This window comes from Cereibacter sp. Soil_C_27 (genome assembly GCF_057657095.1).
Window position 1 is genome coordinate 439,087 of record NZ_JBDGJD010000004.1, and the last position, 94,789, is coordinate 533,875.

Annotated in this window: 92 protein-coding genes, 2 tRNA genes and 1 riboswitch (1 of these 95 cut by a window edge); of the genes, 58 read left to right on the plus strand and 36 right to left on the minus strand. The window is 67.4% G+C overall.

Annotated elements, in window-relative coordinates:
- Together AC3A5Z_RS16945 and AC3A5Z_RS16950 are read right to left on the minus strand one after the other, a co-directional pair.
- On the minus strand, window positions 1-1,798 hold the 5' portion of the coding sequence (locus AC3A5Z_RS16945) for an autotransporter assembly complex protein TamA (protein WP_487520492.1). Its footprint begins 14 nt before the window's first position; only the first 1,798 of its 1,812 coding nucleotides appear in the window; it begins with the start codon at window positions 1,796-1,798; its stop codon lies beyond the left edge, outside the window.
- A gap of 143 nt (window positions 1,799-1,941) precedes the next feature.
- Window positions 1,942-3,210 carry an ROK family protein gene (locus AC3A5Z_RS16950; RefSeq protein WP_487520493.1) on the minus strand — a complete coding sequence of 423 codons (1,269 nt, stop codon included), beginning with the start codon at window positions 3,208-3,210 and terminating at the stop codon, window positions 1,942-1,944.
- A 213-nt stretch (window positions 3,211-3,423) separates the two neighbouring features.
- Between AC3A5Z_RS16950 and xylF the strand changes: the two genes are divergently transcribed.
- From xylF to xylA, 5 genes are all read left to right on the plus strand, one after another.
- On the plus strand, window positions 3,424-4,449 hold the full coding sequence (gene xylF, locus AC3A5Z_RS16955) for a D-xylose ABC transporter substrate-binding protein (RefSeq protein ID WP_487520494.1): 1,026 nt from the start codon (window positions 3,424-3,426) through the stop codon (window positions 4,447-4,449).
- A 98-nt stretch (window positions 4,450-4,547) separates the two neighbouring features.
- Window positions 4,548-5,894: a sugar ABC transporter permease gene (locus AC3A5Z_RS16960; protein ID WP_487520495.1), complete on the plus strand. Its 1,347-nt coding sequence runs from the start codon at window positions 4,548-4,550 to the stop codon at window positions 5,892-5,894.
- An 11-nt stretch (window positions 5,895-5,905) separates the two neighbouring features.
- Window positions 5,906-6,679: an ATP-binding cassette domain-containing protein gene (locus AC3A5Z_RS16965; RefSeq protein WP_487520496.1), complete on the plus strand. Its 774-nt coding sequence runs from the start codon at window positions 5,906-5,908 to the stop codon at window positions 6,677-6,679.
- Window positions 6,679-8,115: a xylulokinase gene (xylB, locus tag AC3A5Z_RS16970; protein ID WP_107661933.1), complete on the plus strand. Its 1,437-nt coding sequence runs from the start codon at window positions 6,679-6,681 to the stop codon at window positions 8,113-8,115. The genes AC3A5Z_RS16965 and xylB overlap by 1 nt, the downstream gene beginning before the upstream one ends.
- Entirely contained in the window at window positions 8,112-9,413 is a 1,302-nt protein-coding gene (gene xylA / locus AC3A5Z_RS16975) for a xylose isomerase (protein ID WP_487520497.1), read from the plus strand. The genes xylB and xylA overlap by 4 nt, the downstream gene beginning before the upstream one ends.
- A gap of 51 nt (window positions 9,414-9,464) precedes the next feature.
- Here the strand turns inward: xylA and AC3A5Z_RS16980 are convergent, their stop codons facing one another.
- Window positions 9,465-9,644 carry a CsbD family protein gene (locus AC3A5Z_RS16980; protein WP_487520498.1) on the minus strand — a complete coding sequence of 60 codons (180 nt, stop codon included), beginning with the start codon at window positions 9,642-9,644 and terminating at the stop codon, window positions 9,465-9,467.
- A 159-nt stretch (window positions 9,645-9,803) separates the two neighbouring features.
- Here AC3A5Z_RS16980 and mgrA point away from each other — a divergent pair, with 159 nt between their 5' ends.
- A complete protein-coding gene (mgrA, locus tag AC3A5Z_RS16985; RefSeq protein WP_487520499.1) occupies window positions 9,804-10,832 on the plus strand; it encodes an L-glyceraldehyde 3-phosphate reductase in 1,029 nt (342 codons plus the stop codon).
- Between the two features lie 291 nt (window positions 10,833-11,123).
- Here mgrA and ubiG read toward each other — a convergent pair whose 3' ends face one another.
- Entirely contained in the window at window positions 11,124-11,864 is a 741-nt protein-coding gene (gene ubiG / locus AC3A5Z_RS16990) for a bifunctional 2-polyprenyl-6-hydroxyphenol methylase/3-demethylubiquinol 3-O-methyltransferase UbiG (protein ID WP_487520500.1), read from the minus strand.
- A gap of 61 nt (window positions 11,865-11,925) precedes the next feature.
- Here ubiG and pip point away from each other — a divergent pair, with 61 nt between their 5' ends.
- The 4 genes from pip (at window position 11,926) to radC (ending at window position 17,313) form a co-directional block, all read left to right on the plus strand.
- On the plus strand, window positions 11,926-12,894 hold the full coding sequence (pip, locus tag AC3A5Z_RS16995; protein WP_487520501.1) for a prolyl aminopeptidase: 969 nt from the start codon (window positions 11,926-11,928) through the stop codon (window positions 12,892-12,894).
- A gap of 212 nt (window positions 12,895-13,106) precedes the next feature.
- Window positions 13,107-15,020: a molecular chaperone DnaK gene (gene dnaK / locus AC3A5Z_RS17000; protein WP_487520502.1), complete on the plus strand. Its 1,914-nt coding sequence runs from the start codon at window positions 13,107-13,109 to the stop codon at window positions 15,018-15,020.
- A gap of 69 nt (window positions 15,021-15,089) precedes the next feature.
- The gene (gene dnaJ / locus AC3A5Z_RS17005) at window positions 15,090-16,235 is read left to right on the plus strand and encodes a molecular chaperone DnaJ (RefSeq protein ID WP_444667790.1); all 1,146 of its coding nucleotides are present in this window, start codon (window positions 15,090-15,092) and stop codon (window positions 16,233-16,235) included.
- Window positions 16,236-16,551: 316 nt separating this feature from the next.
- The gene (gene radC, locus AC3A5Z_RS17010; protein ID WP_487520503.1) at window positions 16,552-17,313 is read left to right on the plus strand and encodes a RadC family protein; all 762 of its coding nucleotides are present in this window, start codon (window positions 16,552-16,554) and stop codon (window positions 17,311-17,313) included.
- Here radC and AC3A5Z_RS17015 read toward each other — a convergent pair.
- From AC3A5Z_RS17015 to secA, 3 genes are all read right to left on the minus strand, one after another.
- Window positions 17,291-18,802, minus strand: a complete 1,512-nt coding sequence (locus AC3A5Z_RS17015) for a phosphate ABC transporter substrate-binding/OmpA family protein (protein ID WP_487520504.1) — start codon at window positions 18,800-18,802, stop codon at window positions 17,291-17,293. The two genes, radC and AC3A5Z_RS17015, sit on opposite strands and share 23 nt — an antisense overlap.
- Window positions 18,803-18,818: 16 nt before the next feature.
- The gene (locus tag AC3A5Z_RS17020; protein WP_487520505.1) at window positions 18,819-19,715 is read right to left on the minus strand and encodes a hypothetical protein; all 897 of its coding nucleotides are present in this window, start codon (window positions 19,713-19,715) and stop codon (window positions 18,819-18,821) included.
- A gap of 148 nt (window positions 19,716-19,863) precedes the next feature.
- The gene (gene secA / locus AC3A5Z_RS17025; protein ID WP_487520506.1) at window positions 19,864-22,599 is read right to left on the minus strand and encodes a preprotein translocase subunit SecA; all 2,736 of its coding nucleotides are present in this window, start codon (window positions 22,597-22,599) and stop codon (window positions 19,864-19,866) included.
- Between the two features lie 203 nt (window positions 22,600-22,802).
- On the opposite strand from secA, the gene AC3A5Z_RS17030 reads away from it, so the two are divergent.
- From AC3A5Z_RS17030 to AC3A5Z_RS17045, 4 genes are all read left to right on the plus strand, one after another.
- The gene (locus AC3A5Z_RS17030) at window positions 22,803-23,660 is read left to right on the plus strand and encodes a peptidylprolyl isomerase (protein WP_487520507.1); all 858 of its coding nucleotides are present in this window, start codon (window positions 22,803-22,805) and stop codon (window positions 23,658-23,660) included.
- A 20-nt stretch (window positions 23,661-23,680) separates the two neighbouring features.
- A complete protein-coding gene (argJ, locus tag AC3A5Z_RS17035; RefSeq protein ID WP_487520508.1) occupies window positions 23,681-25,009 on the plus strand; it encodes a bifunctional glutamate N-acetyltransferase/amino-acid acetyltransferase ArgJ in 1,329 nt (442 codons plus the stop codon).
- Window positions 25,006-25,404: a (deoxy)nucleoside triphosphate pyrophosphohydrolase gene (locus tag AC3A5Z_RS17040; protein ID WP_487520509.1), complete on the plus strand. Its 399-nt coding sequence runs from the start codon at window positions 25,006-25,008 to the stop codon at window positions 25,402-25,404. The genes argJ and AC3A5Z_RS17040 overlap by 4 nt, the downstream gene beginning before the upstream one ends.
- 124 nt (window positions 25,405-25,528) lie before the next feature.
- The gene (locus AC3A5Z_RS17045; RefSeq protein ID WP_487520510.1) at window positions 25,529-25,669 is read left to right on the plus strand and encodes a hypothetical protein; all 141 of its coding nucleotides are present in this window, start codon (window positions 25,529-25,531) and stop codon (window positions 25,667-25,669) included.
- Between the two features lie 69 nt (window positions 25,670-25,738).
- Here the strand turns inward: AC3A5Z_RS17045 and infB are convergent, their stop codons facing one another.
- The 5 genes from infB to AC3A5Z_RS17070 all read right to left on the minus strand — a co-directional run bounded on the left by infB (window position 25,739) and on the right by AC3A5Z_RS17070 (window position 32,173).
- Window positions 25,739-28,270 carry a translation initiation factor IF-2 gene (gene infB / locus AC3A5Z_RS17050; RefSeq protein ID WP_487520511.1) on the minus strand — a complete coding sequence of 844 codons (2,532 nt, stop codon included), beginning with the start codon at window positions 28,268-28,270 and terminating at the stop codon, window positions 25,739-25,741.
- Entirely contained in the window at window positions 28,267-28,929 is a 663-nt protein-coding gene (locus AC3A5Z_RS17055) for an RNA-binding protein (protein ID WP_487520512.1), read from the minus strand. The genes infB and AC3A5Z_RS17055 overlap by 4 nt, the downstream gene beginning before the upstream one ends.
- 19 nt (window positions 28,930-28,948) lie before the next feature.
- The gene (gene nusA / locus AC3A5Z_RS17060; RefSeq protein ID WP_487520513.1) at window positions 28,949-30,559 is read right to left on the minus strand and encodes a transcription termination factor NusA; all 1,611 of its coding nucleotides are present in this window, start codon (window positions 30,557-30,559) and stop codon (window positions 28,949-28,951) included.
- Window positions 30,560-30,580: 21 nt separating this feature from the next.
- Window positions 30,581-31,195, minus strand: coding sequence for a ribosome maturation factor RimP (gene rimP / locus AC3A5Z_RS17065; protein WP_487520514.1), 615 nt, complete (start codon window positions 31,193-31,195; stop codon window positions 30,581-30,583).
- 156 nt (window positions 31,196-31,351) lie between these two features.
- A complete protein-coding gene (locus tag AC3A5Z_RS17070; RefSeq protein WP_487520515.1) occupies window positions 31,352-32,173 on the minus strand; it encodes an ABC transporter permease in 822 nt (273 codons plus the stop codon).
- A 136-nt stretch (window positions 32,174-32,309) separates the two neighbouring features.
- Between AC3A5Z_RS17070 and cysQ the strand changes: the two genes are divergently transcribed.
- From cysQ to AC3A5Z_RS17110, 8 genes are all read left to right on the plus strand, one after another.
- Window positions 32,310-33,104, plus strand: a complete 795-nt coding sequence (gene cysQ / locus AC3A5Z_RS17075; protein WP_487520516.1) for a 3'(2'),5'-bisphosphate nucleotidase CysQ — start codon at window positions 32,310-32,312, stop codon at window positions 33,102-33,104.
- Complete coding sequence (locus AC3A5Z_RS17080; RefSeq protein ID WP_487520517.1) at window positions 33,104-33,901, plus strand: 3-deoxy-manno-octulosonate cytidylyltransferase family protein; 798 nt, start codon at window positions 33,104-33,106, stop codon at window positions 33,899-33,901. Before cysQ ends, AC3A5Z_RS17080 begins: the two co-directional genes overlap by 1 nt.
- On the plus strand, window positions 33,898-35,154 hold the full coding sequence (locus AC3A5Z_RS17085) for a glycosyltransferase family 2 protein (protein WP_487520518.1): 1,257 nt from the start codon (window positions 33,898-33,900) through the stop codon (window positions 35,152-35,154). Before AC3A5Z_RS17080 ends, AC3A5Z_RS17085 begins: the two co-directional genes overlap by 4 nt.
- A 122-nt stretch (window positions 35,155-35,276) precedes the next feature.
- The gene (locus AC3A5Z_RS17090; RefSeq protein WP_487520519.1) at window positions 35,277-36,170 is read left to right on the plus strand and encodes a UTP--glucose-1-phosphate uridylyltransferase; all 894 of its coding nucleotides are present in this window, start codon (window positions 35,277-35,279) and stop codon (window positions 36,168-36,170) included.
- Window positions 36,171-37,382: a glycosyltransferase gene (locus tag AC3A5Z_RS17095; protein WP_487520520.1), complete on the plus strand. Its 1,212-nt coding sequence runs from the start codon at window positions 36,171-36,173 to the stop codon at window positions 37,380-37,382.
- Between the two features lie 90 nt (window positions 37,383-37,472).
- Complete coding sequence (locus AC3A5Z_RS17100; protein WP_487520521.1) at window positions 37,473-38,423, plus strand: glycosyltransferase family 2 protein; 951 nt, start codon at window positions 37,473-37,475, stop codon at window positions 38,421-38,423.
- A 3-nt stretch (window positions 38,424-38,426) separates the two neighbouring features.
- On the plus strand, window positions 38,427-40,121 hold the full coding sequence (locus AC3A5Z_RS17105; RefSeq protein ID WP_487520522.1) for a DUF5927 domain-containing protein: 1,695 nt from the start codon (window positions 38,427-38,429) through the stop codon (window positions 40,119-40,121).
- 28 nt (window positions 40,122-40,149) lie between these two features.
- Complete coding sequence (locus tag AC3A5Z_RS17110; RefSeq protein WP_487520523.1) at window positions 40,150-41,535, plus strand: nodulation protein NodH; 1,386 nt, start codon at window positions 40,150-40,152, stop codon at window positions 41,533-41,535.
- Window positions 41,536-41,537: 2 nt separating this feature from the next.
- On the opposite strand, the gene AC3A5Z_RS17115 is transcribed toward AC3A5Z_RS17110, so the two are convergent.
- From AC3A5Z_RS17115 to AC3A5Z_RS17150, 8 genes are all read right to left on the minus strand, one after another.
- Window positions 41,538-42,002 carry a PTS sugar transporter subunit IIA gene (locus AC3A5Z_RS17115; RefSeq protein WP_487520524.1) on the minus strand — a complete coding sequence of 155 codons (465 nt, stop codon included), beginning with the start codon at window positions 42,000-42,002 and terminating at the stop codon, window positions 41,538-41,540.
- 33 nt (window positions 42,003-42,035) lie between these two features.
- Window positions 42,036-42,611 carry a ribosome hibernation-promoting factor, HPF/YfiA family gene (gene hpf, locus AC3A5Z_RS17120; RefSeq protein WP_487520525.1) on the minus strand — a complete coding sequence of 192 codons (576 nt, stop codon included), beginning with the start codon at window positions 42,609-42,611 and terminating at the stop codon, window positions 42,036-42,038.
- A 230-nt stretch (window positions 42,612-42,841) separates the two neighbouring features.
- On the minus strand, window positions 42,842-43,603 hold the full coding sequence (gene lptB / locus AC3A5Z_RS17125; protein ID WP_487520526.1) for an LPS export ABC transporter ATP-binding protein: 762 nt from the start codon (window positions 43,601-43,603) through the stop codon (window positions 42,842-42,844).
- Window positions 43,600-44,085 (minus strand): lipopolysaccharide transport periplasmic protein LptA, encoded by a 486-nt coding sequence (lptA, locus tag AC3A5Z_RS17130; RefSeq protein ID WP_487520527.1) that lies wholly within the window; start codon window positions 44,083-44,085, stop codon window positions 43,600-43,602. The genes lptB and lptA overlap by 4 nt, the downstream gene beginning before the upstream one ends.
- Window positions 44,086-44,108: 23 nt before the next feature.
- Window positions 44,109-44,717, minus strand: coding sequence for an LPS export ABC transporter periplasmic protein LptC (gene lptC / locus AC3A5Z_RS17135; protein ID WP_487520528.1), 609 nt, complete (start codon window positions 44,715-44,717; stop codon window positions 44,109-44,111).
- Between the two features lie 4 nt (window positions 44,718-44,721).
- Window positions 44,722-45,687 carry a KpsF/GutQ family sugar-phosphate isomerase gene (locus AC3A5Z_RS17140; protein ID WP_487520529.1) on the minus strand — a complete coding sequence of 322 codons (966 nt, stop codon included), beginning with the start codon at window positions 45,685-45,687 and terminating at the stop codon, window positions 44,722-44,724.
- Window positions 45,668-46,282 carry a ribonuclease D gene (locus tag AC3A5Z_RS17145; RefSeq protein ID WP_487520530.1) on the minus strand — a complete coding sequence of 205 codons (615 nt, stop codon included), beginning with the start codon at window positions 46,280-46,282 and terminating at the stop codon, window positions 45,668-45,670. Before AC3A5Z_RS17145 ends, AC3A5Z_RS17140 begins: the two co-directional genes overlap by 20 nt.
- Window positions 46,283-46,315: 33 nt before the next feature.
- Window positions 46,316-46,400: transfer RNA gene (locus AC3A5Z_RS17150), tRNA-Leu, on the minus strand.
- 149 nt (window positions 46,401-46,549) lie between these two features.
- On the opposite strand from AC3A5Z_RS17150, the gene AC3A5Z_RS17155 reads away from it, so the two are divergent.
- The 11 genes from AC3A5Z_RS17155 (at window position 46,550) to AC3A5Z_RS17205 (ending at window position 59,289) form a co-directional block, all read left to right on the plus strand.
- Window positions 46,550-47,536, plus strand: coding sequence for a complex I NDUFA9 subunit family protein (locus tag AC3A5Z_RS17155; protein WP_487520531.1), 987 nt, complete (start codon window positions 46,550-46,552; stop codon window positions 47,534-47,536).
- Window positions 47,537-47,551: 15 nt separating this feature from the next.
- A complete protein-coding gene (locus AC3A5Z_RS17160) occupies window positions 47,552-48,358 on the plus strand; it encodes an undecaprenyl-diphosphate phosphatase (RefSeq protein ID WP_487520532.1) in 807 nt (268 codons plus the stop codon).
- Window positions 48,359-48,516: 158 nt separating this feature from the next.
- Window positions 48,517-49,953 carry an NAD(P)-dependent oxidoreductase gene (locus tag AC3A5Z_RS17165; RefSeq protein WP_487520533.1) on the plus strand — a complete coding sequence of 479 codons (1,437 nt, stop codon included), beginning with the start codon at window positions 48,517-48,519 and terminating at the stop codon, window positions 49,951-49,953.
- A 128-nt stretch (window positions 49,954-50,081) separates the two neighbouring features.
- Window positions 50,082-50,804 carry a hypothetical protein gene (locus AC3A5Z_RS17170; protein ID WP_487520534.1) on the plus strand — a complete coding sequence of 241 codons (723 nt, stop codon included), beginning with the start codon at window positions 50,082-50,084 and terminating at the stop codon, window positions 50,802-50,804.
- Complete coding sequence (locus AC3A5Z_RS17175) at window positions 50,794-51,231, plus strand: GFA family protein (RefSeq protein ID WP_487520535.1); 438 nt, start codon at window positions 50,794-50,796, stop codon at window positions 51,229-51,231. Before AC3A5Z_RS17170 ends, AC3A5Z_RS17175 begins: the two co-directional genes overlap by 11 nt.
- 4 nt (window positions 51,232-51,235) lie before the next feature.
- Window positions 51,236-55,774, plus strand: coding sequence for a glutamate synthase large subunit (gltB, locus tag AC3A5Z_RS17180; protein WP_487520536.1), 4,539 nt, complete (start codon window positions 51,236-51,238; stop codon window positions 55,772-55,774).
- A 117-nt stretch (window positions 55,775-55,891) separates the two neighbouring features.
- Window positions 55,892-56,620 carry a monofunctional biosynthetic peptidoglycan transglycosylase gene (mtgA, locus tag AC3A5Z_RS17185; protein WP_487520537.1) on the plus strand — a complete coding sequence of 243 codons (729 nt, stop codon included), beginning with the start codon at window positions 55,892-55,894 and terminating at the stop codon, window positions 56,618-56,620.
- A 97-nt stretch (window positions 56,621-56,717) separates the two neighbouring features.
- The gene (gene fzlA, locus AC3A5Z_RS17190; protein ID WP_487520538.1) at window positions 56,718-57,383 is read left to right on the plus strand and encodes an FtsZ-binding protein FzlA; all 666 of its coding nucleotides are present in this window, start codon (window positions 56,718-56,720) and stop codon (window positions 57,381-57,383) included.
- A gap of 118 nt (window positions 57,384-57,501) precedes the next feature.
- Complete coding sequence (gene queG, locus AC3A5Z_RS17195) at window positions 57,502-58,530, plus strand: tRNA epoxyqueuosine(34) reductase QueG (protein ID WP_487520539.1); 1,029 nt, start codon at window positions 57,502-57,504, stop codon at window positions 58,528-58,530.
- Window positions 58,531-58,586: 56 nt separating this feature from the next.
- Window positions 58,587-59,000, plus strand: coding sequence for a DUF1294 domain-containing protein (locus AC3A5Z_RS17200; protein WP_487520540.1), 414 nt, complete (start codon window positions 58,587-58,589; stop codon window positions 58,998-59,000).
- Between the two features lie 118 nt (window positions 59,001-59,118).
- Window positions 59,119-59,289 carry a hypothetical protein gene (locus tag AC3A5Z_RS17205; protein ID WP_487520541.1) on the plus strand — a complete coding sequence of 57 codons (171 nt, stop codon included), beginning with the start codon at window positions 59,119-59,121 and terminating at the stop codon, window positions 59,287-59,289.
- Between the two features lie 48 nt (window positions 59,290-59,337).
- On the opposite strand, the gene AC3A5Z_RS17210 is transcribed toward AC3A5Z_RS17205, so the two are convergent.
- Complete coding sequence (locus tag AC3A5Z_RS17210) at window positions 59,338-60,204, minus strand: branched-chain amino acid aminotransferase (RefSeq protein ID WP_487520542.1); 867 nt, start codon at window positions 60,202-60,204, stop codon at window positions 59,338-59,340.
- 159 nt (window positions 60,205-60,363) lie between these two features.
- Here AC3A5Z_RS17210 and AC3A5Z_RS17215 point away from each other — a divergent pair, with 159 nt between their 5' ends.
- From AC3A5Z_RS17215 to dxs, 6 genes are all read left to right on the plus strand, one after another.
- The gene (locus tag AC3A5Z_RS17215) at window positions 60,364-60,873 is read left to right on the plus strand and encodes a MarR family winged helix-turn-helix transcriptional regulator (protein WP_107661888.1); all 510 of its coding nucleotides are present in this window, start codon (window positions 60,364-60,366) and stop codon (window positions 60,871-60,873) included.
- Window positions 60,870-61,568 carry a response regulator gene (locus AC3A5Z_RS17220; RefSeq protein ID WP_107661887.1) on the plus strand — a complete coding sequence of 233 codons (699 nt, stop codon included), beginning with the start codon at window positions 60,870-60,872 and terminating at the stop codon, window positions 61,566-61,568. Before AC3A5Z_RS17215 ends, AC3A5Z_RS17220 begins: the two co-directional genes overlap by 4 nt.
- A gap of 74 nt (window positions 61,569-61,642) precedes the next feature.
- On the plus strand, window positions 61,643-62,569 hold the full coding sequence (locus AC3A5Z_RS17225; protein WP_487520543.1) for a histone deacetylase family protein: 927 nt from the start codon (window positions 61,643-61,645) through the stop codon (window positions 62,567-62,569).
- Window positions 62,566-62,805 carry an exodeoxyribonuclease VII small subunit gene (locus AC3A5Z_RS17230; RefSeq protein WP_107661885.1) on the plus strand — a complete coding sequence of 80 codons (240 nt, stop codon included), beginning with the start codon at window positions 62,566-62,568 and terminating at the stop codon, window positions 62,803-62,805. The genes AC3A5Z_RS17225 and AC3A5Z_RS17230 overlap by 4 nt, the downstream gene beginning before the upstream one ends.
- A complete protein-coding gene (locus AC3A5Z_RS17235) occupies window positions 62,802-63,671 on the plus strand; it encodes a polyprenyl synthetase family protein (RefSeq protein WP_487520544.1) in 870 nt (289 codons plus the stop codon). The genes AC3A5Z_RS17230 and AC3A5Z_RS17235 overlap by 4 nt, the downstream gene beginning before the upstream one ends.
- Window positions 63,672-63,696: 25 nt before the next feature.
- Window positions 63,697-65,610, plus strand: coding sequence for a 1-deoxy-D-xylulose-5-phosphate synthase (dxs, locus tag AC3A5Z_RS17240; protein ID WP_487520545.1), 1,914 nt, complete (start codon window positions 63,697-63,699; stop codon window positions 65,608-65,610).
- A gap of 89 nt (window positions 65,611-65,699) precedes the next feature.
- On the opposite strand, the gene AC3A5Z_RS17245 is transcribed toward dxs, so the two are convergent.
- Entirely contained in the window at window positions 65,700-66,164 is a 465-nt protein-coding gene (locus tag AC3A5Z_RS17245; protein ID WP_487520546.1) for an SRPBCC family protein, read from the minus strand.
- Between the two features lie 48 nt (window positions 66,165-66,212).
- Between AC3A5Z_RS17245 and AC3A5Z_RS17250 the strand changes: the two genes are divergently transcribed.
- Window positions 66,213-66,542 (plus strand): ArsR/SmtB family transcription factor, encoded by a 330-nt coding sequence (locus tag AC3A5Z_RS17250; protein WP_487520547.1) that lies wholly within the window; start codon window positions 66,213-66,215, stop codon window positions 66,540-66,542.
- Between the two features lie 31 nt (window positions 66,543-66,573).
- Here AC3A5Z_RS17250 and AC3A5Z_RS17255 read toward each other — a convergent pair whose 3' ends face one another.
- Together AC3A5Z_RS17255 and AC3A5Z_RS17260 are read right to left on the minus strand one after the other, a co-directional pair.
- On the minus strand, window positions 66,574-67,560 hold the full coding sequence (locus AC3A5Z_RS17255) for a TerC family protein (protein ID WP_487520548.1): 987 nt from the start codon (window positions 67,558-67,560) through the stop codon (window positions 66,574-66,576).
- 166 nt (window positions 67,561-67,726) lie between these two features.
- Entirely contained in the window at window positions 67,727-68,563 is an 837-nt protein-coding gene (locus AC3A5Z_RS17260) for an SDR family oxidoreductase (protein ID WP_487520549.1), read from the minus strand.
- Between AC3A5Z_RS17260 and AC3A5Z_RS17265 the strand changes: the two genes are divergently transcribed.
- The 4 genes from AC3A5Z_RS17265 to AC3A5Z_RS17280 all read left to right on the plus strand — a co-directional run bounded on the left by AC3A5Z_RS17265 (window position 68,562) and on the right by AC3A5Z_RS17280 (window position 72,214).
- On the plus strand, window positions 68,562-69,260 hold the full coding sequence (locus tag AC3A5Z_RS17265; protein WP_487520550.1) for a class I SAM-dependent DNA methyltransferase: 699 nt from the start codon (window positions 68,562-68,564) through the stop codon (window positions 69,258-69,260). The two genes, AC3A5Z_RS17260 and AC3A5Z_RS17265, sit on opposite strands and share 2 nt — an antisense overlap.
- Before the next feature lie 102 nt (window positions 69,261-69,362).
- Window positions 69,363-70,829, plus strand: a complete 1,467-nt coding sequence (locus AC3A5Z_RS17270; protein ID WP_487520593.1) for an AMP nucleosidase — start codon at window positions 69,363-69,365, stop codon at window positions 70,827-70,829.
- Window positions 70,830-70,963: 134 nt separating this feature from the next.
- On the plus strand, window positions 70,964-71,251 hold the full coding sequence (locus AC3A5Z_RS17275) for an HU family DNA-binding protein (protein WP_487520551.1): 288 nt from the start codon (window positions 70,964-70,966) through the stop codon (window positions 71,249-71,251).
- A gap of 90 nt (window positions 71,252-71,341) precedes the next feature.
- Complete coding sequence (locus AC3A5Z_RS17280) at window positions 71,342-72,214, plus strand: DMT family transporter (protein ID WP_487520552.1); 873 nt, start codon at window positions 71,342-71,344, stop codon at window positions 72,212-72,214.
- Window positions 72,215-72,267: 53 nt separating this feature from the next.
- Here AC3A5Z_RS17280 and aroC read toward each other — a convergent pair whose 3' ends face one another.
- Entirely contained in the window at window positions 72,268-73,368 is a 1,101-nt protein-coding gene (gene aroC / locus AC3A5Z_RS17285; RefSeq protein WP_487520553.1) for a chorismate synthase, read from the minus strand.
- A gap of 182 nt (window positions 73,369-73,550) precedes the next feature.
- Window positions 73,551-73,649: riboswitch (TPP riboswitch) on the plus strand.
- Between the two features lie 36 nt (window positions 73,650-73,685).
- Between aroC and thiB the strand changes: the two genes are divergently transcribed.
- From thiB to AC3A5Z_RS17300, 3 genes are read left to right on the plus strand one after another with little or no spacing between them, the layout of a single operon-like run.
- The gene (gene thiB / locus AC3A5Z_RS17290) at window positions 73,686-74,666 is read left to right on the plus strand and encodes a thiamine ABC transporter substrate binding subunit (protein ID WP_487520554.1); all 981 of its coding nucleotides are present in this window, start codon (window positions 73,686-73,688) and stop codon (window positions 74,664-74,666) included.
- Window positions 74,642-76,183, plus strand: a complete 1,542-nt coding sequence (locus AC3A5Z_RS17295; RefSeq protein WP_487520555.1) for an ABC transporter permease family protein — start codon at window positions 74,642-74,644, stop codon at window positions 76,181-76,183. Before thiB ends, AC3A5Z_RS17295 begins: the two co-directional genes overlap by 25 nt.
- Window positions 76,170-76,862 (plus strand): thiamine ABC transporter ATP-binding protein, encoded by a 693-nt coding sequence (locus tag AC3A5Z_RS17300; protein ID WP_487520556.1) that lies wholly within the window; start codon window positions 76,170-76,172, stop codon window positions 76,860-76,862. Before AC3A5Z_RS17295 ends, AC3A5Z_RS17300 begins: the two co-directional genes overlap by 14 nt.
- A gap of 65 nt (window positions 76,863-76,927) precedes the next feature.
- Here the strand turns inward: AC3A5Z_RS17300 and AC3A5Z_RS17305 are convergent, their stop codons facing one another.
- From AC3A5Z_RS17305 to AC3A5Z_RS17335, 7 genes are all read right to left on the minus strand, one after another.
- On the minus strand, window positions 76,928-77,779 hold the full coding sequence (locus AC3A5Z_RS17305; protein WP_487520557.1) for a cytochrome c1: 852 nt from the start codon (window positions 77,777-77,779) through the stop codon (window positions 76,928-76,930).
- A gap of 17 nt (window positions 77,780-77,796) precedes the next feature.
- Window positions 77,797-79,134, minus strand: coding sequence for a cytochrome b (petB, locus tag AC3A5Z_RS17310; protein ID WP_487520558.1), 1,338 nt, complete (start codon window positions 79,132-79,134; stop codon window positions 77,797-77,799).
- A gap of 11 nt (window positions 79,135-79,145) precedes the next feature.
- Window positions 79,146-79,712: a ubiquinol-cytochrome c reductase iron-sulfur subunit gene (petA, locus tag AC3A5Z_RS17315; RefSeq protein WP_487520559.1), complete on the minus strand. Its 567-nt coding sequence runs from the start codon at window positions 79,710-79,712 to the stop codon at window positions 79,146-79,148.
- A 335-nt stretch (window positions 79,713-80,047) separates the two neighbouring features.
- Window positions 80,048-80,656, minus strand: a complete 609-nt coding sequence (locus AC3A5Z_RS17320; RefSeq protein ID WP_487520560.1) for a glutathione S-transferase — start codon at window positions 80,654-80,656, stop codon at window positions 80,048-80,050.
- A gap of 11 nt (window positions 80,657-80,667) precedes the next feature.
- Window positions 80,668-80,961 carry a hypothetical protein gene (locus tag AC3A5Z_RS17325; protein ID WP_487520561.1) on the minus strand — a complete coding sequence of 98 codons (294 nt, stop codon included), beginning with the start codon at window positions 80,959-80,961 and terminating at the stop codon, window positions 80,668-80,670.
- Between the two features lie 139 nt (window positions 80,962-81,100).
- Window positions 81,101-81,226 (minus strand): type B 50S ribosomal protein L36, encoded by a 126-nt coding sequence (gene ykgO / locus AC3A5Z_RS17330; RefSeq protein WP_002722020.1) that lies wholly within the window; start codon window positions 81,224-81,226, stop codon window positions 81,101-81,103.
- A 68-nt stretch (window positions 81,227-81,294) separates the two neighbouring features.
- Window positions 81,295-81,369, minus strand: a tRNA-Val gene (locus AC3A5Z_RS17335).
- Window positions 81,370-81,537: 168 nt separating this feature from the next.
- On the opposite strand from AC3A5Z_RS17335, the gene AC3A5Z_RS17340 reads away from it, so the two are divergent.
- Window positions 81,538-82,398, plus strand: coding sequence for an N-formylglutamate amidohydrolase (locus tag AC3A5Z_RS17340; RefSeq protein ID WP_487520562.1), 861 nt, complete (start codon window positions 81,538-81,540; stop codon window positions 82,396-82,398).
- On the opposite strand, the gene AC3A5Z_RS17345 is transcribed toward AC3A5Z_RS17340, so the two are convergent.
- Window positions 82,399-83,649, minus strand: coding sequence for a DNA polymerase IV (locus AC3A5Z_RS17345; protein ID WP_487520563.1), 1,251 nt, complete (start codon window positions 83,647-83,649; stop codon window positions 82,399-82,401). It lies immediately after the preceding gene.
- Window positions 83,650-83,905: 256 nt separating this feature from the next.
- Here AC3A5Z_RS17345 and AC3A5Z_RS17350 point away from each other — a divergent pair, with 256 nt between their 5' ends.
- Window positions 83,906-84,094, plus strand: a complete 189-nt coding sequence (locus AC3A5Z_RS17350; protein WP_487520564.1) for a type II toxin-antitoxin system HicA family toxin — start codon at window positions 83,906-83,908, stop codon at window positions 84,092-84,094.
- 10 nt (window positions 84,095-84,104) lie between these two features.
- Entirely contained in the window at window positions 84,105-84,500 is a 396-nt protein-coding gene (locus AC3A5Z_RS17355; protein ID WP_487520565.1) for a type II toxin-antitoxin system HicB family antitoxin, read from the plus strand.
- A gap of 176 nt (window positions 84,501-84,676) precedes the next feature.
- Here AC3A5Z_RS17355 and AC3A5Z_RS17360 read toward each other — a convergent pair whose 3' ends face one another.
- Window positions 84,677-85,501 (minus strand): ParB/RepB/Spo0J family partition protein, encoded by an 825-nt coding sequence (locus AC3A5Z_RS17360; RefSeq protein ID WP_487520566.1) that lies wholly within the window; start codon window positions 85,499-85,501, stop codon window positions 84,677-84,679.
- A gap of 146 nt (window positions 85,502-85,647) precedes the next feature.
- Between AC3A5Z_RS17360 and AC3A5Z_RS17365 the strand changes: the two genes are divergently transcribed.
- The 3 genes from AC3A5Z_RS17365 (at window position 85,648) to AC3A5Z_RS17375 (ending at window position 87,284) form a co-directional block, all read left to right on the plus strand.
- Window positions 85,648-86,529: an SPFH domain-containing protein gene (locus tag AC3A5Z_RS17365; RefSeq protein WP_444667830.1), complete on the plus strand. Its 882-nt coding sequence runs from the start codon at window positions 85,648-85,650 to the stop codon at window positions 86,527-86,529.
- The gene (locus AC3A5Z_RS17370; protein WP_487520567.1) at window positions 86,529-86,792 is read left to right on the plus strand and encodes an NfeD family protein; all 264 of its coding nucleotides are present in this window, start codon (window positions 86,529-86,531) and stop codon (window positions 86,790-86,792) included. Before AC3A5Z_RS17365 ends, AC3A5Z_RS17370 begins: the two co-directional genes overlap by 1 nt.
- Before the next feature lie 129 nt (window positions 86,793-86,921).
- The gene (locus AC3A5Z_RS17375; protein ID WP_487520568.1) at window positions 86,922-87,284 is read left to right on the plus strand and encodes a hypothetical protein; all 363 of its coding nucleotides are present in this window, start codon (window positions 86,922-86,924) and stop codon (window positions 87,282-87,284) included.
- Between the two features lie 50 nt (window positions 87,285-87,334).
- Here AC3A5Z_RS17375 and pyrF read toward each other — a convergent pair whose 3' ends face one another.
- Window positions 87,335-88,027, minus strand: a complete 693-nt coding sequence (gene pyrF / locus AC3A5Z_RS17380; RefSeq protein ID WP_487520569.1) for an orotidine-5'-phosphate decarboxylase — start codon at window positions 88,025-88,027, stop codon at window positions 87,335-87,337.
- 111 nt (window positions 88,028-88,138) lie between these two features.
- Between pyrF and AC3A5Z_RS17385 the strand changes: the two genes are divergently transcribed.
- Window positions 88,139-89,032 carry an ROK family protein gene (locus AC3A5Z_RS17385; protein WP_487520570.1) on the plus strand — a complete coding sequence of 298 codons (894 nt, stop codon included), beginning with the start codon at window positions 88,139-88,141 and terminating at the stop codon, window positions 89,030-89,032.
- Window positions 89,025-89,717, plus strand: a complete 693-nt coding sequence (locus tag AC3A5Z_RS17390) for a copper homeostasis protein CutC (protein WP_487520571.1) — start codon at window positions 89,025-89,027, stop codon at window positions 89,715-89,717. Before AC3A5Z_RS17385 ends, AC3A5Z_RS17390 begins: the two co-directional genes overlap by 8 nt.
- A gap of 22 nt (window positions 89,718-89,739) precedes the next feature.
- Here AC3A5Z_RS17390 and AC3A5Z_RS17395 read toward each other — a convergent pair whose 3' ends face one another.
- A complete protein-coding gene (locus AC3A5Z_RS17395; RefSeq protein WP_487520572.1) occupies window positions 89,740-89,985 on the minus strand; it encodes a hypothetical protein in 246 nt (81 codons plus the stop codon).
- A gap of 323 nt (window positions 89,986-90,308) precedes the next feature.
- Here AC3A5Z_RS17395 and clpB point away from each other — a divergent pair, with 323 nt between their 5' ends.
- The 3 genes from clpB to msrQ all read left to right on the plus strand — a co-directional run bounded on the left by clpB (window position 90,309) and on the right by msrQ (window position 94,600).
- Window positions 90,309-92,921: an ATP-dependent chaperone ClpB gene (gene clpB / locus AC3A5Z_RS17400; protein ID WP_487520573.1), complete on the plus strand. Its 2,613-nt coding sequence runs from the start codon at window positions 90,309-90,311 to the stop codon at window positions 92,919-92,921.
- A 140-nt stretch (window positions 92,922-93,061) separates the two neighbouring features.
- Entirely contained in the window at window positions 93,062-93,982 is a 921-nt protein-coding gene (msrP, locus tag AC3A5Z_RS17405; RefSeq protein ID WP_487520574.1) for a protein-methionine-sulfoxide reductase catalytic subunit MsrP, read from the plus strand.
- On the plus strand, window positions 93,983-94,600 hold the full coding sequence (gene msrQ / locus AC3A5Z_RS17410; RefSeq protein WP_487520575.1) for a protein-methionine-sulfoxide reductase heme-binding subunit MsrQ: 618 nt from the start codon (window positions 93,983-93,985) through the stop codon (window positions 94,598-94,600).
- Window positions 94,601-94,789: the final 189 nt, after the last annotated feature.

Genomic DNA, 94,789 nt, shown 5'->3' on the forward strand with positions numbered 1-94,789 from the left:
CTATGCCGACGTAGATCTGGACTCCCTCGCCCGTGTCGCCGCCGACGGGGCTTGCCACGTCGAGACGGATCGGGCCGAAGCCGGTGTCATAGCGCACGCCAAGGCCCGCACCCGCGTGCCAGTCGTCGCTCAGCGAGTCGAAGCCATCGGCGGCGACGTAGCCTGCATCGACGAAGCCGACGACGCCGATCTTCTCGGTCACGCCGACCCGCGCCTCCGCCGAGATCGCGGCGAATTCGGTGCCGCCGATCTTGTAGTCGTCATCCTCGACCCCCGTCGGCCGCACGCCGAGCGACTGGAACGGCTGCCCCCGCACCGTGCCGCCGCCGCCCGAATAGAACAGGTAGTCGCGCGGTGTCGCCAGCAGATCCGATCCGAAGACCGCCCCCGCCTGCAGCCGCCCGGCGAAGGTGACGCGCCGCGTCTCGCCGAAGCTGCGATAGGCCCGCGCGTCGAGCTTCAGCTGCCCGCCGGAGTCTGTGGTGCCGAAACCGAGGAAGGGCGTCAGCGTGGTATCGACGTAGAAGCCCGATGTCGCATCCAGATCGTCGTCGCGGGTGTTCCAGATCACGCCCAGCGGCAGCGACAGGTTGCGGTAGACATATTCCCCCGCATCGTCGGTCACATCGGCATAGCTGTATTCGATCCCGACCGAGGCGCTCAGCTCATCGGTGATCAGATGCGAGAAGGTCGCCCCCACCGCCGAGATGTCGGCGAGGTAATCCTCCTGATCCAGCCGCGCCACGTCGATGTGGAAGCTCAGCGTGGTATCCGGCGTCAGCGTCGCCGGACGGTCCAGCGTCACCCCCACCAGATAGTCGATGCCGCTGTTGCTCGAGCCGAGGTTGGCGACCTCGCCCGTCACGGTCAGCCGCTCGCCGCCACCCAGCAGGTTGCGGTGCAGCCATTCCGCGCTCAGCTTCGCCCCCTCCTCGCTGGAGATCTCGGCGCCGAAGCTGTAGCGGCGGGTCTTTTCCTCGACCAGCGTCGCGGTGATGCCCAGAAGGTCGGGCGGCGTCACCCTTTCGTCCTCGGCCAGCGTGACCGAGCGGAACACCCCGGTGCGGCGCAGCCGTTCGGCGCTGCGGTCAAGCTTCTCGGGGTCGTAGACCTCGCCTTCCGGCAAGCCGGCGATCTTGCGGATGCGCCTTTCGCTCATCCGCTCTTCACCCTCGATCACCAGCCGTCCGAAGCGCAGCCGCGGCCCCGGCGCCATGCCGATCTCGGCATTCAGCTGCCGCCGCGCATGATCCGCGACGATGTCCTGCGAGGCGGTCTCCACCTTGGCATAGCCCACGCCGCGCCAGCCGTCCGCCGCCGCCGTCACCGCCGATTGCACCAGCCCGCTCTGCGCCGGCTCACCGGTGGCGAAACCCTCGGGCAGTTCGGTCTCCGGCGCCAGCGGCGCGATGCGCGCGGTGCCAAAGACGAAGGCCGGGCCGGGATCGACGCGCACCTCGATGCGGTTGATCGCCGAGGGGGCGTTCAGCGGCGCGATGCCTGCCGCCTCGCGCCCGTCGATCAGCACGTTCACCACCGGCGAATAATGCCCCAGACCATAGGCCGCCGCGACCAGACGGGCATATTCGGCCCGCGCCGCACCATAGAGATCCTGCGCCGTGGTCTCGCCGTCGTTCTGCGCCGCAAGCAGAAGGGACGCGCCCTTCAGGGCCTCCTCGACCTCGCTGTCGCCCCCTGCCACCCGGAAATCCAGCGTGTCGAGCGCCTCGGCTGTCGGGGCGGCAAGGCTGGCAGCCGCCAGCAGCGCCCCTAGCGATGTCAAACGATACCCAGCCACGCGACCTCCTCGAAATTCGTCTCGGACAACTATTGCAGGTTGCCCACCATGCAGCAATGCACGCATGTGGAGACCGGCGGAGGGCCGGAGCCTCCCATGCCCGCCCAAGGTAACAGGTGCTTGCGCGGGGTGTTCCCGGAAACTCAGCCGAGCGCCGCGATCTCGCGGCTCTGTGTCAACAATCCCTCACTCACCGCCGAAAGCGCCAGCGCCGCAGCCCCCTGCGCCCAGAGCATCTCGCCCCAGGCATGGGTCTCGATCGCCGGCAAGGGCCGCCCGGTGTCCAGCACCAGCGCCTGCATCTCGGCCAGCGTGTCGGCGGCATAGAGGTAGTCGAAGCGCAGCCGCGCGCCGGCAAGGATGATCAGCGCCGGGTCGAACATGTTCACCACATTGGCCAGCCCCACCGCCAGATAGCGTCCGGCCCGGCGAAAGATCGACCGCGCCGACTGGTTTCCCGCCTTGGCATGGTCGTAAAGGCTCTCCAGCAGCACGATCATCGACTGCCCGTCCTTGTGCGTCCAGTTCAGAGCCGTCGTCGCCTCGCGCGCCAAGGCGTAGTCAGCCACATAGGCCTCCAGACAGCCGCGCTGCCCGCAGCGGCACAGCGCCCCGTCGAGCTGCACCTTGGTATGCCCCAGCTCCATGCCGATGCCGCGCGCGCCGCGGTAGATCCGGTGGTTCAGCACCATCCCCATGCCCAGCCCGTGCTCGATCGTCACCACGGCGAAATCCGACAGTCGCCGCCCCGCGCCGAACCACAGCTCGGCCATCGCGCAGAGATTGGCGTCATTGTCGATCTGCACCGGCAGCCCCAGCCGCTCCGACGCCAGCAGCGCCATCGGCACCGAGCGTTCCGTCAGGATCGACGACCAGAGCACCCGTCCCGAGGCGCTGTCGACATAACCCGGCAGCCCGACCCCCACCGCCGACAGATCGCCGCGCACCATCCCTGCCTTGGCCGCCACCCGGTCCACCAGCGCCTCGATCACCGAGACGACCTCGGGCGGCGACAGCGGCACCGGGCGGCGCTCTTCGTGATGCCGGGCAAGGATCGTCCCGGCAAAATCGACGACCACCGCCGAGATGTCGCGGTCAGATACCTTCAGCCCTACCACATGATGTGCCGCAGCCCTCACGCCCAAGGCCACAGCAGGCCGCCCGCGCCCGGTTTCCCCCTCGCGCGTGGCCGCGACCTCCTCGATCAGCCCGGCCTCGATCAGCTCCGAGGTGATCGTCGTCACCGACGCGGGGCTCACGCCCAGATCCTTGGCAACCTGCACCCGGGCGATCAGCCCGGCGGCGCGCACCCGTTCGAACACCTGCTGGCGCAGGGGCCGCAGCGTATCGGACAGGGGCGGGATCAGCGGGCCGCAGCCAGGCTTCTGAGGCTCGCGCGCCGGGCGTCTCATTTCTTCGGTCTCCAAACTAATCATCCCGACAATGGTCGGGAAACCGCCCCCGATTTGCCGCGACGCAGCGTAAGTCGCGTAAAATTCTGCATTCCGACAACTTCACCCATGTTTTTTATTTTGACAACTGAAATTATTATTGGCAGTTTTCTGCCGTGCCGACGAATCCGTCGGACCGGCCATTCGCTGGCCGCATCCATAGGGAGGATAAACATGCGTAACCCCATTCTGGCCGCTGTCATTGCTGTGGCCGGCTTTACCCCCGCAGCCTATGCCCAGAGCCTGACCGTCGGCGTGTCCTGGTCGAACTTCCAGGAAGAGCGCTGGAAGACCGACGAAGCCGCGATCAAGGCCGCGCTGGAAGCCGCGGGTGCCACCTATGTCTCCGCCGACGCGCAGTCGTCCTCGGCCAAGCAGCTGTCGGACGTCGAATCGCTGATGGCGCAGGGCGTGGACGCGCTGATCATCCTCGCGCAGGACACCGCCGCGATCGGCCCGGCCGTGACCGCCGCCGCCGACAACGACATTCCGGTCGTCGCCTATGACCGCCTGATCGAAGACCCGCGCGCCTTCTACCTGACCTTCGACAACGTCGAAGTCGGCCGGATGCAGGCCCGCGAGGTGCTCAAGCTGGCGCCGAAGGGCAACTACGTCATGATCAAGGGCTCGAACACCGACCCGAACGCCGACTTCCTCCGTGGCGGCCAGCAGGAAGTGCTGCAGGCCGCGATCGATTCCGGCGACATCAAGATCGTCGGCGAGGCCTACACCGACGGCTGGCTCCCGGCCAACGCGCAGCGCAACATGGAGCAGATCCTGACCGAGACGGGCAATGACGTCGACGCCGTGGTCGCCTCCAACGACGGCACCGCCGGCGGCGCCGTGGCCGCGCTCACCGCGCAGGGCCTCTCGGGCATCCCGGTCTCCGGTCAGGACGGCGACCATGCCGCGCTGAACCGCATCGCCGCGGGCACGCAGACCGTCTCGGTCTGGAAGGACGCGCGCGAGCTCGGCAAGAACGCCGCCGAGATCGCCCTGGCCCTGGCCGGCGGCACCGCTCCGGAAGAGATCGCGAACGCTGCCAAGTTCACCACCCCCGGCGGCAACGAGATGAACTCGGTCTTCCTGACCCCGATCCCGGTGACCAAGGAGAACCTCTCGCTGGTCGTCGACGCCGGCTGGATCAGCAAGGACGTGCTCTGCCAGGGCGTGTCCGGCGGCCCGGCCCCCTGCAACTGATCCGCGCCTGATCAGAAACCGCGCCCCGGCTGTCCGGCCGGGGCGTCCGTCAAACCGCGCGGCTCCCTCCGGACCCTCGTCTCATCGAAGGACCTGACATGACACAGGCAGCCTCCTCCTCCCACACCCCGCAGACCGAGCAGAAACGCAGTTTCCTGCAGACGCTCGAGATCGACACCCGGCTTCTGGGCATGATCGGCGCCTTCATCGTCATCTGCCTCGCCTTCCAGACCTGGACCGGCATCCGCGCCATCCCCGAATTCAGCTGGAACCCGCTGGCATGGCTCGGCGCCGGCCGCTTCCTCGTGCCGCAGAACACCTTCAACATCGCGATCCAGACCGTCTCGGTCGCGATCATGGCGGCGGGGATGGTCTTCGTCATCGTCACGCGCCACATCGACCTTTCCGTCGGCTCGATCCTCGCGCTCTGCTCCGCCGTCATGGCCGTGACGCAGACCCAGATCCTGCCGCAGACCCTCGGCCTCGGGCTGGAGCATCCGCTAACCGCGCCGATCGCGGTCATCGTCGGCATCCTCACCGGCATGATGGTCGGCGGCTTCCAGGGCTGGCTGATCGGCTACCAGAAGATCCCGAGCTTCATCGTCACCCTCGGCGGCCTCTTGGTCTGGAGCCGCGTCGCCTATTTCGTGGCGGGTGGCCAGACCATCGGGCCGCTGGACAGCACCTTCCTGATGCTGGGCGGCACCAACGGCACCATCGGCACCACCGCCTCCTGGGTGATCGGCGCCATCGCCGCCCTGGCTGCGATCTACGGCATCTGGAACGCGCGGCGGCAGAAGGCGGGTCATGGCTTCCCGGTGAAGCCGGTCTGGGCCGAGGTGGTGATGAGCCTCATCGCCACCGGGCTGATCTTCGGCTTCGTCGCCATCCTCAACTCCAACCTGATCCCGCCGGGCCGCCTGCGCCGCATGTTCGAAGAAAGCGGCACGGTCATGCCCGAGGGTTATACCGAGGCCTATGGCATCCCGATCTCGGTGCTGATCCTGATCGCGGTCACGCTGGTGCTCACCGTCATGGCCACCCGCACCCGTCTGGGCCGCTACATCTTCGCCACCGGCGGCAACCCCGACGCGGCCGAGCTCTCCGGCATCAACACCAAGCGGCTGACCGTGAAGATCTTCGCCCTGATGGGCGGTCTCTGCGGCCTCTCCGCCGCCGTCGCCTCGGCGCGCCTGTCGAACCACTCGCTCGACATCGGCACGCTGGACGAGCTGCGCGTGATCGCCGCGGCGGTCATCGGCGGCACGGCCCTCGCGGGCGGCATCGGCACCGTCTATGGCGCGATCCTCGGCGCCGTGATCATGCAGAGCCTGCAATCGGGCATGGCGATGGTCGGGGTCGATGCGCCCTTCCAGAACATCGTCGTCGGCACCGTCCTCGTCCTCGCCGTCTGGATCGACATCCAGTACCGCAAACGCACCTAAGGAGCGCCATCATGACCCAGAAGGGAACCCCGCTGGTCGAGCTGCGCGACATCTCGATCTCCTTCGGCGGCATCAAGGCGGTCGATCATGTCTCGGTCGATCTCTACCCCGGCGAAGTGGTCGGCCTGCTCGGCCACAACGGCGCGGGCAAGTCGACGCTGATCAAATGCCTGTCGGGCGCCTACAAGGCGGATACCGGCAGCATCCTGATCGAGGGCAAACAGGTCGACATCAACAACCCCCGCGACGCCCGCGCCCATAATGTCGAGACGATCTACCAGACCCTCGCGCTGGCCGACAATCTCGACGCCGCCTCCAACCTCTTCCTCGGCCGCGAGCTGGTGACGCCCCTGGGCTTCGTCGACGACGCGCGGATGGAGGCCGAGACGCGCAAGATCATGGGCCGGCTGAACCCGAACTTCCGCAAGTTCAACGTCCCGGTCTCGGCGCTCTCCGGTGGTCAGCGCCAGTCGGTCGCCATCGCCCGCGCCGTCTACTTCAACGCCAAGATCCTGATCATGGACGAGCCCACCGCCGCCCTCGGCCCGCACGAGACGCAGATGGTGTCCGAACTGATCCAGGAGCTGAAGCGTCAGGGCCTCGGCATCTTCCTGATCGAGCATGACATCCACAACGTCATGAAGCTCTGTGACCGCGCCTCGGTGATGAAGAACGGCCAGCTGGTCGGCACCGTCAAGGTGGACGAGGTGACCGATGACGACATCCTCGGCATGATCATCCTCGGCAAGCAACCCACGCCCCGCACGGCGGAGAAAGCTCTCTGATGTATATCGGTCTTGATCTCGGGACCTCCGGCCTCAAGGGCGTGCTGATCGACGACGATCAGCGCGTGCTGGCCGAGGCCGTCGCTCCGCTCACCGTCAGCCGTCCGCAGGAGGGCTGGTCGGAACAGTCGCCCGCCCATTGGATCGCCGCCGCCGAGGCGGTGATGGACCAGCTCGCCACGCACGGCCTCTCCGCCGTGCGCGGCATCGGGCTTTCCGGGCAGATGCATGGCGCGACCCTGCTCGATTCCGCCGACGAGGTGCTCAGGCCCTGCATCCTCTGGAACGACACCCGCAGCTTCGAGGAAGCGGCGGAGCTGGATGCCGATCCGCAATTCCGCCGCCTCACCGGCAACATCGTCTTCCCGGGCTTCACCGCGCCGAAACTCCTCTGGGTGCAGGCGCATGAGCGCGCGATCCGCGACCGCGTCGCCAAGGTGCTGCTGCCGAAGGACTATCTCCGGCTCTGGCTGACGGGCGAGCATGTGGCCGAGATGTCGGATGCCGCGGGCACCAGCTGGCTCGACGTCGGCGCCCGCGACTGGTCGGACGATCTCCTGACCGCCACCGGCCTCGACCGCAGCCACATGCCCCGGCTCGTCGAGGGCTCCGAAGTCTCGGGCGAGCTGCGTCCCGCCCTCTCCACTCGCTGGGGCCTGCCCGCGGGCGTGGTCGTGGCGGGCGGCGGCGGCGACAATGCCGCCTCTGCGGTCGGCGTCGGCGTGGTCCGCGCCGGCGAGGCCTTCGTCTCGCTCGGCACTTCGGGCGTGCTCTTTGCCGCCAACGATGGCTACCAGCCCGCGCCGGACACCGCCGTCCACACCTTCTGCCACGCCCTGCCGAACGCATGGCACCAGATGGGCGTGATCCTCGCCGCCACCGACGCGCTCAACTGGTATGCCCGCCTCGTCGGCCAAAGCGCCTCGGCCCTCACCGCCAGCCTCGGCCCGCTGCACGCCCCCGGCAAGACCCAGTTCCTGCCCTATCTCGGCGGCGAGCGCACGCCGCTGAACGACGCCGCCATCCGCGGCGCCTTCACCGGGCTGGAACATGCCACCGATCAGGCCGCCGGCACCCGCGCCGTGCTGGAGGGCGTCACCTTCGCCATCCGCGACTGCCGCGACGCCCTGGCCGCCACCGGAACGAAGCTCGAGAACCTGATCGCCGTCGGCGGCGGTTCCCGCTCCGACTACTGGCTGCAAGCCATCGCCACCGCGCTCGACCTGCCGGTGCATCTGCCCGCCGCGGGCGATTTCGGCGGCGCCTTCGGGGCCGCGCGCCTCGCCCTCATGGCCGCCAACGGCGCCGGGGCCGAGATCGCCACCCTGCCGCCCATCGCCCGCACCATCCAACCCGACCGCAGCCTCACCGCTGCCTTCGACCACGGCCACGCCCGCTACCGCGCGGCCCAGACCGCCATCAGGAGCCTCTCATGACCGACTATTTCGCCAATATCCCCGCCATCAAATACGAGGGCGAAGGCTCCACCAACGAGTTCGCCTTCCGCTACTACAACCCCGACGAGGTGATCCTCGGCAAGCGCATGGAAGACCACCTGCGCTTCGCCATCGCCTGGTGGCACAGCTTCGCCTACACCGGCGGCGACCCCTTCGGCGGCCAGACCTACGAGCGCCCGTGGTTCGGCGACAGCATCGAAGCCGCCAAGATGAAAGCCGACGTCGCCTTCGAGATGTTCGACATCATCGGCGCGCCCTTCTTCTGCTTCCACGACGCCGACATCCGCCCCGAGGGCAAGACCTTCGCGGAAACCACGAAGAACCTCGAGACCATCGTCGACCACATCGGTCAGCGCATGGAAAGCTCGAAGACCAAGCTCCTCTGGGGCACCGCGAACCTCTTCTCGCACCGCCGCTTCATGGCCGGGGCCGCGACGAACCCCGACCCGGAGATCTTCGCCTATTCCGCCGCCACGGTGAAAACCTGCATGGACGCCACGCTGAAGCTCGGCGGTGCGAACTACGTGCTCTGGGGCGGCCGCGAGGGCTACGAGACGCTCCTGAACACCGACCTCACCCGCGAGTCCGAGAACGCCGGGCGCTTCCTGCAGATGGTCGTCGACTACAAGTACAAGATCGGCTTCAAGGGCACGATCCTGATCGAGCCGAAGCCGCAGGAGCCGACCAAGCACCAGTATGACTTCGACGTGGCCACCGTCTACGGCTTCCTCAAGCGCTTCGGCCTCGAGAACGAGGTCAAGGTGAACATCGAGCAGGGCCATGCCATCCTCGCCGGCCACAGCTTCGAGCACGAGCTGGCGCTGGCCGCGAGCCTCGGCATCCTCGGCTCCATCGACATGAACCGCAACGACTACCAGTCCGGCTGGGATACCGACCAGTTCCCGAACAACCACGGCGAGATGGCCCTGGCCTTCTACGAAGTGCTGAAGTCGGGCGGCTTCACCAACGGCGGCACCAACTTCGACGCCCGCCTGCGTCGCCAGAGCCTTGATGCCGAAGACCTGATCCTCGCCCATGTCGGCGGCATGGACACCTGCGCCCGCGCGCTGAAATCGGCGGCGAAGCTGCTGGAAGACGGCGCGCTCGAAAAGGCCCGCGCCGACCGCTATGCGGGCTGGGAGGCGCCGGAAGCCAAGGCCATGCTTGGCTCCTCGCTCGACGACATCTATGCCGATGTCGTGGCGAAGAACCTCGACCCGCAGCCGGTCTCCGGTCGTCAGGAGCGGCTCGAGAACCTCTGGAACCGCTTCCTCTGAAACGCGAAAGGCCCGGACAACTGTCCGGGCCTCCGCTCATCCGTCAGGGGCTCACTTGCCCTTGATCGCATCCTTGATGCCGCCAATGGCGTTCTGCACCTTGCCTTCGGCCTGATCGGACCTGCCGTCGGCCTGAAGTTTGGAGTCCCCGGTCACCTTCCCGGCAGCTTCCTTGATCTTGCCGCCAATGTTCTTGGCCGAGCCTTCAACACGATCGTTATCAACAGCCATGATGGTCTCCTTTGCTTGTGCAGGGTCAACGCCTCGCCGCTGACCGGGTTCCTGTCACCTCTGCGTGACACCGCAGCGTGACCCCCTGCGTGACCCTCGTGGCCTTGGCAGGCCCGCCGAACGCCCTATCACTGACCCTCGCAAGGGAGATACCAGCGCATGACCTACCACCCCGCCGCCGACCGCTACGACCGGATGATCTACCGCCGCTGCGGCGCATCCGGGCTGAAGCTGCCCGCCATCTCGCTCGGCCTCTGGCACAACTTCGGCGAGGACACGCCGCATGCCACCAAGCGCGCGATCTGCCAGACCGCCTTCGATCACGGCATCACCCATTTCGATCTCGCCAACAACTACGGCCCGCCCGGCGGCAGCGCCGAGACCGCCTTCGGCGAGATCCTGCGCACCGATTTCAAGGACCACCGCGACGAGCTGATCATATCCTCCAAGGCGGGCTACGACATGTGGCAGGGCCCCTATGGCGAATGGGGCAGCCGCAAGTATCTCATCGCCTCCTGCGACCAGTCCCTGAAGCGCATGGGCCTCGACTACGTCGACATCTTCTACTCGCACCGCTTCGACCCCGAGACGCCGCTGGAAGAGACCATGGGCGCGCTCGATCACATCGTCCGCTCCGGCCGCGCGCTCTATGCCGGCATCTCCAGCTACAATTCGCAGCGCACGCGCGAGGCGGTGGCGATCCTGAAGGATCTCGGCACCCCCTGCCTGATCCACCAGCCGAGCTACAACATCCTCAACCGCTGGGTGGAAAAGGACGGGCTGAAGGACACGCTGACCGAGCTCGGCATCGGCTCCATCGCCTTCACCCCGCTGGCGCAGGGCATCCTGACCAAGAAATATCTGGGCGGCATCCCCGAAGCCAGCCGCGCCGCGCAGGGCAAGTCGCTCGACCCGGCGACGATCACCCCCCGCGCGCTGGACAGCGTCCGCGCCCTCGACGCCCTCGCGCAGGCCCGAGGCCAGACCCTGGCGCAGATGGCCATCGCCTGGGTTCTGCGCGATGGCGGCATCACCACCGCCCTGATCGGCGCCTCGAAACCCGAACAGGTCACCGACTGCGCCGGCGCCATCGGCAACCTCGACTTCACGCCCGAGGAACTGGCCGAGATCGACCGCCTGTCCTCGGAAGAAGCGATCAACCTCTGGGCACGGTCGGCGGAGCTCTGAGGGGGCAAGGGAGGGTGGGGTGAAACCCCACCCTACGCCGATCCCGATGTGTGCGGGCGGGGGCGGTGGGGTGAAACCCCACCCTACGCCGATGTGGGCCGTTGCCGACCCAACACCCGTAGGGTGCGCATTCATTGCGCACCGTAGGGTGGGGTTCCACCCCACCCTCCACACGCAAGGGCCGCGCCGTCACCGCGCATCCCCTGCCTCAACCCCTTAACAACCCCTTACCACCACCAAAAACCCCGAACCAAACCAACCCCTTACCCCCATTTTCACGCGTGAAAACCCCTACCGTTTCACACTTGCGGTCACGTAATTCACCGACAGATCCCGGCTCGACAGGCTCCAGGACCAGCTCACCGGGTTGAACACCATCCCCTTGCGGTCCACCGGCTCCAGCCCCGCCTGCCGGATCAGCGCATATAATTCCTCTGGGGTGATGAACTTCGCCCAGTCATGCGTCCCCTTCGGCAGCCAGCGCATCACCCATTCCGCCCCGACGATCGCCATGGCGAAGCTCTTGGCGTTGCGGTTCAGCGTCGAGCAGACCATCAGCCCGCCCGGCTTCAACAGCTCGCGGCAGGCGGTGAGATAGCCGAGCGGATCGGCCACATGCTCGACCACCTCCATGTTCAGCACCACGTCGAACTGCTCCCCCGCCGCCGCCAGCGCCTCGGCGGTGGTGTGGCGATAGTCGATCTCCAGCCCCGACTGCTCGGCATGAAGCTGGGCCACCGGAATGTTGCGCGGCGCGGCATCCGCGCCGACCACGGTCGCCCCCAGCCGCGCCATCGGCTCGGACAGGAGCCCCCCGCCGCAGCCGATGTCGAGGATGCGCAGCCCGGCGAAGGGCTGGGCGCCGCTGAGGTCGCGATCGAACTCCGCCGCGATCTGGTTGGTGATGTAATCCAGCCGGCAGGGGTTCATCTGGTGCAGCGGCTTGAACTTGCCATGCGGGTTCCACCACTCTGCGGCCATGGCCTCGAACTTGGCGACTTCGGCGGCGTCGATGGTGGAGGTCGGTTGCATGGCAAACTCCTTGCGGTTTCGGGCGTAGCGGATCAGGCTGGCCGCGTTATATAGGACGATCATGGACCACAGATCAGGCCAAAAGCGCGCAGTCGAGTTTCTTTATCCGCCCATCGACCCGTTCGACCAGCGGGTCGTCGACATGGGCGACGGCCATCGCATCTATGTCGAGCAATGCGGCAACCCGGCGGGTCAGCCGGTTCTGGTGCTGCACGGCGGGCCGGGGGGCGGCTGCTCGCCGGCGATGCGGCGCTACTTCGACCCGCAGACCTACCGCGTCATCCTCTTCGACCAGCGCGGCTGCGGCCGTTCGCGGCCCCATGCCAGCGTCGAGGCCAACACCACCTGGGCGCTGGTCTCGGATATCGAGCGGATCCGCGAGACGCTGGGGATCGACCGCTGGATCTGCTTCGGCGGCAGTTGGGGCGCCACGCTGGCGCTGATCTACGCCATCAGCCACCCCGAACGGGTGCAGGGGCTGGTCTTGCGCGGCGTCTTCCTGATGACCCAGGCCGAGCTCGACTGGTTCTACGGCGGCGGGGCAGGGGCCTTCTTTCCCGACATCTGGGCCCGCTTCGTCGGCCTCGTCCCCGAGGCCGAGCGCGGCGACCTGATCGCGGCCTATCACCGGCGGCTGTTCTCGGGCAACCTGATGGAAGAGACCCGCTTCGGCCGCGCCTGGGCGAGCTGGGAGAATGCGCTGGCCTCGGTCTCGCATGACGGGCCGATGGGCGAGAGCCCGGCCGATTATGCCCGCGCCTTTGCCCGGCTGGAGAATCATTATTTCGTCAATGCAGGTTTCCTCGACCATGACGGCTGGATCCTCGCCAACCGCTCGCGGATCGAGCATCTTCCCGCCCATATCGTGCAGGGCCGCTACGACATGATCTGCCCGCCCATTTCGGCTTGGAAACTGGCCGATGGCTGGGATCGGGCCGAGCTGCGCATGGTGCCTCTGGCCGGCCATGCGCTGTCGGAACCGGGGATCAGCGCCGAGCTGGTGCGGGTGATGGACGACCTGCGCGGCTGAAACCGCGCGGCCTTCCGGCGCAGGCGGAACCGTGGCGGGGTTTCGGGGCTTTCGCCGGATTTTCACGGCCCCGTTACGCTTGCAGGGTCTTCGGCCCCCCCTATATACGCCCGGTAGCCGGAAGAGGCGGTCGCCTCGACCGGCCAAGTCTGGGATCGGGAGACAGGGGCCGACGAACGGGCCTGTGTCCCATAACATCGCCGCAAGCAGAGGTGCATATCATGGCCAAAGTCATCGGGATCGACCTCGGGACGACCAACTCCTGCGTAGCCATCATGGATGGTTCGCAACCCCGGGTCATCGAGAATTCGGAAGGCGCGCGCACGACGCCCTCCATCGTGGGTTTCACGGAAAGCGAGCGTCTGGTCGGCCAGTCGGCCAAGCGTCAGGCGGTCACCAACCCCTCCAACACCGTCTTCGCGGTGAAGCGCCTGATCGGGCGCCGCATGGACGACGTGCATATCGCGAAAGACAAGAAGAACCTGCCCTACACGCTGGTCAACGGCGGCAACGGCGATGCCTGGGTGGAAATCCGCGGCGAGAAATACTCGCCCTCGCAGATCTCCGCCTTCATCCTGCAGAAGATGAAGGAAACCGCCGAAGCCTATCTCGGCGAGAGCGTGACCCAGGCGGTCATCACCGTTCCGGCCTATTTCAACGACGCCCAGCGTCAGGCCACCAAGGACGCGGGCAAGATCGCCGGTCTGGAAGTGCTGCGGATCATCAACGAGCCGACGGCAGCCGCGCTGGCCTACGGGCTCGACAAGAAGGAAAGCCGTACCATCGCGGTCTATGACCTCGGCGGCGGTACCTTCGACATCACCATCCTCGAGATCGACGACGGCCTCTTCGAAGTGAAATCCACCAACGGGGATACCTTCCTCGGCGGGGAAGACTTCGACATGCGGATCGTCAACTACCTCGCCGACGAGTTCAAGAAAGAGCATGGCGTCGATCTCACGCTCGACAAGATGGCGCTGCAGCGCCTGAAGGAAGCGGCGGAAAAGGCCAAGATCGAGCTGTCCTCCTCCAGCCAGACCGAAATCAACCAGCCCTTCATCAGCATGGACCGCAACACGGGCCAGCCGCTGCACATGGTGATGAAGCTGACCCGCGCCAAGCTGGAAAGCCTGGTCGGCGACCTGATCAAGGCCTCGATCAAGCCCTGCCAGGCCGCGCTGAAGGATGCCGGTCTCGGCATCGGCGACATCGACGAGGTGGTTCTGGTCGGCGGCATGACCCGCATGCCCCGCGTGATCGAGGAAGTGACCAAGTTCTTCGGCAAGGAGCCGCACAAGGGCGTGAACCCGGATGAGGTCGTGGCGCTCGGCGCCGCCATCCAGGCCGGCGTGCTGCAGGGCGACGTGAAGGACGTGGTCCTGCTCGACGTGACCCCGCTCTCGCTGGGGATCGAGACGCTGGGCGGCGTGTTCACCCGGCTGATCGACCGCAACACCACGATCCCGACCAAGAAGTCCCAGGTCTTCTCGACCGCCGAGGACAACCAGAACGCCGTGACGATCCGCGTCTTCCAGGGCGAACGCGAGATGGCTGCCGACAACAAGATGCTCGGCCAGTTCAACCTCGAGGACATCCCGCCGGCGCCGCGCGGCATGCCGCAGATCGAGGTGACCTTCGACATCGACGCCAACGGCATCGTGTCGGTGGGCGCCAAGGACAAGGGCACCGGCCGGGCGCAGAACATCACTATCCAGGCCTCGGGCGGTCTGAGCGATGAAGACATCGAGAAGATGGTGAAGGACGCCGAAGCCAATGCCGAGTCGGACAAGGCCCGGCGCGAGCTGGTGGAAACCCGCAACCAGGCCGAAAGCCTGCTGCACTCCACCCGCAAGTCGATCGACGAGCATGGCGACAAGGTCGATCCCTCGACCGTGGAAGCCATCGAATTCGCGATGAACGCGCTGGAGGAAAGCCTGAAGACCGAGGATCCCGGCAAGATCAAGGGCGGGATCCAGAACCTCACCGAGGCGTCGATGCGTCTGGGCGAGGCGATCTACAAGGCCAGCCAGACCGAGGGCGAGCCCTCCGATGAGAACCCCCGTTCGGTGGATGACGACATCGTCGACGCCGACTTCGAGGATCTTGGCGACAACAAGCGGAAGTAAGACCGCACGGAACGGACAGGAGGGCGGCCCGCAAGGCCGCCCTCCGCGCGTTCCCCAGAGGGGTTTGCCATGGCAAAACGCGACTATTACGAAGTTCTTGGCGTGGCGCGCGGCGCTTCGGCGGAAGAGCTGAAAAAAGCCTATCGCACCAAGGCGAAAGAGCTTCACCCCGACCGCAACTCCCACGACCCGAATGCCGAGGCCCTGTTCAAGGATGTGAACGAGGCCTACGACGTGCTGAAGGACGCCGACAAGAAGGCGGCCTATGACCGCTACGGTCACGCGGCCTTCGAGGGTGGCATGGGCGCCTCGGCGCGCGGCGGTCACGGCCAGCAGGGCGATTTCGCCTCGGCCTTCTCCGACGTGTTCGAGGATCTGTTCGGCGATTTCATGGGCGGTCGCGGTGGCGGTGGCGGGCGTGCCCGGGCGCAGCGCGGTTCCGACCTGCGCTACAACCTGCGCGTCTCGCTGGAAGAGGCCTTCCGCGGCGTGCAGAAGACCATCAACGTCCCGGCCTCCATCGCCTGCGACGCCTGCAAGGGCACCGGCGCCGAAGGCGGGGCCGAACCCGTCACCTGCCCGACCTGCTCGGGCATGGGCAAGGTCCGGGCGCAGCAGGGCTTCTTCACCGTCGAACGCACCTGCCCGACCTGCAACGGCATGGGCCAGATCGTCAAGAACCCCTGCAAGGTCTGCCACGGTGCCGGCCGGGTCGAGAAGGAACGTGCGCTTTCGGTCAACATCCCTGCCGGGGTGGAGACCGGCACCCGCATCCGTCTCGCCGGCGAGGGCGAGGCCGGCATGCGTGGCGGGCCGACGGGCGATCTCTACATCTTCATCGAGGTGCGCGAGCACGCGATCTTCCAGCGCGACGGCGTTCACCTGTTCTGCCGCGTCCCCGTCTCGATCACCACGGCGGCGCTGGGCGGGGAGGTCGAGGTGCCGACGATCGACGGCGGCTCCAGCCGGGTGAAGGTGCCTGCGGGCAGCCAGACCGGCAAGCAGATGCGCCTGCGCGCCAAGGGCATGCCCGCCCTGCGCGGCGGCGGCTCCGGCGACATGCTGATCGAGCTGGCGGTGGAGACTCCGGTCAACCTGACAAGCCGTCAGAAGGAGCTGCTGCGCGAGTTCGAGAAGCTTTCGGAAGACAACAACCCGGAAGGGTCGTCGTTCTTCTCGAAGGTTAAGGGTTTCTGGGATGGGATGAAGGGGTGATTGGCGAAAGAGGAAGGCTCCGGTGGAGCCTTCCCGCCAATCACGGGCGGCCCGTGGCCGCCCCGGGGGCCGAAGCAGCAGAGCCCCCCAGATCCTCAGCAAACCTCACAGATCGCAAAAGCCCCGCCCCCGCGGGGCTTTCTCATTACCCCACCCCTTCCACCGCCCGCCCCATTAACCACGCGCCCCAGCCCGACTGCGTGCATTCCCCGTGCATCGACCGTGCACGGAGATCACACCGCCGAATCCGCCGATTAACGCCCGATTCCCCGACCCGCTTAACCCTTCCTTCACTACCCGTTGCCACCCTCTCCGCATGAGCCGGAAACGCGCCTTCCACGAAGCCCCCCTGCCGCTCTTCCCCGAGGAGGACGAGGCGATCGGCAGCGCCTTGCCCGACAAGCTGCCCTCCTACATCGCCGACCACCGCAAACGCCTGCGCAGCCGCTTCACCGAGGGCGGGGCCGCCGCTATGCCCGATTACGAACTGTTGGAACTGGTGCTGTTCCGCGCCATTCCCCGGCAGGATGTGAAGCCGCTGGCCCGGCGCCTGCTCGATGCCTTCGGCGATCTGAACCGCGTCATCACCGCCCCGCCGCCGCGGCTGATGGAGATACCAGGTGTGGGGGAGGCCGTGGTGCAGGACCTCAAGATCCTGGAGGCTGTGGCCCAGCGGCTGGCCCGGGCCCGGGTGCTGCACCGTCCGGTGCTGTCGTCATGGGCGGCGCTGCTCGACTACTGTCACACCGCCATGGCGCATCGCGAGACCGAACAGTTCCGCATCCTCTTCCTCGACCGCAAGAACGTGGTGATCGCCGACGAGGAACAGGCGCGTGGCACGGTCGATCACGTCCCGGTCTATCCGCGCGAGGTGGTGAAGCGCGCCTTGGAGCTGAACGCCAGTGCCTTGATTCTGGTGCACAATCACCCATCCGGCGACCCCACGCCCTCCGAGGCCGATATCGGCATGACCCTGCAGATCCAGGAGGCGGCGCAGATCCTCGGCATCACCCTGCACGACCATCTCATCATCGGAAAGGAGCGTGAACTCAGCTTCAGGGCGCAAGGTTACCTTTGACCAGCGGCCGCAGCCAGACCTCCACCCGCCGGTTCATCTGCCGTCCGGCCACGGTGGTGTCGCAGGCCATTGGCAGCGTCTCGCCATAGGCCTCGATCCGGGCGGCGGGCTTGCCCTCCGGCGTGTCGGTCAGCACCTCGGCAAGCGCCGCGGCGACCGCCTCGGCGCGCTGTTTCGAAAGCGCGAGGTTGGCCTCCGCAGCGCCTGTTCCATCGGAAAACCCCGCCAGAACAATCTGTTGCCCGCGGAACCGCCCGATCTCCAGCAGGGCCGCCAGATCGGTCAGGTTCTCGCGGCTATGGGCGTCGAGATTGTCGGTCCCTTCCTCGAAGCGGAAGGTCAGCGACAGCCGGTCGGTGCCCGCCATTCCCGCCGCCAGCCGGTTCAGATCGACGAGCGAGCCGTCCTCTCCCGCCGTGCGGATCGCGTTGATCAGCCGCGCACCATCCGCGGTCAGGGCCACCCGTGTCGGTGCCCGGTCGACATAGCCCGCCGCCGCGATGGCTTTCTGCGCGGGCAGGGTGGCGAGGAAATCCAGCAGCTCGCGCGCGAACAGCGGCAGCCGCCGCCGGGGTGTCACGAGGTAGAGCGGCAGCGACAGCGGGTAATCCTCGGCCTTCACCGCCAGCGGCGAGGGCTGCAGCGCGAAGCCGCAGCTGTCGATCAGCGGCAGGGCGCGCGCAACACCTTGTGCCGATTGCCCTGTGACAGCCAAGCCATAGGGGTCGCGGGCCATGGCCTCGGCCAGGGTGGCGAGATCGGGGTGCGTCACCGAGGCCGGGATCGCCCGCCCCAGCCGGCCCGCCAGCGCCGCCTGCAGGCTGGCCTCCGGCTCCAGCGCATGCAGCACCAGAGGCATGTCCGGCCCGCCAAGCTCCGCCCAGTTCTCCACCTCCCCCGACAGTGCCCGCGCCAGATCCGGCGTCGAGATGCGGGGAAGCGGGTTGTCCGGCGAGACGATCGGCAGCAGCGCATCGAGAGCCAGCACACGCGAGGTCAGCTCCGGCACGGCAGTGGCCGAAACCACCAGTTCCGCCGCGCCGTCGGTGAGCGCTTCCAGCGCTTGTGCCGGGGGGGCGGGGGCGAAGCTCACCTCGGCGATGGCCGTCCCCTCGGCATTGGCGATGCGCGCGGTGAAGCCACCCTCGAAGGGCGCCGTCTCGATCCGGTAGCCGTGCGCCTCGGCGAAACTGTTGAGAAGACGTGGCAAAATTCCGTTGCCGGGCTCGGCCGCGCCGAGGATGCGCAGGGTGGCCAAGGGCGCGATAAGGTCGGGGCAGGCCGGGCCATCGCAGATCACCGAGGCGCCGTCGACGGTGAGGGGGCCGTATTTCGTCTCCAGCCGGTAGAACTCGCCGTCGAAGCCCATCAGCGTGCCATCGAGGCTCAGCCCGCCGTTGCGGGCGGTCAGCGTGATGTCCTGCGCGGGGGCGGCGACAGGCAAACCCAGCGCGGCGAATATCGCCGCACGCCACATCAATCGCCGCATCTGCCCCCGCCGCTGTCTAGTTCGCGGCGGCGATACTCACGTCCCCGGGGAGATTTTTCAACAGCAGATAATCACCGACCGCCGCACAATCCGGCATGGTCACGCTCAGCTCGGTCACGCTGCTGCGCCCGTTGCGGCTTTCCAGCGTCTCACCCAGAAGCTCGCGCCCGCAGGTCGCCGGGGTGATCGCGGCTTCCAGCGTGGCAGCCTCGCCGCCGGTGGAGGCGGGCGGGAAGGTGTAGACCTCGGCCAGCATCGGCAGGCTGACGCTGGCATCGCCCAGACGGCTGAGCCTGTCCTCCTGCGCTGCGGGGACGTGGATCTGGAAGGCATCCTCGGCCAGCCATTGCACGGCAAAGCGGCGGATGCCGGCCATGTCGGCCACAGGCGCCGCCGCCTCGATCTCGGATCCGTCGGTGAGCAGCACCGACACGGCGCCCGCCCGGTCCATCGCCGGCAGCGTGCCGGAGAAACTGCCCTCGGCGCCGATGCGGGCGGTCACGGCCAGCCCGGCATGGCGCAGCACGACGCGCTCATTGCGGTGGCAGGGGGCGGTCAGCGCCAGCTTCAGCAGCGCGCCGGGGGCTGCGGTCAGCTCCAGCGCGGCGGTGCAGGTGGTGGGTGTCTGGGGGGCAGGGGTCTCCGGCTCCGGTGGCAGGACGAGGGCTGCCTGACGGTCCTGCGGCGCGGCGGGCAGGCGGCCCAGCACGGGCAGGGCGGGCATCTCGGGGGCCACCGGCAGCACGAGGGTCGGGGCAGGCCCGGCGGAGAGCAGGGTGATCCCGGTCGGCTCCGGCGGCGCCTCGGCCCGGGCGCCGAAGGGCAGGGCCACGCCGTGCTGGACATATTGCCCGGCGGCGATGGCGACCGACAGTGTCACCCCCGCCATTGCCACCTTGCGGATCAAGTTCATCTTCGCCTCCGTCCACTGCCCGACTCGGACAGGCTAGAGACCAAAGCGGGCCAATCCATGGCTGAACTGGGGTTTGTTTCCTGCGCGGACTCGACGAATGCCCCAGAGGGGGCGACGGGGCGCGATCCGCGCCCCGATCGTGCCACAATCAGGCGAGGCGCCCGTGGCAGTGCTTGAACTTCTCGCCCGAGCCGCAGGGGCAGAGATCGTTGCGCGCCGGGTTGCCCCAGGTCGAGGGGTCGGCCTCGTCGAAGCCCGCGGCGACGAGCACCGGCTGGGCAGCGGCGGGGGCCGTGGCCTCGGGCGCCGGGGCCGGGGCAGCCGCGGGGGCCGGGGCCGGGGCCGGAGCGGCGGCGCGCTGCTGGTCCATCAACTGCTGGATCATCGCCTGCTGCTCCGCCTCGGAGAGCGGGCGGACCTGCGACAGTTTCTGCGTGACATCCTGCCGCAGCGAGTTCAGCAGCGACTCGAACAACGCGAAGCCTTCGGTCTTGTATTCCGACAGCGGGTCGCGCTGCGCATAGCCGCGGAAGCCGACGACCGAGCGCAGATGCTCCAGCGTCAGCAGGTGCTCGCGCCACTTGGCATCGATGGTCTGCAGCAGGATCTGCTTCTCGATGTTGCGCATCGTCTCGGCGCCGAAGCCCTCGGCCTTTTCCGACATCATCTTGTCGGACTGCTCGCAGAGCCTCTCGCGGATCACCTCTTGATCGACGCCTTCCTCGTTGGCCCAGGCGGCCACCGGCACGTCCATCGCCAGCTTTTCCATCAGCGCGTTGCGCAGACCGTGGGTATCCCACTGGTCGGGGTAGGAGCGGGGCGGCATGTAGAGGTCGATCAGGTCGTCGATCACCTGATAGCGCATGTCCTGTACGATCTCGGACAGGTCTTCGGCCTGCATGATCTCCAGCCGCTGGCTGAAGATCGCCTTGCGCTGGTCGTTCATCACGTCGTCGAACTTCAGAAGCTGCTTGCGGATGTCGAAGTTGCGGCCCTCGACCTTGGCCTGCGCCTTTTCCAGCGACTTGTTGACCCAGGGGTGAACGATGGCCTCGCCATCCTTCATGCCCAGCGTCGACAGCACCTTGTCGAGCCGCTCCGAGCCGAAGATCCGCATCAGGTCGTCTTCGAGGCTGAGGAAGAAGGCCGAACGCCCCGGGTCGCCCTGTCGGCCCGAGCGGCCGCGCAGCTGGTTGTCGATCCGGCGGGATTCGTGCCGCTCGGTGGCCAGGACGAACAGGCCGCCGGCGTCGAGCACCTTCTGCTTCTCGTCGGCATGCTCCGCCTCGATCTGGCGGCGCACCTCGTCGGGGTTGGCGGACGGGTCGGCGGCCAGCGCCTGCATCACCTTCATCTCGACGTTGCCGCCGAGCTGGATGTCGGTGCCGCGACCGGCCATGTTGGTGGCGATGGTGACGGCGCCGAGCTTGCCCGCGTCGGCCACGATCTGCGCTTCCTGCTCGTGCTGGCGGGCGTTCAGCACGTTATGCGGGATGCCCTCCTGCTTCAGCAGCTCCGACAACGCCTCGGACTTGTCGATCGAGGTGGTGCCGACGAGGATCGGCTGACCCTTGCCGTTGGCTTCCTTGATGCAATCGATGATCCCGGCATGCTTCTCGCGCGAGGTGCGGTACACGGCGTCATGCTCGTCCTTGCGCTGCACCGGGCGGTTGGTCGGCACTTCGACGACGCCGAGACCGTAGATCTCGAGGAATTCCTCGGCTTCGGTCGTGGCCGTGCCGGTCATCCCGGCCAGCTTGTCGTAGAGGCGGAAGTAGTTCTGGAAGGTCACAGAGGCGAGGGTGACGTTTTCCGGCTGGATCGCCACGCCTTCCTTGGCCTCGATCGCCTGATGCAGGCCGTCCGACAGGCGGCGGCCACGCATCATGCGGCCGGTGAATTCGTCGATCAGCATCACCTCGCCGTCGCGGACGATATACTGCTGGTCACGGGTGAAGAGCTTGTGGGCGCGCAGGCCCTGGGTGACGTGGTGCACCAGCGTCGTGCTTTCCGGGTCGTAGAGCGACTGGCCCTCGGGCAGCAGGCCGATCTCCGACAGGCGGCGCTCCACGAATTCGTTGCCTTCCTCGGTGAAGGTGACGTTGCGGGTCTTCTCGTCCAGCTTGAAATGCTCGGGCACCAGTTCCGGGATCAGCAGGTCGACCTTCTGATAGAGGTCGCTGCGGTCCTGGCTCGGGCCGGAGATGATGAGCGGGGTGCGGGCTTCGTCGATCAGGATCGAGTCCACCTCGTCGACGATGGCGAAGAAATGCCCGCGCTGGCTCATCTCTTCGATGGAGCCCTTCATGTTGTCGCGCAGGTAGTCGAAGCCCAGCTCGTTGTTCGTCGCATAGGTGATGTCGGCGCGGTAGGCCGACTTCTTTTCCGCGTCGGGCTGGTAGGGGTAGACGACGCCGGTCGTCAGACCGAGGGCGCCGTAGACCTTGCTCATCCATTCCGCGTCGCGCTTGGCGAGGTAGTCGTTCACCGTGACGACATGCACGCCCTTGCCGGCCAGCGCGTTCAGGTAGGCCGGGAAGGTTGCGACGAGGGTCTTGCCTTCGCCGGTCTTCATCTCGGCGATATTGCCCTGATGCAGGAAGATGCCGCCCTTCAGCTGCACGTCGAAGGCGCGCAGGCCGAGCGCGCGGCGCGCGCCCTCGCGACAGTTGGCGAAGGCTTCGGGCAGCAGGTCGTCGAGGCTCTCGCCCCCCTGCGCCCGGCGCTGGAATTCCGCCGTCTTCTGCTTCAGGCCTTCGTCCGACAGCTTGCTGAACTCGGCCTCCAGCTCGTTGATCCGAGCGACCACCGAGCGAACCGATTTCACCTTGCGGTCGTTGGGCGTTCCGAAAATCTTCTTCGCGAGCGTACCGAGACCCAGCATGTTTTCTCCGCCTGGTCGTTCCTGACAAGCCAAGTCTTTCTTGACATGATCGTGTGAGGCTCTGCCTTGCTCCCTCGTGTCGCCTTCCATAGAAGGGCTGGGAAGCCTCGGCCGGATGCGCCGCACGCGACCATCGCGATTTAAGGGTCTGGCGGGGGCAAGTCAACGTCGCGCGACAGCGCGCCCGTTCAGGAGAAGGTGAGATGGCGAAATACGCGAAACTCATGCGGGGCACCGCCTTGGCGACAGCCTGCATCATGGGGCTGGCTCTGCCGGCCGCGGCGCAGGACGCGACGGCCTCCACCGTGGTGGCCACGGTGAACGGCTCGGACATCACGCTGGGCCACATGATCGCCCTGCGCGAGACCCTGCCGGAGCAGTATCAGTCGCTGCCCGATGACGCGCTGTTCAACGGCATCCTGGAACAGCTGATCCAGCAGCAGGCGCTGGCGCAATCGGTCGAAGGCTCGATGACCCCGCGCGACACGCTGGCGCTGGAGAACGACCGGCGCGGCTATCTGTCCAACGCGGCGCTGAAGGCGGTCGTGGAAGGCGCGGTCACGGACGAGGCGCTGCAGGCGGCCTATGACGCCAAATACACCGGCGCCGAGCCGCAGACCGAATACAACGCCTCGCATATCCTCGTCGCCAGCGAGGACGAGGCCAAGAAGCTGAAGACCGAGATTGACGGCGGCGCCGACTTTGCCGAGTTGGCCAAGGCCAATTCGAGCGATGGCGCGGCGGCCAATGGCGGCTCGCTCGGCTGGTTCGGGCTCGGCATGATGGTGAAGCCCTTCGAGGATGCCGTCGTCACGATGAAGCCCGGCGACGTGGCCGGCCCGATCCAGACCCAGTTCGGCTGGCATCTGGTGAAGCTGGTCGAGACCCGCGTCGCGGAAGCGCCGGCGCTCGACGAGGTGCGCGACGAACTCGCCGCCCAGATCGAGCAGGAAGCGGTCGCCAAGCATGTCGAAGAGCTGACTGCCGCCGCTACCGTCACCCGGCCCGGCGAGGGGATTGACCCGGCAAAACTTCGGGACCAAACACTGATCGACAAGTAAACCGGACAAAGGGGCGGGCGATGGCGAAGACCGATTGGAAGGCCGAGGCCAAGACGCTGAAGAAGAAGCTGTCGAAGCTGAAGGCGAAGGACGCGGCTCCGGCCAAACCCGCCAAAATGGTCTCGCCGCTCGCCCCTGCCGGATTTCCCGCGCTGCCGGTGATCGGCGGCGTGGAATATGCCGCGGTCGAGGCCGGGGTGCGCTATGCCAACCGCAAGGACGTGATGCTGATCCGCCTTGCGCCCGGCACATCGGTCGCGGGCGTCTTCACCCGATCCTCCACCCGCGCGGCCTGCGTGCTCGACTGTCAGGCGAAGCTCGCCGGCAAGGTCGATGCCGCGGCGGGTGCGGCCATCGTGGTGAACTCGGGCAATTCCAATGCCTTCACCGGCGCCGTCGGCGTCGAAGCGGTGGAAGCCGTGACCGGCGCCGTTGCCAAGGCGCTCGACCTTCCGGCCAGCCGGGTGTTCTCCTCCTCCACCGGGGTGATCGGCGAGCCGCTGCCCTACGAGAAGATCACCGCAAAGATCCCCGATCTGGTCAAGGACCTGCGCGAGGACGGCATCGAGATGGCCGCGCGCGCGATGATGACCACCGACACCTTCGCCAAGGGCGCCTCCGCCGTGGTGCATGGCGACGGCGGCGAGATCCGCATCGCCGGGATCGCAAAGGGCTCGGGGATGATCGCGCCGGACATGGCGACGATGCTGGTCTATATCTTCACCGACGCCAAGATCTCGGCGGTGAACCTGCAGAAACTGCTCTCGCGTCAGGTGGATGACACCTTCAACGCGATCACGGTGGACAGCGATACCTCCACCTCCGACGCGCTGATCCTCGCCGCCACGGGCCAGAGCCCGGCGGCAGAAATCGCGCTGCGCTCGCGCGTGGCCAAGGATTTCGAGGCGGCGCTGAAGGCCGTCATGCTCGACCTCGCGCATCAGGTGGTGCGCGACGGCGAGGGGGCGACGAAATTCGTCGAGGTGAAGGTGACGGGCGCGGCGTCCCCCGAGGACGCGCATCGCGTGGCCATGGCCATCGCCAACTCGCCGCTGGTCAAGACCGCCATCGCCGGGCAGGACCCGAACTGGGGCCGCGTGGTCATGGCCGTCGGCAAGTCCGGCGCTCAGGCGGATCGGGACAAGCTGACGATCCGCTTTGGCGATGTGCTGGTGGCCGAGAAGGGCTGGCGCAGCCCCGACTACAGCGAGGAGAAGGCCGCGGCCTACATGCAGCGCGACGAGCTGGTGATCGCTGTCGATCTGGGGCTGGGCAAGGCCGCGAAATCGGTCTGGACCTGCGATCTGACCCACCGCTACATCGACATCAACGCCGATTACCGCTCGTGAAACTGCTGCTCGTTTCGGCCGTCGCCCTGATCGACCGCGACGGCCGCATCCTGCTGGCACAGCGCCCCGAGGGGAAATCCCTCGCCGGGCTCTGGGAGTTTCCCGGCGGCAAGGTGGAGCCCGGCGAAACGCCCGAGGCAGCGCTGATTCGCGAGCTGAAGGAAGAGTTGGGGATCGACACCAAGGCCAGCTGCCTCGCGCCGCTGACCTTCGCCAGCCACAGCTATGAAGACTTCCACCTCTTGATGCCGCTGTTCGCCTGTCGCCGCTGGGAAGGCATTCCCGAGGCGCGCGAGGGTCAGACTCTGGCCTGGGTGATGCCGAACCGGCTGCGCGACTACCCGATGCCCCCGGCTGACCTGCCGCTGATCCCGATTCTGCGCGACTGGCTGTGACATATTGGTGTCATAACTTCGTCGCATGCCCGTAAAATAGACTCCCTCGCAAAGAAGTTAATGTGTTATTCAAAATTGTTCCCTCAGTATGGGGCAGGGAACAGATTTATTTTGGGGGATGCTCATGCTGAGAACGATCACGATAGGCAGCTGCGTTCAGGTTCAGGGTCTGGTGGTCGGCCATATGGCCGATGGCAAGATCATGGTGCGCGTCGACGAGCGTAATTTCGTCGGCTTTCCGGTGGTGACACTGCGCGCCGCCTGATCCGTCAGCCGCGCACAGCAAAAAGGCCGGGTTCGCACCCGGCCTTTTTAATTTCTGGAGAGAGGGCGATCAGGCCAGCTTGCGCTGGACCTCTTCACGCTCGAAGATCTCGATGACGTCGCCCGGACGGATGTCCTCGTAGCGCTCGAAGGCCATGCCGCATTCCTGACCGGACTGCACTTCCTTCACTTCGTCCTTGAAGCGCTTCAGCGTCTTCAGCGTGCCCTCGTGGATCACCACGTTCTCGCGCAGCAGACGCACCCCGGCTGAGCGGCGGGCGATGCCTTCGGTGACCAGACAGCCGGCAACCATGCCGACGCCGGTGACCTTGAACACTTCCTTGATCTGCGCGTAGCCGATGAAGGTCTCGCGCACTTCGGCCTTCAGGAGGCCCGAGGCGGCGGCTTTCACGTCGTCCACGAGATCGTAGATTACGCTGTAGTAGCGGATCTCCACGCCCTTCTGGTTCGCCGACTGCCGCGCCGAGGCATTGGCCCGGACGTTGAAGCCGATGACCGGCGCGCCCGAGGCCTCGGCCAGACCGATGTCGGACTCGGTGATCGCACCCACACCGTAGTGCAGCACGCGCACGCGCACCTCGTCGTTGCCGATCTTTTCCATCGCCTGGACGATGGCCTCGGCAGAGCCCTGCACGTCGGCCTTCACCACGATCGGCAGCTCGGACACGCTCTGGTCGGCCTTGGCCTTGGCCATCAGCTGTTCCAGCGTCGTCGCCGCACCCAGAGCCGCGCGCTTGTCCTTCGCGGCCTTCTCGCGGTAGTCCGCGATCTCGCGGGCCTGCGCTTCGGTCTCGACCACGTTCAGCACGTCGCCGGCTTCGGGCGTGCCGCTGAGGCCGAGCACCTCGACCGGCACCGAGGGGCCGGCTTCTTCGATGCGATCACCCTTGTCGTTGATCAGCGCGCGCACCTTGCCCCACTGCTGCCCGACGACGAAGATGTCGCCGCGCTTCAGCGTGCCGTGCTGCACCAGAACCGTGGCCACCGGGCCACGACCCACGTCGAGCTTGGCTTCGATCACCGCACCCTGGGCCGCCCGATTCGGGTTGGCCTTGAGGTCGAGGATCTCGGCCTGCAGCGCGATGGTCTCCAGAAGCTCGTCCAGCCCCAGCCCGGTCTTGGCCGAAACCTCGACATCGAGCACGTCGCCCGACATCTTTTCGACGATGACCTCGTGCTGCAGCAGGTCGGTGCGGACCTTGTTCGGGTCTGCCTCGTGCTTGTCGATCTTGTTGATCGCCACGATCATCGGCACCTTCGCCGCTTTCGCGTGCTTGATGGCCTCGATCGTCTGCGGCATCACGGCGTCATCCGCCGCCACCACCAGAACCACGATATCCGTCACCTGCGCGCCACGGGCCCGCATCGAGGTGAAGGCCGCGTGGCCGGGGGTGTCGAGGAAGGTCAGGACCGCACCGTTGTCGGTCGTCACCTGATAGGCGCCGATGTGCTGGGTGATGCCGCCGGCCTCGCCCGACACGACACTGGTCTTGCGGATCGCGTCCAGCAGCGAGGTCTTGCCGTGGTCGACGTGGCCCATGATCGTGATGATCGGCGGGCGCGAGACGGTGTTCTCGCTGGTGTCCTGCACCGAGTCGATCACATGCTCGACGTCGGCATCCGACACGCGGACGGCGCGGTGGCCGAATTCCTCGATCACCAGTTCCGCCGTGTCGGCGTCGATGCTCTGGTTCATGGTGACCATCATGCCCATTTTCATGAGCGATTTCACCACGTCCGCGGCCCGTTCGGCCATGCGGTTGGCCAGTTCCTGCACCACGATCGTCTCGGGCAGCTGCACGTCGCGCACCTGCTTCTCGGGCTTGCTGAAGCCCATGGCCTTCTGGCGCGCCTTTTCCTGCTTGCGCTTCATCGCGGCGAGCGACCGGGTACGGCCGCCCTCGCCAGCCAGCGCCTCGTTCAGCGTCAGCTTGCCGGCGCGACGGGCGTCGTCTGTCTTGGTCTTGGCGTTGCGGTCGCGGTCGCCGCCACCGTCGCGATCGCGGTCCTTGCGCGGGCTGAGACCCGGCTTGGCACCAGCGGGGGCGCCGGACTGATTGCGCGTGTTGACCTCTTCCGCTGCCGGAGACGGCGTGGCGGAAGGCGCCGGGGCGCGCTTGGCTTCCTCGGCACGTTTTGCTGCGGCTTCGGCCTCGGCCTTGGCGCGCTCTTCCTCTTCGGCCTTGGCGCGCAGGGCCTCGACGCGCTCGCGCTCCTCGCGTTCCTTGGCTTCAAGGTCCTCGCGGCGGCGCTGGCGATCTTCCTCGCGGATGCGATCTTCCTCGGCGCGGCGCGCTGCATCCTCGGCCTCGCGGGCCTTGGCGTTGCGCAGAGCCGTCAGCCGGCGCTCCATCTCGGCGTCGGAAATGCCCGCGGGGCGCTTCGACGGATCACCGAGGTGGGACGGGGAGGCGGAGTTGGAAGAAGACCCCGAGGCACCGGGTTTAGGCACGACAACGCGCTTGCGCTTGGTTTCCACCAGCACACTCTTGGTCCGACCGTGGCTGAAGCTTTGCTTCACCTGCCCCGAACGAGGCGTGCCACCCAGACCGAGGGGTTTCTTACCGTCTGTATCGCTCATGCGTCTTTCGTATCCCTTCCGACGGTCTCGCCGTCGATTTGCCCGCCGCTGGCGGCCTTGCCGCCGATTTCGCTTCTCAGCCCGGCGAGCCTTGCCGCTTCCTCTACAACACGTGTCGTGAGTCCACCAGACGCAAGCGCGCCGTGTATGGCATGTTCACGGCCGAATGCCAAACCCAATTCCCGGGCCGTCAGGCAGCCGATGAACGTCTCTTTTCCGTCCGGCGGGTGCAGCTTCATCTTGCCGCGCTCCGACCCGTCGCTGGCCTGCACAAGGATCTTCGCCTTGCCCTTGACCAGCCAGTCCTTCACCTTCTCGAAGCCGGTCACGGCATCGCCGGCCTTGCGCGCCAGCGACACCAGATCGACCACCCGCCGGGCCAGCTGGGTCTCGACCATATCGGCCAGACCCTCGGGCACCGTCAGGGGCTGCCGCGCCGCGCGGGCAAAGAGCCCCTTGGCGGCGGCCTTCTCGATCGCCTTGCGGTCGGCCGTGACATAGAAGCCCCGACCGGGCAGACGACCCAATACATCCGGCACCACCTGAGCGTCCGGTCCCAGACCGAAGCGGACAAGACCCGCCTTCGGCTGGCTTTCCCCGGTGACGATGCACCGGCGTTCGGGGTCATCCCCCTTGTCGTCCCGGCCCCCGCGCGTCACGGTCGGCGATCCGAGGCCCTCAGGCCTCGTCCTCCTCGGTGACGGCCTCGGCTTCGCCTTCGGCCTCCATCTCGGTCGGGTCGACCCAGCCCAGCATGACGCGCGCGGTCATCACCAGATGCTGCGCCTCTTCAAGGCTGACGTCAAACTTCTCGAGCACACCCTCGTCCTTCACCCGCTGGCCGTTCGCCGTGGTCCAGCCGCCGGCCAGTTCCCAGTCGGCGCAGGTCGCGAAGTCTTCCAGCGTCTTGATGCCGTCCTTTGCAAGCGCTTCCAGCATCTGCGGCGTCAGGCCCTCGAAGTTCACCAGCGAATCCTCGACGCCCAGTTCGCGCGCCGTCTCCATCGCCTTGCGGTTGGCCGCTTCCAGATGGTCGCGGGCACGGGCCTGCAGTTCGCCTGCGGTGCCTTCGTCGAAGCCGTCGATGGACAGGAGTTCCTCGGTGTCGACGTAGGCGACTTCTTCCAGATTGGTGAAGCCCTCGGCAACAAGGAGTTGGGCCATCATCTCATCGATATCAAGGGTCTCGATGAAGAGATTCGTCCGCTCGGTGAATTCTGCCTGACGGCGGGCCGATTCATCGGCCTCGGTCATGATGTCGATGTCGAGCCCGGTGAGCTGGCTGGCCAGACGCACGTTCTGGCCGCGACGGCCGATGGCCAGCGACAGCTGCTCGTCCGGCACCACGACCTCGATCTTGCCGGCTTCCTCGTCGATCACGACCTTGGAGACCTCGGCCGGCTGCAGCGCGTTCACGAGGAACGTCGCCTGATCCTGGTTCCACGGGATGATGTCGATCTTCTCGCCCTGCAGCTCGTTCACCACGGCCTGGACGCGGCTGCCGCGCATGCCGACGCAGGCGCCGACCGGGTCGATCGAGTTGTCATAGGAGATGACGGCGATCTTGGCGCGCGAGCCCGGGTCGCGGGCGACGGCCTTGATCTCGATGATGCCGTCATAGATTTCCGGCACTTCCATCTTGAACAGCTCGGCCATGAACTGCGGGTCGGTGCGCGACAGGAAGACCTGCGGGCCGCGGGCCTCGCGGCGGACGTCCTTGATATAGGCGCGGATGCGGTCGTTCGGGCGGTAGCTCTCGCGGCCGATCTTCTCGTTCCGGCGCAGGATGGCCTCGCCGCGACCGATGTCGACGATGATGTTGCCGTATTCCTCGCGCTTGACCTGACCGTTGATGATCGTGCCCTTGCGGTCCTTGAATTCCTCGAACTGGCGGTCACGCTCGGCTTCGCGCACTTTCTGCAGGATGACCTGCTTGGCCGATTGCGCGGCGATGCGCCCGAGATCGACCGGCGGCACCTCGTCGATCACCTCGTCACCGACCTTGGGATCGGCGAGGTGGCTCTTGGCCTGCTTGACCGTCATCTGCGCGTGGTGATTCTCCAGCGCCTCGTCCTCGACCACGGTGCGGATGCGCGCAAAGGTCGCGCGGCCGGTCTTGCGGTCGATCCGCACGCGGATGTCGAGTTCCGAGCCGTAGCGCGACTTGGCCGCACGGGCGAGGCTTTCCTCCATCGCCTGGATCACCAGATCCGGGTCGATCATCTTCTCACGGGCCACCGCTTCGGCGGTTTGCAGCAGTTCAAGCTGGTTGGCAGAGGTAATCGCCATGTCAGTGCTCCTGGAAAGCGGTCAGTGCTTGGTTGCAGGCTGCTCGGCGTCATCCGCCTCGTCGCCCGTGGTCTCTTGGATCTCGTCGAAATCCGCCTCGTCGAAGGTGCCGCTGGCCTTGCGCTGGCGCAGCATCTCGGCGATCAGCTCGTCGGTCAGGATCAGCTTTGCATCTGACAGCCAGTCGAACTGCAGGCCGATGGTCACGAAGTTGTCCTTGCCCTCTTCCAGCGTGATCAGGACCTCCTCGCCTTCGGTCCCAGCCAGTTCGCCCTTGAAGCGGCGGCGACCGTCGATCAGCTCGGTCGTCTCGATGCGGGCCTCATAGCCCACCCACATGTCGAAATCCTTGAGCCGGGTCAAAGGACGGTCGATGCCGGGGCTGGAGACTTCGAGGATGTAGTTGTCCTCGACCGGGTCTTCCACGTCGAGCACCGCCGAGACGGCGGTGGAGATGCGGGCGCATTCGTCCACGACGATGCCGCCCTCGGGGCGGTCGGCCATGATCTGCAGGATGCGGGTCTTGCCACCCATCAGGCGGATGCGGACCAGTTCGAACCCCAGCCCCTCGATGGTGGGGGTGACGATATCGGCCAGTCGGCGGTCGATGGCGGTCTTGGCGATGAGGTCGGACATGGACACTCTCCAAAAGCAGATGGGGGCCCCAAAACGAAAAAACGGGCCAAGCGGCCCGTCGATCGGATCGGTGGAGCCTTGGGTTTGGAAGCCAAGGCGCCGCTGTTGTCTTGTCCTATAGGCCGAAGCGCTCTTCGGCGCAAGCACCGTTTGCGCTCAGCGCCCGGCGGCCCAGCTGAGCGAGGCGTGCTTGCGGGTGTAGAACTCGGCCATCAGCCCGATCATCATGCAGGCGAGCATCACCTTGATCGGATAGCCGATCGAGCTGTAATGCGGATTGTAGTTCAGAAAGATGAAGCCGCGCCCCTGATCGATGGTGTGGAACAGCGGATTCCAGTCGAACATCCGCAGGATGAAGGTCGGCATCGCATTGGCGACGAACATCTTGCCCGAGGCGATCATGTTGGCGCGCATGTAGAGGGTGGATCCGATGCTGGCCACCTCCGGCTGCCAGGGCTTGATCGCCAGGAACACCATGCCGATGGCAAGCCCCGTGCTCCACGACAGCAGCAGCATGCCGAAGGCGCCGACGGGGCGGTCGATGGTGATCGGCTCGACGAGGGCGTGATAGCCGTAGAGCACGACCGAGAGCGACAGCACCTGCATGTAGAGCGCGCCGATCGCCGCGGCCGCGATCGAGATCACCGGGTTCATCGGCGAATGCTTCATCATCGCCGAGGTCGGACCCTCCGCCGCGACCACCGCCGCCATCGTCTTGGTGTGCGTCATGAACATGAACACGCCGGACATGATGTAGAGCAGGTAGTTGCCGCGGATCGCCATGCCGCGCATGCCGAGGACGGTGAACATCAGATAGAAGACGAGCATGAACAGCACCGTCTGGAAGATGTTGATCAGCAAGCCCCAGAGCGCATTGCCATGGCTCTTGCGGACGGAGCGGACCGACGCGTGGAAAATCAGCTCCAGCAGCGCCAGAAGCGAGCGGCCGGTAGAGCTGCGGGTCTGGGCGCGGAACATCACCGGAGGCAACCTCTTGCAGGGGGCGTGCCGCATCAGACACGGGAAAACTTGCCGTTCCCTTTGCAAGCGATGATAAGGACAGCCAACCGCTTAATCAACTCGCGCGCCCGCGCGGTGCCTTACGGAGCCTGCGATGAATTTCCAAGACCTCATCCCCCTGATCCGCCGTCTTGCCCTCGAAGCCGGGGACCGGATCATGCAGGTCTATGATGGGCCCGATTTCGAGGTGAAGGCCAAATCCGACGCAAGCCCGGTGACCGAGGCCGACGAGGCCGCCGACGCGCTGATCTCGGCCGGACTGCGCGCGGCCTATCCAGACGTGACGCTGATCACCGAGGAACAGGCTGAGTCGCATGCGCTGACGGCGCGGACCTTCTTCATCGTCGATCCCTTGGACGGCACTAAGGAGTTCGTGCAGCGGCGCGGCGATTTCACCGTGAACATCGCCTATGTCGAGGATGGCGTGCCGGTGCGCGGCGTGGTCTATGCTCCGGCGCAGGGGCGGCTGTTCTACACCCAGCCCGACGGCGGCTCGGTCGAGGAGACCGGCGCGCTCGACAAGCAGAAGCCGGGCAACCTGCGGCGCATCGCCGTCTCCGATCCCGACAACGGCTCGCTGATGGTGGTGGCGTCGAAATCGCACCGCGATCAGGCAACGGACGACTACATCGGCAAGTATCAGGTGCGCGACATGAAGAGCGCGGGGTCGAGCCTGAAGTTCTGTCTGGTGGCGACCGGCGAGGCGGATCTCTATCCGCGTCTGGGCCGCACGATGGAATGGGACACGGCGGCGGGCGATGCGGTCCTGCGCGGTGCGGGCGGCCATGTGGTGCGCTTCGACACGCACAAGGTGCTGGAATACGGCAAGCCCGGCTGGGACAACCCGTTCTTCATCGCCTACGCCCCGGGTGTGGAGCTGAAATCCTGATGTCGGTTCTCCTCGCCATTCCGGCTCGCTACGCCTCCACCCGCTATCCCGGCAAGCCGCTCGTGGCGCTGCGCGGAGCGGATGGGGTGTCGAAGACGCTGATCCAGCGCAGCTGGGAGGCCGCGATGGCGGTGAGGGGCGTCGACCGCGTGGTGGTGGCCACCGACGACGACCGCATCCGCGAGGCGGCAGAGGGCTTCGGCGCCGAGGTGGTGATGACCTCCTCCGACTGCCAGAACGGCACCGAACGCTGCGCCGAGGTGCTGGACAGGCTCGGGGGCTTCGACATGGTGGTGAACCTGCAGGGCGATGCGCCGCTGACACCCGCCTGGTTCGTCGAGGATCTGATCGCCGGGCTCGATGCCGATGCCGGGGCCGAGGTGGCGACGCCGGTGCTGCGCTGCGACGGACGGGCGCTGAACGGCTTTCTCGCCGATCGCCGCGCAGGCCGGGTCGGCGGCACGACGGCGGTCTTCGGGGCCGACCGCCGGGCGCTCTACTTCTCCAAGGAAGTGATCCCCTATACCGGCAAGACCTATGCCGACGACGCCGAGACGCCGGTGTTCCACCATGTCGGGGTCTATGCCTACCGCCCCTCGGCGCTTGCCGCCTATCGCGGCTGGGCGCCCGGCCCGCTGGAGGGGCTGGAGGGGCTGGAGCAGTTGCGCTTCCTCGAACGCGAGCGTCCGGTGCTCTGCGTCGAGGTCGAGGCGCGGGGGCGGCAGTTTTGGGAGCTGAACAACCCCGAGGATGTCGCCCGGATCGAGGCGATGATGGCCGAGATGCAGGCCGGATGACGGTCAGCCTGATCGTCGTCAGCCGCCACCGCCCCGAGGCGCTGGTGCGGGCGATCACGGCGATCCGGCAGCAGGACCATCCAGATTTCGAGCTGATCGTGGTGGCCGACCCGATCTCCGCCGCGCATGTGAGCGACCCGCAGATCAAGCTGGTCGCCTTTGACGAGGCCAATATCTCCGCCGCCCGCAACCTCGGCCTTGCCCAGGCGGCGGGGGCGGTGGTGGCCTTTCTCGACGATGACGCCGTGCCCGAGCCCACATGGCTCAGGCGGCTCACCGACCCCTTCGCCGATCCTCGGGTGACAAAGGCGGGCGGTTTCACCCGGGGCCGCAACGGCCTCTCCTTCCAGTGGCGCGCCTGCGAGTTGGACTGCTGCGGCGAGGACCATCCGCTGCTGGTCGATCCCGAGGCCGTCACGCTGCTCGAGGGCTCCGCGTCCCGCGCCCCCAAGGTGCAGGGCACCAATTGCGCCTTCCGCACCGAGGCGCTCCGCGCCATCGGCGGCTTCGACCGGGCCTTCCGATTCTATCTCGACGAGGCCGACGTGTGCCTGCGTCTCCCCGGTCTGACCGCCATCGTGCCCCGGGCCGAGGTGCATCACGGCTTTTCGGTCAGCGCCCATCGCCGCGACGACCGGGTGCCGCGCAGCCTGCACGAGATCGGTGCCTCCAGCATGGTCTTCCTGCGCCGCCACGCGCCAAAGCCGCTCTGGCCCGAAGCGCTGGCACGGCTGCGGCAGAACCAGCGGCGGCGGCTCCTGCGGCACATGCTGGCGGGGCGGCTGGAGCCGCGCGACCTGCGCCGCCTGCTCGCGACGCTGGAGCAAGGACTTGCCGAAGGCGGCACGCACCCCTTGACGCCGCTCGTCCCGCTGCCGGTCTCTGTCCTCGCCTTCCGCCCGCTGCCCGGCACCGGGCCGAGGCCGGGGCTGGTGCTTTCCGGCAGCCGCCGCAACCGCAGGGCGCTGGAGACCGAGGCCGCGACGGCGGCGGCATCGCGGATCGTGACGGTGTTTTGCCTCGGCTGGTCCACGCTTTACCACCGCATGACCTACGACCCCCGCGGCTTCTGGATGCAGAGCGGCGGCATATTCGGTCGGGCGGGGCGGGAGGAGCCGATCTTCCGCTGGTTGAGTCGCGCCGAGCGGGTCGCGCAGGAGCGGCAGCGTCTGGCGCCCCTGCGCCCGATGGCCGGAGCGCCGGGCAAATGTGCCGGGATTTTCCTCGATGTCGCGACAAAACCGCGATCCTGACCCGCTTATTGCCGCATTCAGCGTCAATCTGCCGAGGCTCTGCGGGTTTGTGATGCGAACAATCTCAACTCCGTGTAGTTTACCCCTGCCTCCGACAAAGGGGGGCGATGAGAGTGAGAGATATGAGAATCAAAAAGGTTACCAAGGCAGTTTTCCCCGTGGCAGGCCTGGGCACCCGGTTTCTGCCCGCAACCAAGTCGATCCCGAAAGAGATCATGACGCTGGTCGATCGACCTCTCATCCAATACGCCATCGACGAGGCGCGTGCCGCCGGCATCAAGGAATTCATCTTCGTCACCTCGCGTGGCAAAGGTGCGCTCGAAGACTACTTCGACCATGCGCCGGAGCTCGAGGCCTCACTGAAGCGGTCGAACAAGCTCGATTTGCTGGACGTGCTTGAACATACCAACATGGAAAGCGGCGCCATCGCCTATGTCCGTCAGCACAAGGCGCTCGGCCTCGGCCATGCCGTCTGGTGCGCGCGCCGTCTGATCGGCGACGAGCCTTTCGCGGTCATGCTGCCGGATGACGTCATCGCCTCCGACAAGTCCTGCCTGCAGCAGATGGTCGAAGCCTATGCCGAGACCGGCGGCAACATGGTCGCCGCGATGGAGGTCTCGCCCGAGAAGGCTTCCTCCTACGGCATGCTGTCGATCGGCGAGGATCGTGGTGCCATCGTCGAAGTGAATGGCATGGTCGAGAAGCCCAAGACCAACGCGCCATCGAACCTCGCGGTGATCGGGCGCTACATCCTGTCGCCGACCGTGCTGAACAACCTCAACCGCATCAAGGAAGGTGCGGGGGGCGAGATCCAGCTGACCGACGCCATCGCCGAAGAGATCGGCGGGCCGGAGAAGGTCTATGGCTTCCGCTTCCGGGGTCAGCGCTACGACTGCGGCTCCAAGGCCGGCTTCCTTCAGGCAACCGTGGCCTTCGGCCTTGCCCGTCCGGAACTGCGCGAGGAGTTCTCGGCCTATCTGAGCGACATGGCCTCGCTGGACAAAGCCGCGCAGTAAATGCTCGCTGCCGCTCCGGCGCGGCTTCTCGACCTGACGCGGCTGGTGTCGCGTCTGGGTCGGGGGCCGCTGACCGGGGTGGATCGGGTGGAGGCGGCCTGGCTCCGACATCTGCTGGAGGAAGACCGCCCCTGCTACGGGTTGATCCGCACGCGGTTCGGCCATCTGCTGCTCGACCGGCGCGGGATGGAGGCGCTGCGCGACCGGGTCGAAGGCGAGCCGCTCGGCCCCGCCGATCTGCAGGGCCGGTTGTTCCGCCGCGCCGACCCGCTGCGCGCCCGGGCCGAAGCCGACATGCGCCGCCTGTCGCTCGACCGTTGCGCCGCGGCACGCCTCACGGTGATGCTGCAGCGGCATCTGCGACAAGGCGCCTATCTCAACCTCGGCCATGCCCACCTGACGCGCGCCTCGCTGCGCCGGATCAAGGCCGCCGGGCTGACCGCCGCCGTTCTCGTGCATGACGTGATCCCGCTGAACCACCCCGGTTTCACCCGCTCCGGCATCCCGCAGGTCTTTGCCCGCAAGATGGCGGCGGTCTCGGCCGAGGCCGATCTGGTGATCCACACGACTGAGACGACGCAGCAGCAGACCGAGGTGCATTTCGCCCGCATGGGCCGCGTGCCGCCCGGCCTGCTGGCGCCGCTCGGGGTCATGCCCCCCATACCGGACCCGCGCACGGAGCTGCCATCCGTGCGCTATTTCGTCGCCCTCGGCACCGTCGAGCCGCGCAAGAACCATGGCCTCTTGCTCGACGTCTGGGACCGGCTGCAAGCGCTTCTCCCCGCCGGAGAGGTGCCGCACCTGCTGATCCTCGGCGGGCGTGGTTGGTCGAATGCCGAGGTTTCCCAGAGGCTTGATGCCATCCCCAAGCTCGGCGCGACGATCCACGAACGCCCGGGCCTCGACGACGGGGCAGTGGCGGCGCTGCTGGCAGGGGCCGAGGCGCTGCTGTTTCCCAGCCTTGCCGAGGGCTACGGCCTGCCGCCGCTCGAGGCGATGGCGCTGGGGGTGCCGGTCATTTGCAGCAATTTGAAGGTCTTCGCCGAGACACTCTCGGACTATCCCGTTTACCTCGATCCGCACGACAGCTATTCTTGGGCCGAGGTCATCGCGGGGTGGAGGAGGCCACCGCAAAGTGACGGGTCTGCCTGCCGGACGGTGCCGGATTGGGCGGGCCACTTCCGGGCGGTCGCCGCCCGGCTTTCGGTGTGAGGCAGTTGCCTCGGAGGTAGTAACAAGGGATTGGGTATCATTGCGACATACCGGCTTCGTCTTGCGCGCAAGCGCTGGCGTCTGCGAGCGATGCGCAAGAGCCGCGAACTCACCGCCCTGACCGACCGCACCGACAGCATCCGCCGCGACGACATCCTGCTGTTCTCGACCCTGCGCAACGAGAAGGTGCGGCTGCCCTTCTTCCTCGGCTACTACCGCGATCTCGGCATCGACCACTTCCTGATGGTCGACAACGAGTCCGACGACGGCTCGCGCGACTATCTCGCCGCCCAGCCCGATGTCTCGCTCTGGCACACGGCGCACAGCTACAAGCGCGCCCGGTTCGGGGTGGATTGGCTGAACTGGCTGCAGCTGCGCCACGCACATCGGCACTGGTCGCTGGTGGTCGATCCGGACGAGTTCTTCGTCTACCCCTTTTGCGACACCCGCCCGCTGCGGGCCTTGACCGACTGGCTCGATGCCTCGTCGATCAAGTCCTTCGGGGCCATGCTGCTCGACATGTATCCCAAGGGCCCGATCGGGGCGGAGCCCTACCGCGAGGGGCAGGACCCGTTCGAGATCGCCAGCTGGTTCGACAGCGGCAATTACACGATCACCCGCAACCGGCCCTTCGGCAATCTCTGGATCCAGGGTGGGCCGCGGGCGCGGATGTTCTTTCCCGATGCGCCGGAACGGGCACCGGCGCTGAACAAGGTGCCGCTGGTGAAATGGCACAGCGACTATGCCTATGTCAGTTCGACCCACATGCTGCTGCCGCGCGGGCTCAACCTCGTCTATGACGAATGGGGCGGCGAAAAGGCCTCGGGCTGCCTGCTGCACGCCAAGTTCCTCGACAGTTTCCCGGTCAAGGCCGAGGAGGAGATGCTGCGTCGCCAGCACTATGCCAACAGCCATGAATACCGCGCCTATCGGGCGGTGCGGGGTGGGCAGCCCGATCTCTGGTGCAAGTGGAGCGAGAAATACATCAACTGGCGCCAGCTCGAGATCCTCGGGCTGATGTCCAAGGGCAACTGGGCCTGACGGGTGGCGGTCGGTTTCATCATGCTGTGCCACACCGCCTTCCACCGGGCCGCCGAAGTGGCGCGGCACTGGGCCGAACAGGGCTGCCCGGTGGTCATCCATGTCGACAGCCGGGCGGGGGCGGGCGGCCCCGACTGGCTCAGGGCGGCGCTGGCCGATCTGCCCGACATCCGCTTCTGCGAGCGTCACCCCTGCGAATGGGGCACCTGGGGCATCGTCGGCGCCACCCAGTCGGCGGCGGCGATCCTGCTGCGCGACTTCCCCGAGGTGCGCCATGTCTATCTCGCCTCCGGCGCCTGCCTGCCGTTGCGCCCGGTGGCAGAACTGCGGCGCTATCTCGAGGCGCGTCCCGACACCGATTTCATCGAGTCGGTGACGACGGAAGATGTCGGCTGGACGGTGGGCGGGCTGGATCTGGAGCGCTTTACCCTGCACTTTCCCTTCTCGTGGCGGAAGAACCGGCGGATGTTCGACCATCACGTGCGGCTGCAACGCCGCCTCGGCTTCAGCCGCCGCATCCCCGAGGGGCTGATCCCGCATCTCGGCAGCCAGTGGTGGTGCCTGACGCGGCGCACCCTGTCCTCTATCCTCGCCGATCCCCGCCGGGCCGAGTTCGACCGCTACTTCCGCAAGGTCTGGATCCCCGATGAAAGCTATTTCCAGACGCTGGTGCGCCGCCATGCGCTGCAGCTGGAAAGCCGCTCCCTGACGCTGTCGAAGTTCGATTTCCAGGGCAAGCCGCACATCTTCTACGACGACCACCTGCAGCTTCTGCGCCGCTCCGACTGTTTCGTCGCCCGCAAGATCTGGCCGCGGGCGGATCGGCTCTACCAGAGCTTCCTCGGGACCGAGGCGGCTTCCCAGCCACGGGCGGAGCCGAACCCCGGCAAGATCGACCGGCTGTTCTCCAAGGCGGTGGAGCGGCGCACCAAGGGGCGGCCCGGGCTCTACATGCAGAGCCGTCATCCCAACCTCGATTGGGAGAACGGCAAGACCGCGGCGCCCTATTCGATCTTCGAGGGCTTTACCGAGCTTTTCGAGAATTTCGAGCCTTGGCTCGGCAAGGTCGCGGGCACGCGGGTGCACGGCCATCTCTTCGCGCCGGAGCGGGCGCAGTTCGCCGGGGGCGAGACGGTCTATGACGGGGCGCTGCCGGACTCGGCGGCCTTGCGCGACGTGAATGGCAAGAGCTTCCTCACCAACCTGATCTGGAACACGCGGGGCGAGCGGCAGTGCTTTCAGTTCGGCCCCGCCGATGTGCAGGAGGTGGCGTGGTTCTTCGCCTCCGACCCGAATGCGCAGGTCTCCGTGATCTCCGGCGGCTGGGCAGTGCCGCTGTTCCGCTCCAACCGCCCGGTGGCCGAGATCCGCAAGGAGGCCGCGCGGCTGCAGCGGGTTGAACTCGCGCATCTGGGCATCCTGCGCGCGTCGTGGGTGAAGGCGCGGGTGCGGATCTGGACGCTGGCCGATTTCATCGAAAGCCCGATGGAACCCTTGCAGACCATCATGGACGAGATCACCCCCCGCTCGCTGCGCCGCCTGACCGAGGCGCCGCGCCTCGCCGATCTGACCGGCTTCGGTCCGTTCCTGCAGACGCTGCGCAATCAGGGCATGCAGCCGGTGCTGATGGGCGATTTCCCGGTCAGCGACGACCAGCAGCCGCTGGCCGCGCGGCGCAGACCCTATCTGGTGAGGTGACGCTTTGCCCCGCTTCGACAGTTTCGTTATGTTCGCCGGAATGCGCACCGGGTCGAACTTTCTCGAGTCGAACCTGAACGCGCTGCCGGGAGTGGCCTGCCACGGCGAGCTGTTCAACCCGAGCTTCATCGGCTCGCAGGGCCGGACAGAGCTCTTCGGCATCGACCTCGCGCGGCGTGAGTCCGATCCGCTGGCGCTCTGGGCACGGGTGCGGGCCGAGACGCGGGGGCTGGCGGGCTTTCGGCAGTTCCATGACCACGATCCGAGGATCTTCGACGCGGTGCTGGCCGACCCGCGCTGCGCCAAGATCGTGCTCGGCCGCAATCCGCTGGAAAGCTACGTCTCGTGGAAGATCGCGCAGGCGACCGGCCAATGGAGGCTGACCCATGTGAGGCGGCGTAAGGCGGCCAAGGTGCGCTTCGACGCCGCCGAATTCGCCGCGCATCTTGAGGCGGTGCAGACCTTCCGGCAGCGGTTGATGCAGGGGCTGCAGGTTTCGGGTCAGACGGCGTTCTTTCTCGACTACGAGGATCTGCAGGATCTGGCGGTGCTGAATGGGCTCGCACGCTTTCTCGGGGTGGCGCAGGGTCTCGCCGCGCCCGATGCGACGCTGAAGAAGCAGAACCCGGAGGATCTGCGCGCCAAGGTGGAGAACCCTGGCGAAATGGAGGCGGCGTTGGCGCAGATCGACCCGTTCGATCTGGCAGGCGGCCCCAGCTTCGAGCCGCGCCGTGCGCCGGGCATTCCCGGCTTCGTGGCGGCCCGGCAAGCGGCGCTCCTCTATCTGCCGCTGCGTGGTGGGCCGGAGCAGGCGGTGCGCGACTGGCTGGCCGAGGTTGGGCAGGGGCTGGTGACCGATTTCACCCGCAAGACCCTGCAGCAGTGGAAGCGCACGACGCTGCCGCATCGCAGCTTCACCGTGCTGCGCCATCCGCTCGCCCGCGCCCATGCCGCCTTCTGCAGCCAGATCCTGACCGGCGCGCTGCCGGAGCTGCGGGCGGCGCTGGTCAAGACCTACCGCCTGCCGCTGCCAGCCCCGGGCCAGCCGCAGGATGCCGACACGCATCGCGCGGCCTTTCTCGGCTTCCTGCGGTTTCTCAAGCTGAACCTTGCCGGGCAGACCGGGCTGCGGGTCGATGCGCATTTCGCCTCCCAGACGGCGGTGCTGCAGGGCTTCGCCCAGATGCAGCCCCCGGACGTCGTGCTGCGCGAGGAGCGGCTGGCGCAGGGGCTCGACGCCCTCGCGGCCGAGGTCGGGGCAAGGCCGGTGCCCTTCCGCCCGGGGCAGGAGCCCGCGCCGCACCGTCTGGCGGATATTCACGGCAGGGATCTGGAGGAGGCAGCGCGCGAAGCCTATCAGCGCGACTATATGGGCTTCGGCTTCGGCCCTTGGCGGGCGGAAGCCGAAGCCTGATCTCAGGCGGCCTGCGGCGCGCGAGATTCGGTGAGGATCGCGTGCAGCTTGGCCGGATCGGTGTTGGCGCGCAGCTTGGTGACGACGGCCGAGTCCCGCATCGTCCGCGACACCAGCGCCAAGGCCTTCAGATGGTCCACGCCCGAATCCTTCGGCGCGAACAGGGCAAAGACCAGATCCACCGGCTGACGGTCGACGCTGTCGTAATCCAGCGGCTTCTCCAGCCGCAGGAAGACGCCGATGATCCGGTCTAGCTCTTCGAGCCGGGCATGGGGCAGGGCGATGCCATGGCCGACGCCGGTCGGGCCAAGGCTCTCGCGTTCCTGCAACCCGTCAATCGCAACCGAGGCATTCAGGCCGTAAGCCGAGGCAGCGACCTCTCCGAGCTCCTGGAAAAGCCGCTTCTTGCTGGTCACCTGGCCCAGAACCCGCACGGCCCCCGGCATCAACAGTTTCGATAGTTCCATGGGCAGTTGCTTGTCCTGCGCAGCCTCTGCGCGCTACTTCGTGTTGCGCGGGTCGATCCAGCCGATATTGCCGTCTTCGCGACGATATACGACGTTCACCCCGCCATGTCCTTCATTGCGGAAGACGAGCATGTGTTGTCCGGCAAGTTCCAGCTGCATCACGGCCTCGCCTACGGTGATGGAGGGGACTTTCGTCTCCATCTCGGCGATGATCATGGGCTGGAGCGTTTCCGGCTCCACATCCTCGACATCCTCTGATGCGGCGAGGATATAGGAGGTACTCCCGTCGAATTCAACCGGTGCCGTGCGGTCACGGTGATGATCGCGCAGGCGGCGCTTGTAGCGGCGCAGTTGCTTGTCCATCTTCTCGCGGCAGCTCTCGAAGGCCGCGTAGATTTCCGAGGCGTGGCCCTTGGCCTGGGCGTTCAGCCCGGTGGAGAGGTGGATGGTCGCTTCACAGACATGCTCATGCGCGACGCGCGAAAACACGATGATCGCCTCGGTCGGACGCTGGGCGTATTTCTCGACCACTTCGCCAAGCTCTGCCTTGACGTGGGTCTGAAGCGCTTCACCGATGTCGATCTGTTTTCCGCTGATCTGGTATCGCATGATTCCTCCTTCGTGACTCGGCTCAGGCCAGTCCGCCCCTCCCGGGGTGCCCGCCGATTTCAGTTTCACGACGCCTGCATCCGTCAGGGTCGCGTTCTTTTCGGGCGTTGTGCCTGAAAGGAAGTCCGATCCGACGAGGGCGGGTTCTGCACGCATCAAGGGTATTTGGCTGCTTTTGCTGCCTGATTGTCAACAGCAACGTCATGCCGTTTTTACACTCGGTGGGCGGCTCAGGAGATGCGGAAGTTCTGGCCGAGGTAGACCTTGCGCACGGTCTCGTCGCGCACCACCTCGTCGGTCGTGCCGCTCATCAACACCGTGCCATCGTGCAGGATATAGGCACGATCGACGATTTCCAGCGTCTCGCGGACGTTGTGATCGGTGATCAGCACCCCGATCCCCCGGCTCTTGAGATCGTGGACGAGGTGGCGGATTTCCCCCACCGCGATCGGATCGACGCCCGCGAAGGGCTCGTCGAGCAGAAGATAGCTCGGGTCTGCGGCAAGACACCGCGCGATTTCGGCGCGTCGCCGCTCACCGCCCGAAAGCGCGAGTGCCGGGGCGCGGCGCAGGTGGGTGATGGAGAATTCGCCCAGCAACTCCTCCAGCCGCTCGCGCCGCTTGTGCCGGTCGGGCACCGCGATCTCGAGCACGGCGAGGATGTTGTCTTCCACCGAGAGGCCGCGGAAGATCGACACTTCCTGCGGCAGATAGCCGATCCCCATCCGGGCGCGGCGATACATCGGCAGGGCGGTCACGTCGCGCCCGTCGATCAGCACCTGACCGCCCTCGGGCGTGACCAGCCCGGCGATGGAATAGAAGCAGGTCGTCTTGCCCGAGCCGTTCGGCCCCAGCAGCGCCACCACCTCGCCGCGGTTCAGATGCAGGCTCACGTCGCGGATCACCGGGCGGCGCTTGTAGCTCTTGCGCAGGCCGATGATGCGCAGCCCGACGGTCGTCGCGGGCAGGGCGAGGTCGGGCAAGGCGTTCATGGGGCCGAGCCGGGTTGGAACACCGTCTGCACCCGTCCCTGCATCGTGCCGGTCCCGGCCTTGAGGTCGATCACCAGCTTCTGCCCGGTCAGCGCGTTGCTGCCCTGGGTCAGCAGAACGTCGCCGGTCATCACCACCTCGCCCGAGTCGATCGTATAGACCGCGTCCCTGGCCTCTGCCGCGTCGCTGTTGTTGGCCAGCGTGACCCCGCCCGAGGCATGCAGCCGCTCGATCCCGCCGCCTTCGGCGTAATCCACCTGCACGGTGCCCGCCGAAAGCCGCATCGTGCCCTGACCCACCATGACATTGCCGATGAAGGTCGCCGTGCCGTCGGCCTGATTGACCTTCAGTTCGTCGGCCTCGATCTCGACCGGCAGCGAGGTGTCCTGTTTCAGACCGCCGAAGGCGACATCCGCCCCCTGTGCAAGGGCGGAGACCGGGGCGCTCAGCGCAAGGGTGGCGGCGAAAAACAGCTTCAACATGCTTTGCCTCGGATCGGAATACATCAATTCTGTGGCTCGTATATCACTTTGACCCGATTCCCGAAAACGAGCGAATAGGCGCCCGGGGTGCCGGTGTCTTCGGTTATGCTCATGGATCCGGCGGTAATCTGGCCCATCGGGCTGGTCGCGGCAAGGGCACCCTTGCTCCGCACATCGATTACGTCGAGCGACGCACTCAGCGCATCGGTGGTGATCCGGTAGCCGCTGGAGGTGGAAATCTGCACGCCGCCCTCCAGCCGCAGCTCGCGCCCGGCGGAATCGAGCACACCCTGCGCCGAGATCAGCTCGGCGCTGGCGCCGTCGGGCGTGTTGAGCTCGGCCCGCAGCGTCGAGGCGCTGCCGTCCGAGGCCCCCTCGCGGCCCGGCCGTGCCTCGGCGGCGGTGACGGTCAGGGCGGCGCCGTCGGTGGTGAGCCCGGCATAGGTCGGCGCGGTGATGCGCGGCTCGCGCACCCGGTCCTCGATATCCACGTCGGAATAAGGAATGGCGTCGGAGGGGTCGATGGTGCGCGACACGAGGAACAGCGTCGACAGCATCACCAGCGCCGTCAGCGGCAGCAGGATCTTCAGCCAGGACACCAGCCGGGAATGGAGATTGTCCGCCCGGGCCATCGGCTCAGGCCACGCCGGCGCGCAGGCAGTCGTGGATGTGGATCAGGCCCACGGCATTGCCGCTGCCTTCCGGCTCCACCACGAAGAGCGAGGTGATCTTCTTCTCGTTCATCACCGCCACAGCCTTTTCCGCCAGCGCCTCGGGACCGATGGTGCGGGGGTTGCGGGTCATGACCTCGGCGGCGGTCAGGGCCAGCAGCCCGTCCATGTGACGCCGAAGGTCGCCATCGGTGATCACCCCCGTCAGATAGCCATCGTCGCGCCTCACGCCAACCACGCCGAAGCCGCGCCCGCTCATCGCCAGCAAGGCTTCGCTCATCGGCGTGTCGGGCGAGATCAGCGGCGGCTCGCGGTGCATGAGGTCGCTGACCTTGGCCAGCCGCGCCCCGAGCTTGCCGCCGGGGTGGAAGACGCGGAAATGTTCGGGGGTGAACTGCCGATGCTCCATCAGCGCGATGGCCAGCGCGTCGCCGAGCGCCAGCGTCATCGTGGTGGAGGAGGTCGGCACGATCCCGGTGTCACAGGCCTCGGCCACCGGCGGCAGCACCAGCGCGACGTCGGACTGGCGCAGCAGGGTGGACCCCGCGCGCGAGGCGACACCGATCAGCGGGATGCCGAAGCGGCGGGTGTGGGCGATGATATCGGCCAGCTCCGGCGTCTCGCCCGAGTTGGACAGCACCAGCGCCACGTCGCCGCGCATCACCATCCCAAGGTCGCCATGGCTCGCCTCGGCGGGATGGACGAATTGCGCCGGCGTGCCGGTGCTGGCGAGCGTCGCGGCGATCTTGCGGCCGACATGGCCCGACTTGCCCATGCCGGACACGATCACCCGGCCCCGGGCCTGCATGATCATCTCGACGGCTTCGGCGAATCCGCCGTCGAGGCTGGCGCCGAGGGCCGTGAGCGCCTTGGCCTCGCGGGCGATGACCCGGCGGCCTGTGGCGAGGAAATCAGTGGTGGAAGATGTCATTCGGTTCGTCCCAACCCATCAGGTCCAGCTGCGCCCGCGTCGGAAGGAAGTCGAAACACTTTTGCGCCAGCTCCATCCGCCCCTCGCGGATCAGCCGCAACTCAAGCTCGGCCTTCAGCCGGTGCAGATAGAGCACGTCCGATGCCGCATAGTCTTTCTGCGCGTCGGTCAGCTTCTCGGCGCCCCAGTCGGAGGTCTGCTGTTGCTTCGACACGTCGACGCCCACCAGCTCCTGCAACAGGTATTTCAGCCCGTGCCGGTCGGTGAAGGTGCGGATCATCCGCGAGGCGATCTTGGTGCACCAGACCGGCGCGGTGACGACGCCGAAAGCGGCGAACATCGCGGCGATGTCGAAGCGGCCATAGTGGAACAGTTTCAGGACGGCGGGATCGGTCAGCAGGCGTTCGAGGTTGGGGGCGGAGCGCTGCCCCCTGTCGATCTGGACCAGATGCGCGTGACCGTCACCGGACGACAGCTGCACGACGCAGAGCCGGTCGCGACGCGGGTCCAGACCCATCGTCTCGGTGTCGATGGCAACGACGGGACCGAGGTCCAGCCCAGAGGGCAAGTCATTGCGATGCAAATGGATTGTCACGCGCTGATCCTTCGAATTGGCACGAAGGATCGATGGTGCCCAGGAGAGGACTCGAACCTCCACGCCTTGCGGCACACGGACCTGAACCGTGCGCGTCTACCAATTCCGCCACCTGGGCAGGTGTCGTGAGGGGTGATCTAAAGAGGCTCGCAGGGACTGTCAACGGGGTGTCACGAAAAATCCGCATGCGTATTGTCGCTTGTTCCAGACGCCCCGGAAAGTTATGGGAGGGGGCAGAATTGGACCATGCCCGGAAGAGGATGGAAGATGAGCAAGCTTGTCACGATCTATGGCGGTTCGGGCTTCGTCGGGCGGTATATTGTCCGCCGCATGGCGAAAGAGGGCTGGCGTGTGCGCGTGGCGGTTCGTCGCCCCAACGAGGCCCTGTTCGTCAAACCCTATGGCAGTGTCGGTCAGGTCGAGCCGGTGTTCTGCAACATCCGCGATGACGCCTCGGTGCGCGCGGTGATGCATGGCGCGGATGCGGTGATCAACTGCGTGGGCGTGCTGGCCGAGGTCGGCAGGAACACCTTCGGCGCGGTGCAGGCCGAGGGCGCGGGCCGCGTCGCCCGGATCGCGGCGGAAGAGGGCGTCGCCACTCTTGTGCATCTCTCGGCGATCGGCGCCGATCCGGCAGGCTCCAGCGCCTATGCGCGCAGCAAGGCGGCGGGCGAGGCGGCGATCCTCGCGGCCTATCCGCGTGCCGTGATCCTGCGGCCTTCGGTGATCTTCGGGCAGGAAGACCAGTTCTTCAACCGCTTCGCCGCCATGACTCGCTTTGCCCCGGTGCTGGCGGTGGTCGGCGGCGACACGAAATTCCAGCCGGTGCATGTCGACAACGTGGCACAGGCAGCGGTTCTCGGGGCGACGGGCAAGGCCGCGCCGGGCATCTACGAGCTGGGCGGTCCGGATGTGGCGAGCTTCCGCGAGCTGATGCGGGACATGCTGGCGGTGATCGAGCGTCGCAAGATGGTGGTCAACATCCCCTTCTTCCTTGCGCATGTGATGGCCGGGGCCTTCGATCTGCTGCAGACCCTGACGCTCGGGCTCTTCAGCAACAAGATCCTGACCCGCGATCAGGTGCGCAACCTCGCGCAGGACAATGTGGTGGCACCGGGCGCCAAGGGCTTTGCCGATCTGGGCATCGTGCCGACGGCGATGGAAGCGGTGCTGCCCGAGTATCTCTGGAGCTTCCGGCCCTCGGGCCAGTATGCCTCGATCAAGAATTCGGCGAAGAACCTTCGCAAGATCTGACGAACAGGAGCGGCTATGGCGGAACCGACGACGCTGGTCGCCGCATTTCTGGGTCTCATCGAGGGTCTGACAGAGTTCATCCCGGTCTCCTCGACCGGGCATCTGCTGCTCGCAGGCCATTTCCTCGGTTTCCAGAGCGCGGGACGCACCTTCGAGGTGGTGATCCAGCTTGGCGCGGTGCTGGCGGTGCTGACCGTCTATGCCGCGAAGCTTCTGGCGGTCTTCGCCGCCGCCCCGCATGATCCCAAGGCGCGGCGCTTCATTGTCTCGGTGCTGGTGGCTTTCATGCCGGCCGTGGTCATCGGGGTTCTGGCGCATGACTTCATCAAGACGGTGCTCTTCGAGACGCCGGTGCTGATCGCGATCATGCTGATCCTTGGCGGGATCGTGCTGCTCTTCGTCGACCGCATGGCGCCCGAGCCGCGGCATGACGATGCGATGGCGCTTCCCTTGGGCATGGCGCTGAAGATCGGCTTCATCCAGTGCCTCGCGATGATCCCCGGCGTGTCGCGCTCCGGCTCGACCATCGTCGGCGCGCTTCTGCTAGGGGCCAGCAGGCGGGCTGCAGCGGAGTTTTCCTTCTTCCTGTCGATGCCCACCATGGCCGGGGCCTTTGCCTACGATCTCTACAAGAACCGTGACGTGCTCGACGCGGGGGCGCTGTCGGAGATCGCGGTGGGCTTCGTCATGGCCTTCATCAGCGGTATCGTCGTGGTGAAGTGGCTGCTGGGCTATGTCAGCCGCCATGGCTACGCCCTGTTCGGCTGGTGGCGAATCGTCGTCGGATCGGCGGCCCTGACCGCGCTTCTGCTGGGACGGTGAGGCGATAGGTCAGAAAGGTTGACCCAAAAGTTCGGTTTTCGGTCAGCAAAGTTGACGCATCATCGGATAAACCGACATATAGGTCAGCATAGCTGACTTTTATTGCAGATTGCCGTGCAGTAATAAGGCGCACCCGCAAGTAGCCCGAGGGATGCAGCATGGCAAAGCAACGGATGCTCCAGTTCGTCACGACCGACAAGGAGATGCCCGAGAAACGTCCCGCACCTTTGCGGGCTCAGGATTTCCACGAAATTTATCGCGAGTTCGCCGATGCCAAGGCCGCCGAGCAGGCCGGCCGCTGCAGCCAGTGCGGCGTGCCGTTCTGCCAGAGCCATTGCCCGCTGCACAACAACATCCCGGACTGGCTGCGCCTGACCGCCGAGGGGCGGCTGCAGGAGGCCTACGAGATCAGCCAGGCCACCAACACCTTCCCCGAGATCTGCGGCCGCATCTGCCCGCAGGACCGGCTCTGCGAAGGCAACTGCGTGATCGAGCAGTCGGGCCACGGCACCGTGACCATCGGCGCGATCGAGAAATACATCACCGACACGGCTTGGGAAAACGGCTGGGTGCAGCCGATCCGTCCGCATGCGGAACGCGGCGAGTCGGTGGGCATCATCGGCGCTGGCCCCGGCGGGCTTTCGGCGGCCGACATGCTGCGGCGCAAGGGCATTCAGGTCACGGTCTATGACCGCTACGACCGTGCCGGCGGGCTGATGACCTACGGCATCCCCAGCTTCAAGCTGGAGAAGGACGTGGTGATGCAGCGCGTCGAGCAGCTGGAGCAGGCGGGCGTGCAATTCGTGATGAACTGCAATGTCGGCGTGGACCTGAGCTTCGACGCAATCCGCGGCCAGCACGATGCGGTGCTGATCGCCACCGGCGTCTACAAGCAGCGCGATCTGGCGGCGCCGGGCGTGGGAGCGAAGGGCGTGGTGACCGCGCTCGACTACCTCACCGCCTCGAACCGCAAGAGCTTCGGCGACGAGGTCGAAGCCTATGAAAACGGCGATCTGAACGCGGCGGGCAAGCGCGTCGTGGTGATCGGCGGCGGCGATACCGCGATGGATTGCGTGCGCACGGCGATCCGTCAGGGCGCCGTCAGCGTGAAATGCCTCTACCGCCGCGACCGGGCGAACATGCCGGGCTCGCAGCGCGAGGTCGCCAATGCCGAGGAAGAGGGCGTCGAATTCGTCTGGCTCTCGGCGCCGCGCGGCTTCACCGGCGGCGAGTCGGTCGAAGGCGTGATCGTGCAGAAGATGCGTCTGGGCGAGCCGGATGCGACGGGTCGGCAGATGCCGGAGATCATCGAGGGCGGCGATTACGTCGAGCCCGCCGATATCGCCATCATGGCGCTGGGCTTCGAGCCCGAGGCGCTGCCGACGCTCTGGGGCGTGCCGGATCTGGGCGTCACCCGCTGGGGCACGGTGAAGGCCGATTTCCGCAGCCACGCGACCAACCTGCCGGGCGTCTACGCGGCGGGCGACATCGTGCGCGGCGCGAGCCTCGTCGTCTGGGCGATCCGCGACGGGCGGGAGGCCGCCGAGGCGATCCTCGATTATCTGGCGCAACCGGCTGCGGTGGCGGCAGAGTAGCGCAGAAGGCGGATATGATTTGCGTCTGCATCCCATGCACGGATGATGCACGGGATCATCGCAGCGGGGCAGGGCCGGTCCGGAAACCGGGACAGGGGCGCTGACCTGAACAGGCCGGGAGCAAGGCAATGGGGCTGACACGGATCATGGCGGCGGGAGGGCTGATGCTGGCCCTTGCCCAGCCTGCGGCGGCGGCGGGGTTCACCCCGCCCGAAGGCTGCACCGGCTTCATGACGGTGCAGTCGCGCGGCTGCCGTGTCTCCAACCATTACCGCTGCGAGAAGGACGCGCCGGGCGACCAGTGGCGCGCCGACTTCGACCAGCAGGGGGTGTTCTTCCTCAGTCGGATCGACTCGGAAGCGCAGTGGGTGGAAAGCTACGAGATGTTTCCCACCGTGGCGCAGGTGATGGACCCGAACCCGGAAGACCCGGCTTCGTTCACCGAGCTGCTGACCGGCGCCGACAGCTATGCCTTCGGGCTGAGCAAGGACAGCGGCGAGCGCAGTCAGGTCAGCGGCTATGATCGGCTGACCGGCAAGACGGTGGTGATCGACGGCATCGCACTGGAGCAGACCGCTTTCGAGTTCTCCGAAACCAGCATCGGCGGCAGCCTTCTGCGTAAGGCGCGGGGCACGGAATACATCCACCGCGACTGGCGGCTGTTCTTTGCCGGACCCACCGAATGGGACAATGGCGACGGCAACCCGATCCCGGTCGATGGCAGCCCGGTGCAGTTCATCTTCCCCGGCGAGCCGGGTTTTGCGGCAACCCAGCCGATCTTCGACTGCGACGCGATCCTGTCGCAATCCCCGATGGAGCGGCTTCTGCGACAGGTGCGCCATGACGACTGACCGGAGCGGACATTGCCTCTGCGGCGCCGTGAGCCTGAGGCTCGACGGCATCGACCACGAGATCCACGCCTGCCACTGCGGCATGTGCCGCCGCTGGACCGGCTCGGCCTTCCTGACGGTGACGGTGGCCGAGTCTGCCCTGACCGTCGAAGGCACGGAGCATGTGAAGCGCCGCAGGTCCTCGGACTGGGCGGAGCGTGCTTTTTGCGGCGAGTGCGGCTCGATGCTCTGGTATCGGCTGATGCTGCCGGATGCGCCGCCGCAATATTTCGTTGCCGCCGGGCTGCTGGACGATCTGTCCGGCCTGCGGCTTTCGGACGAGATCTACATCGATTGCAAGCCGCAGGCCTGGAGCTTTGCCGGCCCGACCCACCAGATGACGGAAGCCGAAGTGCTTGCCGCGTTCCAAGCCAGCCCAGAGGAGTAACGCCATGACGATCTATGATGAAGCCTGGGTGAAAGCCGAAGAAGCCAAGCGTGCCTGGCTGGACGAGAACGGGCTCTACAAATCCGACGACGAACATGCCTCCTGCGGGGTCGGCCTTGTGGTCGCGATCTCCGGCAAGCCGTCGCGCAAGGTGGTGGAGAGCGGGATCTCGGCGCTGAAGGCGGTCTGGCACCGCGGCGCCGTCGATGCCGATGGCAAGACCGGCGACGGCGCGGGCATCCATGTGCAGATCCCGGTGCGGTTCTTCTACGATCAGGTGCGCCGGACGGGGCACGAGCCCGACATGTCGAAGCTGATCGCGGTCGGTCAGGTCTTCCTGCCGCGCACCGATTTCGGCGCGCAGGAACGCTGCCGGACCATCGTTGAGACCGAAGTGCTGCGGATGGGCCACTACATCTACGGCTGGCGCCATGTGCCGGTGGACACGCTGGTGCTGGGCGAGAAGGCCAATGCGACCCGGCCCGAGATCGAGCAGATCCTGATCCGCAACGAGAAGGACATCGACGAGGAGCAGTTCGAGCGCGAGCTCTACATCATCCGCCGCCGGATCGAGAAGGCGGCGCTGGCGGCGCAGATCGCCGGGCTCTACCTCTGCTCGCTCTCCTGCCGGTCGATCATCTACAAGGGCATGATGCTGGCCGAGCAGGTCGCGGTCTTCTACCCCGACCTGATGGATGACCGCTTCGAGAGCGCCTTCGCGATCTATCACCAGCGCTATTCGACCAACACCTTCCCGCAGTGGTGGCTGGCGCAGCCGTTCCGCATGCTGGCGCACAACGGCGAGATCAACACGCTGAAGGGCAACGTCAACTGGATGAAATCGCACGAGATCCGGATGGCCTCTTCGGCCTTCGGGGATGCGGCGGAGGACATCAAGCCGATCATCCCGCAGGGGACGTCGGATTCGGGGGCGCTGGACGCGGTGTTCGAGGTGATGGTGCGCTCGGGCCGGTCGGCGCCGATGACCAAGACCATGATGATCCCCGAGGCCTGGTCGAAAACCACGACCGACATGCCGAAGGCCTGGGCGGACATGTATGCCTATTGCAACGCGGTGATGGAGCCGTGGGACGGGCCGGCGGCGCTGGCGATGACCGATGGCCGCTGGGTCTGCGGCGGGCTGGACCGCAACGGTCTGCGGCCGATGCGCTATGTGGTGACGGGCGACGGCATGCTGATCGCAGGGTCCGAAGCCGGGATGGTACCGGTGGACGAGATGAGCGTGCGCGAGAAGGGCGCGCTCGGGCCGGGGCAGATCATCGCCGTCGACATGGCGCAGGGCAAGCTCTACCACGACACCGAGATCAAGGACCGGCTGGCGGGCTCGCAGCCCTTCGGCGCCTGGATCGAGAAGGTGGTGGACCTGAACGCGCTGCTGCGCGACGTGCCGGAAGCGGCGATGTTCGAGCCGGCGGAGCTGCGCAAGCGGCAGATCGCGGCGGGCTACACCGTCGAGGAGATCGAGCAGGTGCTGGCTCCGATGGCGGAGGACGGCAAGGAGATGATCGCCTCGATGGGCGATGACACGCCGCCGGCGGTGCTGTCCTCGGTCTATCGTCCGCTGAGCCACTTCTTCCGGCAGAACTTCAGCCAGGTCACCAACCCGCCGATCGACAGCCTGCGCGAAAGCCGGGTGATGAGCCTGAAGACGCGGTTCGGCAACCTCAAGAACGTGCTGGAGGACAATTCCAGCCAGACCGAGATCCTGATCCTCGAGAGCCCCTTCGTGGCCAATGCCGAATTCGACGTGATGCTGTCGCAGTTCGGGGCCAATGTCGCGACCATCGACTGCACCTTCCCGGCCAGCCGGGCGCATGACGCGCTGCGGCTGGGGCTGGAGCGCATCCGCGCCGAGGCCGAGGATGCGGTGCGCTCGGGCGCGTCGCATATCGTGCTGACCGATCAGGGGCAGGGGCAGGATGCGGTGCCGATGCCGATGATCCTCGCCACCTCGGCGGTGCATAGCTGGCTGACGCGCAAGGGTCTGCGGACCTTCTGCTCGGTCAACGTGCGCTCGGCGGAATGCATCGACCCGCATTACTTCGCGGTGCTGATCGGCTGCGGCGCCACCACGGTGAACGCCTATCTGGCGCAGGACACCATTGCCGACCGGATCGCACGCGGTCTGGTCGAGGGCTCGCTGACCGATGCGATGCGGCGCTACCGCGACGCGATCAACGCGGGTCTGCTGAAGATCATGGCGAAGATGGGGATCTCGGTGATCTCCTCCTACCGCGGCGGTCTGAACTTCGAGGCGGTCGGTCTGAGCCGCGCCATGGTGGCCGAGTATTTCCCGGGGATGCACAGCCGCATCTCGGGGATCGGCGTCTCGGGCATCCAGCACAAGCTGGAGGAGGTCCATGCGAAAGGCTGGCTCGGCGGGGCCGACGTGATGCCGATCGGCGGCTTCTACAAGGCGCGGCGCTCGGGCGAGAAGCACGCCTGGGAAGCGCAGACCATGCATATACTGCAATCGGCCTGCGACCGCGCCTCCTACGATCTGTGGAAGCAGTATTCCGCGGCGATGCGGGCCAACCCGCCGATCCATATCCGCGACCTCTTGGACATCAAGGTGCTGGGCAAGCCGGTGCCGATCGAGGAGGTGGAATCGATCACCTCGATCCGCAAGCGCTTCGTCACGCCGGGCATGAGCCTCGGCGCGCTGGGGCCGGAGGCGCACAAGACGCTGAACATCGCGATGAACCGGATCGGCGCGAAATCCGACTCGGGCGAGGGCGGCGAAGATCCGGCGCATTTCCTGCCCGAGCCGAACGGCGACAACCCCAGCGCCAAGATCAAGCAGGTGGCCTCCGGGCGCTTCGGCGTGACGGCGGAATATCTGAATGCCTGCGAGGAGCTGGAGATCAAGGTCGCCCAGGGCGCCAAGCCCGGCGAGGGCGGCCAGCTGCCCGGCATGAAGGTGACCGAGCTGATCGCGCGGCTGCGGCATTCGACCAAGGGCGTGACGCTGATCTCGCCGCCGCCGCACCACGACATCTACTCGATCGAAGACCTCGCGCAGCTGATCTACGACCTCAAGCAGATCAACCCGCGCGCCAAGGTGACGGTGAAGCTGGTCTCGGCCAGCGGCGTCGGCACCATCGCAGCGGGCGTGGCCAAGGCCAAGGCCGACATCATCCTGATCTCGGGCCACAACGGCGGCACCGGGGCCTCTCCGGGCACCTCGATCAAATATGCAGGCCTGCCGTGGGAGATGGGTCTGACCGAGGCGCATCAGGTGCTGGCGATGAACAACCTGCGCGAGCGGGTGACGCTGCGCACCGACGGCGGGCTGCGCACCGGGCGCGACATCGTCATGGCGGCGATGATGGGGGCCGAGGAATACGGCATCGGCACCGCGGCGCTGATCGCCATGGGCTGCATCATGGTGCGGCAGTGCCAGTCGAACACCTGCCCCGTGGGCGTCTGCACCCAGGACCCGGCGCTGCGCGCCAAGTTCACCGGCTCGGCGGACAAGGTGGTGAACCTCATCACCTTCTACGCCCAGGAGGTGCGCGAGATCCTCGCCTCGATCGGGGCGCGGTCGCTGGACGAGATCATCGGCCGGGCCGATCTTCTGACGCAGGTCAGCCGCGGGGCGGCGCATCTCGACGATCTGGACCTCAACCCGCTGCTCATCACCGTGGATGGGGCGAACCGGATCACCTACGACCGCTCGAAGCCGCGCAACCACGTGCCCGACACGCTGGATGCCGAGATCGTCAAGGACGGCGCGCGCTTCTTCGAGGATGGCGAGAAGATGCAGCTGAGCTATGCCGTGCGCAACACGCACCGCACCATCGGCACGCGGGCCTCGTCGCATATCGTGCGCAAATACGGCATGCGCAACAACCTGCAGCATGACCACCTGACGGTGAAGCTGTCAGGCTCCTGCGGCCAGTCGCTGGGCGCCTTCGCCACCAAGGGGCTGAAGATCGAGGTCTCGGGCGATGCCAACGACTATGTCGGCAAGGGGCTCTCGGGCGGGCTGATCGTGGTCCGGCCGCAGATGGAAAGCCCGCTGGTCGCGGCGGAGAACACCATCATCGGCAACACCGTGCTCTATGGCGCGACCGACGGCTTCCTCTTTGCCGCCGGGCGGGCGGGCGAGCGGTTCGCGGTGCGCAACTCCGGTGCCACGGTTGTGGTGGAGGGCTGCGGCACCAACGGCTGCGAATACATGACCGGCGGGGTCGCGGTGATCCTCGGCAGCATCGGTGCCAACTTCGGCGCCGGGATGACCGGGGGCATGGCCTATCTCTACGACCCGGAAGGCGTTGCCGAGGATTTCATGAACCTCGAGACGCTGGTGACCTGTGCCGTCAGCCACCCGCATTGGGAGGCGCAGCTGAAGGGGCTGATCGAGCGCCACGTGCGCGAGACCGGCAGCCGCCATGCGCAGCGCATCTTGGCCGACTGGGCGGTGGAGCGGCAGAACTTCCTGCAGGCCTGTCCGAAGGAGATGCTGGTGCACCTGCCGCATCCCCTGAGCGACGAGCCGCAGGCGGTTCCGGCGGAGTGATCGCGAAGGCCCCGGGGGAAACCCCGGGGCCTTCGGCTTTGGGGCTTTCGGCTTTCGCGCCCCGCGCGGCCTCGCAGCGCTTGACCCCGGCGCGGGCTTCGTGGTCTTGCTTCGCCGATGACACGCAAGCCTTCCTCGCGCAAATCCGCCAGCAAGCCGGCGCCCGCCCCGCGTCTGCGGCCCGGGCGGCTGATCCGGCGCTGGGCGCTGCGCGGGGTGATCGGCTTTGGCGCGCTAACCCTGTTCTTCGTGCTGCTCTTCGCCGTGGTGAACCCGCCCACCACCTTCACCATGCTGGCCGAAGGCCGTCGTCTGGGCGGGGTGGAGCAGGAATGGGCCGACTGGGAGGAGATCGCCCCGGTGATGGCGCGCTCCATCGTCGCGGCGGAGGATGCCAACTACTGCCTGCACTGGGGCTTCGATATGCGGGCGATCCGTGCGGCGATGGAGGCGGGCGGCAATCGCGGCGCCTCGACGCTGAGTCAGCAGGTGGTGAAGAACGTCTTCCTCTGGCAGGGCCGCAGCTGGCCACGCAAGGCGCTGGAGGCGATCATCACCCCGGTGGTGGAGACGGTCTGGACGAAGCGCCGCATCCTCGAGGTCTACATGAACGTGGCGGAATTCGACGAGGGCGTCTTCGGCATCCGGGCCGCCGCCGCCCACGCGTTCCAGGTCGAACCCTCGGATCTCACCCCGCGGCAGGCGGCGCGGCTGGCGGCGGTGCTGCCCGACCCCAAGGGGCGCGATGCGGCCAATCCGGGCGATTTCACCCGCCGCCGCGCCGCCTCGATCATCGACGGCGCCGACACGATCCGCGCCGACGGGCGGGCGGCCTGCTTCGAGTAGGCAGGCCGATTGCCGCCCTATTTACCATTGCGGGATTGAATTCCGCCGCCCCACGCGGCAATGAAGGCCCATCCCTTCTCGAAAGCCCCGCATTGCGATGAACCGACTTTACCACGCTCCGCTGTCGCCCTTCTGCCGCAAGGTTCGCCTGACGCTGGCGGAGAAACGGATCGAGGTGGAGCTGGTGGAGGAGCGCTATTGGGAGCCCTCGCCCGACTTTCTGCGCCGCAACCCGGCGGGCAAGGTGCCGGTGCTGAGGATGGACAGCAAGGTGCTGTCGGAAAGCCAGGCGATCTGCGAATATATCGAGGATACGGTGCCGCAGCCGCCGCTTATGCCGCGTGACCCCGACGGTCGCTTCGAGGTGCGGAGGCTCTGCGCCTGGTTCGATGACAAGTTTCAGGGCGAGGTCACCTCGAAACTGCTCTACGAGCGGGTGAACAAGAAGCTGATGGCGCAGGGCTATCCGGATTCGAAGAACGTGAAGTTCGGCTCGCAGCGGATCAAGTACCACCTCGATTACATGGCCTGGCTGCTCGATCAGCGGCGCTGGCTGGCGGGCGACGTGATGACCCTGGCCGATTTCACCGCCGCCGCTCACCTGTCCTGCCTCGACTACATCTCGGACGTGGACTGGAACCGGCATGCGGTGGTGAAGGACTGGTATGCCAAGATCAAGTCGCGGCCTTCGTTCCGGCCGCTGCTGGTCGATCAGGTGCCGGGCTTCCCGCCGCCGGCGCATTACGCCGATCTGGATTTCTGAGGGGAAAGCGCCGGGGGCTGTCTGCCCCCGCCAGCGCACGGGCCGGGCGTTATTCGTTGAAACCCTACACTGGAGGGTTTCCAAACACTCATAGCCCCCCGGGGATATTTAGGCCAAGATGAAAGGACTGCCCGTGAAGGAGCGTCTCATCGCGCGGGCGTTGGAGGAGGGGTTCTCCAAGGTCGGGATCTGCGCGCCTGACGCCGCGCCGGAAACGGCGGGGCGGCTCAGGGCCTTTCTCGAGGCCGGGCGGCATGGGCAGATGGGCTGGATGGCGGAGCGCGAACAGTGGCGCGGCGATGCGGCGGCGCTCTGGCCCGAGGCGCGGTCGGTCATCATGCTGGCCGAGGTCTATACCCCCGAGGCCGATCCGCGCGCCGTGCTGGCCGAGCGCGACCGGGCGGCGGTGAGCGTCTATGCCCAGGGCAAGGATTACCACGATCTGGTGAAGAAGCGGCTGAAGCGGCTGGGGCGCTGGCTGGTGGCCGAGACCGGGGCCGAGATCAAGGTCTTCGTCGATACCGCGCCGGTGATGGAGAAGCCGCTGGCGCAGGCGGCGGGGCTCGGCTGGCAGGGCAAGCACACCAATCTTCTGAGCCGCGATCTGGGCAACTGGTTCTTTCTCGGCGCGATCTTCACCACGCTGGACCTGCCCAAGGACGCGCCCGAGCCCGAGCATTGCGGCTCCTGCACCGCCTGTCTCGAGGCCTGCCCGACGCGGGCCTTCCCGGCGCCGTTCCAGCTCGATGCCCGGCGCTGCATCTCCTACCTGACCATCGAGCATCACGGGCCGGTGGAGCCGGAGTTGCGGGCGCTGATGGGCAACCGGATCTATGGCTGCGACGATTGCCTAGCCGCCTGCCCCTGGAACAAGTTCGCCGTCGCGGCGCGCGAGATCGGCTATGCCGCGCGGGTCGGGGCGCCACCTCTGGCCGAGCTGGCGGAGCTGGACGATGCGGGCTTCCGCGCGCGTTTCGCGGGGTCGCCGATCAAGCGGATCGGGCGCGACCGCTTCCTGCGCAACGTGCTCTATGCCATCGGCAATTCCGGCGATCCCGCGCTGTTGCCCGCGGCGCGGGCGTGTCTGGGCGACGCCGATGCGGTGGTGGCCGAGGCGGCGGAATGGGCGGTGGCGCGGCTGTCCTGAAATCCGCCACATTGGCGCGGCATCCGGGGCGGCGCATGCGGCGGGTGAGGGTGAGGATGAGCTGGGAAGGGATCGGGCTGGCGGCGGCCTATCTTGGGGTGATGAACATCGCAACCTATGCGGCCTTCGCGCTGGACAAGCGCCGCTCGGTCGCGGGGGCGTGGCGGCTGCGCGAGGTGTCGCTGCTCCGGCTGGCGTTGTTCGGCGGCTGGCCGGGCGCGAAGCTGGCGCAGTGGCGGCTCCGGCACAAGACGCGCAAGCAGCCCTTCGCGCGGATCCTGAACCTGATCGGCGTGCTGCAGCTGGTGCTGGCTCTGGCGCTTGCCGCCACGGCGGCGGGCTGGACCGGGGCGGCGATGCGCTGGCTCGGCGGCGAGGGCTGGGCGGGGATCGGCTTCACGCTGTTCGAGCCGGGGCCGGAGCCCGAGCCGGAGCGGGTGATGCCGCGGCGATTTGGCCCGGGGTCGTGACCGGCGGGGCCCTGCCGCCCGGTTTGGTCGTGAGGCCGAATCGTGCTAGGGTGCCCCTCCCGCAAGGGCCGGACGCCGGGCCTTCGGGGAATTGTCGTGCAGCCAGAGGAGGACCGACATGAGCCGTCACCTTGCAGACAAGCGCAGCCCGTCGGAAGGCGGGCGGGTGAAGATGTTCCTGAAGATCGCGCGCAGCCCGCGGGCGATCTGGCACCGGAACGCGGCGCGCCCTGCGGGCAACCGCCGCCTGATGGAATTCCTGCGGATCGAGCGCGGTCGCACCGCCTGAACCGCCAGCGTTGAGAAAGAGCGCGCCCGGGGGCGCGCTCTCTGTCCGTCAGGCGCGGACCAGCTTTTCGTAATCGGTGGCGACGGATTTCGTCAGCTCGCCCACCTCGAAGCTGTAGTCGCCGATCTGGCCGACGGGCGTCACCTCGGCGGCGGTGCCGGTGAGGAAGCACTGCTCGTAGCCTTCCAGATCAGCTGCTTCGATCCGCTTCTCGACCACGGTGATGCCCTTGTCCTTCAGCATCTGGATGACGGTCTGCCGGGTGATGCCGTTGAGGATCGCGTCGGGGATCGGGGTGTGGACCTCGTTGCCCTTGACGAAGAAGATGTTGGCGCCGGTCGCCTCGGCGACATAGCCGCGGTAGTCGAACATCATCGCGTCCGAACAGCCCTTCGCCTCGGCGGCATGCTTGGACATGGTGCAGATCATGTAGAGACCGGCGGCCTTGGCGGCATGCGGGATCGTCTCCGGCGAGGGGCGCTTCCATTTCGAGATGTCGAGTTTGGCGCCCTTGAACTTGGCGTCGCCGTAGTAGTTGCCCCAGGCCCAGCAGGCCACCGCCATGCGGATCGGGTTGCGCTGCGAGGCCACGCCCATGTCTTCGCCCGCGCCGCGCCAGGCCAGTGCGCGGACGTAGCAGTCGGTCAGGTTGTTGGCCTTGATGGTGGCTTCCTTGGCCGCCTCGATCTCGGCCACCGAATAGGGCAGCGGCATGTCGAGCAACTCGCCCGACTTGCGCAGCCGCTCGGAATGTTCGACCGACTTGAAGATCTTGCCGTTGTAGCAGCGCTCTCCCTCGAAGACCGAGGAGGCATAATGCAGCGCATGGGTCAGGACGTGCACCTTGGCGGAGCGCCAATCCACCAGCTCGCCATCCATCCAGATGAAACCGTCGCGATCGTCATAACCTGCCATCGTAACCTCCTTCGCCCGCGGGCATTTTCCGTTTGTTGCGCTGAAAAGGTCCGGTGCGGACATAAAGTTGCGCAAAACCCGGGGATTCGCTAACAGTTGAGTCTTGGAAAGTCAACAAGGCTGACATAAAATCCCGTTGTAACGAGGGAGAGCGGATCGATGGCCGAGGGTGGAGCAGGGCCGGGGGGCGGCGAGTCGCTGCTGTTCCTGACCGACGAACAGTTGCGCAAGGGGATCGAGGCGATGTTCTTCGCCTATCGTGGCTTCACCGCCGATCCCGACCGGATTCTCGACGAGATGGACTATGGCCGGGCGCATCACCGGGCGATCCACTTCATCCACCGCTCGCCCGGGACCACGGTGAACAACCTGCTGTCGATCCTCGGCGTGACCAAGCAATCGCTGAACCGGGTGCTCCGGACGCTGATAGAGGACGGGCTGGTGGAGAGCCGGGTGGGCCGGGTCGACAAGCGCGAGCGCCACCTGTTCCTGACGGCGAAAGGCTCGGAACTGGAGCGGGTGCTGTCGGATGCCCAGCGGGCGCGGCTGCGCGCCGCCTACCGGGTGGCGGGGCCCGCGGCGGTGCAGGGCTTCCGCCAGGTGCTCGAAGCGATGATGGACCCGGACCTGCGGAGGCAGTATCAGACGCTGAAGGAGAGCAGCGCATGACCGAACCGCAGGCCCATCTTCTGGTCGTCGACGACGACGAGCGCATCCGGGGATTGTTGCAGAAATTCCTCGTGCGCAACGGCTTCCTCGTCTCGACCGCCCGCGACGCGGCGCAGGCGCGGCGGCTCCTGGCCGGGCTGGAGTTCGACATGATCGTGCTCGACGTGATGATGCCCGGCGAGGATGGCATCACCCTGACCCGCGCGCTGCGCGAGGAGATCGCCACGCCGATCCTCCTGCTGACCGCGCGCGGCGAGACGGCGAACCGGATCGAGGGGCTGGAGGCGGGGGCGGATGACTATCTGGCCAAGCCCTTCGAACCCAAGGAGCTGCTGCTCAGGATCAACGCCATCCTGCGCCGCGTGCCGGTGCTGAAGGCCGATGCCGGGCCGAAGGTGCTGCATCTGGGCTCGGTGCGTTACGATCTGGAGCGGGGCGAGCTGTGGCGCGGCGCCGATCCGGTGCGGCTGACCGCGACCGAGGCGGCGCTGATGCGGATCTTCGCCGCCCAGCCGGGCGAGGCGGTGAGCCGCGAGAAACTGGTGGGCGATCTCGGCCGCGACGACGGGCAGAGCCAGGAACGCGCAGTGGACGTGCAGATCACCCGGCTGCGGCGCAAGATCGAGGTGGACCCCAAGCAGCCGCGCTATCTGCAGACGGTGCGGGGGTCGGGCTACATGCTGGCGCCGGATTAGCGGAACCCGCCGGGGGCTTCGCGCCCCCGGACCCCCGCGGGATATTTAAGGACAGAAAATAGGGAGGGTGACGCATGACGACGGCTTGCTATTCTCATGAGGCATCCTCGGGTCACGTGACGCCGCCGGGTCATCCGGAGCGGGTGGAGCGGATGCGGGCGGTGGCGGAGGGGCTCGCCGGGCTCGAGCTCGACCGGCGCGAGGCGCCGCTGGCCGAGGAGGCCGAGGTGCTGCGCTGCCATCCCGCTTCCTATCTCGCGCGGATCAAGGCGGGTCTGCCGGAGGAGGGTTGGTCGCAGCTGGACGGCGATACCTTCCTGTCGCCCGGCTCACTGGAGGCGGCGCTGCGCGCGGTCGGCGGCACCTGTGCGGCGGTGGATCTGGTGCTGTCGGGCGGGGCGGGCAATGCCTTCGTCGGCTGCCGCCCGCCGGGGCATCATGCCGAGCAGGATGTGGCGATGGGCTTCTGCCTGTTCGGCTCGGTCTCGATCGCGGCGAAGCGGGCGCTGGAGAAGCACGGGCTCTCCCGCGTCGCCATCGTCGATTTCGACGTGCATCACGGCAATGGCACGCAGGCGCTGATGTGGGACGAGCCGCGCGTGCTGTTTGCCTCGAGCCACCAGATGCCGCTCTATCCCGGCACGGGGGCGGCGGAGGAACGCGGCGCGCATGGCCAGATCGTCAATGTGCCGCTCCGCGCAGGCAGCGCGGGGGCGGTGATGCGGGCGGCCTACGAGGACGTGATCCTGCCGCGGATCGATGCCTTCCGGCCCGAGCTGATCCTGATCTCCGCCGGTTTCGACGCCCATGCCGACGATCCGCTGGCCGGGCTGAACTGGACGGCGCAGGATTTCGCCTGGCTCACCGGGCGGATCTGCGATCTGGCTGCGGCGCATTGTGGCGGGCGGGTGGTCTCGACACTCGAGGGGGGATATGATCTGCCTGCCCTTGCTGCGAGTGTCGCGGCCCATGTGGGCGTCTTGAAGGAGCGGAGCGCATGACGGAAAAGCCGGTGGCAAGCATGACATTCGAAGAGGCGATGGCCGCGCTGGAGCAGGTTGTCGGCGCTCTGGAAAAGGGCGATGTGCCGCTGGACCAGTCGATCGCGCTCTATGAACGCGGCGCGGCGCTGAAGGCGCATTGCGCCGGCAAGCTGAAGGATGCCGAGGAGAAGGTGGAGATGATCCGCGCCGCCGAGGGCCGTGCGGTCGGAACGGTGGCTGCGGAGGGATTGTGAGCTTTCCCGTTGCTTTGAACGACGCGGCCCTTGCCGTGCAGGCGCGGCTCGATGCGGCGCTGGCGGGCCATGACGATCTGCCGGTGGTCGCGGCGATGCGCTACGCGCTGCAGGGCGGCAAGCGGCTGCGCGGCTTTCTGGTGCTGGAGTCGGCGCGGCTGCATGGCATCGCCCCCGAGGCGGCGGTGAGTGCGGCGGCGGCGATCGAGGCGCTGCATGCCTACAGTCTCGTGCATGACGACCTGCCCTGCATGGATGACGACGACCTGCGCCGCGGCCTGCCGACGGTGCATGTGAAATGGGACGAGGCGACGGCGGTGCTGGCGGGCGATGCCCTGCAGACGCTGGCCTTCGAGCTTCTGGCCGACCCGGCGCTGGGCCCGGCCGAGGTGCGGATCGCGCTGGTGGCCTCGCTGGCCAGGGCCTCGGGCGCCGAGGGCATGGTGCTGGGGCAGGCGCTGGACATCGCCGCCGAAAGCGCCGCCGTGCCGCTGACCCTGCCCGAGATCACCCGGCTGCAGGCGGGCAAGACCGGCGCGCTGATCCGCTGGTCGGCGGAGGCGGGCGCCGTGCTCGGCCAGGCCGATGCCGGGCCGCTGGGGCGTTATGCCACGGCCCTCGGTCTCGCCTTCCAGATCGCCGACGACATCCTCGATGTCGAGGGCGATGCGGCCAAGGCGGGCAAGCGTTTGCAGAAGGATGCCGAGGCGGGCAAGGCGACCTTCGTCTCGCTCCTGGGCCTCGAGGGGGCGAAAGACCGCGCAAAAGCCCTGGTGACCGAGGCGGAAGCCGCTCTGGCCCCCTATGGTGCGGCAGCGGGAACCTTGATCGAGGCTGCGCGCTTCGTTATTGCGCGCGAAAGCTGAGCAGCCACCCCGAGGAGGGGAGCCAATGACCGACAGACCCAAGACGCCGACGCTGGACCGGGTGAACCTGCCCGTGGACCTAAAGGCCTTGAGCGACCGCGAGCTGCGGCATGTCGCCGACGAGCTGCGGGCCGAGACCATCTCGGCCGTGTCGGTGACGGGCGGGCATCTGGGCGCGGGTCTGGGCGTAGTGGAGCTGACGGTGGCGCTGCATGCCGTCTTCGACACGCCGCGTGACAAGATCATCTGGGATGTCGGCCACCAGTGCTACCCGCACAAGATCCTGACCGGGCGGCGCGACCGCATCCGGACGCTGCGGACCGAGGGCGGGCTCGCAGGCTTCACCAAGCGGTCGGAGAGCCCCTATGACCCCTTCGGCGCGGGCCACAGCTCCACCTCGATCTCGGCGGCGCTGGGCTTTGCCGCGGCGCGCGACCTGACCGGCGAGGGCGGCGATGCCATTGCGGTGATCGGCGACGGGTCGATGAGCGCGGGCATGGCCTTCGAGGCGATGAACAACGCAGGCCATCTGAAGAAGCGGCTGATCGTCATCCTGAACGACAACGAGATGAGCATCGCGCCGCCGGTGGGGGCGCTGTCGTCCTATCTGAGCCGCCTCTATGCCGGCGCGCCGTTCCAGGATTTCAAGGCGGCGGCCAAGGGGGCGCTCGGCTTCCTGCCCGAGCCGTTCCAGGAGGGCGCGCGGCGGGCGAAGGAGATGCTCAAGAGCATCACCGTCGGCGGCACGCTGTTCGAGGAGCTGGGCTTCTCCTATGTCGGGCCGATCGACGGGCATGATCTGGAGCAGCTGCTGGCGATCCTGCGCACGGTGAAGGCGCGGGCGACCGGGCCGGTGCTGATCCATGCGATCACCAAGAAGGGCAAGGGCTATGCCCCGGCGGAAGAGGCGCGTGACCGGGGGCATGCCACGTCGAAGTTCAACGTGCTGACCGGCGAGCAGACCAAGGCGCCGTCGAACGCGCCGAGCTATACGAAGGTCTTCGCCCAGAGCCTCGTGAAGGAGGCCGAGCGGGACGAGCGGATCGTGGCGGTGACGGCGGCGATGCCGGACGGGACGGGGCTGAACCTGTTCGCGGAGCGCTTCCCGAACCGCTGCTTCGACGTGGGCATCGCGGAACAGCATGCGGTGACCTTCAGCGCCGGGATGGCGGCGGGGGGCTTGCGGCCGTTCTGCGCGCTTTATTCCACCTTCCTGCAGCGCGGCTACGACCAGATCGTGCATGACGTGGCGATCCAGCGGCTGCCGGTGCGCTTCGCCATCGACAGGGCCGGGCTGGTGGGGGCGGATGGGGCGACCCATGCGGGGGCCTTCGACGTGGCTTTCCTCACCAACCTGCCGGGGTTCGTGGTGATGGCCGCCGCCGATGAGGCGGAGCTGGTGCATATGGTGGCCACGGCCGTCGCGCATGACGAGGGGCCGATCGCCTTCCGGTTCCCGCGCGGCGATGGCGTGGGGGTGGAGATGCCGGCGAAGGGCGTCCCGCTGGAGATCGGCAAGGGGCGGATCGTGCGGGAGGGCAGCCGGGTGGCGATCCTGTCGTTCGGGACGCGGCTGTCGGAGGTGATGATGGCGGCGGAGGCCCTGACGGGGCGGGGGATCGCGCCGACGGTGGCGGATGCCCGCTTTGCCAAGCCGCTGGACCGGGAGCTGATCCTGCGGCTGGCGCGGGATCATGAGGCGCTGATAACCATCGAGGAAGGCTCGATTGGCGGGTTCGGCAGCCATGTGGCGCAGCTTCTGGCCGAGGAAGGTGTCTTCGATGGCGGGATCAAGTTCCGCTCGATGGTGCTGCCCGACACGTTCATCGATCAGGCGAGCCCGGAGAAGATGTATCAGGTCGCCGGGATGAGCGCCGCCGAGATCGAGGCGAAGGTCTTGCAGACGCTGGGCGTGGCGCTGGTGGGAAAACGGGCCTGAGGGCCCGTTTTCACGCGTGGTAGTCGGATCAAACCACTGATATCACATGATATTCCGCCAAGCATTCAGGTTTTCTTAACCTGTGGCGCTCATCGGAACATGCCGTCGCGCAGGTTGAGGCCGTGTTCGACATAGGCTTTCATCGCGCAGAGCATCTGCATCCATCCGGCGCAGTTGCCGTAGCTGGCTTTCAGACCGCTTGCGGTCTCGCGCCAGCCTTCCTCGGATATGCTGACAAGGGTGCGCCCGTCGTCGAGGGAGGCGAAGGCCATGGTGACGGTGGTCATGTAGCCGGCATCGGACATGGCGTTCTCGCCGTCGCTCGCAGCCCATTGCAGCACGATGCGTTCATTCGGCACCACCTCGACCACAGTGACCGGAAAGGCGCCGGGAAAATCGGCGAAATTCCATGTGACGGTGGCGCCGGTTTCGAGCCGGCCCTTCGCGCCGCCGGTGGTGAAGTAGGAGGATAGCTGCTGCGGGTCCACCACGGCCTCGAAGACCTCGTGAACGGGGCGGGCGATGCGGGCCGAAACTTTGAACTTCAGATCCATGGCACTTGCTCCTTGTCCTGAGTCGCTATTATGTTATAGAAATATAACATGTCAACCGAAGATCAGATATCCCTTGTTTTCAAGGCGCTGGCCGCGCCGATTCGGCGGCGGCTGCTGGATGCATTGAAGGATGCGCCGCAGACGACGGGCGGCCTGTGCGAGGCCTTTCCGGATCTGGACCGCTGCACGGTGATGCAGCATCTTGGGGTGCTGGAGAAGGCGGATCTGGTGATCGTCGAGCGGCAGGGGCGCGAGCGGTGGAACCACCTGAACCCGCTGCCGATCAAGCATATCCATGACCGCTGGATCGGCGCCTATGCCGCGAGCGCGGTCGATCTGCTGGCGCGGATGGCGAGCGATCTGGGGCCGGAGAAGTGACGCCCGGGCCTCGGCGGCCCGGGCGATCCGGTCAGGGCAGTTGCTTCGGCGCGTCGTTGCGGCTGCGCCAGAGCGAATAGGCCACGCCCGCGCCGAGGATGGCGAAGGTGATGCCCAGCGACCAGTCGGCGGGGAACTTCTGCCAGCCAAGGGCATCGGCGATGAAGACCTTGGAGCCGATGAACACCAGAAGGATCGCCAGCGCCTGCTTGAGATAGTGGAAGCGGTGCAGCACCGCCGCCAGCGCGAAGTAGAGCGCGCGCAGGCCGAGGATGGCGAAGATGTTCGAGGTGTAGACGATGTAGGGATCGGTGGTGATGGCGAAGACCGCCGGCACCGAATCGACGGCGAAGACCAGATCGGCGATCTCGATCAGCACCAGTGCCAAGAACAGCGGGGTCATCCAGCGGACGGTGCGGCCGGTCTTGCTGTCGGGGGCGGTGACGAAGAAGGCATTGCCGTGCAGCCTGTCGGTCACCCGGAAGTTCTTGCGCATGAAGCGCAGCACCGGGTTGGCGTTGATGTCCATCTCGGTCTCGTCGGTCACCAGCATCTTGATGCCGGTGAAGATCAGGAAGGCGGCGAAGATGTAGAGCACCCAGCCGTATTCCGCGACCAGAGTGGCCCCGAGGCCGATCATGATGCCGCGCAGCACGATCACGCCGAGGATGCCCCAGAACAGCACGCGGTGCTGATAGGCGCGGGGGATGGCGAAATAGCTGAAGATCAGCGCGATGACGAAGACGTTGTCGAGCGCCAGCGTCTTTTCCACCACGAAGGCGGTGAGATATTCGGCGGCGGGCTGGGCGCCGAACTGCCACAGCACGAAGCCGGCGAAGCCGAGGCCGAGGGTGATGTAGAGCGCCGAAAGCCTGAGGCTTTCCGCGACGCCGATCTCGTGATCGGTCTTGTTCAGCACGCCGAGGTCGAAGGCGAGCAGCGCCACGACGATGCCGAGGAAGGTGAACCAGAGCCAGAGCGGGGTTCCGAGGAAGAGGGTGAAAAGCAGGGCGTCCATGATGTCCTCTGTGTTGAGGAGCGCGCGTGGAACTGCCCTGTGTGGGATGACCGGGCTGGCACCGAGCGCGCTCGATGCGGTCCGACATCACGACTTGCGTCGTCAGAGGGGCCCGGTCCGCAGAGGGCAGGTAAGGGCGGGCTCGGGGGCAGACAAGAGGGCGGGATCAGGTTTCTTCGGCGAGAAGGCTTTCGAGGCCCGAGCGGTAGTCGGGATGGATCAGCCGGATGCCGAGATCGCGCTTGATCCGGTCGTTCCGCACGCGCTTCGATTCGGCGTAGAAGCTGCGGGCCATCGGCGTCATCTCGGCCTCGGCATAGGGGATGCCGGGCGGTTCGGGCAGGCCGAGGAGATGGGCGGCGTAGGAGAGCACGTCTTCGGGCGGGGCGGGATCGTCGTCGCAGAGGTTGTAGACCGCGCCGGGGTCGGGCTGGCGCATCGAGGCTTCGAGCGTCTGGGCGATATCGTCGACATGAATGCGGCTGAAGACCTGACCGGGCTTCAGGATGCGGCGGGCGGTGCCGTCGCGCACCTTCTCGAACGGGCCGCGGCCGGGGCCGTAGATGCCGGCGAGGCGGAAGATGTGCACGGGCAGGCCGGTCGCCTGCCACTCGGCCTCGGCGGCGACGCGGGCCTGACCGCGGGCGGTGGAGGGGGTGAGCGGGGTCGATTCGTCGACCCAGCCGCCCTGATGGTCGCCATAGACGCCGGTGGTGGAGAGATAGCCGACCCAATGGGGGGTGGCGGTGGCGATCCCGGGGGCGGCGGCGAGGAAGGGATCGGTCGGATCGGGGGCGGCGGAGACGAGGATGTGGCTCGCCTCGGCCAAGGCGGCGGTGAGGTCGCCGGGCCAGAGCAGCGGCTCGATGCCCTCGGCCTGAAGCGCGCGGGCCTTGGCGGCGCTGCGGGTGGTGCCGATGATGCGCCAGCCCTGGGGCAGGAGGCGGCGGGCGAGGGCGCGGGCGGAGTAGCCGTGGCCGAGGGAGAGGAGCGTCTGGGTCATGGCGCAGTATTTCCCCGCGCTGCCGGTGCTGCAAGTGGTTGATTTGCGGGCGGGGGCGTGGTGTCGTGAGGGCATGACCGATCTCAACGACGCCTTCGCCCTGCGTTCGCCCGAGGATTGCCTCAGGCTCTACCGCGACTGGTCGCGGGATTACGACGCGGGCTTCGCCGCCGGGATGGATTACCGCCTGCCCGCCCATGTCGCCGCGGCCTTCTTGGCGGCGGGGGGCGCGGGGCCGGTGCTGGACGTGGGGGCCGGGACCGGGCTTCTGGCCGAGGCGCTGCGCGGGATGGGGTTTCCGGGCGAGATCGACGGGATCGACCTGACGCCGGAGATGCTGGCGCGGGCGGGGGAGAAGGGCGTCTACAGCGCGCTGGTCGAGGCCGATGTGACGCGGGCGCTGCCCTTGGAGGGCGGCTATCGCGGGGTGGTGAGTTCGGGCACCTTCACCCACGGCCATGTCGGGCCCGAGGCTTTCGGGCCGATGCTGGCGGTGGCCGCGCCCGGGGCGCTGTTCGCGCTGTCGATCAACGCCGGCGTCCATGTAGCGCGGGGCTTCGACGTGGCGCTGGCGGGGATGGAGGGCATCACCGGGTTGCAGCTGATCGAGGTGGAGGTCTATGGGCCGGCGGCTGCGGCGCGGGATGCGGCCCATGCGGCGGACCGGGCGCTGATCGCGCTGTTCCGCAAGGTTTAAGCTTCCGTTACCGATCGCAGGCCCTATCGCCGGGCTTGATCCGCCGGGCCGGCCCGGTGCATGTTTGGCGATCCATTGTGAGAGACCATGATCGTGACCGATATTTCGCCGCTGCTGACCCCCGCTCCGACCGAGGCAGAAGCCTTCACCGACCCCGCCGCGGCGGTCGCCCGGCTGGAAGAGCTGTATTTCGCCGCGACGGCCTTCCTGTCGCTCCAGTTCAGCGAGGCGGTGACCGGGGGGCGGCCGAAGACCCGGGTGCGGGCCTATTATCCTGAGATCCGGCTGACCACGACCAGCTTCACCCGCGCCGACAGCCGGTTGAGCTTCGGCCATGTGGCGCAGCCCGGCACCTATGCGACGACGGTGACGCGGCCGGACCTGTTCCGCAACTATCTGGTGCAGCAGATCGGCCTGCTGATCGAGAACCATTCGGTGCCGGTGATGATCGGCGTGTCGGATACGCCCATTCCGGTGCATTTCGCGGTGGCGGGCAATCCGGCGGTGTCGGTGCCGCAGGAGGGGGTGCTCGATTTCTCGCTGCGCGACGTGTTCGACGTGCCGGATCTGGCGACGACCAATGACGATATTGTCAACGGCGTGCGGCTGGTGAACCCGGACGGGTCGGGGCCGCTGGCGCCCTTCACGGCGCAGCGGGTGGATTATTCGCTGGCGCGGCTGACGCATTACACCGCGACCGATCCGCGGCATTTCCAGAACCACGTGCTGTTCACCAACTACCAGTTCTACGTCGACGAGTTCGAGGCCTTCGCCCGCAAGGCGCTGGCCGACCCGGCCTCGGGCTACACCTCCTTCGTGGCGCCGGGCAATCAGGAGATCAGCGGCCCGGATGCGCCGGTGCTGCAGGTCGGGAAGATGCCGCAGATGCCGACCTATCATCTGAAGCGGCGCGACGGGCAGGGGATCACGCTGGTCAACATCGGCGTCGGCCCGTCGAACGCCAAGACCGCGACCGACCACATCGCCGTGCTGCGCCCGCATGCCTGGCTGATGGTCGGCCATTGCGCGGGGCTGCGCAACACCCAGAGCCTCGGAGATTTCGTGCTGGCCCACGCCTATTTGCGCGAGGATCACGTGCTGGATGCCGACCTGCCGGTCTGGGTTCCGATCCCGGCGCTGGCCGAGATCCAGATCGCGCTGGAAGACGCGGTGGAGGCGGTGACGCAGCTGGAAGGCTACGAGCTGAAGCGGATCATGCGCACGGGCACGGTGGCCACCATCGACAACCGCAACTGGGAGCTGCGCGACCAGTCCGGCCCGGTGCAGCGGCTGAGCCAGTCGCGGGCCATCGCGCTGGACATGGAAAGCGCCACCATCGCCGCCAACGGATTCCGCTTCCGGGTGCCCTATGGCACGCTGCTCTGCGTCTCGGACAAACCGCTGCATGGCGAGCTGAAACTGCCCGGCATGGCGACCGATTTCTACAAGACGCAGGTGCTGCGCCACCTGCTGATCGGCATTCGCGCGATGGAGACGCTGCGCGAGACCCCCATCGAGCGGATTCACAGCAGAAAGCTGCGCAGCTTCGAGGAAACAGCCTTCCTCTGAGCGAATTGACGCTGTGTTTTTGATGGGAAAGGGCTTGATTTATGCCCGGAAAACCTGTGTAGCGCTGACATTCGCCCCAAGGGGCAGGAACAGACCTCGCGACCCAGCGGGGCAAGATGATCAGGAGACAGCAGATGTCGAAACCGATGACCAAGACGCAGCTTGTGGCCTCGCTCGCCGACGAGATGGGCGCCGACAAGAAAACCGCCGGTGCGGCACTCGACGCGATCGCCTCGATCGTTGCACGTGAAGTGGCCGCCGGTGGCGCCGTGACCCTGCCGGGTCTCGGCAAGGTCGTCTGCCGCGAGCGCCCGGAGCGTCAGGTCCGCAACCCGGCCACCGGCGAGCAGGTGCTGAAGGCTGCCGACAAGCAGGTGAAGTTCACCATCGCCAAGGCGCTGAAGGACAGCGTCAACGGCTGAGTGCTTGCAGCCACGATTGGCTGATGTAGGGTCGCCCTCCGGCGGCCCTTTTTCTTTGGCCGCGTCCCGGCTCAGGCCATTGGAGGCAAGATGGATCTGCGCAGTATCGGGATGGGGCTGGCCTTCGTCTTCATGTGGTCCTCGGCCTTCACCTCGGCGCGGATGATCGTGGCCGATGCGCCGCCGCTGACCGCGCTGGCGCTGCGATTCCTCGTCTCGGGGCTGATCGGCATCGCGCTGGCCGCGGCGCTGGGCCAGAACGCGCGACTGTCGAAGGGCGCCTGGCGCGCGGTGGTGATCTTCGGCATCTGCCAGAACGCGCTCTATCTCGGCTTCAATTTCGTGGCGATGCAATGGGTGGAGGCGAGCCTTGCCGCCATCGTCGCCTCGACCATGCCGCTGGTGGTGGCGCTGGCCGGCTGGCTTCTGTTCGGCGAGCGGGTGCGGCCGCTGGGGGTGCTGGGGCTGATCCTCGGCGTGGCGGGGGTCGCGCTGATCATGGGCACGCGGGTTTCGGGCGGGGTGGACCTGAGGGGCCTTCTGTTCTGCGGCATCGGCGTGCTGGCCCTGGCCTTTGCCACGCTGTCGGTGCGCGGGGCCTCGGCGGGGGGCAATGTGCTGATGGTGGTCGGCCTGCAGATGCTGGTCGGCGCGGCGGTGCTGGGCGTGGCGGCGCTGCTGACCGAGACCTGGGCGATGACCTGGTCGGCGCGGCTCGTCTGGGCCTTTGCCTATACGACGCTGGTGCCGGGGCTGATGGCGACCTGGATCTGGTTCATGCTGGTGGCGCGGATCGGCGCGGTGCGGGCCGCGACCTTCCACTTCCTGAACCCGTTCTTCGGCGTGCTGGTGGCCTGGGCGCTTCTGGGCGAGCAGCTCGGGGTCTGGGATGTCGTGGGCGTGGCGATCGTGGCGGCGGGCATCCTTGCCGTGCAATGGGCGAAGGTGCCGGGGCGGGTGTAAGGGAAGGCTTTTCTGAAAAGCCTTCCGAAAAATCTTCTGAAGATTTTTCGGTCTCAGCCGATCCGGCCGCGCACGCCGCCGGTCTGGCCGCGGTCGAGCAGCAGGTGGTCGAGGATCACGCAGGCCATCATCGCCTCGGCCACCGGCACGGCGCGGATGCCGACGCAGGGGTCGTGGCGGCCCTTGGTGATCAGCTCGGTCTCCTCGCCCGACATGGTGATGGTGCGGCGCGGGGTGAGGATCGAGGAGGTCGGCTTCACCGCGAAGCGCACCACCACATCCTGCCCGGTGGAGATGCCGCCGAGGATGCCGCCGGCGTGGTTCGACAGATACATGGGCCCGTCATTGCCCATGCGGATCTCGTCGGCATTCTCGACGCCGGTGAGGCTGGCCGCCGCCATGCCCTCGCCGATCTCGACCGCCTTCACGGCGTTGATGCTCATCATCGCGGAGGCGAGATCGCTGTCGAGCTTGCCGTAGACCGGCGCGCCGAGGCCGGGGGGGACGCCTTGGGCCACCACTTCGATCACCGCGCCGACGGAGTTGTGCGACAGGCGCAGCTCGTCGAGATAGGCGGCCCAGTCGGCGGCGGCGGTGGCGTCGGGGCACCAGAAGGGGTTGCGCTCCACCTCGGCCAGATCGAGGCGGCTGCGGTCGATCTGCCGCGGGCCCATCTGCACCATGTAGCCGGTGATCTTCACCTGCGGAGCCAGCATCGCCAGCGCCGCGCGGGCGACACCGCCCGCCGCCACGCGCGCCGCGGTCTCGCGCGCCGAGGAGCGGCCGCCGCCGCGATAGTCGCGCAGCCCGTATTTCTGGTGATAGGTGATGTCGGCATGGCCGGGACGGAAGGCCTGGGCGATCTCGCCGTAATCCTTGGAGCGCTGGTCGGTGTTCTCGATCATCAGCTGGATCGGCGTGCCGGTGGAGAGGCCGTCGAAGGTGCCGGAGAGGATCTTCACCTCGTCGGGCTCCTTGCGCTGGGTGGTGAACTTGTTCTGCCCCGGCTTGCGCTTGTCGAGCCAGTGCTGGATCGCGGCGGCGTCGATCGCCACGCCGGGCGGGCAGCCGTCGACGGTGGCGCCGAGCGCCGGGCCGTGGCTTTCGCCCCAGGTGGTGACGCGGAAGAGATGGCCGAAGGTGTTGAAGCTCATGGCAGGCAGTCCCCGATTTCGGGCCCCGATTGGGGCCAAGGCCCCGAGTTGGGCCGCGATTTGCGGCCAAGGCATAGGGCAAGCCGGGGCTCGGGGGAACCGGATTTTGCCCAAGCGCCGCAGGCAGGGCGGCCCCCGCGCGATCTTTTCGCCTTGCGGACGGTTGGGGCCCCGGTATGGTCGGGGATACCTCGGGGTGCCTTGAGTGGCTGAGATGCGAAAGCGGACCCGTTGAACCTGACCCGGTTAAGACCGGCGGAGGGAAGGTGCATGGACGATCTCCATCCCGTCTCCGCCCGTCGTGAGAGAGGATGAAGATGCGCACTCCGATACTTGCCACGGGATTTCTTGCGGCGGCCGGCATGGCTGCGGCCGAAACCCCCGTGCTGACTGTGATGACCTATGACAGCTTCATCTCCGAATGGGGGCCGGGGCCGGCGGTGGAAAAGGCTTTCGAGGCCGAGTGCGGCTGCGACCTGCGCTTTGTCGCGGCGGGCGACGGCGCGGCGCTGCTGGCGCGGGTGCAGCTGGAAGGCGCGCGCTCCGACGCGGATGTGGTGCTGGGGCTCGACACCAACCTGACCGCTGCTGCCACCGCGACGGGGCTCTTTGCGCCGCACGCCAAGATGCCCGCGCTCGACCTGCCGGTGACCTGGACCGACCCGCAGTTCATCCCCTTCGACTGGGGCTGGTTCGCCTTCGTGCATGACAAGGGGCTGGCCTCGCCGCCGGGGTCGTTCGAGGAGCTGGCGGCGTCGGATCTGAAGATCGTGATCCAGGACCCGCGCTCCTCCACGCCGGGGCTCGGCCTCGTGATGTGGGTGAAGGCGGCCTATGGCGAGCGGGCGGCGGAGATCTGGCAGGGGCTGGCCGACAATATCGTGACGGTGACGCCGGGCTGGTCGGAGGCCTACGGGCTGTTCCTGAACGGCGAGGCCGACATGGTGCTGAGCTATTCCACCTCGCCTGCCTATCACCTGATCGCGGAGGAGGATGACAGCAAGGCGGCGGCGCGCTTTGCCGAGGGGCATTACCTGCAGGTCGAGGTGGCGGGCAAGCTGGCTGGCAGCGACCAGCCGGAGCTGGCCGACCGGTTTCTCGACTTCATGACGGGCGAAACCTTCCAGTCGGTGCTGGCGACGACGAACTGGATGTATCCGGCGAAGACGCCGGAGGCGGGGCTGCCGGAGGGCTTCGAATCGATGCGGCCCGAGGCATCGCTGCTGTTCTCCTCGGAGGAGGCGCTGGCGATCCGGGAGGAGGCGCTGGAGGAATGGCGGAACGCGCTGGCACGCTAGCCGCAGGCGCGGTCGCCGCGACGCTGGGGCTCTTGACGCTGGGCACGCTGGCGGTGGTGGCGCTGCAGAGCGGCGGGGGCTTGCGGCTGGCGCCCGCCGACTGGGCGGCGCTGCGCTTCACCGTCTGGCAGGCGGTGCTGTCGGCGCTGGCCTCGGTGCTGCTGGCGGTGCCGGTGGCGCGGGCGCTGGCGCGGCGGCGCTTTGCCGGGCGGGGGGCGCTGATCGCACTGCTGGGGGCGCCGTTCCTGTTGCCGGTGATCGTGGCGGTGCTGGGGCTGCTTGCCGTCTTCGGCCGGGCCGGGCTGCTCAATCAGGGGCTCGAGGCGCTGGGGCTGCCGGTGCTGTCGGTCTACGGGCTGCATGGGGTGGTGCTGGCGCATGTGTTTCTCAACATGCCGCTGGCGGTGCGGCTGATCCTGCAGGGCTGGGCGACGATTCCGGCGGAGCGGTTCCGGCTGGCGGCCTCCCTGGGCTTCGGCCCCGGCGATGTGTTCCGGCATCTGGAGCGGCCGATGCTGCGCGAGGTGCTGCCGGGGGCGGCGGTGGTGATCTTTGTCATCTGCCTGACCAGTTTCGCCGTGGCGCTGACGCTGGGCGGCGGACCGCGGGCGACGACGCTGGAGCTCGCGATCTATCAGGCGCTGCGATTCGAGTTCGACCTGACGCGGGCGGCGGTGCTGGCGCTGGCGCAATTCGCGCTCTGTGCGGCGGCGGTGCTGGTGGCGGCGCGGCTGGCGCTGCCGGCGGGATTCGGCGCGGGGCTGGACCGGACGGCGCTGACGCTGGCGCCGGGGGGCTGGCGGCGAGGGCTCGATGCGCTGGCGATCGCGCTGGCGGCGGGGTTCCTGCTGGCGCCGCTTGGCGCGGTGGTGGCGGCGGGTCTGCCGGGGCTCGGCAGCCTGCCGGACACGGTCTGGGCGGCGGCGGGGCGGTCGGTCTCGGTCGCGCTGGCCTCGACGCTGGTCTCGGTCGCGGGGGCCCTGGTGCTGGCGCTGGCGGCGGCGCGAGGCGCTCGGGGCTTCGAGCTGGCGGCGACGCTGCCGCTGGCCGCCTCGTCGCTGGTGCTGGGGACGGGGCTGTTTCTGGCGGTCTATCCTTTCGTCAGCCCGGCGAGTGTGGCCCTGCCGGTGACGGTGCTGGTCAATGCCGCGCTGTCGCTGCCCTTTGCCTTCCGCGTTATCCTGCCCGAGGCGCGGCGAATGCAGGCGGATCATGGGCGGCTGGCCGAGGCCTTGGGGCTGCGCGGCATGGCGCGGCTGCGCTGGCTGGTGCTGCCCCGGCTGCGGCGTCCCTTGGGATTCGCACTCGGTATCTGCGCCGCGCTGTCGATGGGCGATCTGGGGGTGATCGCGCTCTTTGCCGGCGAGCGCGAGGCGACGCTACCCCTCTTGGTGCAGCGGCTGGTCGGGGCCTATCAGATGCAGGCGGCGGCTTCGGCCTCGCTGCTGCTGGTGGCCTTGAGTTTCGGGCTGTTCTGGCTGTTCGACTGGGGAGGGCGCCGCGGTGCTGAGGCTTGAGAAGCTGCGGATCACGCAGGGCGATTTCACCCTGAGGGCCGATTGGCAGGTGGCGGAGGGCAGTTGGGTGGCGGTGATCGGGCCGTCGGGCGGCGGGAAATCGACGCTGCTGATGGCGATTGCCGGGTTCCTCGCGCCGAGCGCGGGGCGGGTGCTGTGGCAGGGGCAGGATCTTGCGGCGGTGGCGCCGGGGGACCGGCCCGTCAGCATGTTGTTCCAAGACCAGAACCTGTTCCCGCATCTCAGTCTGCGCGAAAACCTGGGACTCGGGCTTTCACCCCGGCTGCGGCTGGATGCGGCGCAGGAGGCGCGGATTGCGGGCGCGCTGGAGCGGGTCGGGCTGGCGGGACTTGGGGCGGCGCGGCCCGGGCGGCTGTCGGGCGGGCAGCAGGGGCGGGCGGCGCTGGCGCGGGCGCTGCTCAGGGCGCGGCCGGTCCTGCTGCTGGACGAGCCCTTCGCCGCTCTGGGGCCGGCGCTGAAGGTGGAGATGCTGGCGCTGGTGGCGGAGATCGCGGGCGAGACCGGGGCCATGGTGCTGATGGTCACGCATGACCCGCAGGATGCGCGGCGGCTGGGCGGCGAGACGGTGCTGGTGGCGGGCGGCGAGGCGCTGCCGCCGCGCGGGACCGAAGCGCTGTTCACCGATCCGCCGCAGGCGCTGCGCGACTATCTGGGCTGACGGGCGCACCAATGAAAAAGGCCCCGCGCGATGGCGGGGCCTTCTGTCTGTGTGTCTGACCTTGATCAGACGGTCTTCTTCTTGCCCTTGGCATTGGCCCAGATGCGCTTGTTGGTCAGGTAGAGCAGCACCGACAGGATCGTGAGGAACACGACCGCGGTGAAGCCCGCCTGCTTGCGCGCCATCATCTTGGGCTCGGCGGCCCAGGTCATGAAGGCCGTCACGTCTTCGGCCATGTGATGCACGGTGGCCTCGTGGCCGTCGGCATAGGTCACCTGGTCGTCGGCGAGGGGCGGCGGCATGGCGATCCAGCTGCCGGGCACGGTGGAAAGACCATGCTCGTCCTTGCAGCTGTCGGGCACCGACCCGTTGGCGAAGCCGATGTTGTAGTAGAAGCCTTCCGGCTCGTTATCCACGGCGCAGGCCGGGGTTTCGGCATAGCCGTTGAGCACGGTGTAGACATGCTCGGGGCCGCCCATGCCGTTGAATAGCTGGCTGAGGCCGGTGCCCAGCGGACCGTGGAAGCCCGCGCGCGCCTTGGTCATCAGGCTGAGGTCGGGCGCGTTTTCCAGTGCGGACTGCGGGAAGTGGTCGGTCGGCTTGCCTTCGCGATCTTCGCCGGTCTCGGCGTCGGTCACGGTGAACTGCGTGGCATAGGCCCGCACCTGATCTTCGGGGAGGCCGGGGCCGCCCTCGTCGGACAGGGTGCGGATCGGCACGAACTTCATGCCGTGGCAGGCCGAGCAGACTTCGGTGTAGACCTGAAGCCCGCGCTGCAGCTGGTGCTGGTCGAAGGCGCCGAACGGGCCTTCGAAGGAGAAGTCGATGTCTTCGACATGGGCTTCGCCGGCAGCGAGCGCGGCCCCGCCCGTCAGGGCGAAAGCGGAGACCGCTGCGAGGGTGAGATTGCGGATCATCTTGAGTGTCCTTTCCCTTACTCGGCCACGATGGTCTTGGTACCGCCGGTCGCGGGCGAGTAGTGGGCGTTGAAGTCTTCTTCGATGGTCGCAGGCGGGGTCAGCGGCTTCTCGATCACCCCGAGCAGCGGCAGGATCACCAGGAAGTAGGCGAACCAGTAGGTGGCTGCGATCAGCGAGATGTAGGGGTAGATCCCGTCGGTCGGCATGGCGCCGACCCAGGTCAGCACGACGAAGTTCACGCAGAACACCGCGAACCACCACTTGAACACCGGGCGGTAACGGCCCGAGCGCACCGAGGAGGTATCGAGCCAGGGCGCCAGCGCCATGACCGCGATGGCCCCGAACATCGCCAGCACGCCGAAGAACTTGGCGTCGATGATGCCGAAGGTGACGAACTGGACGATCTGCACCACCCAGACGTCGGCGGTGAAGGCGCGCAGGATCGCGTAGAACGGCAGGAAGTACCATTCGGGCACGATATGCGCCGGGGTCGAAAGCGGGTTCGCCTCGATGTAGTTGTCGGGGTGGCCGAGGTAGTTCGGCATGAAGCCGACGATGGCGAAGAACACCAAGAGCACGATGGCCAGCGCGAAGAGGTCCTTCATGACGAAGTAGGGCCAGAAGGGCAGGGTGTCGCGGTTGGCTTCCTGCTTGGAGGTGCGGCGGACCTCAACCCCGGTGGGGTTGTTGTTGCCGGTGGAGTGGAAGGCCCAGATGTGGACGGCGACGAGGGCCGCGATCACGAAGGGCAGCAGGTAATGCAGCGAGAAGAAGCGGTTCAGCGTGGCATTGTCGACCGCCGGGCCGCCGAGCAGCCAGGTCTGGATCGATTCGCCGATGCCGGGGATCGCGCCGAACAGGCCGGTGATCACCGTGGCGCCCCAGAAGGACATCTGGCCCCAGGGAAGGACGTAGCCCATGAAGGCGGTCGCCATCATCGCCAGGTAGATCAGCATGCCGATGATCCAGGTGATCTCGCGCGGGGCCTTGTAGCTGCCGTAGTAGAGACCACGGAAGATGTGCAGGTAGACCGCAACGAAGAACAGCGAGGCGCCGTTCGCATGCAGGTAGCGCAGCATGAAGCCACCGTTCACGTCGCGCATGATGTGCTCGACCGAGGCGAAGGCAAGGTTCACGTGCGGGGTGTAGTGCATCGCCAGCACGATGCCGGTGACGATCTGAAGCACGAGACAGAAGGTGAGGACGATGCCCCAGATCCACATCCAGTTCAGGTTCTTCGGCGTCGGGATCATGATGGTGTCATAGAGAAGCCCGACGATCGGCAGACGCCGATGCAGCCATTGCTCGGCGCCCGTCTTGGGCTCGTAGTGGTCGTGAGGAATTCCGGCCATGGTGCTGTTCCTTACCCGAGCTGGATGGTGGTTTCGTCGATGAACTGGGCGACGGGGATCGGCAGGTTCTCCGGCGCCGGGCCCCTGCGGATGCGGCCCGCGGCGTCGTAGTGCGAGCCATGGCAGGGGCAGAACCAGCCGCCGAAGTCGCCCGCGCCGTCACCGATCGGCACGCAGCCGAGGTGGGTGCAGACGCCCATCATCACCAGCCATTCGCCGGCCTCGTCCATCGTGCGATGCTCGTCCGAGGCGTCGGCGGTGGCATCGGCCAGATTGGCGTTGCGGGCGTTGTTGTCGGGCAGTTCGGTCAGCTGGGTGTCGCGGGCCGAGGCGATGTCGGCCTCGGAGCGGCGGCGGATGAACACCGGCTTGCCCAGATACTTGACGGTGATCTGGGTGCCGACCTCGACCGCGCTCACGTCCACGAAGATCGAGGCCAGCGCCTGCACGTCCGCCGAGGGGTTCATCTGGTTTACCAGCGGCCAGACGGCGGCGCCTGTGGCGACCGCACCGGCCCCGGCCGTTGCGTAATACAGGAAATCCCTGCGAGTGCCTGCGTGATCGTCTGCGTGGGACACGAGAACTTCTCCCTTCCTAGGGCCGTTTCGTGGCCCAACAAGATGATGGGGCCGCGTTCCGGTCGCAGCCTTGCCTGTCGCGTTCTAGTCTGACGATCCTGCATCGTCCAGCGGACAAACAAGCGCAGGCTTGCTTATCGGGCCATTTCTGCATGAAAAAACGGCTGTAAAGCATCTCCGACACAGGCCCCTCGCCGCGGGCGGCGGATGTCGGTTTCCGACATGGGAAGGGCGCATAGTGTCGCGCCGGTCGAAGGGCCGCGGCGGGCGGCGGCGGCAGGGGCTTTGCGAGGTCGCGCGGCGGGGCGAATCGCCGCGCGACTGCAGGTCCTGGGTCAGGCGACGGGGACGGTGGCCACCATCGAGGGGCGGTCGGCGAAGCGCGCGTGCCATGCGGCCAGATCGGGCCGCGTGCTGCGCCAGGCCCGGCCGCCGTGACGGAAGTCGAGATAGTCGAGCGCGCAGCCCACCGCGACCTGCCCCATGTCGAGCGGCCCGGTCAGCTGGGCGATCCAGCGGCTCTCCAGCGCGTCGAGCGCCCGGTCGATCTTGCCCCACTGGCCTTCGACCCAAGGTTCGAAGCGCTTCTCCTCGGGGCGCACCCGGGTCTCGTAGACCATGAGGATCGCCGCATCGAGCATCCCGTCCGCCGTCGCCTCCAGCGTCAGCGTATCCCAGAGCCGCGGCCCCGCCGGATAGAGCTTGCCGCCCGCCAGATCGTCGAGATAGCGGCAGATCACCCGGCTGTCGTAGATCGCGGGCCCGTCGGGCCGCTCCAGCGCCGGGATCTTGCCCAAGGGGTTCAGCGCCAGCGGCAGCGTGCCGGTATCGACCGGCGTGCCCCCGACGCTGACCCGCTCCACCCGCTCGAGCATGCCGGTTTCGTGCAGCAGAACCATGACCTTGCGGACATAGGGTGAGGTCGGAGAATAAAAGAGGCGCATGGGATTCCTGTTCAGACTTTGCGGATTTTCAACCGGCCCAGCAGGGCCGCGTCGATCTCGATGCCGCGGTCGCCCCAGCGCAGGGTGCGATGGAACCGGCTGGCGAGATTGGTCTGCCGCGCGCCGTCGATGGCGCGGTCGGCGGGGCGGTGCAGGGCGAGGCCTTCGTCCAGTTCGTCCAGCGCATCCTCGGCCCGCTGGTCGGTGCGGCCGGTGACGAAGCTGCGCCGGATCAGCCAGACGGCTCCGGCAACCGCGCCGGTGCGCAGGGCAAAGGCGGCGATGGGAACGAGCGGCAGGGGCATCGGGCGTCCTCCGGTTGTGCGGCGCCGATGGTAGGAGGTCGCAGGGCGGCTGTAAACGCCGGAGCGGGCAGCGCGCGGGCAAAGAAAAAGCCGCCGGAGGTTTCCCTCGGCGGCTTCCCGTCCCTCGGCCTGTTACGGCTCAGCCCTGACGGGCTTTGTAGCGCTTCTGCGTCTTGTTGATCACATAGACGCGGCCCTTGCGGCGCACGACCTGGCAGTCGCGGTGGCGCAGCTTGAGCGAGCGGAGCGAGTTCGCAACCTTCATCTCTTTTCTCCCATTCGCGGCGCGCGTGCGCCTTGAAAAAAACTGTGCCCCCGTGAGGGGGCGGTGAATGGTGGGCGGTACTGGGATCGAACCAGTGACCACTACGATGTCAACGTAGTGCTCTACCGCTGAGCTAACCGCCCACGCTGCCGCTGCCATCCCACCCTCGTTATCCCCGGGTCGCTCCCGAAAGAAAACGACGCGGGCGGGACCGCGTCGGTTGGCGTGTCTATAAATAGAGTCGTCGGGCTGTTCAAGGGGTTTTGCAGAGCTAGAAAATGACGCACACTCGCGCCGGTGAAGGATGCCTCATGACGTCGGAAGCCTACAGCCTGATCCGCCCGGAACGGCGCGATACCTCGGTTTTCTTCTCCTCGCCACATAGCGGGCGGGACTATCCGCCTTCGCTGATGGGCCGGACGGGGCTGGACGAGCTGACGATGCGCTCTTCCGAGGATGCTTTCGTCGACGATCTTTTTTCTTGCGCCCCGCTGGCCGGAGCGCCGCTGATCGCCGCCCGTGTGCCGCGCGCCTATATCGACATGAATCGCTCCGCCGACGAGCTCGACCCCGCGCTGATCGAGGGAATCAGCCGCGCGCCGCACAATCCGCGGGTTTCCTCCGGTCTGGGGGTGATTCCGCGCGTGGTGGCGAACGGGCGGCCGATCTACCGGGGCAAGATGCCGCTCGCCGAGGCCGAGGCGCGGATCGCCCGCTACTGGACCCCCTATCACCTCGCGCTGCGCGGGCTCCTGGACGAAAGCCTCGCGCAATTCGGCGAGGCGATTCTCATCGACTGCCATTCGATGCCGCATGAGGCGATCGAGGCCCATGCCCGCCCCGGCCAGCCCCGGCCCGAGGTGGTGCTGGGCGACCGTTTCGGTGCGGCGGCGGGGCGCGGCGTGATGGAGCGGGTGGAGGCGGCCTTTGCCAACGCCGGGCTGCGGGTTGTGCGCAACGCGCCCTTCGCCGGGGCCTATATCGCGCAGGCCTACGGCCGGCCCTCGCGCGGGCAGCATGTGGTGCAGGTGGAGATCGACCGCGCGCTCTACATGACCGAGGCGCGGATTGAGCGGCATGGTGGCTTCGACGCCTTCAAGGCGCTGATCGCCTCGGTCGTGGCCGAGATCGCCGACATCGGCCGGGCGCAGCTGCCGCTGGCCGCCGAGTAGTCAGCGTAGCGCGCGGCCCTTGATGATCGCATCCTTGCCGAAGCGCTGCCTTATCCTGTCTGTCGCCCGCTCCGCCGCCGTCCGCTTGCCCGCGCCGGGGTCGAGCAGATCGCCCGTCGCATCGGCCTGATCGGCGGTGGTCAGATCGGAGATCCCGACGCCGATGAGCCGGAACGGCCCGGGCTCGCGCGCGCTGTCCATCAGGGCGCGGGCCTCGCGGTAGATCCGGTCGGCGGTCTGGGTCGGATCGGCGAGCGAGTGGCGCCGGGTGATCGTGCTGAAATCGCTGCGCTTCAGTTTCAGCGTCACCGTCCGCCCTGCCAGCTCCTTGGCCTTCGCCCGGTCCGAGACCTGCTCGGACAGCCGCCAGAGATGGCCGTCGAGCACATCGGCGCTGTCGGTATCCTCGTTGAAGGTGGTTTCCTTCGAGATCGACTTCTCGGCATCGCGCGAGACCCGGCGGTGATCCTCGCCCCGCGCCAGATGCCAGAGCCTGTCGCCCATATGGCCGAAGCGGGCGGTCAGATCCTGCCTGTCCCAGCGCAAAAGATCGGCGATGGTGCGGATGCCGGCGTTTTCCAGCGCGGTCTGGGTGGCGGTGCCGACGCCCCAGATGATGCGGACCGGCTTCGGCTTCAGGAAAGCTTCGGTCTCGGCCTGCCCGATGATCGAGAAGCCGCGCGGCTTGTCGAGGTCGGAGGCGATCTTTGCGAGGAACTTGTTGTGCGACAGCCCGACCGAGCCGGTGATGCCGAGCTCGGTCTCCATCGCCCGGGTCAGGCGCGCGAGGAGGACGGCGGGGGGCGCGCCGTGCAGCCGGGCGGTGCCGGTGAGATCGAGGAAGGCCTCGTCGAGCGAGAGCGGCTCCACCGCGGGGGTCAGCGCCTCCATCATCGCGCGGATCTGGCGCGAGACGGCGACATAGGCCTCCATCCGCGGCTTCACCACCACCGCCCCGGGGCAGAGTTTCAGCGCCTGGAACATCGGCATGGCCGAGCGGACGCCGTTGATCCGGGCGATGTAGCAGCAGGTCGAGACGACGCCCCGCGTGCCGCCGCCGACGATCACCGGCTTGTCGCGCAGCTCGGGATGGTCGCGTTTCTCGACCGATGCATAGAAGGCGTCGCAATCCATGTGGGCGATGGAGAGCGAGGCGAGCTCGGGGTGGGAGAGGATGCGCGGCGAACGGCAGGACGGGCAGCGGGGGCCGCTGTCGAACTGGGTCAGGCAATCTCGGCAGAGGGCGGGCATGGGGGGAGTATAGCAGGCGGCGCGGGGCGGGGCATCGGGGATTTTCACACTTGAAAATCGGGGTAAGGGGTTGGAATCGTTGGGGAGGGTGGATTTTGTTAGGGGTTTGGTAAGGGGTCGTCGGGAGGAGTGGGGTGGGGGTTTGGCCCGGCAGGGCGAGATGCGTTGCCCGGGGGGAGGTGGGGTGGAACCCCACCCTACGGGGCTTGGAGCTTTCGGTGGTCGTGTGTATATATGTGCGCAAGTGGAGTGAGCGGTGGAGATCGAGCGGGACAGCCGGAAGATCATGGCCCTGTTGCTGCGGGCGGGGTTTGAAGTGATCTCGGTGCGCGGATCGCATCACAAGCTTCGCAAGGGTGAGCGGATGGTGATCCTGCCGCACCCGAAGAAGGACCTGCCGCTCGGGACGGCGCGGAGCATCTACCGGCAGGCGGGGCTGATCTGAGGAGATGGGAATGCGCTATTATACGGCTGTGGTGCATCAGGAGGGCGACAGCGCCTTCGGTCTGAGCTTTCCCGACCTGCCGGGTTGCTTCGCCGCGGCGGAGGATTGGGAAGAGATTCCCGAGAAGGTCTCCGAGGCGCTGGACCTGTATTTCGAGGATACGGAGACTGTCGAGCCGCGCTCGTTGAACGCGCTGCGTGCGCTGCCGGAGGTTCAGGAGGCGCTGGGCGAAGGGGCGACGCTGATGGCGGTGCCCTATATCGCGCCGGACGGGACTCAGGTGCGGGCGAATATCTCGCTCGACCGTGGGCTGTTGCGCGCCATCGACGAGACGGCGCAGGCGCGGCGGATGAGCCGGTCGGCGTTTTTAGCGGCGCTGGCGCGGCGGGAGATTACGGGGGTTTGAGGGGTTTGACCGCCGGGTCTGCGGGCTGGAGCGGGGGCGGGTGGGGTGGAACCCCACCCTACGGGGCCGGAATAGGGTGGGGTTTTGACCCACTGTGGGCGGCGCAGTTTGGTGCGCAATGAATGCGCACCCTACGGGGCTTGGGGTGGGTGGGGTTGAACCCCACCCTACGGGGGTCATGGCTTCCCATACATCCGCTCCACCTCGTCCATCACCGACTCCATCATCATCCCGGTCGCCTCCGGGCCGGTGAATCTCAGCACCCAGCCTTCGGGGGCCAGTTCGCGGCGGATGGTGAGGCCCGGCCTCGGGCGCAGCAGGCGGCGGGGGTGGCCGGGGCGGTAGGGGGTTTCGTCGTGCAGGGACTGGTCGGCCTCGAGCAGGATCGGTTGCAGGAGGGTCCATTGCGCCTCGGGGGTCGTGGCGCGGGACTCCTCGAGCGCGGTGCGGATCAGGTCGGCGAAGCCCGCGCGGCAGGCGGTGGCGAGGCGGAGGCATTGGCGCTGCGACAGGGTCTCGGGGGCGGCGAGCAGGCCGTCGAGCTCTTCGGCCAGCGCCGCCAAGGCGCGCAGGCGGGTGCGGCGGGCGCCGCGGGCTGTCGGGTAGAGCGCGTCGATGGCGGCGTCGAGCGTCGGGAACAGCCCGGCGTTGCGGGCGGTGACGGCGATGCGGCCCTTGTCCCAGGGCGCGATCTCGGAGCGCAGATCGTTCTCGGCCACCATGGCGGCGACCGCCTCGGGCAGGGTGGCGGGGCTGCGCAGGAAGGCGGGGATGGTGGGGAAGCGGCCGCTTGCAGCGTCGAGCGCGCGGATGGCGGCGAGGCGGCGGTAGCCGGAGATCAGCGCGTAGCAGCCCGGTGCCGTCTCGAACACCTCGATCGGCTGGCGCAGCCCGTGCAGGGCGATGGAATGCTGCAGCTCCGACAGCGCCTCGGGGTCGAGGGCGCCGCGGTCGCGGGGCAGGGCGGATTCGTCGATGGCGGCGAGGGGGATCTGGATCATCGCGGGCTCCTTGCAGGGCGGCTTCAACCGGGGGCAGGATAACCGGGGCGCGGGGGGTGTTGCGGCAGAAGGCCCGGATGCGCGCGCTGCGCTTGCCTTCGGGGGCGGATCGCGGCGAGACTGGGGCCTCATGTGAGGAGCAGGTGATGGACCCGGCGGATTTCATTGGTGGCAATGCGGTGATGCTGGCCTTCGCGGCCTTCGTCATCCTGTGCATCTTTCTCGGCGTGCGGATCGTGCCGCAGTCGGAAAAGCATGTGGTGGAGCGGTTCGGGCGGCTGCGGGCGGTGCTGGGGCCGGGGATCAACTTCGTGGTGCCGTTCCTCGACCGGGTGGCGCACAAGATCTCGATCCTCGAGCGGCAGCTGCCGACGGCGCATCAGGATGCGATCACGACGGACAACGTGCTGGTGAAGGTGGAGACCAGCGTCTTCTACCGGATCACCGAGCCCGAGAAGACGGTCTACCGGATCCGCGACGTGGATGCGGCCATCGCCACCACGGTGGCGGGGATCGTGCGCAGCGAGATCGGCAAGATGGAGCTGGATCAGGTGCAGTCGAATCGCAACGAGCTGACGCAGAACATCCGCGAGCAGGTGCGGGCGATGGTGGATGACTGGGGGATCGAGGTGACGCGGGCGGAGATCCTCGACGTCAATCTCGACGAGGCGACGCGGGCGGCGATGCTGCAGCAGCTGAATGCCGAGCGGGCGCGGCGGGCGCAGGTGACCGAGGCCGAGGGGCGCAAGCGGGCGGTGGAGCTGAACGCGGATGCGGAACTCTATGCCGCAGAGCAGGAGAGCAAGGCGCGGCGGGTGCTGGCGGATGCCGAGGCCTATGCGACCGGGGTGATCGCCGATGCCATCGCCAAGAACGGGCTGGAGGCGGCGCAGTATCAGGTGGCGCTGAAGCAGGTCGAGGCGCTGACCGCGGTGGGTCAGGGCGCCGGCAAGCAGACGATCATCGTGCCGGCGGCGGCGATGGATGCCTTTGCCGATGCGTTCAAGATGCTGAAGGGGCGCGGCTGATGCTGGTCTGGTGGGTCTGGATGGTGGCGGGGGTGGCGCTCGGCATCATCGAGGTGGCGCTGCCGGGCTATGTGTTCCTCGGGTTTTCGGCGGGGGCGATCGTCACCGGGGCGCTGCTCTGGCTCGGGCTGGAGGCGGGGCTGCCGCTGGTGCTGCTGATCTTCGGGCTGATCTCGCTGGCGGTCTGGCTGGTGCTGCGGCGGGTGTTCGGCAGCGGCGCGGGGCAGGTGAAGGTCTGGGAGCGCGACATCAACGACAACTGAGCGGCGTTCTGCGCGCGGCGCGGATTGCGGCAGGTTTTCGCCCGGTTTGCGCGTTGCGCGGGCGGGGTGGGAACCGGGCCCGGCGCCGGGTGTTGGTAGCCCACATGACACCCAGTTAAGGAGGCAGAAATGTCCGACTATCGCCGCGACCCGGGCGCCTCGAACGTCCACACCACCGTCGACCGCACCACCGAGCGCACGGTTGAACGTTCCGGCTCCAGCACCATCTTCTTCGTCCTTGGCGGCATCATCGCGCTGCTCGCCGTGCTGTGGTTCGTCTTTGCGAACCCGACCCCGGTCGATGACGCGACCGCCCCGGCCGCCACGAGCGAGACCGCTCCGGCCACCGGCGCCACCACGACGCCCGACACCGCGACGCCCGCTCCGGATGCGACCGTGACCCCGGATGCCGCCGCCCCGGCGCCCGAGGCGACCACGCCTGCTCCGGACGCTGCAGCGCCCGCTCCGGCGACGCCGGCTCCGGCCAACTGATCCGGGTCTGACGGATACGGAAAGGGCAGCCCTCGGGCTGCCCTTTTTCGTTAGGCGCGACCCATTTCCGCGACGAGCGCCTGCGCTGCGGCCCGCGGATCGGTGGCCTGCCAGATCGGGCGGCCGACGACGATATGGTCGACGCCATCGGCGATGGCCTGCGCCGGGGTGGCCACGCGCTTCTGGTCGCCATGCGAGGCGCCTGCGGGTCGGACGCCGGGCGTGACGATCAGCCGGCCCTTCGCCTGCGGCAGGGCGCGGATCGCCGCGGCCTCGTGCGGGCTGGCGATGACGCCGTCGGCCCCGGCCTCGAGGGCGCGGGCGGCGCGTTCCAGCGCGATCTCGGCCAGATCGCCGGGGCGGATCATGTTGGCGTCGAGATCGGCGCGGTCGAGCGAGGTGAGCACGGTCACGGCGAGAATCTTCAGCCCGCCCGACCTGCCCTGCGCCGCCGCCGCGACCACCTGCGGGTCGCCGTGGACGGTGAGGAAATCGAGGTCGAAGTTCGAGAAACCGCGCACCGCCGCCTCGACCGTCGCGCCGATGTCGAAGAGCTTCATGTCGAGGAAGATTCGCTTGCCCTGCTCGTGCTTGAGCTCGTTGGCCAGCGCCAGCCCGCCGCCGGTCAGCATGCCGAGGCCGATCTTGTAGAAGGAGACGGCGTCGCCCAGCCGGTTGGCGAGCTCCATCCCCTGCACGACATTGGGCACGTCGAGGGCCACGATCAGGCGATCATCGGGCATGTCTGTCTCCTGTTGCTGCGGTTGCGGGGTGATGCGGCGACGGGGCGGGCCTGTCAAGCAGGGGATACCCTCGGCCTGCGCAGGCTGGTATCGGAGAGGGCGGGGGTGACCATGATGATATGTTTCGATATCGGCGGCTCGCGGATCAAGGCGGGGCTCGTGGGCGAGGACGGCACGGTGGAGAGCCTTGGCGATGCGCCGACGCCGACCAATTTCCGCGCCTTCACCGATGCGATGAACCGCTTCCTGCATGGCCGGACAGTGCGCGGGGTGGCGGTTTCGATCGCGGGCTGCATTGATCCGGACACCGGACGGCTGAAATGCGCGAATATTCCCTGCGTCGACGGGCGGGCCATCGCGGACGATCTGGCGCGGGTGCTGGGCCTGCCGGTCTGGGTCGGCAATGACGCGGACTGTTTCGCGCTGGTCGAGGCCGAGCGCGGCGCGGGGGCGGGGCATCGGACAGTCTTCGGCATCATTCTGGGCACCGGGGTCGGCGGCGGGCTGGTGATCGACGGGCGGATCATCACCGGCGCGGGCGGCTATGCGGGCGAATGGGGTCATGGGCCGGTGCTGAACACCCGGCCTCTGGGGCTCGACGTGCCGCATTTCGCCTGCGGCTGCGGGCTGGCGGGCTGTGTCGATACGGTGGGTGGCGCGCGCGGGCTGGAGCGGCTGCACCGGCACCTGAGCGGCGAGGTGGCGACGAGCGGCGCGATCATCGAGGGCTGGCAGGCCAAGGAGGCGGCGGCGGTGCAGACGGTGGCGGTCTGGCTGGAGCTGGTGAGCGGGCCTTTGGCGATGGTGCTGAACGTGGTCGGCGCCTCGTCGGTGCCGGTGGGCGGCGGACTGTCGGGCGCGCCGGAGCTGATCGCCGCGCTGGACGAGGCCGTGCGGGCGCGGGTGCTACGGCGCACGGCGGGGCCGCTGCTGGTGCCCGCGTCGCAGAAAACCGAGCCGGGGCTGATCGGCGCGGCCATCGCCGGGAGACAGGCCTTTGGCTGAGGTTCTGCTGGAGGTCTGCGTCGATTCCGCCGAGGGGCTGGCGGCGGCGGTCGAGGGCGGGGCCGATCGGATCGAACTGTGCGCCGCGCTGGGCGTCGGCGGGCTGACGCCTTCGGTGGGGCTGATGCGGCAGGCGGCGGGCTGCGGTGTGCCGGTCCTGGCGATGATCCGGCCAAGGGCGGGGGATTTCTGCTTTGGCGCGGCGGATCTGGCGGTGATGCGGGCGGATATTGCCGCTGCGCGCGAGGCCGGGCTGGCCGGCGTGGTGCTGGGGGCGCTGAGCGGGCCTGCGCTGGACTGCGGGATGCTGGGTCAGTTGGTGACGGAGGCCGAGGGCCTGGACCTGACGCTGCACCGCTGCATCGATCTTTGTGACGATCCGGCGGGGGCGCTGGAGGAAGCGATAACGCTGGGGTTTCGCCGGGTGCTGAGCTCGGGCGGGGCGGCGACGGCGGGGGAGGGCGCCCCGGTGCTGGCGCGGCTGATGCGGCAGGCGGCGGGGCGGATCGTGGTGATGCCGGGCAGCGGGATCTCGGCGGAGACGGTGGGGGCGCTGGCCGGGCTGCCGCTGGCCGAGGTGCATGGCTCCTGCTCGGTCGCGGCGGTGGAGAGCGGCTTTGGCTTCGGTGCTGCGCGGCTGACCGATGCGGGGCAGGTAAGGGCGTTGAAGGCGGCGCTGCGCTGAGCGTTGCGCCGCCTGACTGGTTTCAAGCGGCGTGCTTGAACTGCACCTCGGGCACCGGGGCGAAGCGCGCGAGATAGAGCGCCGCGGCGCTTTCGAGCAGGCGCTGGCGCAGCGGTTCGTCATCGCGGGCGGGCTCGACGGTGAAGATCCGGCGGATGTAGGGCACCGGGCGGCTGCTGTCCTTGACGAGCAGGGCGACGGTCGCCTCGACCTGCCCGAAATCGCGGGCATAGTGGGCGTGCTCGATGGTGGCGGAGAGAATGCGCATGACAAAACTCCTCAAGCGATCCGCACCGTTCCAGACGGCTGCGGAGGATGGTGGGGCTGAGCCGTGACTCCGGCTCGGGCTGGTTGACGGGCGGGGCAGACGGCGGTCTGTTTCCTCGTGTCTGCGGTGACTTACGCTGTGGATAAAATGCACCACGACCCATATTTGTTCCCAAGGGGGTCGGAAGCAAAATCACGCTTGCCTGATCGCCGCGTGATCCTTGAATTCGCCGCCCGCCGCGACCAACTCTTCAACAAGACCCGGGATATGCCGTGCCGACAGTCGGGCGGGAATGCGCCGGGGGCTTGATGAAAGGGTTTGCGATGAATTTGGAAAAATTCACGGAGCGTTCGCGCGGCTTCCTTCAGGCTGCGCAAACGATAGCGACGCGGGAAAGCCACCAGAGGCTGGCGCCCGAACATCTGCTGAAAGCGTTGATGGATGACGATCAGGGGCTGGCCGCCAACCTGATCCGCCGTGCCGGGGGCGAGCCCCAGCGCGTGACGGAGACGCTGGAGCTGACGCTGGCGAAACTGCCGAAGGTGACGGGCGACGCCCAGCCCTTCATGGACCCGGGGCTTGTCCGCGTGCTGGACGAGGCCGAGAAGGTCGCGAAGAAGGCGGGCGACAGCTTCGTGCCGGTGGAGCGCATCCTGATGGCGCTGTGCATGGTGGCGTCGAAGGCCAAGGAGGCTTTGGATGCGGGCGCGGTGTCGGCGCAAAAGCTGAATGCGGCGATCAACGACATCCGCAAGGGGCGGACGGCGGACTCGGCGAGTGCCGAGGAAGGCTATGACGCGCTGAAGAAATATGCGCGCGACCTAACGGAAGCGGCGCGGGACGGCAAGATCGACCCGATCATCGGCCGCGACGAGGAGATCCGCCGCGCGATGCAGGTGCTGAGCCGCCGCACCAAGAACAACCCGGTGCTGATCGGCGAGCCGGGCGTGGGCAAGACCGCCATCGCCGAGGGTCTCGCGCTGCGCATCGTCAATGGCGACGTGCCGGAGAGCCTGAAGAACAAGAGCCTGATGGCCCTGGACATGGGCGCGCTGATCGCCGGGGCGAAGTATCGCGGCGAGTTCGAGGAGCGCCTGAAGGCCGTGCTGAACGAGGTGACGCAAGCCGCGGGCGAGATCATCCTGTTCATCGACGAGATGCACACGCTGGTCGGCGCGGGCAAATCGGAAGGCGCGATGGATGCGGCCAACCTGATCAAGCCGGCGCTGGCGCGGGGCGAGCTGCATTGCGTGGGCGCGACGACCTTGGATGAATACCGCAAATATGTCGAGAAGGACGCGGCCCTGGCGCGGCGCTTCCAGCCGGTGATGGTGGAAGAGCCGACGGTGGAGGACACGATCTCGATCCTGCGCGGCATCAAGGAGAAATACGAGCTGCACCACGGGGTGCGGATCAGCGACTCGGCCCTCGTGGCGGCGGCGACGCTGAGCCATCGCTACATCACCGACCGCTTCCTGCCGGACAAGGCGATCGACCTCGTGGACGAGGCCGCGAGCCGTCTGCGCATGGAGGTGGACAGCAAGCCCGAAGAGCTGGACGCGCTGGACCGGCAGATCCTGCAGCTGCAGATCGAGGCCGAGGCCCTGAAGAAGGAGGAGGACGCCGCCTCCAAGGACCGGCTGGAGCGGTTGCAGAAGGAGCTGTCGGAGCTGACCGAACGCTCGTCCGAGATGACGGCGAAGTGGCAGGACGAACGCGACAAGCTGGAAGCCTCGCGCGAGTTGAAGGAACAGCTGGACCGGGCGCGCGCCGAACTGGATCAGGTGAAGCGCGAAGGCAATCTGGGCCGCGCGGGCGAGCTGTCCTATGGCATCATCCCGGGGCTGGAGAAGCGGCTGGCCGAGGCGGAAGCGCGCGAGGGCGATCTTCTGGTGTCGGAAGCCGTTTGGCCGGAGCAGATCGCCGAGGTGGTGGAACGCTGGACGGGCATCCCGACCAGCCGGATGCTGGAAGGCGAGCGCGAGAAGCTGTTGCGCATGGAAGAGGAGCTGGGCAAGCGGGTCGTCGGCCAGCGCGTCGCGCTGACGGCGGTGGCCAATGCCGTGCGCCGGGCGCGGGCCGGGCTGAACGACGAGAACCGTCCGCTGGGCAGCTTCCTGTTCCTCGGGCCGACCGGGGTCGGCAAGACCGAGCTGACCAAGGCCGTGGCCGAGTACCTCTTCGACGACGATCAGGCGATGGTGCGGATCGACATGAGCGAGTTCATGGAGAAACACGCGGTCGCCCGGCTGATCGGCGCGCCTCCGGGCTATGTCGGCTATGACGAGGGCGGGGTGCTGACCGAGGCGGTGCGGCGCAGGCCGTATCAGGTGATCCTGTTCGACGAGGTCGAGAAGGCGCATCCGGACGTGTTCAACGTGCTGTTGCAGGTTTTGGACGACGGGGTGCTGACCGACGGTCAGGGCCGCACGGTGGACTTCAAGCAGACGCTGATCGTGCTGACCTCGAACCTCGGCGCCTATGCGCTGAGCCAGCTTGCCGACGGGGCCGACCCGACGGCGGCGCGGGCCTCGGTGATGGAAGCGGTGCGGGGGCATTTCCGCCCCGAGTTCCTGAACCGGCTGGACGAGACGGTGATCTTCGAGCGGCTCGGACGGGCTGACATGGGGGCGATCGTCGAGATCCAGCTGAAGCGGCTGGAAAAGCGGCTGGCCGGGCGCAAGATCGCGCTGGATCTGGACGCGGCGGCGAAGCAGTGGCTGGCCGACGAGGGCTACGATCCGGTATTCGGGGCGCGTCCGCTGAAGCGGGTGATCCAGCGGCATCTGCAGGACCCGCTGGCCGAGATGATCCTCTCGGGCGATGTGATGGACGGGGCCACCGTGCATGTCAGCGCCGGATCCGAGGGCCTGATCATCGGCGACCGGATCTCGGCCTCGCGGCGCGAGCGGCCGCAGGAAGCCGTGGTGCATTGAGGGGAAGGGGAGGGGGCGACCCCTCCCCTTTTCGCTGCGACCGCCAATTGTTGCAGGTTTTTCCCGGCAAAGTGACACGAGTTTTGTTGGATTTCCCGCCCACGCGGCGCAGGTTTGCCCCAGGCATGAGGGAGACGGCGATGCGCAAGGGATACCGGAACGATCTGAGCTGGGCGGATGTGACGCCGAAGCCGCTGTGGCTGAACCGGCGGCAGCTGATCGCCGGGGCCGGGGCGCTGGCGATTGCCAGCCCCGCCGTGGCGAAGATCGCCACCGTGCCGAGCGCGTTCTCCACCGACGAGACGCCGAACAGCCTCGAGGAGATCTCGGGCTACAACAATTTCTACGAATTCGGCCTCGACAAGGGCGACCCCGCCGCCAATGCCGGGGCGCTGACCGTGGACCCCTGGTCGGTGCAGATCGATGGGCTGGTGGACAAGCCCGGCAGCTACGATCTGGGCGACATTCTGTCGGGTGTCACGCTGGAGGAGCGGATCTACCGTCTCCGCTGCGTCGAGGCCTGGTCGATGGTGATCCCCTGGGTCGGCTTCGAGCTGGCGACGCTCTTGAACCGGGTGGGGGTACAGCCCTCGGCCAAATTCGTTGCCTTCGAGACGCTGGTGCGGCCGGAAGAGATGCCGGGGCAGCGGGGCCGGTCGCTCGACTGGCCCTATCGCGAGGGGCTGCGGCTGGACGAGGCGATGAACCCGCTGACGATTCTGGCGACCGGGCTCTATGGCGAGGAGATGCCCAAGCAGAACGGCGCACCGATCCGGCTGGTGGTGCCGTGGAAATACGGGTTCAAGTCGATCAAGAGCATCGTGAAGATCAGCCTCGTCGAGGCCATGCCGCAGACCACCTGGAACATGCAGAACGCCCGGGAATACGGCTTCTACAGCAACGTGAACCCCGAGGTGGACCATCCGCGCTGGTCGCAGGCCAGCGAGCGACGGATCGGCGGCGGCTTCTTCGCGCCGCGGATCGAGACGCAGATGTTCAACGGTTACGGCGAACAGGTGGCGCAGATGTATGCCGGACAGGATCTGGCGGTGGACTTCTGAATGCTGGCGCAGCGGATCAACACGGCGCTGCGCCCGGTGCCGGGCTGGGTGATCTATCCGTTGGCGCTGGTGCCGCTGCTGCTGCTGGTGTGGCAGACCTTTTCCGGGGCGCTGGGCGTCGATCCGGTGAAGGCGATCGAGCATCGGCTGGGCGAGGTGGCGCTGCAGCTTCTGGTGGCGGGTCTGGCGATCACGCCGCTGCGCTGGGCCACCGGGGTCAGCCTGATCCGCTATCGCCGGGCGGTGGGGCTGATGGCCTTCCTCTATGTGGTGCTGCATCTGGCGACCTGGCTCTTGCTGGATATCCAGCTGCGCTGGGCCGAGATCGGCGCGGATCTGTTGAAGCGGCCCTATATCATGCTGGGCATGCTGGGATTCGCGGTGATGATTCCGCTGGCGCTGACCTCGAACAACGCCTCGATTCGCCGACTGGGGCCGGCCGGCTGGGCGCGACTGCACAAGCTCACCTATGTCGCCGCCCTCGCCGGAGCCCTGCATTTCCTGCTTCTGGTGAAGGCCTGGCCGCTGGAACCGATGCTCTACCTCGGCGGGGTGGTGGCGCTGCTGGCGATCCGGGCGATCCGCAACGGGCGCAGAACGGTGGCACGCACCGCGTGATCGAGCGCGGATCTTTCTGAGCCTGGGACCTGCCCCTTGTGGCGCAATGCATCCCCACCCCAAGATTTTGTGAAATTTTCGACCGTCCGGAAAAAAATGTCATCGAACTGTTTTTTTCCTCTTGCGGGTTCGGGGCTCTCTCCGTAAATACCGCCTCACCGAAGCGGAGACGCGACGGACTGGACGGAA

What these genes read in the sequence shown, in the direction of transcription:
- AC3A5Z_RS16950 (WP_487520493.1), bottom strand. Translation starts at nt 3,210, where the DNA reads ATGAGACGCCCGGCGCGCGAGCCTCAGAAGCCTGGCTGCGGCCCGCTG.
- xylF (WP_487520494.1), top strand. Translation starts at nt 3,424, where the DNA reads ATGCGTAACCCCATTCTGGCCGCTGTCATTGCTGTGGCCGGCTTTACC.
- AC3A5Z_RS16960 (WP_487520495.1), top strand. Translation starts at nt 4,548, where the DNA reads ATGACACAGGCAGCCTCCTCCTCCCACACCCCGCAGACCGAGCAGAAA.
- AC3A5Z_RS16965 (WP_487520496.1), top strand. Translation starts at nt 5,906, where the DNA reads ATGACCCAGAAGGGAACCCCGCTGGTCGAGCTGCGCGACATCTCGATC.
- xylB (WP_107661933.1), top strand. Translation starts at nt 6,679, where the DNA reads ATGTATATCGGTCTTGATCTCGGGACCTCCGGCCTCAAGGGCGTGCTG.
- xylA (WP_487520497.1), top strand. Translation starts at nt 8,112, where the DNA reads ATGACCGACTATTTCGCCAATATCCCCGCCATCAAATACGAGGGCGAA.
- AC3A5Z_RS16980 (WP_487520498.1), bottom strand. Translation starts at nt 9,644, where the DNA reads ATGGCTGTTGATAACGATCGTGTTGAAGGCTCGGCCAAGAACATTGGC.
- mgrA (WP_487520499.1), top strand. Translation starts at nt 9,804, where the DNA reads ATGACCTACCACCCCGCCGCCGACCGCTACGACCGGATGATCTACCGC.
- ubiG (WP_487520500.1), bottom strand. Translation starts at nt 11,864, where the DNA reads ATGCAACCGACCTCCACCATCGACGCCGCCGAAGTCGCCAAGTTCGAG.
- pip (WP_487520501.1), top strand. Translation starts at nt 11,926, where the DNA reads ATGGACCACAGATCAGGCCAAAAGCGCGCAGTCGAGTTTCTTTATCCG.
- dnaJ (WP_444667790.1), top strand. Translation starts at nt 15,090, where the DNA reads ATGGCAAAACGCGACTATTACGAAGTTCTTGGCGTGGCGCGCGGCGCT.
- radC (WP_487520503.1), top strand. Translation starts at nt 16,552, where the DNA reads ATGAGCCGGAAACGCGCCTTCCACGAAGCCCCCCTGCCGCTCTTCCCC.
- AC3A5Z_RS17015 (WP_487520504.1), bottom strand. Translation starts at nt 18,802, where the DNA reads ATGCGGCGATTGATGTGGCGTGCGGCGATATTCGCCGCGCTGGGTTTG.
- AC3A5Z_RS17020 (WP_487520505.1), bottom strand. Translation starts at nt 19,715, where the DNA reads ATGAACTTGATCCGCAAGGTGGCAATGGCGGGGGTGACACTGTCGGTC.
- secA (WP_487520506.1), bottom strand. Translation starts at nt 22,599, where the DNA reads ATGCTGGGTCTCGGTACGCTCGCGAAGAAGATTTTCGGAACGCCCAAC.
- AC3A5Z_RS17030 (WP_487520507.1), top strand. Translation starts at nt 22,803, where the DNA reads ATGGCGAAATACGCGAAACTCATGCGGGGCACCGCCTTGGCGACAGCC.
- argJ (WP_487520508.1), top strand. Translation starts at nt 23,681, where the DNA reads ATGGCGAAGACCGATTGGAAGGCCGAGGCCAAGACGCTGAAGAAGAAG.
- AC3A5Z_RS17045 (WP_487520510.1), top strand. Translation starts at nt 25,529, where the DNA reads ATGCTGAGAACGATCACGATAGGCAGCTGCGTTCAGGTTCAGGGTCTG.
- infB (WP_487520511.1), bottom strand. Translation starts at nt 28,270, where the DNA reads ATGAGCGATACAGACGGTAAGAAACCCCTCGGTCTGGGTGGCACGCCT.
- nusA (WP_487520513.1), bottom strand. Translation starts at nt 30,559, where the DNA reads ATGGCGATTACCTCTGCCAACCAGCTTGAACTGCTGCAAACCGCCGAA.
- rimP (WP_487520514.1), bottom strand. Translation starts at nt 31,195, where the DNA reads ATGTCCGACCTCATCGCCAAGACCGCCATCGACCGCCGACTGGCCGAT.
- AC3A5Z_RS17070 (WP_487520515.1), bottom strand. Translation starts at nt 32,173, where the DNA reads ATGTTCCGCGCCCAGACCCGCAGCTCTACCGGCCGCTCGCTTCTGGCG.
- cysQ (WP_487520516.1), top strand. Translation starts at nt 32,310, where the DNA reads ATGAATTTCCAAGACCTCATCCCCCTGATCCGCCGTCTTGCCCTCGAA.
- AC3A5Z_RS17080 (WP_487520517.1), top strand. Translation starts at nt 33,104, where the DNA reads ATGTCGGTTCTCCTCGCCATTCCGGCTCGCTACGCCTCCACCCGCTAT.
- AC3A5Z_RS17085 (WP_487520518.1), top strand. Translation starts at nt 33,898, where the DNA reads ATGACGGTCAGCCTGATCGTCGTCAGCCGCCACCGCCCCGAGGCGCTG.
- AC3A5Z_RS17090 (WP_487520519.1), top strand. Translation starts at nt 35,277, where the DNA reads ATGAGAATCAAAAAGGTTACCAAGGCAGTTTTCCCCGTGGCAGGCCTG.
- AC3A5Z_RS17095 (WP_487520520.1), top strand. Translation starts at nt 36,171, where the DNA reads ATGCTCGCTGCCGCTCCGGCGCGGCTTCTCGACCTGACGCGGCTGGTG.
- AC3A5Z_RS17100 (WP_487520521.1), top strand. Translation starts at nt 37,473, where the DNA reads ATGCGCAAGAGCCGCGAACTCACCGCCCTGACCGACCGCACCGACAGC.
- AC3A5Z_RS17110 (WP_487520523.1), top strand. Translation starts at nt 40,150, where the DNA reads ATGTTCGCCGGAATGCGCACCGGGTCGAACTTTCTCGAGTCGAACCTG.
- AC3A5Z_RS17115 (WP_487520524.1), bottom strand. Translation starts at nt 42,002, where the DNA reads ATGGAACTATCGAAACTGTTGATGCCGGGGGCCGTGCGGGTTCTGGGC.
- hpf (WP_487520525.1), bottom strand. Translation starts at nt 42,611, where the DNA reads ATGCGATACCAGATCAGCGGAAAACAGATCGACATCGGTGAAGCGCTT.
- lptB (WP_487520526.1), bottom strand. Translation starts at nt 43,603, where the DNA reads ATGAACGCCTTGCCCGACCTCGCCCTGCCCGCGACGACCGTCGGGCTG.
- lptA (WP_487520527.1), bottom strand. Translation starts at nt 44,085, where the DNA reads ATGTTGAAGCTGTTTTTCGCCGCCACCCTTGCGCTGAGCGCCCCGGTC.
- lptC (WP_487520528.1), bottom strand. Translation starts at nt 44,717, where the DNA reads ATGGCCCGGGCGGACAATCTCCATTCCCGGCTGGTGTCCTGGCTGAAG.
- AC3A5Z_RS17140 (WP_487520529.1), bottom strand. Translation starts at nt 45,687, where the DNA reads ATGACATCTTCCACCACTGATTTCCTCGCCACAGGCCGCCGGGTCATC.
- AC3A5Z_RS17155 (WP_487520531.1), top strand. Translation starts at nt 46,550, where the DNA reads ATGAGCAAGCTTGTCACGATCTATGGCGGTTCGGGCTTCGTCGGGCGG.
- AC3A5Z_RS17160 (WP_487520532.1), top strand. Translation starts at nt 47,552, where the DNA reads ATGGCGGAACCGACGACGCTGGTCGCCGCATTTCTGGGTCTCATCGAG.
- AC3A5Z_RS17165 (WP_487520533.1), top strand. Translation starts at nt 48,517, where the DNA reads ATGGCAAAGCAACGGATGCTCCAGTTCGTCACGACCGACAAGGAGATG.
- AC3A5Z_RS17170 (WP_487520534.1), top strand. Translation starts at nt 50,082, where the DNA reads ATGGGGCTGACACGGATCATGGCGGCGGGAGGGCTGATGCTGGCCCTT.
- AC3A5Z_RS17175 (WP_487520535.1), top strand. Translation starts at nt 50,794, where the DNA reads ATGACGACTGACCGGAGCGGACATTGCCTCTGCGGCGCCGTGAGCCTG.
- gltB (WP_487520536.1), top strand. Translation starts at nt 51,236, where the DNA reads ATGACGATCTATGATGAAGCCTGGGTGAAAGCCGAAGAAGCCAAGCGT.
- mtgA (WP_487520537.1), top strand. Translation starts at nt 55,892, where the DNA reads ATGACACGCAAGCCTTCCTCGCGCAAATCCGCCAGCAAGCCGGCGCCC.
- fzlA (WP_487520538.1), top strand. Translation starts at nt 56,718, where the DNA reads ATGAACCGACTTTACCACGCTCCGCTGTCGCCCTTCTGCCGCAAGGTT.
- queG (WP_487520539.1), top strand. Translation starts at nt 57,502, where the DNA reads ATGAAAGGACTGCCCGTGAAGGAGCGTCTCATCGCGCGGGCGTTGGAG.
- AC3A5Z_RS17200 (WP_487520540.1), top strand. Translation starts at nt 58,587, where the DNA reads ATGAGCTGGGAAGGGATCGGGCTGGCGGCGGCCTATCTTGGGGTGATG.
- AC3A5Z_RS17205 (WP_487520541.1), top strand. Translation starts at nt 59,119, where the DNA reads ATGAGCCGTCACCTTGCAGACAAGCGCAGCCCGTCGGAAGGCGGGCGG.
- AC3A5Z_RS17210 (WP_487520542.1), bottom strand. Translation starts at nt 60,204, where the DNA reads ATGGCAGGTTATGACGATCGCGACGGTTTCATCTGGATGGATGGCGAG.
- AC3A5Z_RS17215 (WP_107661888.1), top strand. Translation starts at nt 60,364, where the DNA reads ATGGCCGAGGGTGGAGCAGGGCCGGGGGGCGGCGAGTCGCTGCTGTTC.
- AC3A5Z_RS17220 (WP_107661887.1), top strand. Translation starts at nt 60,870, where the DNA reads ATGACCGAACCGCAGGCCCATCTTCTGGTCGTCGACGACGACGAGCGC.
- AC3A5Z_RS17225 (WP_487520543.1), top strand. Translation starts at nt 61,643, where the DNA reads ATGACGACGGCTTGCTATTCTCATGAGGCATCCTCGGGTCACGTGACG.
- AC3A5Z_RS17230 (WP_107661885.1), top strand. Translation starts at nt 62,566, where the DNA reads ATGACGGAAAAGCCGGTGGCAAGCATGACATTCGAAGAGGCGATGGCC.
- dxs (WP_487520545.1), top strand. Translation starts at nt 63,697, where the DNA reads ATGACCGACAGACCCAAGACGCCGACGCTGGACCGGGTGAACCTGCCC.
- AC3A5Z_RS17245 (WP_487520546.1), bottom strand. Translation starts at nt 66,164, where the DNA reads ATGGATCTGAAGTTCAAAGTTTCGGCCCGCATCGCCCGCCCCGTTCAC.
- AC3A5Z_RS17250 (WP_487520547.1), top strand. Translation starts at nt 66,213, where the DNA reads ATGTCAACCGAAGATCAGATATCCCTTGTTTTCAAGGCGCTGGCCGCG.
- AC3A5Z_RS17255 (WP_487520548.1), bottom strand. Translation starts at nt 67,560, where the DNA reads ATGGACGCCCTGCTTTTCACCCTCTTCCTCGGAACCCCGCTCTGGCTC.
- AC3A5Z_RS17265 (WP_487520550.1), top strand. Translation starts at nt 68,562, where the DNA reads ATGGCGCAGTATTTCCCCGCGCTGCCGGTGCTGCAAGTGGTTGATTTG.
- AC3A5Z_RS17260 (WP_487520549.1), bottom strand. Translation starts at nt 68,563, where the DNA reads ATGACCCAGACGCTCCTCTCCCTCGGCCACGGCTACTCCGCCCGCGCC.
- AC3A5Z_RS17275 (WP_487520551.1), top strand. Translation starts at nt 70,964, where the DNA reads ATGTCGAAACCGATGACCAAGACGCAGCTTGTGGCCTCGCTCGCCGAC.
- AC3A5Z_RS17280 (WP_487520552.1), top strand. Translation starts at nt 71,342, where the DNA reads ATGGATCTGCGCAGTATCGGGATGGGGCTGGCCTTCGTCTTCATGTGG.
- aroC (WP_487520553.1), bottom strand. Translation starts at nt 73,368, where the DNA reads ATGAGCTTCAACACCTTCGGCCATCTCTTCCGCGTCACCACCTGGGGC.
- thiB (WP_487520554.1), top strand. Translation starts at nt 73,686, where the DNA reads ATGCGCACTCCGATACTTGCCACGGGATTTCTTGCGGCGGCCGGCATG.
- AC3A5Z_RS17295 (WP_487520555.1), top strand. Translation starts at nt 74,642, where the DNA reads ATGGCGGAACGCGCTGGCACGCTAGCCGCAGGCGCGGTCGCCGCGACG.
- AC3A5Z_RS17305 (WP_487520557.1), bottom strand. Translation starts at nt 77,779, where the DNA reads ATGATCCGCAATCTCACCCTCGCAGCGGTCTCCGCTTTCGCCCTGACG.
- petB (WP_487520558.1), bottom strand. Translation starts at nt 79,134, where the DNA reads ATGGCCGGAATTCCTCACGACCACTACGAGCCCAAGACGGGCGCCGAG.
- AC3A5Z_RS17320 (WP_487520560.1), bottom strand. Translation starts at nt 80,656, where the DNA reads ATGCGCCTCTTTTATTCTCCGACCTCACCCTATGTCCGCAAGGTCATG.
- AC3A5Z_RS17325 (WP_487520561.1), bottom strand. Translation starts at nt 80,961, where the DNA reads ATGCCCCTGCCGCTCGTTCCCATCGCCGCCTTTGCCCTGCGCACCGGC.
- ykgO (WP_002722020.1), bottom strand. Translation starts at nt 81,226, where the DNA reads ATGAAGGTTGCGAACTCGCTCCGCTCGCTCAAGCTGCGCCACCGCGAC.
- AC3A5Z_RS17340 (WP_487520562.1), top strand. Translation starts at nt 81,538, where the DNA reads ATGACGTCGGAAGCCTACAGCCTGATCCGCCCGGAACGGCGCGATACC.
- AC3A5Z_RS17345 (WP_487520563.1), bottom strand. Translation starts at nt 83,649, where the DNA reads ATGCCCGCCCTCTGCCGAGATTGCCTGACCCAGTTCGACAGCGGCCCC.
- AC3A5Z_RS17355 (WP_487520565.1), top strand. Translation starts at nt 84,105, where the DNA reads ATGCGCTATTATACGGCTGTGGTGCATCAGGAGGGCGACAGCGCCTTC.
- AC3A5Z_RS17360 (WP_487520566.1), bottom strand. Translation starts at nt 85,501, where the DNA reads ATGATCCAGATCCCCCTCGCCGCCATCGACGAATCCGCCCTGCCCCGC.
- AC3A5Z_RS17365 (WP_444667830.1), top strand. Translation starts at nt 85,648, where the DNA reads ATGGACCCGGCGGATTTCATTGGTGGCAATGCGGTGATGCTGGCCTTC.
- AC3A5Z_RS17370 (WP_487520567.1), top strand. Translation starts at nt 86,529, where the DNA reads ATGCTGGTCTGGTGGGTCTGGATGGTGGCGGGGGTGGCGCTCGGCATC.
- AC3A5Z_RS17375 (WP_487520568.1), top strand. Translation starts at nt 86,922, where the DNA reads ATGTCCGACTATCGCCGCGACCCGGGCGCCTCGAACGTCCACACCACC.
- pyrF (WP_487520569.1), bottom strand. Translation starts at nt 88,027, where the DNA reads ATGCCCGATGATCGCCTGATCGTGGCCCTCGACGTGCCCAATGTCGTG.
- AC3A5Z_RS17385 (WP_487520570.1), top strand. Translation starts at nt 88,139, where the DNA reads ATGATGATATGTTTCGATATCGGCGGCTCGCGGATCAAGGCGGGGCTC.
- AC3A5Z_RS17395 (WP_487520572.1), bottom strand. Translation starts at nt 89,985, where the DNA reads ATGCGCATTCTCTCCGCCACCATCGAGCACGCCCACTATGCCCGCGAT.
- clpB (WP_487520573.1), top strand. Translation starts at nt 90,309, where the DNA reads ATGAATTTGGAAAAATTCACGGAGCGTTCGCGCGGCTTCCTTCAGGCT.
- msrP (WP_487520574.1), top strand. Translation starts at nt 93,062, where the DNA reads ATGCGCAAGGGATACCGGAACGATCTGAGCTGGGCGGATGTGACGCCG.
- msrQ (WP_487520575.1), top strand. Translation starts at nt 93,983, where the DNA reads ATGCTGGCGCAGCGGATCAACACGGCGCTGCGCCCGGTGCCGGGCTGG.